Origin of the sequence: Micromonospora globbae, from assembly GCF_003610785.1 — a bacterium.
GTDB classification, from domain to species: Bacteria; Actinomycetota; Actinomycetes; order Mycobacteriales; family Micromonosporaceae; genus Micromonospora; species Micromonospora globbae.
On sequence record NZ_RAQQ01000003.1, the window covers coordinates 1 to 114,027 of the forward strand.

Annotated in this window: 100 protein-coding genes, 1 other RNA gene and 2 pseudogenes (1 of these 103 only partly in view); 48 read left to right on the plus strand and 55 right to left on the minus strand. The window is 74.7% G+C overall.

Translation table 11 applies throughout. The features are described from left to right. Positions 1-208: 208 nt before the first annotated feature. Positions 209-970 (minus strand): sulfite exporter TauE/SafE family protein, encoded by a 762-nt coding sequence (locus D7I43_RS04425; RefSeq protein WP_120327102.1) that lies wholly within the window; start codon positions 968-970, stop codon positions 209-211. Between the two features lie 144 nt (positions 971-1,114). On the opposite strand from D7I43_RS04425, the gene rnpB reads away from it, so the two are divergent. Beyond that, positions 1,115-1,528: RNase P RNA component class A (rnpB, locus tag D7I43_RS04430), an RNA gene on the plus strand. Positions 1,529-1,723: 195 nt separating this feature from the next. After that, positions 1,724-2,119, plus strand: coding sequence for an NUDIX domain-containing protein (locus D7I43_RS04435; protein ID WP_120327103.1), 396 nt, complete (start codon positions 1,724-1,726; stop codon positions 2,117-2,119). Between the two features lie 503 nt (positions 2,120-2,622). Here the strand turns inward: D7I43_RS04435 and D7I43_RS34045 are convergent. Together D7I43_RS34045 and D7I43_RS04445 are read right to left on the minus strand one after the other, a co-directional pair. Then, the gene (locus D7I43_RS34045; protein WP_275670812.1) at positions 2,623-2,748 is read right to left on the minus strand and encodes a hypothetical protein; all 126 of its coding nucleotides are present in this window, start codon (positions 2,746-2,748) and stop codon (positions 2,623-2,625) included. Then, positions 2,745-3,479, minus strand: a complete 735-nt coding sequence (locus tag D7I43_RS04445) for an NUDIX hydrolase (protein ID WP_120327104.1) — start codon at positions 3,477-3,479, stop codon at positions 2,745-2,747. The genes D7I43_RS34045 and D7I43_RS04445 overlap by 4 nt, the downstream gene beginning before the upstream one ends. 379 nt (positions 3,480-3,858) lie before the next feature. Between D7I43_RS04445 and D7I43_RS04450 the strand changes: the two genes are divergently transcribed. The 4 genes from D7I43_RS04450 to npdG all read left to right on the plus strand — a co-directional run bounded on the left by D7I43_RS04450 (position 3,859) and on the right by npdG (position 7,371). Continuing rightward, positions 3,859-4,062: a hypothetical protein gene (locus D7I43_RS04450; RefSeq protein ID WP_192902065.1), complete on the plus strand. Its 204-nt coding sequence runs from the start codon at positions 3,859-3,861 to the stop codon at positions 4,060-4,062. Between the two features lie 82 nt (positions 4,063-4,144). Next, positions 4,145-4,891 carry a histone gene (locus tag D7I43_RS04455; protein ID WP_120327106.1) on the plus strand — a complete coding sequence of 249 codons (747 nt, stop codon included), beginning with the start codon at positions 4,145-4,147 and terminating at the stop codon, positions 4,889-4,891. Between the two features lie 73 nt (positions 4,892-4,964). Next, a complete protein-coding gene (locus D7I43_RS04460) occupies positions 4,965-6,395 on the plus strand; it encodes an RNB domain-containing ribonuclease (protein ID WP_120327107.1) in 1,431 nt (476 codons plus the stop codon). Between the two features lie 277 nt (positions 6,396-6,672). After that, complete coding sequence (gene npdG, locus D7I43_RS04465) at positions 6,673-7,371, plus strand: NADPH-dependent F420 reductase (RefSeq protein WP_120327108.1); 699 nt, start codon at positions 6,673-6,675, stop codon at positions 7,369-7,371. A 193-nt stretch (positions 7,372-7,564) separates the two neighbouring features. On the opposite strand, the gene panB is transcribed toward npdG, so the two are convergent. Together panB and D7I43_RS04475 are read right to left on the minus strand one after the other, a co-directional pair. After that, positions 7,565-8,410 (minus strand): 3-methyl-2-oxobutanoate hydroxymethyltransferase, encoded by an 846-nt coding sequence (gene panB / locus D7I43_RS04470; protein WP_120327109.1) that lies wholly within the window; start codon positions 8,408-8,410, stop codon positions 7,565-7,567. A gap of 113 nt (positions 8,411-8,523) precedes the next feature. Then, positions 8,524-10,284 (minus strand): NAD+ synthase, encoded by a 1,761-nt coding sequence (locus D7I43_RS04475; protein ID WP_120327110.1) that lies wholly within the window; start codon positions 10,282-10,284, stop codon positions 8,524-8,526. 199 nt (positions 10,285-10,483) lie between these two features. On the opposite strand from D7I43_RS04475, the gene glnA (D7I43_RS04480) reads away from it, so the two are divergent. The 4 genes from glnA (D7I43_RS04480) (at position 10,484) to D7I43_RS04495 (ending at position 13,662) form a co-directional block, all read left to right on the plus strand. Beyond that, positions 10,484-11,833 (plus strand): type I glutamate--ammonia ligase, encoded by a 1,350-nt coding sequence (gene glnA / locus D7I43_RS04480; RefSeq protein ID WP_120327111.1) that lies wholly within the window; start codon positions 10,484-10,486, stop codon positions 11,831-11,833. Positions 11,834-11,946: 113 nt separating this feature from the next. Next, positions 11,947-12,372, plus strand: a complete 426-nt coding sequence (locus D7I43_RS04485) for a DUF350 domain-containing protein (RefSeq protein ID WP_120327112.1) — start codon at positions 11,947-11,949, stop codon at positions 12,370-12,372. Between the two features lie 118 nt (positions 12,373-12,490). After that, entirely contained in the window at positions 12,491-13,183 is a 693-nt protein-coding gene (locus D7I43_RS04490) for a helix-turn-helix transcriptional regulator (protein WP_120327113.1), read from the plus strand. Positions 13,184-13,284: 101 nt separating this feature from the next. Then, complete coding sequence (locus D7I43_RS04495; RefSeq protein ID WP_120327114.1) at positions 13,285-13,662, plus strand: VOC family protein; 378 nt, start codon at positions 13,285-13,287, stop codon at positions 13,660-13,662. A 57-nt stretch (positions 13,663-13,719) separates the two neighbouring features. Here the strand turns inward: D7I43_RS04495 and D7I43_RS04500 are convergent, their stop codons facing one another. Next, positions 13,720-14,217: a hypothetical protein gene (locus D7I43_RS04500; RefSeq protein ID WP_120327115.1), complete on the minus strand. Its 498-nt coding sequence runs from the start codon at positions 14,215-14,217 to the stop codon at positions 13,720-13,722. Next, positions 14,217-14,381: a hypothetical protein gene (locus D7I43_RS32680; RefSeq protein ID WP_158610070.1), complete on the minus strand. Its 165-nt coding sequence runs from the start codon at positions 14,379-14,381 to the stop codon at positions 14,217-14,219. The genes D7I43_RS04500 and D7I43_RS32680 overlap by 1 nt, the downstream gene beginning before the upstream one ends. Positions 14,382-14,488: 107 nt before the next feature. Between D7I43_RS32680 and D7I43_RS04505 the strand changes: the two genes are divergently transcribed. Further along, positions 14,489-15,409, plus strand: coding sequence for a Vgb family protein (locus tag D7I43_RS04505; protein WP_120327116.1), 921 nt, complete (start codon positions 14,489-14,491; stop codon positions 15,407-15,409). An 84-nt stretch (positions 15,410-15,493) separates the two neighbouring features. Here the strand turns inward: D7I43_RS04505 and D7I43_RS04510 are convergent, their stop codons facing one another. Then, positions 15,494-16,423, minus strand: a complete 930-nt coding sequence (locus D7I43_RS04510) for a S66 peptidase family protein (protein ID WP_120327117.1) — start codon at positions 16,421-16,423, stop codon at positions 15,494-15,496. A gap of 188 nt (positions 16,424-16,611) precedes the next feature. On the opposite strand from D7I43_RS04510, the gene D7I43_RS04515 reads away from it, so the two are divergent. Both D7I43_RS04515 and D7I43_RS04520 read left to right on the plus strand, forming a co-directional pair. Then, positions 16,612-17,379, plus strand: coding sequence for a type 1 glutamine amidotransferase (locus tag D7I43_RS04515; RefSeq protein ID WP_120327118.1), 768 nt, complete (start codon positions 16,612-16,614; stop codon positions 17,377-17,379). Further along, complete coding sequence (locus D7I43_RS04520; RefSeq protein ID WP_120327119.1) at positions 17,379-20,369, plus strand: bifunctional [glutamine synthetase] adenylyltransferase/[glutamine synthetase]-adenylyl-L-tyrosine phosphorylase; 2,991 nt, start codon at positions 17,379-17,381, stop codon at positions 20,367-20,369. Before D7I43_RS04515 ends, D7I43_RS04520 begins: the two co-directional genes overlap by 1 nt. A gap of 208 nt (positions 20,370-20,577) precedes the next feature. On the opposite strand, the gene D7I43_RS04525 is transcribed toward D7I43_RS04520, so the two are convergent. Then, entirely contained in the window at positions 20,578-22,140 is a 1,563-nt protein-coding gene (locus D7I43_RS04525; protein WP_120327402.1) for a hypothetical protein, read from the minus strand. A gap of 45 nt (positions 22,141-22,185) precedes the next feature. On the opposite strand from D7I43_RS04525, the gene mptB (D7I43_RS04530) reads away from it, so the two are divergent. Next, positions 22,186-23,589: a polyprenol phosphomannose-dependent alpha 1,6 mannosyltransferase MptB gene (mptB, locus tag D7I43_RS04530; RefSeq protein WP_192902066.1), complete on the plus strand. Its 1,404-nt coding sequence runs from the start codon at positions 22,186-22,188 to the stop codon at positions 23,587-23,589. 13 nt (positions 23,590-23,602) lie between these two features. After that, entirely contained in the window at positions 23,603-25,177 is a 1,575-nt protein-coding gene (gene mptB / locus D7I43_RS04535) for a polyprenol phosphomannose-dependent alpha 1,6 mannosyltransferase MptB (RefSeq protein ID WP_192902067.1), read from the plus strand. Between the two features lie 176 nt (positions 25,178-25,353). Here mptB (D7I43_RS04535) and D7I43_RS33450 read toward each other — a convergent pair. Beyond that, positions 25,354-25,473 (minus strand): annotated as a pseudogene (locus tag D7I43_RS33450) (PadR family transcriptional regulator); the annotation flags it as partial. 76 nt (positions 25,474-25,549) lie between these two features. After that, on the minus strand, positions 25,550-26,974 hold the full coding sequence (glnA, locus tag D7I43_RS04545) for a type I glutamate--ammonia ligase (protein WP_120327121.1): 1,425 nt from the start codon (positions 26,972-26,974) through the stop codon (positions 25,550-25,552). Positions 26,975-27,237: 263 nt separating this feature from the next. Between glnA (D7I43_RS04545) and D7I43_RS04550 the strand changes: the two genes are divergently transcribed. Then, complete coding sequence (locus D7I43_RS04550) at positions 27,238-27,633, plus strand: RDD family protein (RefSeq protein ID WP_192902068.1); 396 nt, start codon at positions 27,238-27,240, stop codon at positions 27,631-27,633. Positions 27,634-28,021: 388 nt separating this feature from the next. Here the strand turns inward: D7I43_RS04550 and D7I43_RS04560 are convergent, their stop codons facing one another. After that, positions 28,022-28,711 (minus strand): DUF4191 domain-containing protein, encoded by a 690-nt coding sequence (locus D7I43_RS04560; RefSeq protein ID WP_120327124.1) that lies wholly within the window; start codon positions 28,709-28,711, stop codon positions 28,022-28,024. Between the two features lie 170 nt (positions 28,712-28,881). On the opposite strand from D7I43_RS04560, the gene D7I43_RS04565 reads away from it, so the two are divergent. Together D7I43_RS04565 and D7I43_RS04570 are read left to right on the plus strand one after the other, a co-directional pair. Next, positions 28,882-29,073, plus strand: a complete 192-nt coding sequence (locus D7I43_RS04565; RefSeq protein WP_120327125.1) for a hypothetical protein — start codon at positions 28,882-28,884, stop codon at positions 29,071-29,073. A gap of 278 nt (positions 29,074-29,351) precedes the next feature. Then, positions 29,352-32,246 carry an ATP-binding protein gene (locus D7I43_RS04570; protein ID WP_240032796.1) on the plus strand — a complete coding sequence of 965 codons (2,895 nt, stop codon included), beginning with the start codon at positions 29,352-29,354 and terminating at the stop codon, positions 32,244-32,246. Positions 32,247-32,312: 66 nt separating this feature from the next. Here D7I43_RS04570 and D7I43_RS04575 read toward each other — a convergent pair whose 3' ends face one another. Both D7I43_RS04575 and lipA read right to left on the minus strand, forming a co-directional pair. Beyond that, positions 32,313-34,124 carry an ArnT family glycosyltransferase gene (locus D7I43_RS04575; protein WP_120327126.1) on the minus strand — a complete coding sequence of 604 codons (1,812 nt, stop codon included), beginning with the start codon at positions 34,122-34,124 and terminating at the stop codon, positions 32,313-32,315. 75 nt (positions 34,125-34,199) lie between these two features. Further along, the gene (lipA, locus tag D7I43_RS04580; protein WP_120327127.1) at positions 34,200-35,252 is read right to left on the minus strand and encodes a lipoyl synthase; all 1,053 of its coding nucleotides are present in this window, start codon (positions 35,250-35,252) and stop codon (positions 34,200-34,202) included. A 366-nt stretch (positions 35,253-35,618) separates the two neighbouring features. Here lipA and aspS point away from each other — a divergent pair, with 366 nt between their 5' ends. Both aspS and D7I43_RS04590 read left to right on the plus strand, forming a co-directional pair. Beyond that, on the plus strand, positions 35,619-36,905 hold the full coding sequence (gene aspS, locus D7I43_RS04585) for an aspartate--tRNA(Asn) ligase (protein ID WP_120327128.1): 1,287 nt from the start codon (positions 35,619-35,621) through the stop codon (positions 36,903-36,905). A gap of 113 nt (positions 36,906-37,018) precedes the next feature. Then, positions 37,019-38,047 (plus strand): FUSC family protein, encoded by a 1,029-nt coding sequence (locus tag D7I43_RS04590; protein ID WP_120327129.1) that lies wholly within the window; start codon positions 37,019-37,021, stop codon positions 38,045-38,047. Positions 38,048-38,151: 104 nt separating this feature from the next. Here D7I43_RS04590 and D7I43_RS04595 read toward each other — a convergent pair whose 3' ends face one another. The 3 genes from D7I43_RS04595 to D7I43_RS04605 form a co-directional block, all read right to left on the minus strand. Continuing rightward, a complete protein-coding gene (locus D7I43_RS04595; protein WP_120327130.1) occupies positions 38,152-38,544 on the minus strand; it encodes a VOC family protein in 393 nt (130 codons plus the stop codon). Positions 38,545-38,614: 70 nt separating this feature from the next. Further along, a complete protein-coding gene (gene lipB / locus D7I43_RS04600) occupies positions 38,615-39,256 on the minus strand; it encodes a lipoyl(octanoyl) transferase LipB (protein ID WP_120327131.1) in 642 nt (213 codons plus the stop codon). A gap of 167 nt (positions 39,257-39,423) precedes the next feature. Beyond that, entirely contained in the window at positions 39,424-41,250 is a 1,827-nt protein-coding gene (locus D7I43_RS04605) for a DUF6311 domain-containing protein (RefSeq protein ID WP_120327132.1), read from the minus strand. Positions 41,251-41,491: 241 nt separating this feature from the next. On the opposite strand from D7I43_RS04605, the gene D7I43_RS04610 reads away from it, so the two are divergent. Continuing rightward, a complete protein-coding gene (locus D7I43_RS04610) occupies positions 41,492-42,688 on the plus strand; it encodes an extracellular catalytic domain type 1 short-chain-length polyhydroxyalkanoate depolymerase (protein ID WP_120327133.1) in 1,197 nt (398 codons plus the stop codon). A 135-nt stretch (positions 42,689-42,823) separates the two neighbouring features. Here D7I43_RS04610 and D7I43_RS04615 read toward each other — a convergent pair whose 3' ends face one another. Together D7I43_RS04615 and D7I43_RS04620 are read right to left on the minus strand one after the other, a co-directional pair. Then, the gene (locus D7I43_RS04615; protein WP_120327134.1) at positions 42,824-43,723 is read right to left on the minus strand and encodes a TIGR01777 family oxidoreductase; all 900 of its coding nucleotides are present in this window, start codon (positions 43,721-43,723) and stop codon (positions 42,824-42,826) included. Positions 43,724-43,814: 91 nt separating this feature from the next. Then, positions 43,815-44,813: an aldo/keto reductase gene (locus tag D7I43_RS04620; protein ID WP_120327135.1), complete on the minus strand. Its 999-nt coding sequence runs from the start codon at positions 44,811-44,813 to the stop codon at positions 43,815-43,817. Positions 44,814-44,866: 53 nt separating this feature from the next. Between D7I43_RS04620 and D7I43_RS04625 the strand changes: the two genes are divergently transcribed. Beyond that, positions 44,867-45,226 carry a MerR family transcriptional regulator gene (locus tag D7I43_RS04625; RefSeq protein WP_120327136.1) on the plus strand — a complete coding sequence of 120 codons (360 nt, stop codon included), beginning with the start codon at positions 44,867-44,869 and terminating at the stop codon, positions 45,224-45,226. On the opposite strand, the gene D7I43_RS04630 is transcribed toward D7I43_RS04625, so the two are convergent. Beyond that, positions 45,202-45,564 carry a hypothetical protein gene (locus tag D7I43_RS04630; RefSeq protein WP_338041990.1) on the minus strand — a complete coding sequence of 121 codons (363 nt, stop codon included), beginning with the start codon at positions 45,562-45,564 and terminating at the stop codon, positions 45,202-45,204. The genes D7I43_RS04625 and D7I43_RS04630 overlap by 25 nt on opposite strands. 510 nt (positions 45,565-46,074) lie before the next feature. Between D7I43_RS04630 and D7I43_RS04635 the strand changes: the two genes are divergently transcribed. Then, positions 46,075-46,308, plus strand: coding sequence for a GntR family transcriptional regulator (locus D7I43_RS04635; RefSeq protein ID WP_240032798.1), 234 nt, complete (start codon positions 46,075-46,077; stop codon positions 46,306-46,308). A gap of 40 nt (positions 46,309-46,348) precedes the next feature. Here D7I43_RS04635 and D7I43_RS04640 read toward each other — a convergent pair whose 3' ends face one another. The 5 genes from D7I43_RS04640 to D7I43_RS04660 all read right to left on the minus strand — a co-directional run bounded on the left by D7I43_RS04640 (position 46,349) and on the right by D7I43_RS04660 (position 51,324). Then, positions 46,349-47,824 (minus strand): hypothetical protein, encoded by a 1,476-nt coding sequence (locus D7I43_RS04640; RefSeq protein WP_120327138.1) that lies wholly within the window; start codon positions 47,822-47,824, stop codon positions 46,349-46,351. An 18-nt stretch (positions 47,825-47,842) separates the two neighbouring features. Next, on the minus strand, positions 47,843-48,202 hold the full coding sequence (locus D7I43_RS04645; RefSeq protein ID WP_120327139.1) for a hypothetical protein: 360 nt from the start codon (positions 48,200-48,202) through the stop codon (positions 47,843-47,845). Positions 48,203-48,355: 153 nt separating this feature from the next. Next, positions 48,356-49,279, minus strand: a complete 924-nt coding sequence (locus tag D7I43_RS04650; protein ID WP_120327140.1) for an LLM class flavin-dependent oxidoreductase — start codon at positions 49,277-49,279, stop codon at positions 48,356-48,358. Positions 49,280-49,364: 85 nt separating this feature from the next. Next, positions 49,365-50,699, minus strand: coding sequence for a low temperature requirement protein A (locus D7I43_RS04655; RefSeq protein ID WP_120327141.1), 1,335 nt, complete (start codon positions 50,697-50,699; stop codon positions 49,365-49,367). 46 nt (positions 50,700-50,745) lie between these two features. Next, on the minus strand, positions 50,746-51,324 hold the full coding sequence (locus D7I43_RS04660) for a TetR/AcrR family transcriptional regulator (protein ID WP_120327142.1): 579 nt from the start codon (positions 51,322-51,324) through the stop codon (positions 50,746-50,748). A 145-nt stretch (positions 51,325-51,469) separates the two neighbouring features. On the opposite strand from D7I43_RS04660, the gene D7I43_RS04665 reads away from it, so the two are divergent. Further along, complete coding sequence (locus tag D7I43_RS04665) at positions 51,470-52,420, plus strand: SDR family NAD(P)-dependent oxidoreductase (RefSeq protein ID WP_120327404.1); 951 nt, start codon at positions 51,470-51,472, stop codon at positions 52,418-52,420. A 59-nt stretch (positions 52,421-52,479) separates the two neighbouring features. Here the strand turns inward: D7I43_RS04665 and D7I43_RS04670 are convergent, their stop codons facing one another. The 5 genes and pseudogenes from D7I43_RS04670 to lpdA form a co-directional block, all read right to left on the minus strand. Then, complete coding sequence (locus D7I43_RS04670; RefSeq protein WP_120327143.1) at positions 52,480-53,364, minus strand: glycine betaine ABC transporter substrate-binding protein; 885 nt, start codon at positions 53,362-53,364, stop codon at positions 52,480-52,482. 79 nt (positions 53,365-53,443) lie between these two features. Then, a complete protein-coding gene (locus D7I43_RS04675; protein ID WP_120327144.1) occupies positions 53,444-54,337 on the minus strand; it encodes an ABC transporter permease in 894 nt (297 codons plus the stop codon). Between the two features lie 74 nt (positions 54,338-54,411). Beyond that, a pseudogene (locus D7I43_RS04680) lies at positions 54,412-55,587 on the minus strand (quaternary amine ABC transporter ATP-binding protein); the annotation flags it as partial. Between the two features lie 949 nt (positions 55,588-56,536). Then, complete coding sequence (sucB, locus tag D7I43_RS04685) at positions 56,537-58,366, minus strand: 2-oxoglutarate dehydrogenase, E2 component, dihydrolipoamide succinyltransferase (protein WP_120327145.1); 1,830 nt, start codon at positions 58,364-58,366, stop codon at positions 56,537-56,539. Positions 58,367-58,438: 72 nt separating this feature from the next. Further along, positions 58,439-59,830, minus strand: coding sequence for a dihydrolipoyl dehydrogenase (gene lpdA, locus D7I43_RS04690; RefSeq protein ID WP_120327406.1), 1,392 nt, complete (start codon positions 59,828-59,830; stop codon positions 58,439-58,441). 178 nt (positions 59,831-60,008) lie between these two features. On the opposite strand from lpdA, the gene D7I43_RS04695 reads away from it, so the two are divergent. Beyond that, a complete protein-coding gene (locus D7I43_RS04695) occupies positions 60,009-60,338 on the plus strand; it encodes a hypothetical protein (protein WP_120327146.1) in 330 nt (109 codons plus the stop codon). A gap of 101 nt (positions 60,339-60,439) precedes the next feature. On the opposite strand, the gene D7I43_RS04700 is transcribed toward D7I43_RS04695, so the two are convergent. Next, the gene (locus tag D7I43_RS04700; RefSeq protein WP_120327147.1) at positions 60,440-62,011 is read right to left on the minus strand and encodes a leucyl aminopeptidase; all 1,572 of its coding nucleotides are present in this window, start codon (positions 62,009-62,011) and stop codon (positions 60,440-60,442) included. A gap of 162 nt (positions 62,012-62,173) precedes the next feature. Here D7I43_RS04700 and gcvT point away from each other — a divergent pair, with 162 nt between their 5' ends. Further along, positions 62,174-63,316 (plus strand): glycine cleavage system aminomethyltransferase GcvT, encoded by a 1,143-nt coding sequence (gene gcvT / locus D7I43_RS04705; protein WP_120327148.1) that lies wholly within the window; start codon positions 62,174-62,176, stop codon positions 63,314-63,316. An 81-nt stretch (positions 63,317-63,397) separates the two neighbouring features. Here the strand turns inward: gcvT and D7I43_RS04710 are convergent, their stop codons facing one another. The 4 genes from D7I43_RS04710 to D7I43_RS34320 all read right to left on the minus strand — a co-directional run bounded on the left by D7I43_RS04710 (position 63,398) and on the right by D7I43_RS34320 (position 69,590). Continuing rightward, a complete protein-coding gene (locus D7I43_RS04710) occupies positions 63,398-64,684 on the minus strand; it encodes a DUF2314 domain-containing protein (protein WP_120327149.1) in 1,287 nt (428 codons plus the stop codon). Positions 64,685-64,750: 66 nt separating this feature from the next. Next, entirely contained in the window at positions 64,751-65,524 is a 774-nt protein-coding gene (cobS, locus tag D7I43_RS04715; protein WP_120327150.1) for an adenosylcobinamide-GDP ribazoletransferase, read from the minus strand. After that, a complete protein-coding gene (locus tag D7I43_RS04720) occupies positions 65,514-67,436 on the minus strand; it encodes a bifunctional adenosylcobinamide kinase/adenosylcobinamide-phosphate guanylyltransferase (protein WP_120327151.1) in 1,923 nt (640 codons plus the stop codon). The genes cobS and D7I43_RS04720 overlap by 11 nt, the downstream gene beginning before the upstream one ends. 45 nt (positions 67,437-67,481) lie before the next feature. Continuing rightward, positions 67,482-69,590, minus strand: coding sequence for a serine/threonine protein kinase (locus tag D7I43_RS34320; RefSeq protein ID WP_192902069.1), 2,109 nt, complete (start codon positions 69,588-69,590; stop codon positions 67,482-67,484). A gap of 134 nt (positions 69,591-69,724) precedes the next feature. Between D7I43_RS34320 and D7I43_RS04735 the strand changes: the two genes are divergently transcribed. Then, positions 69,725-69,925, plus strand: coding sequence for a hypothetical protein (locus D7I43_RS04735; protein ID WP_120327152.1), 201 nt, complete (start codon positions 69,725-69,727; stop codon positions 69,923-69,925). Continuing rightward, on the plus strand, positions 69,922-70,722 hold the full coding sequence (locus D7I43_RS04740) for a site-2 protease family protein (protein ID WP_120327153.1): 801 nt from the start codon (positions 69,922-69,924) through the stop codon (positions 70,720-70,722). The genes D7I43_RS04735 and D7I43_RS04740 overlap by 4 nt, the downstream gene beginning before the upstream one ends. Positions 70,723-70,837: 115 nt before the next feature. Here the strand turns inward: D7I43_RS04740 and D7I43_RS04745 are convergent, their stop codons facing one another. Together D7I43_RS04745 and D7I43_RS32985 are read right to left on the minus strand one after the other, a co-directional pair. Continuing rightward, a complete protein-coding gene (locus D7I43_RS04745) occupies positions 70,838-71,836 on the minus strand; it encodes an aldo/keto reductase family protein (protein WP_120327154.1) in 999 nt (332 codons plus the stop codon). Between the two features lie 101 nt (positions 71,837-71,937). Then, positions 71,938-75,702, minus strand: a complete 3,765-nt coding sequence (locus D7I43_RS32985) for a WG repeat-containing protein (RefSeq protein WP_240032800.1) — start codon at positions 75,700-75,702, stop codon at positions 71,938-71,940. A 1,026-nt stretch (positions 75,703-76,728) separates the two neighbouring features. On the opposite strand from D7I43_RS32985, the gene D7I43_RS32450 reads away from it, so the two are divergent. From D7I43_RS32450 to D7I43_RS04765, 4 genes are all read left to right on the plus strand, one after another. Then, positions 76,729-76,983, plus strand: coding sequence for a hypothetical protein (locus D7I43_RS32450; RefSeq protein ID WP_147427228.1), 255 nt, complete (start codon positions 76,729-76,731; stop codon positions 76,981-76,983). A 977-nt stretch (positions 76,984-77,960) separates the two neighbouring features. Next, positions 77,961-78,812 carry an ABC transporter permease gene (locus tag D7I43_RS04755; protein WP_120327155.1) on the plus strand — a complete coding sequence of 284 codons (852 nt, stop codon included), beginning with the start codon at positions 77,961-77,963 and terminating at the stop codon, positions 78,810-78,812. Continuing rightward, entirely contained in the window at positions 78,805-79,620 is an 816-nt protein-coding gene (locus D7I43_RS04760; RefSeq protein ID WP_240032802.1) for an ABC transporter permease, read from the plus strand. Before D7I43_RS04755 ends, D7I43_RS04760 begins: the two co-directional genes overlap by 8 nt. Further along, entirely contained in the window at positions 79,617-80,522 is a 906-nt protein-coding gene (locus D7I43_RS04765) for an ABC transporter ATP-binding protein (RefSeq protein WP_120327156.1), read from the plus strand. Before D7I43_RS04760 ends, D7I43_RS04765 begins: the two co-directional genes overlap by 4 nt. 7 nt (positions 80,523-80,529) lie before the next feature. Here D7I43_RS04765 and D7I43_RS04770 read toward each other — a convergent pair whose 3' ends face one another. After that, positions 80,530-81,090 carry a helix-turn-helix domain-containing protein gene (locus D7I43_RS04770; protein WP_120327157.1) on the minus strand — a complete coding sequence of 187 codons (561 nt, stop codon included), beginning with the start codon at positions 81,088-81,090 and terminating at the stop codon, positions 80,530-80,532. A gap of 66 nt (positions 81,091-81,156) precedes the next feature. Here D7I43_RS04770 and D7I43_RS04775 point away from each other — a divergent pair, with 66 nt between their 5' ends. Next, on the plus strand, positions 81,157-82,056 hold the full coding sequence (locus D7I43_RS04775) for an AzlC family ABC transporter permease (protein ID WP_240032803.1): 900 nt from the start codon (positions 81,157-81,159) through the stop codon (positions 82,054-82,056). Beyond that, on the plus strand, positions 82,050-82,358 hold the full coding sequence (locus D7I43_RS04780) for an AzlD domain-containing protein (RefSeq protein ID WP_120327158.1): 309 nt from the start codon (positions 82,050-82,052) through the stop codon (positions 82,356-82,358). The genes D7I43_RS04775 and D7I43_RS04780 overlap by 7 nt, the downstream gene beginning before the upstream one ends. A gap of 91 nt (positions 82,359-82,449) precedes the next feature. Here the strand turns inward: D7I43_RS04780 and D7I43_RS04785 are convergent, their stop codons facing one another. The 3 genes from D7I43_RS04785 to nadA form a co-directional block, all read right to left on the minus strand. Next, positions 82,450-83,055, minus strand: a complete 606-nt coding sequence (locus D7I43_RS04785) for a DUF3043 domain-containing protein (RefSeq protein ID WP_120327159.1) — start codon at positions 83,053-83,055, stop codon at positions 82,450-82,452. 74 nt (positions 83,056-83,129) lie between these two features. Next, positions 83,130-84,485 carry a UDP-N-acetylglucosamine 1-carboxyvinyltransferase gene (murA, locus tag D7I43_RS04790; RefSeq protein ID WP_120327160.1) on the minus strand — a complete coding sequence of 452 codons (1,356 nt, stop codon included), beginning with the start codon at positions 84,483-84,485 and terminating at the stop codon, positions 83,130-83,132. A 212-nt stretch (positions 84,486-84,697) separates the two neighbouring features. Continuing rightward, positions 84,698-85,897, minus strand: coding sequence for a quinolinate synthase NadA (gene nadA, locus D7I43_RS04795; RefSeq protein ID WP_120327409.1), 1,200 nt, complete (start codon positions 85,895-85,897; stop codon positions 84,698-84,700). A 68-nt stretch (positions 85,898-85,965) separates the two neighbouring features. Between nadA and D7I43_RS04800 the strand changes: the two genes are divergently transcribed. From D7I43_RS04800 to D7I43_RS04810, 3 genes are all read left to right on the plus strand, one after another. Then, positions 85,966-87,099, plus strand: coding sequence for a glycerate kinase family protein (locus D7I43_RS04800; protein ID WP_120327161.1), 1,134 nt, complete (start codon positions 85,966-85,968; stop codon positions 87,097-87,099). A gap of 166 nt (positions 87,100-87,265) precedes the next feature. After that, positions 87,266-87,634 carry an iron-sulfur cluster insertion protein ErpA gene (erpA, locus tag D7I43_RS04805; protein WP_120327162.1) on the plus strand — a complete coding sequence of 123 codons (369 nt, stop codon included), beginning with the start codon at positions 87,266-87,268 and terminating at the stop codon, positions 87,632-87,634. A 302-nt stretch (positions 87,635-87,936) separates the two neighbouring features. Then, positions 87,937-88,914: a carbohydrate kinase family protein gene (locus tag D7I43_RS04810; protein ID WP_120327163.1), complete on the plus strand. Its 978-nt coding sequence runs from the start codon at positions 87,937-87,939 to the stop codon at positions 88,912-88,914. 111 nt (positions 88,915-89,025) lie between these two features. On the opposite strand, the gene D7I43_RS04815 is transcribed toward D7I43_RS04810, so the two are convergent. Then, complete coding sequence (locus D7I43_RS04815; protein ID WP_120327164.1) at positions 89,026-89,259, minus strand: sulfurtransferase TusA family protein; 234 nt, start codon at positions 89,257-89,259, stop codon at positions 89,026-89,028. Beyond that, complete coding sequence (locus D7I43_RS04820; protein WP_120327165.1) at positions 89,256-90,407, minus strand: cysteine desulfurase family protein; 1,152 nt, start codon at positions 90,405-90,407, stop codon at positions 89,256-89,258. The genes D7I43_RS04815 and D7I43_RS04820 overlap by 4 nt, the downstream gene beginning before the upstream one ends. Before the next feature lie 196 nt (positions 90,408-90,603). Here D7I43_RS04820 and ctaC point away from each other — a divergent pair, with 196 nt between their 5' ends. Together ctaC and D7I43_RS04830 are read left to right on the plus strand one after the other, a co-directional pair. Next, complete coding sequence (ctaC, locus tag D7I43_RS04825; RefSeq protein WP_120327166.1) at positions 90,604-91,575, plus strand: aa3-type cytochrome oxidase subunit II; 972 nt, start codon at positions 90,604-90,606, stop codon at positions 91,573-91,575. Positions 91,576-91,585: 10 nt separating this feature from the next. Continuing rightward, on the plus strand, positions 91,586-92,011 hold the full coding sequence (locus D7I43_RS04830; protein WP_120327167.1) for a cytochrome c oxidase subunit 4: 426 nt from the start codon (positions 91,586-91,588) through the stop codon (positions 92,009-92,011). A gap of 302 nt (positions 92,012-92,313) precedes the next feature. On the opposite strand, the gene D7I43_RS04835 is transcribed toward D7I43_RS04830, so the two are convergent. The 4 genes from D7I43_RS04835 to D7I43_RS04850 all read right to left on the minus strand — a co-directional run bounded on the left by D7I43_RS04835 (position 92,314) and on the right by D7I43_RS04850 (position 95,330). Continuing rightward, positions 92,314-92,520, minus strand: coding sequence for a hypothetical protein (locus D7I43_RS04835; protein WP_120327168.1), 207 nt, complete (start codon positions 92,518-92,520; stop codon positions 92,314-92,316). Between the two features lie 130 nt (positions 92,521-92,650). Then, complete coding sequence (gene trpD, locus D7I43_RS04840; RefSeq protein WP_120327169.1) at positions 92,651-93,697, minus strand: anthranilate phosphoribosyltransferase; 1,047 nt, start codon at positions 93,695-93,697, stop codon at positions 92,651-92,653. 85 nt (positions 93,698-93,782) lie between these two features. Continuing rightward, entirely contained in the window at positions 93,783-94,178 is a 396-nt protein-coding gene (locus D7I43_RS04845; RefSeq protein ID WP_120327170.1) for a hypothetical protein, read from the minus strand. 183 nt (positions 94,179-94,361) lie between these two features. Next, positions 94,362-95,330 carry a cytochrome c oxidase assembly protein gene (locus D7I43_RS04850; protein WP_120327171.1) on the minus strand — a complete coding sequence of 323 codons (969 nt, stop codon included), beginning with the start codon at positions 95,328-95,330 and terminating at the stop codon, positions 94,362-94,364. A gap of 108 nt (positions 95,331-95,438) precedes the next feature. Here D7I43_RS04850 and ctaE point away from each other — a divergent pair, with 108 nt between their 5' ends. The 5 genes from ctaE (at position 95,439) to D7I43_RS04875 (ending at position 100,654) form a co-directional block, all read left to right on the plus strand. Beyond that, positions 95,439-96,038, plus strand: a complete 600-nt coding sequence (gene ctaE, locus D7I43_RS04855; RefSeq protein ID WP_120327172.1) for an aa3-type cytochrome oxidase subunit III — start codon at positions 95,439-95,441, stop codon at positions 96,036-96,038. A 72-nt stretch (positions 96,039-96,110) separates the two neighbouring features. After that, entirely contained in the window at positions 96,111-96,947 is an 837-nt protein-coding gene (gene qcrC / locus D7I43_RS04860) for a cytochrome bc1 complex diheme cytochrome c subunit (protein ID WP_120327173.1), read from the plus strand. 67 nt (positions 96,948-97,014) lie between these two features. Beyond that, on the plus strand, positions 97,015-98,103 hold the full coding sequence (gene qcrA, locus D7I43_RS04865) for a cytochrome bc1 complex Rieske iron-sulfur subunit (RefSeq protein WP_120327174.1): 1,089 nt from the start codon (positions 97,015-97,017) through the stop codon (positions 98,101-98,103). Beyond that, positions 98,100-99,731 (plus strand): cytochrome bc1 complex cytochrome b subunit, encoded by a 1,632-nt coding sequence (gene qcrB / locus D7I43_RS04870; protein ID WP_120327175.1) that lies wholly within the window; start codon positions 98,100-98,102, stop codon positions 99,729-99,731. The genes qcrA and qcrB overlap by 4 nt, the downstream gene beginning before the upstream one ends. A 203-nt stretch (positions 99,732-99,934) precedes the next feature. Continuing rightward, positions 99,935-100,654, plus strand: a complete 720-nt coding sequence (locus D7I43_RS04875) for a DUF4142 domain-containing protein (RefSeq protein WP_120327176.1) — start codon at positions 99,935-99,937, stop codon at positions 100,652-100,654. Between the two features lie 148 nt (positions 100,655-100,802). Here D7I43_RS04875 and D7I43_RS04880 read toward each other — a convergent pair whose 3' ends face one another. From D7I43_RS04880 to D7I43_RS04900, 5 genes are all read right to left on the minus strand, one after another. After that, positions 100,803-101,090 (minus strand): Lrp/AsnC family transcriptional regulator, encoded by a 288-nt coding sequence (locus tag D7I43_RS04880; RefSeq protein WP_120327177.1) that lies wholly within the window; start codon positions 101,088-101,090, stop codon positions 100,803-100,805. Then, positions 101,087-101,992 (minus strand): nucleotidyltransferase family protein, encoded by a 906-nt coding sequence (locus D7I43_RS04885; RefSeq protein WP_120327178.1) that lies wholly within the window; start codon positions 101,990-101,992, stop codon positions 101,087-101,089. Before D7I43_RS04885 ends, D7I43_RS04880 begins: the two co-directional genes overlap by 4 nt. Beyond that, complete coding sequence (locus D7I43_RS04890) at positions 101,989-102,531, minus strand: NUDIX hydrolase (RefSeq protein ID WP_120327179.1); 543 nt, start codon at positions 102,529-102,531, stop codon at positions 101,989-101,991. The genes D7I43_RS04885 and D7I43_RS04890 overlap by 4 nt, the downstream gene beginning before the upstream one ends. Positions 102,532-102,583: 52 nt before the next feature. After that, the gene (locus D7I43_RS04895) at positions 102,584-104,374 is read right to left on the minus strand and encodes a RelA/SpoT family protein (RefSeq protein ID WP_120327180.1); all 1,791 of its coding nucleotides are present in this window, start codon (positions 104,372-104,374) and stop codon (positions 102,584-102,586) included. 129 nt (positions 104,375-104,503) lie between these two features. Next, positions 104,504-106,261 carry a DEDD exonuclease domain-containing protein gene (locus tag D7I43_RS04900; protein WP_120327181.1) on the minus strand — a complete coding sequence of 586 codons (1,758 nt, stop codon included), beginning with the start codon at positions 106,259-106,261 and terminating at the stop codon, positions 104,504-104,506. A gap of 137 nt (positions 106,262-106,398) precedes the next feature. Between D7I43_RS04900 and D7I43_RS04905 the strand changes: the two genes are divergently transcribed. From D7I43_RS04905 to D7I43_RS04920, 4 genes are all read left to right on the plus strand, one after another. Next, positions 106,399-107,841 (plus strand): NYN domain-containing protein, encoded by a 1,443-nt coding sequence (locus D7I43_RS04905; protein WP_120327182.1) that lies wholly within the window; start codon positions 106,399-106,401, stop codon positions 107,839-107,841. 289 nt (positions 107,842-108,130) lie between these two features. Continuing rightward, positions 108,131-108,352 (plus strand): hypothetical protein, encoded by a 222-nt coding sequence (locus D7I43_RS04910; RefSeq protein ID WP_120327183.1) that lies wholly within the window; start codon positions 108,131-108,133, stop codon positions 108,350-108,352. A gap of 468 nt (positions 108,353-108,820) precedes the next feature. Next, on the plus strand, positions 108,821-110,080 hold the full coding sequence (locus D7I43_RS04915) for a M48 family metallopeptidase (RefSeq protein ID WP_120327184.1): 1,260 nt from the start codon (positions 108,821-108,823) through the stop codon (positions 110,078-110,080). Continuing rightward, the gene (locus tag D7I43_RS04920; RefSeq protein ID WP_120327185.1) at positions 110,077-111,201 is read left to right on the plus strand and encodes a glycosyltransferase family 4 protein; all 1,125 of its coding nucleotides are present in this window, start codon (positions 110,077-110,079) and stop codon (positions 111,199-111,201) included. The genes D7I43_RS04915 and D7I43_RS04920 overlap by 4 nt, the downstream gene beginning before the upstream one ends. Positions 111,202-111,422: 221 nt before the next feature. Here D7I43_RS04920 and D7I43_RS04925 read toward each other — a convergent pair whose 3' ends face one another. The 3 genes in view from D7I43_RS04925 to D7I43_RS04935 are tightly spaced (at most 41 nt apart) and all read right to left on the minus strand, a layout consistent with a single transcriptional unit that may run on beyond the window. Next, positions 111,423-112,094, minus strand: coding sequence for a lysophospholipid acyltransferase family protein (locus D7I43_RS04925; RefSeq protein WP_120327186.1), 672 nt, complete (start codon positions 112,092-112,094; stop codon positions 111,423-111,425). A 13-nt stretch (positions 112,095-112,107) separates the two neighbouring features. After that, positions 112,108-112,692: a TetR/AcrR family transcriptional regulator gene (locus tag D7I43_RS04930; protein WP_120327187.1), complete on the minus strand. Its 585-nt coding sequence runs from the start codon at positions 112,690-112,692 to the stop codon at positions 112,108-112,110. Positions 112,693-112,733: 41 nt separating this feature from the next. Beyond that, positions 112,734-114,027, minus strand: the 3' portion of a protein-coding gene (locus D7I43_RS04935) for a putative bifunctional diguanylate cyclase/phosphodiesterase (protein WP_120327410.1). The gene runs 374 nt beyond the window's last position; 1,294 of the gene's 1,668 nt are visible here — the last part of the coding sequence; the start codon falls outside the window, past its right edge; its stop codon occupies positions 112,734-112,736.

The following is a 114,027-nucleotide window of genomic DNA, read 5'->3' on the forward strand; positions in this document are numbered from 1 at the left end:
GCCGAGGGCGCCCCAGAGGAGCCGGTCGGCGAGGCGTACTGACCCGCCCCCGCCCCGCCCCGCCCCCGCCCCCGCCCCGCCCCGCCCCCGCCCCCGCCCCGCCCCCGCCCCCGCCCCCGCCCCCGCGATCTTGCACTTTGTGCCCCGGCAAAGGGTACAAATGCCCCGAACCGGGGGCCGAAAGTCCAAGATCGCGGGGGAGTGGGGGTCAGACCAGGGCGCGCCACAGCAGGTGGAGGCCGATCGCGGTGCCGAAGACCACGATCAGGGTCTTGAGCACCACCGGCGGCAGGCGGCGGACCACCCGCGCGCCGACGTACCCGCCGAGCAGCGTCGCCGGTGCGACCACCCCGACGGCCGCCCAGTTCACCGGCCCGAAGAGGGCGAACACCACGAGCGTGGTGAGTCCCACCACCGCCGAGAGCAGGTTCTTGATGGCGCTGACCCGGGCCAGCGTGGCGTCCAGCACCAGGGCCAGCCCGGCCACCAGCATCACCCCGAGCGCCGCGCCGAAGTAGCCCCCGTACACCGAGCCGAGCGCGACCATGGTCTGCACGGTGACCGTACGGCGGCGCGGCGGGAGGTCCCGCGGGTGGCCGACGAGCCGGCGCAGCGGATCCTGGAACGCCAGCACCGCCGTGGCGCCGAGCACCAGGAACGGTACGACCACCTCGAACGCCCGCGCCGGCGTGCCGAGCAGCAGCAGCGCACCGGCGATCGTGCCGAGCACGGTGGTGGGCACCAGCCGGGCAAGGACGCGCCGGCTGGGCAGGTCCATCCAGCTCCCCGCCACGCTCGCCACGTACCCGGGGAACACCGCCACCGAGTTGCTGACGTTCGCCGGCACCGGCGGCAACCCGACCGCGATCATCGCGGGAAAGGTGATGAGGGAGCCGCCGCCGGCCACCGCGTTGACCGTGCCCGCGGCGAGGCCGGCGGCGAGCAGCAGCGCGGCGTGGGGAAGATCCATGGTCCCCCGAGGCTAGTACCCGCCCCACCCGGCCGCCCGCCGGGCCGAAGCGCCCTTTCCGCACCGCTTTTCCGGGGTGCGATGTCCGGGACGGGCCGGCAATAGCCGGCGGGTCGCCGTCGTTAGGATGAACAGCGCGACGGACGAGTCGACCGGGCGGTCGCGTCGGCGGGCCCCGGCCCGCCGCCGAGGAACGTCCGGACTCCACAGGGCAGGGTGGTTGCTAACGGCAACCCGGGGCGACCCGCGGGACAGTGCCACAGAAAACAGACCGCCGGCCCCATCGGGGACGGTAAGGGTGAAACGGTGGGGTAAGAGCCCACCAGCACCCCGGGTGACCGGGGTGGCTCGGTAAACCCCACCCGGAGCAAGGCCAAGAAAGGGTCGCCGACCGGCAGGACGACGACCCGCGCAGACGCTCGAGGGCTGCCCGTCCGATGTCTGCGGGTAGGCCGCTGGAGCCTGTCGGCAACGGCAGGCCGAGATGGATGACCGCCGCCGGCGCCGCCCCCCGGGGCGCGCCGCGCACAGAATCCGGCGTACAGGTCGACTCGTCCGTCGCCCACCAGGTCGCAGCCTCGATGAGTGGCGCAGCCCTGGAACTCACCGCGCCGTGGTTCGTCACTCGCCGACAGAACCCGGCGGTCTCGCAGCGTCAGCCCGAGACTCGACTTGTGTCCGCAGCGGCGGAGCCCGACAGCGCGCCCCTCTGGCTGGGGCGAGCTTGTCCTATCCCTGTGCTCCAATCCCGTCGTGTATGTCGTCGTCACAGGCGCGCTCGTGGAAGACAGCGCCGTCCTGCTCGTCCACCGCAGCCCCACCCGTCGGGCCTACCCCGATCTCTGGGATCTGCCCGGCGGGCACGTCGAAGCGGGTGAGTCGGAGCTACAAGCCCTCGCCCGTGAGATGCACGAGGAACTCGGTGTGCACATCGTGGCGGAATCCTCATCACGGCTGGGCGACTGGCACGCCGGCAGCGGCGAGAACGCCGTTCACGTGGCCGTCTGGCACATCGCGGACTGGACCGGCTCACCGACCAACCGCGCACCCGACGAGCACGACGACATCGCATGGGTCAGGATCAACGACCTGGACGGCCTCCCCCTCGTGCACGGCGACCTGGCGGCGTTGATCGGTTCTCTGCCCTGAGCCCGACCGGCAGCCGCGTTCATGATCTTCCGAATATCGATCCGCCGGTGAATCGATCACTCGTCATGGGTCTGCTCGGCGTCACCCTGCTTCTCGCCGGTTGTGCCGACGACCGGCCGGCGGCGAGCCGGCCCAGCCCTGACCAGGCCAGTCGCGCTGGTTGCGTGGGTGTTGCCCGGCTCGTGGAGGAGGGTGACCGCGGAGAAGGGCTGACGTGGGCGGCTGGTCGCTAAACGAAGTCGCGGTCGGGCACGGGTGATGGCTCGCGCGATCACACCCCAGACCGTCCGCTCCCAGTTGGGCCCGACCGGTCGGACGCGAACCCGATGGCGCCGTGGTGAACGCCGACGAGGGCGTCGATACAGCACCCGCCAACGCCGGCTCACCGGGACCTACCGCTAGCGCCGGATTTACCGACACCTACCGCCGGCACCTACGGCCGGCGCATGGGCGCCGCTGGGCCCACGGGTAATCCCGGATGTGCCGGCACCGGCAGCGTCGGCTCACTGGTAGCGGCGGCCGGGCCTGGTGGCGCCGGTCGGCTTGTTGACCACGGCGTCCCGGCGCCGGCGGCGAATCATGATCGACTTGGCGCCCTTCTTCAGCCTGCTCAGGATCCGGTCCTTCATCGCACGCCTCCCCTCTCGTGTCCGGTCGGATCAGGCACGGCGATTCCGCACCGAGCGACGAGGTCGCCGGGTGCGGCACGATCCGGCGCTCGCGTACCCCATGAGGCCGCAACCATTCGTGTAAGGGCGACCCGCGACGCCGGGCTCCCGACCACGGCATCGACGGCCGGGTGTGGCCCGCGCGCCGGTCGGTCGCGGGCCACGATGGACGGTGCCGGTGCGACCGGTCGGCGGACGTCGGCGTGGTCGTCCCAGACCGCGCCCACGGGCAGGAAGTACGCCCGCTCGGCGGGAGCCAGCGCCTGTGCGATGACGAGCCGGGCGTGGGCGTCGAGGTTCGGCAGCCGGTCGGGCGGGAACCACTCGACGGCCTCGGACTCGTCGTCGTTGACCCGCGCGGTGCCCCCGAGCCAGCGGCACTCGAAGCCCAGGTTGAGGTACTCGCACCGGTCCCCGTTCGGGTACGTGTACGGGTGGGAGACGACGCTGGCGAGCCGGACCGGCTCCACGTCGACGCCGGTCTCCTCCCGTACCTCCCGGACCACGGCGGTGGCCGGCTGCTCGCCCGGGTCGACGACGCCGCTCACCACCGACCAGCGGCCGTCGTCGGCGCGCTTGCCGAGAAGCAGCTCCCCGGCGTCGTTGCGGACCACCGCACTCACGCTCGGCAGCCACAGCAGGTCATGACCGACGTGCTTCCGCATCCGCTGGATGTATTCCGGTACGCCCACCCGGCGACCCTAGCCCAGCCAGCCGTGCCGGCCGGCTCGGGCTCAGCTCTGGCGGCCCGGCTCGGGTTCAGCCGGACCAGCTCAACGACCGGCCGACCCGCTCGTACTCCTTGGCCAGCTCGGCGTCGATCCGCGCCAGCCGCTCCTCGCTGAGCACCACCGCGGGCTCTTGCCAGGCGCCGCGGCGCGCCGTGGTCCCGTCCGTCCCGCGGATGCCACCGATCGCCGATCGGCGGGTGCGAAGGAGTTTCCGCCTCCCGGGGTTGTCGTTTTTGCCCGTTTCCGCCCCGCACCGGCGGGAGCGGATCTACTGTGGATGCCATCGGCGACTTGTGGTGTTCCGGTGGCGGCCGGGCGGTTCGCGATGCACAGTGATCTCATGAGCGACAGCGGACGTGGTGGGCACTACTACTGGTGCACCCGACACCACCGGGTCGAGACCGACGCCGACGTGTGTGCGGCACGGCACGTGCTCGGCCCGTACGCCTCGGCCGCCGACGCGGAGAACGCCCTGCAGCGGGTGCAGGAGCGCAACGAAGCGTGGGAGGCGGAGGACGCCCGCTGGGCCGGGGAGGACAGGTAGACGGCGCGGGACCGCCCGCGTCGAGGTACTCCGTGCTCCGCGAGGAGACACGCGAGAGCACGTCCCCAAGGAGGGAACCGAGATGGCCGTAACACCGAAGGCCACCCGCCCGGCCGCGAAACGTACGACCGCGAAGAAGACCGCCGCGGCGGAGCGGAACACGACCGCGAGCCGGACCACCCCCGCGCGCCGGGCCGCCGGCGGCGCGACCGCCGCGAAGGCGACCGGTGGGGCGGGGCGCGCCCCGGCGAAGAAGACGACCGCGGCCAAGGCCCCCGCGAAGAAGGCGGCGACCAAGGCCTCCACCACCGCCCGGAAGACCGCCACCACGGCGAAGAAGGCGCCGGCGAAGACGTCGGCCGCCGCGAAGAAGGCGCCGGCCAAGAAGTCGACCGCCGCGAAGAAGGCCGGCACGACCACGCGGAAGTCCACCGCCGCCGCGAAGAAGACCACGACCGCCGCGAAGCGGACCACCACGGCCGCGGCGAAGAAGACGACCTCGGCGGCCCGCAAGGCGACGGGCGCCGCCAAGAAGACCGCCACGGGCGCGGCGAAGAAGACCACGGGCGCGGCGAAGAAGGCTCCGGCGAAGAAGGCGCCCGCGAAGAAGGCGCCGGCCAAGCGCACCACCGCCGCCACCCGTCCGGCGGGCGGCGCCCGCGGCACCGCCGCGAAGAAGGCGCCGGCCCGGAAGACGGCCGGCGCCGCCGGGGGTACGGCGCGCAAGACGGCGGCGAGGAAGGCTCCGGCGAAGAAGTCGACGCCGACCACCGCGCGGGCCACCACCGCCCGGGGCGCGGCGGCAGCCGCCCGCAAGTCGGCCCGCTGACGCTCCGGGGGTACGCGGCGACCGCCCGATCCTGGTCGGGCGGATCGTCCGCCGCGCTGTCAGGATGGACCCCGTGGTCATCCGACGCGTCCTCGCGCCCCGCATCGACTTCGCCGCGCTGCGCCGCGAGCTGGGTCTGCCCGAGGAGTTCCCGGCCGCGGCGCGGCGTGAGGCGGACGCCGCGGCGGCCGACCCGCCACGGCCGGCGGTCGACCGCACCGACGTCCCGTTCGTGACGGTGGACCCGGCCGGGTCACGCGACCTGGACCAGGCGATGCACCTCAGCCGCCGGCCGGGCGGCGGCTACCGGGTGCGGTACGCGATCGCCGACGTCGCCGCACACGTACGCCCGGGCGGGGCGCTGGACGAGGAGACCTGGCGGCGGGGGCAGACGGTCTACCTTCCCGACGGCAACGTGCCGCTGCACCCCGAGACGCTCAGCGAGGGCGCCGCGAGCCTGCTGCCGGACGCCGACCGTGCCGCCGTGGTGTGGACCATCGACCTGGACGCCGACGCCGCCACCGTGGCGGTCACGCTGGAACGCGCCCTCGTGCGCAGCCGGGCCAAGCTGGACTACCTGGGTGTCCAGGCCGACGCCGACGCCGGCCGGCTGCCCGAACCCATCGCCCTGCTCCCCGAGATCGGCACGTGTCTCACCGCCCGGGGCCTCGACCGCGGCGCCATCAACCTTCCGCTGCCCGAGCAGGAGGTGGAAGCCGACGGCGACGGCTGGCGGCTGGTGCTGCGTGCGCCGGTGCCCATGGAGGAGCACAACGCCCAGATCTCCCTGCTCGCCGGGATGGCCGCGGCCGACATCATGCTCGCCGGGCGGATCGGCCTGCTGCGTACGATGCCGGCTCCGAAGCCGGAGGCCGTGCAGCGGCTGCGCACCGCCGCCGCCCCGCTGGGCGTGCACTGGCCGGACGGCGCCAGCCCCGGCGAGGTCATCGCGCGGCTCGACCCGGGCCAGCCCCGGGCGGCGGCGTTCATCGACCAGGCGGCGGAGCTGATGCGCGGCGCCGCGTACACCGCGTTCGACGGCGAGATCCCGCAGCAGCCGGAGCACGGCGGGGTCGCGGCCGCGTACGCCCATGTCACGGCGCCGTTGCGGCGGCTGGCCGACCGGTACGCGACCGAGGTCTGCCTGGCCCTGCACGACGGCCGTCCGGTGCCGGACTGGGCGCGCGCGGCGCTGCCCCGGCTGCCGGACGTCATGGCCACGACGGACCGGACGGCCTCCGCGGCGACCCGGGGCGCCGTCGAACTCACCGAGGCGGTGCTGCTCGCCGACCGGGTGGGCGAGGTGTTCGACGCGGCGGTGCTCGACGTCGACGCCCCGCCGAACGGACGGTCCCGGCCCCGCCCGCCGGGCGGCACCGTGGCCCTGGACGCCCCGCCGGTACGCGCCCGCTGCCTCGGCGACCTGCCGCTCGGCGAACGGATCCGGGCCCGCCTGGTCACCGCCGACCCGGCCGCCCGGACCGTACTCTTCGAACGCGCCTGATCCCGGATCCGGCCGGGCGTCGGCGGTGCGCGGCGCCGGCCGCGCGACGCGTGACCCCGGAGTCGGTCCGGACCGCGCCCGGGCCTGGAGCCGGGTGGGGCGCTCGTGTCCTGTCGAGCTGCCCCAGATGTGGGGCAGGCTGCCGCTGCCTGAACCTTGGCGGTCGGGCCGGACCCGCGGCCGTGCGGTGGGGCCGGCCGGGCCGGCGGTGCGCCAGCGGGGATTGTCACAACGGCCGGAACTGCTGACGGGCCACCGGGTTTGCGAGGATGAGCCCATGGCATACGACGCGAGCACGCTGCCCGACGTGTCCGGTCTGACCGTCGGCATCATCGGCGGTACGGGTGACCAGGGACGGGGCCTCGCCTACCGGTTCGCCCGGGCGGGCCAGACCGTGCTGATCGGGTCCCGCGACGCGGAGCGGGCCGCGCGTTCGGCCGAGGAGATCGCCGCCCTGCCCGGTGTGCCGGCGGGCACGAGCGTGGCCGGCGCGGACAACGCCGAGGTGGCCCGCCGCAGCGACGTGGTGATCATCGCGGTCCCGTGGGACGGGCACGCCGCCACGGTCGCCGGCCTCGCCGAACCGCTCGCCGGCAAGATCGTCGTCGACTGCGTCAACCCGCTCGGCTTCGACAAGCAGGGCCCGTACGCCCTCCGGGTCGAGGAGGGCAGCGCCGTGCAGCAGGCCGCCCGCCTGCTGCCCGACTCCCGGGTGTGCGCGGCGTTCAACCACGTCAGCGCGCCGCTGCTGGCCGACCCGGAGATCGACCGGATCGACCTGGACGTCCTGATCTGCACCGAGGAGCGGGACGTCGCGGCGACCGTCGCCGCGCTGGCCGCCCGGATCCCCGGCATGCGGGGCATCTACGCGGGCCGGCTGCGCAACGCCCACCAGATCGAGGCGTTCACCGCCAACCTGATCGCCATCAACAAGCGCTACAAGGCCCACGCCGGCATCCGCGTCACCGACCTGTGAGGACCCGGCCGGGCGCGGACCGGTGCGCCTGCCGGCTTCGGTGGGCCGTCCGCAGGCGGGTGGTGGGTCGGCATCTCCCGGCCGCGCCCGCGCACCTGCACGGCCGCGTCCGCCCGCTCCAGCTCGTCGATCGCCGCCGGCACCGTCGTCGTTCCCGGCGTACGGGGACGGCGACGGTGCCGGTTCCGTACGCCTAGAAGGTGTGCTCGGCGGCCGGGAACTGCCCCCCGCGGACCTCGTCGGCGAAGCGGCGGGTGGCGTCGGCGAGGGTGCCGGCCAGGTCGGCGTACCGCTTGACGAAGCGCGGCGTCCGGCCGCTGCGCAGGCCGGCCATGTCCTGCCAGACGAGCACCTGCGCGTCGGTGTCCGGGCCGGCGCCGATGCCCACCGTGGGGATGTGCAGTTCGTTGGTGATCCGCTTGGCGACCTCGCCGGGCACCATCTCCAGGACGACGGCGAACGCGCCCGCCTCCGCGACGGCCCGGGCGTCGGCGATCACCTCCTCGGCGGCGTCGCCGCGCCCCTGGACGCGGTAGCCGCCGATGGCGTGCTCGCTCTGCGGTGTGAAACCGATGTGCGCCATGACCGGGATGCCCGCCGACGTGATGGCGGCGATCTGCGCCGCGCAGCGCCGGCCACCCTCCAGCTTCACGGCGTGGCAGCCGCCCTCCTTCATGAACCGCACCGCCGTGCGCAGGGCCTGGGTCGGCCCCTCCTCGTACGAGCCGAACGGCAGGTCGGCGACGATCAGCGCCTGCCGGGTGGCCCGCACCACCGCGCGTACGAGCGGCAGCAGTTCCTCGGCGGTGATCGGGACGGTCGTCTCGTAGCCGAAGACGTTGTTGGCCGCCGAGTCGCCGACCAGCAGCACCGGGATGCCGGCCTGGTCGAAGATCGACGCGGTGTACTGGTCGTACGAGGTGAGCATCGCCCACCGCTCGCCGCGCTCCTTGGCGGCGACGAGGTCACGGGTGCGGACGCGCCGGGTCGCCGGCCCGCCGTAGAGGGCGGTCACCTCGGTCGGGGTGGATTCCACCATGACTGTCTCCTTCCTCGAGGCCGCGTACGCGGTCCCCGGGTTCCGCCGCGATCGTCGCACCGGATCGGCCGTCGGCGGCAGGGCGCAGTGGAGGATCTCACTCCCGGGACGGGTCAGCCGTCCTCACGCCAGCGGTTGGTGACCGGCAGCCGCCGGTCCCGGCCGAACGCCTTCATCGAGATCTTCGTGCCCGGGGCCGACTGCCGCCGCTTGTACTCGGCGGTATCCACCATCCGCAGCACCCGGTCGACCACCGCCGGGTCGTGCCCGGCCGCCACGAGCCCGTCGCGGCCGAGGTCGCCGTCGACGTAGCCGATCAGGATGGGGTCGAGCACGTCGTACTCGGGCAGCGTGTCGCTGTCGAGCTGGCCCGGGCTCAGCTCGGCGCTCGGCGGCTTGCCGATGGAGCTCTCGGGGATCGGCGGGGTCTCGCCGCGCCGGGCGGCGTCGGCGTTGCGCCACCGGGCCAGGCGCCAGATGAGGGTCTTCCAGACGTCCTTGACCGGGTTGAAACCGCCCACCGAGTCGCCGTAGAGCGTCGAGTAGCCCACCGCCAGCTCGCTCTTGTTGCCGGTGGTCAGCACCAGGTGGCCCTCCTGGTTCGACAGTGCCATGAGGATCACCCCGCGTACCCGGGCCTGGAGGTTCTCGACCGTCACGCCGGAGAGCGACAGGTTGGCCAGGAAGGCGTCCACCATCGGCTGGATCGGCTCGATCCGGTAGTCCAGCCCGGTCCGCTTGGCGAGGTCGGCCGCGTCCTCGCGCGAGTGCTCGGAGGAGTGCTGGCTGGGCAGCGACACCCCGACCACCCGGTCCGGCCCGAGCGCGTCGACGGCCAGCGCGGCCACGACGGCCGAGTCGATGCCGCCCGACAGGCCGAGCACCACCGACGGGAAGCGGTTCTTGTTGACGTAGTCGCGCAGGCCGAGCACGAGCGCCTGCCAGACCTCGGCCTCGTCGGCGACCGGCTCGATGAGACGGCCCACCGCCGGCGGGCCGGCCGGCGCCGGGACGCTCTCGCTGACCGTGGCCCGGACCACCCGCATCCCGTCGGCGATCTCGGTGCCCTCGGCCACCGGCTCACCGGCCGCCGGCAGCTCGACGTCGTGCACCAGCAGGTGCTCCACGAACTGCGGCGCGCGGGTGAGCAGCTCGCCGTCGGCCGAGACGATCATCGAGTCGCCCTCGAAGACCAGCTCGTCCTGGCCGCCGACCATGTTGACGTACGCGATGGCGGCACCCGCCTCGGCGGCCCGGCGGCGGACCAGCGGCAGCCGGATGTCGTCCTTGTTCAGCTCGTACGGCGATCCGTTGATGTTGACCACCAGGCCGACGTGGGCCTGCCGGGCCGCGGTGAACGGGCCGCCCGCCTGCCACAGGTCCTCGCAGATCGTCAGCGCCACGTCCACCCCGCCGACGCGCACCACGGTGAGCATGTCGCCCGGCACGAAGTAGCGGTCCTCGTCGAAGACCCCGTAGTTCGGCAGGTGGTGCTTGAAGTAGGTGGCGACCACGGCGCCGCGGTGCAGCAGGGCGGCCGCGTTGCGGGCGCCCCGGCCCGGCTCGGCGTCCCCGGAGACCTGCGGCGGGCCGTCGGCGTCCAGGTAGCCGACCACAACCGCCAGCTCGCCCAGCCCGTCGCCCGCGAGGTCGGCCGCGAGCCGGTCCAGCGCCGCCCGCGACGCCGCCACGAACGACCGCCGGAACACCAGGTCCTCCACCGGGTACCCGGTCAGCATCATCTCGGGGAACGCGACGAGGTGGGCGCCGGCGTCGGCGGCCCGCCGGGTCCAGGTGCGGACGAGGTGCGCGTTGCCGGCGAGGTCGCCGACGGTCGGGTTGACCTGGGACAGGGCGATACGCAGGGTGGGCATGTCCTCATCTTGCCCCAGGGGCCCGGGAGCGACACGGCGGGCGCGGCGAGAGACGGGCCACGCGCGGACGGGGCCCGGGACACCCCGGACGGGCCGGGTGCGGCTCGCGTAACGTCGGCGTAACCAGACCCGTGGAGACTGGTCGGTCAGGCCGCGCCGGCCCGGCCGGTGGCGGAGAAGAGTGCTGCGAGGGGTGGAAGTGGACCGTCAGCAGGAGTTCGTCCTCCGTACGCTGGAAGAGCGGGACATCCGGTTCGTCCGGCTGTGGTTCACCGACGTGCTCGGCACCCTCAAGAGCGTCTCGGTGGCCCCGGCCGAGTTGGAGGCGGCGTTCGAGGAGGGCATCGGCTTCGACGGCTCGGCGATCGAGGGCTTCGCCCGGGTCTTCGAGTCCGACATGGTGGCCATGCCCGACCCGACGACGTTCCAGGTCTTCCCGTTCGAGGGCGGGGTCAGCGGCGAGAGCGCCCGGATGTTCTGCGACATCCTGCTCCCCGACGGCAGCCCGTCCTGGGCCGACCCCCGCCACGTGCTGCGCCGGGCGCTCTCCAAGGCCGCCGACAAGGGCTTCACGTTCTACACCCACCCGGAGATCGAGTTCTTCCTGCTGGAGAACGGCCCGACGGACGGCTCCCTGCCCACCCCGGTCGACACCGGCGGCTACTTCGAGCACACCACCCACGCGGTGGCTCGGGACTTCCGCCGCCAGGCCGTGCTCGCCCTGGAGCGGATCGGCATCTCGGTCGAGTTCAGCCACCACGAGGTGGCGCCCGGCCAGCAGGAGATCGACCTGCGCTACGCCGACGCGCTCACCACCGCCGACAACATCATGACGTTCCGGCACGTGGTCAAGGAGGTGGCGCTCTCCACCGGCGTACGGGCCACGTTCATGCCGAAGCCGTTCACCGACCAGCCGGGCAGCGGCATGCACACCCACCTGTCCCTGTTCGAGGGGGAGCGCAACGCCTTCCACGACGGCGGCGACCCCATGAAGCTCTCCAAGGTGGCGAAGTCGTTCATCGCCGGGCTGCTCACGCACGCCCGCGAGTACACGGCCGTCACCAACCAGTGGGTCAACTCCTACAAGCGGCTCTTCCCCCAGGCGCTGCCGGACCGCATCACCGAGAGCCCGGCGTACGTCTGCTGGGGCCACCTCAACCGGTCGGCGCTGGTACGGGTGCCCGCGTACGGCAAGCCGAACTCGGCCCGGGTCGAGGTGCGCTCCCCGGACTCGGCGGCCAACCCGTACCTGGCCTTCGCCGTGCTGCTCGGCGCCGGGCTGAAGGGGATCGAGGAGGGCTACGAGCTGCCGCCGGGGGCCGAGGACGACGTCTGGTCGCTGACGAGCGCCGAGCGGCGGGCCATGGGGTACGAGGCCCTGCCGGAGAACCTGGCCGAGGCGATCGACGTGATGGCCGGCTCGGAGCTGGTGGCCGAGGTGCTCGGCGAGCACGTCTTCGACTTCTTCCTGCGCAACAAGCGGGCCGAGTGGGAGCAGTACCGCCGCGAGGTCACCCCGTACGAGCGGCAGCGCTACCTCTCCCTCTGAGCCGGTCGGCGGCGGGCGCGGCACTCGGGTCCGCCGCCGCTTGTGCGGCACCGCTATCGTCTCGATCACCGTGCCGGCACCGCGCCGGCCGCGCGTGACCGGGGAGGCGATCGGTGCTGGAGGATCTGCTCGGCGGGGCCTGGCAGAGCATCGTGTTCGGGGTCGTCGGGGTCGCCCTCATGGCGGCCGGGTTCCTGCTGGTGGACCTGCTGACGCCCGGACGGTTGCGGGAACTGATCTGGGTGCGGCGCAACGGCAACGCCGCCCTGCTGCTGGCCGCCAACCAGCTGGGCATCGCGGGGATCGTGTTCACCGCGGTGCTGACGAGCTACAGCGACTTCGCCAAGGGGCTCGCGTCCACTCTGATCTTCGGCCTCATCGGGCTGCTGATCATGGCGTTGGCCTTCTTCGTGCTGGACCTGCTCACGCCGGGCCGGCTCGGCGAGATCATCTGCGCCGACGAGCCGCATCCGGCGGCCCGGGTCAGCGCCGCCACGCACCTCGGCGCCGCGCTGATCGTCTGCGCCTGCATCGCCTGAGGCCCGGACCGGCCGATCCGCGGCGGCCGGCAGAGCCCGGCCGCCGCCCGGCCGTGCCCGGGGTCGGCCGGGCGTCCGGCGCGCTGTCGGCGTCGTACCCCCGGCCTAGCCTGGCGCGGTGAACCGCACCGATCGCCTCTACGCCATCGTCGAGGAGTTGCGCGCGGTGTCGCCGAGGCCGCGCAGCGCCCGGTGGCTGGCGACCCGCTTCGAGGTGAGCAGCCGCACCATCGAGCGCGACATCGGCGCGCTCCAGCAGTCCGGGGTGCCGATCTGGGCCGAGCCCGGCCGCACCGGCGGTTACGTGCTCGACCGCGCCCGCACCCTGCCGCCGGTGAACCTGACGGCAGGTGAGGCGGTGGCCATGGCGGTGGCGCTGCACCGGCTGCGCGGCACGCCGTTCGCCTCGGCGGCCGCCAGCGGGCTGCGCAAGCTGCTCGCCGTGATGCCCGCCGCGGACGCCGCCGAGGCGCACCGGCTCGCCGGCCGGGTGCACCTGATCGGCGACGGGCCAGCGGCGCCCGTCCCGGCCAGCGTCGCCGACGCGGTGCTCGCGCGGCGGGTGCTGCGCATCCGGTACGCCGACCGCGCCGGCGCCGCCTCGGAGCGCGACGTGGAGCCGCTGGGCTACCTGGGCAACCCGCGGCACTGGTACCTGCTGGCCTGGTGCCGGCTGCGCGACGGCGTCCGCGCCTTCCGTACCGACCGGATCCTGTCGGTACGACCGCTGTCGGAGCTGGTGACCCGGGAGCTGTGCCCCGACGACCTCGACATCCCTCGCGAGCGTGTGCGCCCGCTGAGCCTTGTCTGACGGGATCTGGAAACACCGACAGGACGGTGTCGCGGGCGGCCGCGAGGCTGACTCCTGACGGCGCCGGCCGGGTGGCCGGCGCGTGGAACGGGAGGACAGACATGACCGTCAGCAACGGTGTCACCTGGTTCGAGATCGGCACCGAGCGGCCGGACGAGGCGCAGCGGTTCTACGGCGACGTGTTCGGCTGGCGCTTCACGGAGGAGGGCGGCGGTGGCGCCACGTACCGGACGACCGAGGCCGCCGACGGCGGGATCGGCGGCGCGATCCGGGGCACCGACGGGGCCGCGTCGACCTACGCGATCTTCTACGTCCAGGTGACCGACGTCGAGGAGACGTGCCGGCGCGTCGAGGCGGCCGGCGGCGCGGTGGTGGTGCCCGCGAAGACGAACCCCAACGGGCTCACGTCGGCGCACCTGCGCGACCCGGCCGGCAACCGGTTCGGGGTGTTCACGCCCCCGCCGGCCCCCGGCGCCTGACGCACGGCGGGCCGGTGTGGCGGCCCCGACCGGGTGACCGGTCGGGGCCGCCGGCGTTCAGCTGCCGGTCGTACCCTCGGGGCTGCCGGAGCCGTCCCGGTCGCCGTGACCGCCCCAGCCGCCGTGCCTGCCGGGGCCGCCGAAGCCGCCGCCACCGAGGACGCCGGACTCGACCGCATCGAGGATCGCGTCGGCCTGCTCCTGCGTGAGCTTGCCGTCCTCGACGGCCTGGTCCAGCCGCTCCTCGAGTCGCGCCTGCCGGTCCTCGGCGGACGGGCGCTCGGGCCGGTCGGCCTTGTGCTGCTCGCGCAGCTTCTCCAGGGCGGCGGTCACCTTGTCGGTGGAGACGCCCAGCTCCTTGGCGAGCTCCTCGGCGAACGCCGACTGGCGGTCGGACGCCTTCTGCCGCTGGCCGTCGTCGGTCGTGCTGGCGCTCGGCGCGGGGCTGGCGTTGTCGGCGGCGAACGCCATGGTGGGCGCGGCGATCCCGACGCCGAGTACGCCCGCCGTGGCCAGACCGGCCAGGAGGTGCTTCTTCCTGAACGTGCGGGACATCAGTCCTCCAGCTCGTCGGTGTGCGTTGACGTCACCGACGGTGACCGGGCGGGCTTGACGCCACCCGTGACGAACCTGTCAGCGAGCTGGCAATCGCCGCCGCGACCAGGATCCCCGGCGAGCAGCACGAACCCGGCGAGCAGCACGAACCCGGCGGGCGGCACCAGCCCGGTGAGGAGAGCCCGCCCCGCGACCGGACAAAACGGGTTGCCCGGGCCGAGGCCGCGCGGGCAGGGTGGCCCTCGACCCGCCGACGACGAGAGGAAGCAGCGTGACCCACACCGTCATCCGCGAGATTCCGTTGACCGACCCGGGCGCCGGCCCGTACGGCATCACCGTCGGGCCCGACGGCGCGCTCTGGGTGACGTTGGTGCACGCCGGCGGCATCGCCCGGGTGGCACCCGACGGCGACGTGCGGACCTGGTCGCTCGACGCGCCGGAGAGCCGTCCGCTGATCATCACGCCCGGCCCCGACGGCGCGCTCTGGTTCACCCGCTCCGGCGACGACCGGCTCGGCCGGATCACCACGGAAGGCGACCTCAGCGCGGTCGCCCTGCCGTCCGGGACCGGGCCGTGCGGCGTCGTCACCGGCCCGGACGGCGCGCTCTGGTACGCCGGCATGAACTCCGACAGCGTCGGCCGGGTCGACGCCGACGGCACGGTGGCGACGTTCCCGCTGCCGGTGACCGGGGCGTACGCCTCGATGATGGCCGCCGGCCCCGACGGCGCGCTCTGGTGCACGCTCAACCAGGCGAACGCGATCGCCCGGGTCGCCACCGACGGCGACGTGGCGGTGCATCCGCTGCCCACGGAGGCGGCGGGCCCGGTGGGCGTCGCGGCGGGCGACGGCGCGGTGTGGTTCGTGGAGATCGCCGCCGGCCAGCTCGGCCGCATCGACCCCGAGGGCCGGATCGAGGAGTACGCGCTGCCGGACCGCTCCGCGCGGCCCCACGCGATCGTCGCCGACCCGGCCGGCGGCGCCTGGTACACGGAGTGGGGCGGCAACCGGATCGGCCACGTCGACCCGGACGGGCGGATCGAGACGTACGACCTGCCCACCCCGGCCGCCGAACCGCACGGTCTCGCCGTGGCGCCCGACGGCACGGTGTGGACCGCCCTGGAGATCGGCCGCCTGGCCCAGCTCACACCGCCGCCGTCCCGCCTCGCACCGCCGTCCCGGCCCGTCGCGTGATCATGAGGTTGGCGGGGCGAACTGTCCGGTTCGACCCCGCCAACCTCATGATCGACGGGGGAAGCGACGGGGAAGCGACGGGGCCTAGCGGACGGCGGGGGCGACCGTCAGGGTTCCGGCCGTGGCGTCGAGGGTCGCCTCGGTGCCGACGGGCACGGTGAGCTGGCCGACGCCGTGGCCGACGGGCAGGCCGCCGAGCACGGGGACGCCGAGGTCGCCGAGGCGTTCGGCGAGCACGTCGGCGACGGTGACCGCCCAGCCGTCCGCGCAGTCGGTGAACTGACCCACGGCGACCCCGGCCAGGCCGTCCAGCGCCCCGGCGCGGCGCAGCTGGGTGAGCATCCGGTCGACCTTGTACGGGGGTTCCTGCACGTCCTCGACGAGCAGGACCGCCCCGGTCAGGTCGGGCATGTCCGGGGTGCCGACCGAGGCGGCGACCAGGCACAGGTTGCCGCCGAGCAACCGGCCGGTGGCGCGGCCGGGGACGCGGACCGGGTAGGTCTCCTCCTCCGGCACGGCGGCCACGGTCACCGGCTCGGTGGTCATCAGGGCGGCGTGCAGCGACTCGGCGGACCGCAGCGGCGTCCGCTCGTCCGTCCACGCCGCGCCCGGGCCGTGCACCGTGGCCAGCCGGGCGCCGCGCCAGAGCGCCAACTGCAGGGCCGTGATGTCGGAGAAGCCCGCCACCACCTTCGGGTCCCGCCGCACCGCGGCCATGTCGAGGGCGTCGACGATCCGCTGCGCGCCGTAGCCGCCCCGGGTGCAGATCACCCCCCGGACCTCGGGGTCGGCGAAGGCCGCGTTCAGGTCGGCCGCCCGCAGATCGTCCGTGCCGGCCAGGTAGCCGTGCCGGGCGTACGCGTGCGGCGCGAGCACGGGACGCAGCCCCCAGCCGGTGAGCAGCTCGATGCCCCGGGCGACCCGCTCGGGACGGGTCGGGCCGGACGGGGACACGAGCATCACCGTGTCGCCGGGGCGCAGCGCCGGCGGGCGCAGTATCTCGTCGGTGATCACAGAGGGCGAGCCTAGTGCGGCCGGGGCGAGGGTGGTCGCGGGCGGCGGCCAACAGGGCGGCTGGTCGCGGGGCGAGCCGGCGGGCAGGCGAGCCGGTGGGCAGGAAGCGCGCCGCGTCCGGCCCCGTGGTCGCGGGCGGGAGCGAGCCGGTCCCGGCGTGTCAGCCGGGACCGGATAGCCTCGATGCCGTGGCAACCGCGCTGGTGATCGAGAACGACCCGACCGACGACCTGCGCCGGCTGGGCGAGTGGCTGACCGAGGCCGGCCTGGACCTGTGGGTCGTGCGCCCGTACGCCGGTGACGAGCTTCCCGCCGACCTGGAGGGCTACGTCGCGCTGGTGGTGCTCGGCGGCCCGCAGCAGGCGTACCCGCTGCCGGACGGCTCGCCCGGCGCGCCCTGGTTCCCCGCCCTGGAGGGCCTGCTGCGCAAGGCGGTCCGGCACCGGGTGCCCACGCTGGCGATCTGCCTCGGCGCGCAGCTGCTCGCCGCCGCGCACGCCGGCCAGGTCGAGCGCAGCCCGTCCGGGCCGGAGATCGGGCCCTCGGTGGTGGGCCGGCGGGACGCGGCCGAGCAGGACCCGCTGTTCCGGTACGTGCCGCTCATCCCGGACGTGCTCCAGTGGCACGCCGACGAGATCACCGAGCTGCCGCACGGGGCGACCCTGCTGGCCGCGTCCACCCGCTACCCCCACCAGGCGTTCCGGCTCGGCGACCGGGCCTGGGGGCTCCAGTTCCACATCGAGTGCGACACGGCCCAGATCGCCGAGTGGGCCACCGACTCGACGCTCCTCGCCGAGCTGGGCTACGAGCCCGAGCTGGTCGTCGCCGCCTGCAACGAGGTGATGGCCGACATCGAGGAGGTCTGGCAGCCGTTCGCCGCCCGGTTCGCGGCCCTCGCTCTGGGCGAGCTGGACGACAGCGGCCCGCGACACAGCCTGCCGTTGCTCGGGCACTGATGACCCGGCCGACCAGCGCCCCCGGCCGGCTCGCCCGGTACGGGTTCGGCACGACGCAGGGCGACGGCGGCGCCCGCGCGGCGGACCTGCTCGGCCCGGACGGGCTCGGCCTGTGGCGGCCGGACGGTCAGGAGCCGGTCGACGAGCGGGCGGGTGAGCTGCTCACCGCGCTGTCCCGGGCGGCCGACCCGGACCTGGCGCTGCGCCAGCTGCACCGCATCGTCGAGGCCGAACGCCGCGCGCACGGCGACGGCTCGGCGCTGCTCACCGAGCTGTCCGAGGACGCGGGACTGCGCCGGCGGCTGATCGCCGTGCTCGGCGCGTCCTCGGCGCTCGGCGACCACCTCGTGGCGAACCCGGACGACTGGACGGTGCTGCGCACCGCCCCGGACGGGCTCGCGCCGGCCGCCGAGGGGCGGCTGGAGCCGCTCGGCGACGGCAACCCGATCGCGGGGCTGCGGCGGGCGTACCGGCTGGCGCTGCTGGGGATCGCGGCCGCGGACCTGACCGGTGGCCGGGGGCTGGAACAGACGATGGCGGCGCTCTCCGCGCTGGCCGACGCGACGCTGCGGGCGGCGTACGGGATCGCCGTGGACGAGCTGCCGGAGGGCACGCCCCGGCCGCGGCTGGCCGTGGTGGCGATGGGCAAGTGCGGCGGCGACGAGCTGAACTACGTCTCCGACGTGGACGTCATCTTCGTGGCCGCCTCCGACGACGACCTGCCGGCCGCCACGACGGTGGCCACCCGGCTGATCCACGTCTGCGGGCTGGTCGCCTGGCCGGTGGACGCGGCGCTGCGGCCGGAGGGCAACCGGGGGCCGCTGGTGCGTACGCTCGCCAGCCACCTCGCGTACTACCGGCGCTGGGCCCGCACGTGGGAGTTCCAGGCGCTGCTCAAGGCCCGTCCGGCGGCCGGCGACCTCGCGCTGGGCCAGGAGTGGATCGACGAACTCGCCCCGCTGCTGTGGCGGGCCGCCGAGCGGCCCGAGGCGGTCGAGGACGTGCGCGCCATGCGCCGGAAGATCATCGACAACATCCCGCCGAAGGAGCTGGAGCGCGAGATCAAGCGCGGCCCCGGCGGGCTGCGCGACATCGAGTTCGCCGTCCAGCTGCTGCAACTGGTGCACGGCCGGGGCGACGAGTCGCTGCGCGTTCCGGGCACGATCCCGGCGCTGCGCGCGCTGGTCACCGGCGGCTACGTGGGCCGGGCCGACGGTGAGGCGTTGCTGCGCGGCTACCGGTTCCTGCGGGGGGTGGAGCACCGGCTCCAGTTGCAGGGGCTGCGCCGCACACACACCGTGCCGACGGACCCGGCCGCCCTGCGGTGGCTCGCCGCCGCCCTCGGCTACACGGCCACGCCGGGGCGCAGCGCCGTCGAGGAGTTCCGCGCCGAGTGGGTCACCCACGCCACCGAGGTACGCCGGCTGCACGCCAAGCTGCTGTACCGGCCGCTGCTGGAGGCGGTGGCCCGGGTGCCCGCCGACGGGCTGCGCCTCACCCCGGAGGCGGCCCGGCACCGCCTGGAGATCCTCGGTTTCGGCGACCCGGCCGGGGCGCTGCGGCACCTCCAGGCCCTCACCGGCGGGGTGAGCCGCACCGCGGCCATCCAGCGCACGCTGCTGCCGGTGCTGCTCAGCGAGTTCGCCGACGCCCCGGAGCCGGACCGGGGGCTGCTCAACTACCGGCAGGTCTCCGAGAAGCTCGGCAGCACACCGTGGTACCTGCGGCTGCTGCGCGACTCCGGCCCCGTGGCCCGCCGGCTCGCGCGGGTGCTCTCGTCCTCGCGGTACGCCGCCGACCTGCTCGCCCGGGAGCCGGAGGCGCTGCGGCTGCTGGCCGAGGAGCACGAGCTGACGCCCCGGCCCCGCGAGGTGCTGCACGAGGGCTTCACCGCGGCGGCGGCCCGGTACGCCGACCCGGTCGAGGCCATCCGGGCCGTCCGCGCGCTGCGCCGCCGGGAGCTGGTGCGCATCGCGTGCGCCGACGTGCTCTGCCGGGCCGGATCGCTCGCGCCGAGCGGCCCCGACGGCGCCGCCCTCACCGAGATCGCGGCGGTGGGCACCGCGCTGGCGGACGTCACCGACGCCACCCTGGCCGCCGCCCTGCACATCGCCCGGGCCACCCAGCCCACCCCGCCCGGGCTGCGCTTCGCCGTGATCGGCATGGGCCGGCTCGGCGGGTACGAGTCGAACTACCTCTCCGACGCCGACGTGCTCTTCGTCTACGACGCGCCGGCCGGGGACGAGAGCGCGGCCAGCGCCGCGGCGCACGCCGTCGCCGAGGAGCTGCGCCGGCTGCTCGGCATACCGGCGCCCGATCCGCCGCTCGGCGTCGACGCGGACCTGCGTCCCGAGGGGCGGCAGGGGCCGCTGGTGCGCAGCCTCGCCGCGTACGCGCAGTACTACGCGCGCTGGTCGCGGGTGTGGGAGGCGCAGGCGCTGCTGCGTGCCCGCTTCGTCTGCGGCGACGCCGACCTGGGCGCCGAGTTCGAGGCGCTGGTCGACCCGGTCCGCTACCCGGCCGACGGGCTGACCCGCGACCAGGTCGTGGAGATCCGCCGGATCAAGGCGCGGGTCGAGCACGAGCGGCTGCCCCGGGGCGCCGACCCCGCCACCCACACGAAGCTGGGTCGCGGCGGGCTCGCCGACGTCGAGTGGGCCGTGCAGCTGCTCCAGCTGCGCCACGGCGGGGCCGTGCCGGCGCTGCGGGGCACGCGTACGCTCGACGCGCTCGCCGCCGCCCGCGACGCCGGGCTGGTCGACGCGGCCGACGCCGCGGCCATGGCCGCCGGCTGGACGCTCGCCGCCCAGGTGCGCAACGCGCTCATGCTCGTCCGCGGCCGGGCCGGTGACCAGCTGCCCCGGCACGGGGTGGAGCTGGCCGGCGTGGTACGACTGCTCGGTGCCGACGACCCGGGACAGTTCCTCGACGACTACCTCCGCACCGCCCGCCGCTCGCGGGCGGCGATGGAGCGGGTCCTCGATGCTTGACGGCTACCAACAACCAACCGTGCGCTCTTGATGTGCCGTTCGCGCTAGTTCAGACGCAGTTTGCTGCAACGTCGCTCGTGATGGTTGTGGCCGCCGTGCTTCTTCGGGGCCCGTGTCCGTCGGTGCACGGCCCGGCGGGTCCAGTACAACTTGCTGGACCTGCAACTCCTCAACCCTTCCGGGGCCGGGACGAGCTCGCGTGCCAGCGTCAGCCGCCGAGGGCGTACGTGCCGGCGCCGGGGACGGTCACCGCCGTCCACTCGCCGTCGGCGCTGAGTGTCGCGCCCCCGCTCACCGACAGCCAGCGGTCGTACCGGACGCGCACCGGCACCCGGCCGGGGCCCGGCGCGCGGAAGGTCACCGAGGCGGCGTCCTGCCGGACCAGCTCACCGGGCGAGCCCACCAGCGGCGTCGGGTCGGCCACCGCGTAGAGCCGCCAGTGCGCCCCGGACCAGACCCGGGTGAGGTACGGGAGGCCCGCCTCGACCAGCTCTGCCTCCGCGCGGCCCACCCAGGACAGCTCGGCGTCGGGCACGGCCACGTACTGCACCGCGTTGTCGGCCAGCCAGGCGCGGTAGCTCGCCGGGGTGAGCGGGACGCCGGTGCCCGCCGCGCCCGGGACCGTGGTGAAGAAGAGCGGGTTGCGGGCGATGTCCGCCTGCCGCAGCCAGCCCCGGGCCAGCGGCACCTCGCCGCCGAGATGGGCCGCCTCCCAGTAGTTGCGGGTCGGCGGCACCTCCACCCGCCCGGCCAGCCCGCGCCGGGCCAGTTCCGCCCGCAGCGGCGCGAAGTACGCCGGGTCGGCGGCCGGGTCGTCGGCGCGCAGGTCGGCGGTGACCACCGGCGGCTGCCACCAACAGACGGCCGCGAGCAGCGCGGCCAGCCCGACAGCGCCGGCCGCCGGGCGAGGAGCCGGCAGCCACCCGGGGAGCCGGGCAGTGGCCGCCAGCACGGGCAGGGCGAACATCACCACCAGGCGGGTGGCATTCAGGCCGACCGGGGTGTGCACCAGGGCCGCGGCGAGCACCCCGGCCGCCGACAGCAGCGCGCCCACCCGAACCGGCCGGTGGGCCGCGAGCGCGGCCACCAGCAGGCTGGTGAGCACGGCGTGGACGGTGTCGGTGCGGCTGATGTTCATCCAGCCGCCCTCGCCGAAGAGCAGCCCGGTCACCGCGAGCGGCACGGCGGCCGGGACAGCGAGCAGCAGGCCGTCGGCGTACCGGCGGGTGAGCAGCAGCGCGGCACCGGCCAGGCCGACGAAGAGCCCGGCCACCGGGCTGGCCGCCGAGGCGAGCAGGGCCGCCGCGCCGGCCAGCGCGCCGCGCGGCCACCCGGGACGCCGGGCGGCGGGCAGGGTGAGGGCCAGCAGTGCCGCCAGGCCGAAGGCGACCCCGAGGGCGTACGTGACCCGGCCGGAGACCAGGTTGCTGGCGATCGTGAGCACTCCGAGCAGGCTGCCCAGCAGGGGGCGTGCCACCCGGGCGCGGACCAGCAGCGCGGCGAACGCGGTCGCCGAGGCGAGCAGCGCGAGCGCGCCGGTGGGCCGGACCCCGAGCAGGGTCATCAGCGGCGACGAGATCAGGCTGTAGCCCCACGGGTGGACGCCGCCGTACCAGCGCAGATCCACCAGGGCCGGCCCATGGTCGGCGAAGAAGTCGGCGCGGGCCACCTGCGCCGACAGGTCCGAACCCAGCGGCGGCAGGGTGACATACAGCACACCCAGGACGGACGCCGACGCGGCGGACACCGCCACCACCCGGCCACCCCGCATGCCCACCTCCCGTTCGCGCCCCACCGTACTGGCAGCATGGCGGGCGTGCCTCACCACCTCTCGCGCTGGCTCGGACTGGCCGGGTCGGTGCTGCTCGCCGCCGCCGCGTACCTCGGCGGCGCGCTGCCGCACGCCGACCTGCGCCCCACCCCCGTCAGCATCTGGCAGGGCCCGAACGGGCCGTTGATCATCGGCGTCTGGCTGGCCGGCACGGCTCTGCTGAGCTGGGCCTGGTGGTCGCTGCGTGACCGGGTGCCCTCGACCCGGTGGGCACTGGTCACCGTCGGGCTCTGGCTGCTGCCGCTGCTGTTCACGCCACCGCTGGGCAGCCGGGACGTCTACGCCTACGCGTGCCAGGGCGCCAGCTACGCGGCCGGGATCAACCCGTACGAGCAGGGCGTCTCGGCGCTGCCCTGCCCCTGGCTGGACAGCATCTCGTACATCTGGCGGGACACCCCCGCGCCGTACGGTCCGCTGTTCGTGATGATCGCCGGGGCGGTGGTCCGGGCCACCGGATCCCTCGTCGGCAGCATCGTGCTGTTCCGGCTGCTCGCGGTGGCCGGTATGGGGTTGGCCGCGGCCTGCCTGCCGGTGCTGGCCCGCCGCTGCGGCGTACCGGCCGGCCGGGCGGTCTGGCTGGCGCTGGGCGGCCCCGTGATCGGTGTGCACCTGATCTCCGGCGCGCACAACGACGCCATGATGGTGGGGCTGCTCGTCGCCGGGCTGGCGGTGGTCGCGGCACGGCCGGGGCGCGCCGGCCCGCTGCTGGCCAGCGGCGTACTGCTCGGGCTCGCCGGCGGGATCAAGGCGACCGCGCTGGTCGTGGTGCCGTTCGCGGCGCTGGCCGCCATCGCCGGCGGGTTCTCGATCCGGGCGCTGGTGCGCGACGGCGGCTGGGTGGTCGGCGGCGCGGTCGCCACGGTCGTGGGGGCGACGTTCGCCGCCGGCCTCGACTTCGGCTGGATCAGCGGCCTCGAACAGGGCAACCTCGTGGTCGCCTGGAGCTCGCCCACCACGGGCGTCGGGCAGACCGTCGACTACCTGGGGCGCCTGTTCGGGTGGCACAGCGACGCGCTGCCGGTCACCCGGGCCATCGGGATGGCGGCCCTGGCGATCCTGCTGGTCTGGCTCTGGTGGCGCGCCCGCACTCGGGACCCGCTCTGGCACGCCGGGCTGGCACTGGCCGCCACGGTGGCGCTCGCCCCGCTCTACCACCCCTGGTACTGGACCTGGCCGCTCGCGGTGCTCGCCGCCACCTCGCGGCGGCGCACCGGGTGGTTCGCGGCGGTCGCGCTGGCGTCGGCGTTCCTGGTGCTGCCGGACGGCACCGGCCTGCCCCGGTACACCAAGACGGTCGGGGCGCCGCTCATGACGCTGTTGGTGATCGTGGTGGTGGTCCGCTTGGTACGGTCGGCTCGGGCGGCCCGCCGGCCGGTCGCCGGGAACTGAGGAGGCGGCGCCGGTGACCGGACCCGGCGCCCGTCCGCACCCGGCCGAGGGGGGCCCGGTTTCGACGCCCCGGACACGGCACGCCGACCACCGGGCCCGCGCGGCGCGGTACGCCGGCCTCGCCGGCGCGGTGCTGCTCGCCATCGCCGGGTGGCTCGGCGGAGCACTGCCGTCCGCGCCGCTGTCCCGGGTCACCCCGGTCACCGTCTGGCAGGGCCGGCACGGGCCACTGGTGCTCGTCGCCTGGGCGCTCGGCACCCTGCTGATCGTCGGCGCCTGGTGGTCGCTGCGCCGGGGCGCCCCGTCGACCGGTTGGGCGTACCGCACCGCCGGGCTCTGGGCACTGCCGCTGCTCGCGACCGCCCCGCTCGGCAGCCGCGACGTCTACTCGTACGCGTGCCAGGGCTGGGCGTACGCGCACGGCGCCGACCCGTACGTGACCGGGGTCGCGGCGGCCGGCTGCCCGTGGGTGGACGCCGTCGCGCCGATCTGGCGGGACACCCCGGCCCCGTACGGGCCGCTGTTCGTGCTGCTGGCGGCGCTGGCGACGGTGCTGGGCGGTGGGCTGACCGGCACCGTCGTGCTGCTGCGGCTCTTCGCGCTCGCCGGGGTGCTGCTCGCCGCGCTCTGCCTGCCCGGGCTGGCGCGGGCCACCGGCGTGCCGACCCGGCGGGCGGCGTGGCTGCTGCTGGCCAGCCCGCTGGTCGGGGTGCACCTGCTGGCCGGCGCGCACAACGACGCGGTGATGCTCGGGCTGCTGCTGCTCGGGCTGCTGGTGCTGGTCCGCCTCCCGGGCCGGCCCGGCGCGCTGCTGGTCGCCGGCGCGCTGCTCGGGCTCGCGGTGGCCGTCAAGGCGAGCGCGGCCGTCGTGCTCCCGTACGCCGCGCTGGCGGCCGTGCACGGCCGCTACACCGTACGGGCGCTGCTGCGCGACGGCGGCTGGCTGGCCGCCGGGGTGCTCGCGGCGCTGGCCGGCGGCTCGCTCGCCTCCGGTCTCGGGCTCGGCTGGGTGCGCGGGCTGAGCCGCAGCGGCGACTCCGAGCAGTGGACCTCGCCACCGACCGCCGTGGGGTTCGTCGTCGACTACGCCGGCGGGCTCGCCGGCCGGAGCCCGGACGCCGTCCCGGTGGCCCGGGCCGTGGCGCTGCTCGTGCTGGCCGCGTTCCTCGTGGCGCTGTGGTGGCGGGCGTGGGGGACGCTGCGCCGGCTGGGTGACGCCCGGCAGCGGGTGGCCCGGCTGGCCGCCGCCCGGCCCCGGGTCGCGCTGCGCGCCGCCGGCCTGGCCCTGGCCGCGGCCGTGGTGCTCGCCCCGGTGTTCCACCCCTGGTACGCCACCTGGCCCCTGGCGCTGCTGGCCGTCACCGCGGCCGGACCGGGCGAGCGCAGGCCCCGCCTCGGGACGCGGACCACGTGGGCGGTGCTGCCGTGCGCGGTCGCCGCGCTCCTCGCGCTGCCCGACGGCACCAACCTGGCCCGGTTCACGAAGGCCCCCGGCGCGATCACGATGACCGCCCTCGCGCTGGCCCTGGCGGCCCTCCTGACCCGCGCCGCAACCCGCCGCCCCGACCCCCGCACCAACCCCGGTTGATCACCCCGCCGATCCCCGCACCAACCCCCGGTTGATCACCCCGCCGACCCCCGCACCGACCCCGGTTGATCATGAGGTTGGCGGGGCGATTGGAGATCGAAGACCCCGCCAACCTCATGATCGACGCACACGGGCGCGGCGCGCGGACCGTCCGAGGGCGGTCCCGGGTCAGCGGGGGTGCCGGGGCGCAGCGAGACGCGGCCCCCGGAGAGGGCGGCGACCTCGCGGATCAGGCCGTAGCCGTACATCGGCGCGGCGGCCAGCGCGATGAGGATGAGGAAGGTGGTTTCGCGCAGCGGTGTGTCCCCGGAACGGCGACCGGGCCGGCTCCGCGGGGTGCGGAACCGGCCCGGCCGGGATGGAGCGTGAGGCTCAGCAGTCGAAGTACATGGCGAACTCGTGCGGGGTCGGGCGCAGACGCACCGGGTCGACCTCGTTGGCCCGCTTCCACTCGATCCACGTCGAGATCAGGTCCGGCGTGAAGACGCCGCCCTCCAGCAGGTAGTCGTGGTCGCTCTCCAGCCGGTCGAGCACCTCCGGCAGCGAGCCCGGAACCTGCTTGACGTCGCCCCACTCCTCCGGCGGCAGGTCGTACAGGTCCTTGTCGATCGGCGCCGGCGGCTCGATCTTGTTGCGGATGCCGTCCAGGCCGGCCATCAGCATCGCCGAGAAGGCGAGGTAGACGTTCGCCGACGGGTCCGGGACCCGGAACTCGACGCGCTTGGCCTTCGGGTTGCTGCCGGTCACCGGAATGCGGGTGCAGGCGGAGCGGTTGCGCTGCGAGTACACCAGGTTGACCGGGGCCTCGAAGCCCGGCACGAGCCGGCGGTACGAGTTGACGGTCGGGTTGGTGAACGCCAGCAGCGACGGGGCGTGGTGCAGCAGGCCGCCGATGTACCAGCGGGCGGTGTCCGACAGGCCGGCGTAGCCGGTCTCGTCGTAGAACAGCGGCTCACCGTTGAGCCAGAGGCTCTGGTGGGTGTGCATGCCGGAGCCGTTGTCGCCGAACAGCGGCTTCGGCATGAAGGTGGCCGTCTTGCCGTTCGCCCACGCCTCGTTCTTCACGATGTACTTGAAGAGCTGGAGCTGGTCGCCGGCGTGCAGCAGGGTGGAGAACCTGTAGTTGATCTCGGCCTGGCCGGCGGTGCCCACCTCGTGGTGCGAGCGCTCCACGCTGAACCCGGCGTCGACCAGGCGACGGACGATCTTGTCGCGCAGGTCGGCGTAGTGGTCGACCGGAGGCACCGGGAAGTAGCCGCCCTTGTATGCGGTCTTGTAGCCGCGGTTGCCGCCCTCCTCGTCGCGGCCGGTGTTCCACCAGCCCTCGATCGAGTCGATGTAGTAGAACGACTGGTGCGGGGACGTCTCGTGCCGGATCGAGTCGAAGATGTAGAACTCCGCCTCGGGGCCGAAGTACGCGGTGTCGGCGATTCCGCTGGCCGCCAGGTAGGCCTCGGCCTTCTTCGCCACGTTCCGCGGGTCCCGCGAGTACGCCTCCCGGGTGAACGGGTCGTGGATGAAGAAGTTCAGCGCGAGGGTCTTCTGCGCGCGGAACGGGTCGATGAAGGCGGTGGCCACGTCGGGCAGCAGGAGCATGTCCGACTCGTGGATAGCCTGGAAGCCGCGGATCGACGAACCGTCGAACGCGAGGCCCTCGGTGAAGATGTCGTCGTCGACGGACTCGACCGGCAGGTTGAAGTGCTGCATCACGCCCGGCAGGTCACAGAAGCGTACGTCGACGAACTTCACGTCCTCGTTCTTGAGGTAGCGCAGAAGTTCCTCGGGGTTGGCGAACACACGTCCTCCTGGCACGTCCACTCGTTGTCTCAGTCTGCTGGCGACGCTATGGCCGGGCGGTTGCCCGGCCGTGTCTTGAGTGTTTCTGCCGTGTTACGTCCCTCGCGGAGCGTCATCGACGCTGCTCCTCTTCCCCGGGCCGGCGTGGGTACGGCGTCGGCCCGTGCCATTCTAATGATGAATGCTCCTATTGGTCCGAATTGGCGTGGAACGCTCGCGGCCGGCCGGGGCCCGGCCAGCCCCGCTGGTTACCCTTGACCGCTGTGACGAACCCCCGCGACCAGCACCCGGTGCCGCCCGCCGCCGACCCCTCGTTCACGCCGCCCAGCATCGGCCGGCGGTTCGGCGCGCTGCTCATCGACTGGATCCTCTGCCTGCTGCTGTCGCGGATCTTCGCCGACCCGGTCCGGGACGGCTGGGCCCCGGTGCTCGTGCTGATCCTCGAGTACGGCTTCTTCATCGGCCTCTTCGCCCAGACCCCGGGCATGTACATCACCCGCATCCGCTGCGTGCACTGGCTCGACGGCGGGCGGATCGGCGTACTGCGCGGCCTGCTGCGCGGCCTGCTCCTCGCCCTGGTCGTGCCGGCGCTCGTCATGGACACGCACCGCCGCGGCCTGCACGACCGCGCCGCCCACTCGGTAATCACCCCCGCGTAACCCGCCCCGCGTCCCCGCCCCGGGCCGTGCCCCGCGCCCTCGCGCCCCCGCGCGCCGTGCCCCGCCCCGTCCTCGGCGATCTTGCAGTTTCTGCCCCGACATAAGGGGCGGAAGTCGCAGAACGAGGGCCGAAAGTGCAAGATCGCTGGGCCTTGGGCCTTGGGGCTTGGGGCTTGGGGCTTGGGCCTTGGGGCTTGGGGCTTGGGCCTTGGGGCTTGGGGCTTGGGGCTTGGGGCTTGGGCGGCGGCGCGGCGCGGGGCGTGGGGCGGGGCGTGGGGCGGCGCGCCGTGCTGGCACGGCTCCGGTGCAGCAGTGCCTGGGTCACGGCTGCTGACAGCAGGAGGGCCGGACCCCTCGGGGTCCGGCCCTCCTGGCGTACGTGTGCGGGTCAGCGGCCCCGCATCTGGCGGAACGCGCTGCGCGGCGGCCGCATGTTCTTCGGGATCGCGCCCTTGGGCAGCTGCGGCCGGGCGCTGAGCGCCTTGAGCCGCTTGTCGAGCGCGTTGACGTCCTTGCCGCTGAGGGCGCGCGGCAGCCGCATGAGCGTCATCCGCAGCTTGCGGATCGGCAGCTCGCCCTCACCCTGGCCGATCACGTAGTCGTGCAGCGGCGCCGAGCCGATCACCTTGGCGAGCCGGCGCTTCTCCTGGCCGAGCAGGCCGCGGACCCGCTGCGGGTTGCCCTCGGCCAGCAGGATCACGCCCGGGCGGCCGACGACCAGGTGCACCATGTCCATCTGCGTGGTGGCGGTGACGGCCGGGGTCACCCGCCAGTCGCCCCGCATGCTCTCCATGATCTGGGCGGCCGCGCCGGGCTGCCCCTCGGCGGCGTTCATCATCGCCTTGTTGGAGCGCAGGTTCAGCACGATGAGCACCGCGAGCAGCGTGAACAGGATGCCCAGCGGCAGCCAGATCCAGCCCCAGAGGATCACCGCGACGACGGTCAGCGCGAGCGGGATCAGCACGGCGCCGGCGACCAGCGGCGCGAACCACCGGTCCTGCTTGGCGGTGAACTGGAACACCATGCCGATCTGCTTCAGCCGCTGGCCGAACGAGACCTTCTCCTGGGGCTTTGCCATGCGCCAGAGTCTAGTGGGCCGCGCGCACCCCGTTGATCCGTGGCCGGGCTGAGTACCTTACGGCCGCCGAGCCCTCCCGCCGGGTCGCGTAAGGAGGGGGCGACCGTCGAAGATCGGGCGGCGTACCCATGTCTCGCCGGCACCTTCGGGCGAAGAGTCGAGGTTGTCAGATGACCTCGACGAAACAGGAGTACGCCATGTTCGGCACCGACCCGGACTTCATCCTCTCCCTGCACCGTGCCCACGCCGCCGAGCTGCGGGCCGAGGCGGCGGCGGACCGGCTGGCCCGGTCACTGCCCCGCCGTGGCGCCCGCGGCTGGTTCGGCCGGCGCCACCAGGCGCGCGACGACGACCGCCGGTGACCGCGCCCGGGGCCGACCACGCCGGGTCGGCCGCACCCCCGGCCGGTCGCGCCGGGCAGGCCGCACCCTCGGCCGGTCGCGCCGGGTCGGCCGCACCCTCGGCCGGTCGCGCCGGGTCGGCCGTATCCTCGGCCGGTCGCGCCGGGTCGGCCGTATCCTCGGCCGGTCGCGCCGGGTCGGCCGCACCCCCGGCCGGTCGCGCCGGGTCGGCCGCACCCACGGCCGGTCCGGCGGGCGGCGGGTCCGCCGCCGGTCCCGGTCGTGGCATCCTCGAACCCGTGACCGTACGCGCCGCCAGCACCATCCTCGTCGGCCGCCAGACCGAGCTGTCGGCGCTCCGCGCGGCGCTGGCCCGCGCCCGCGGCGGGGAGCCGGGCACCGTCCTCGTCGGCGGTGAGGCCGGCGTGGGCAAGACCCGCCTGCTGGAGGAGTTCGGCGCCGTGGCCACCGCTCACGGCGCCCGGCTGCTCGTCGGCCAGTGCCTCGAACTGGGCGAGGCCGGCCTGCCGTTCGCGCCGTTCGCGTCGGCGCTGCGGGAGGTGCTGCGCCAGGACGGGCCGGGCGTCCTGGAGGGGTACGAGGCCGAGTTCGCGCGCCTGCTGCCGGAGCTGTCCCGGGTGCCGGCCGCCGTCGGGGCGCCGCTGCCCGTGTCCGTCTCCGACGCGCCGCGCGGCTACCTGTTCGACCTGGTCGCGGACCTGCTGCACCGGCTCGCCGCGGCGCGTCCGCTGGTGCTCGTCATCGAGGACCTGCACTGGGCCGACCGGTCGACCCGGGACCTGATCGGGTTCCTGGTGCGCAGCGGCCGCCCCGGCCAACTCCTGCTGGTCTGCACGTACCGCACCGACGAACTGCACCGCGGTCACCCGCTGCGCCCGTTCGTCGCCGAGCTGGACCGGGTGCGCGGCGTCGAACGGCTCGACCTCGGCCGCCTCGACCGGGACGGCACCGCCGCGATCCTCACCGACCTGCTCGGCGCCGAACCGTCGGCGCGGGCGGTCGACGACGTCCACGACCGTACGCAGGGCAACCCGTTCTTCATCGAGGAGCTGGTGGCCGCCGGTGACCCCGTCGGCTGCGCCGCGCTCCCGCAGACCCTCCGCGACCTGCTGCTGGCCCGGGTCGACCGGCTTCCGGACGCCGCCCAGCGGGTGCTGCGCATCGCCGCCGCCGGCGGCACCCGCTTCGCCCACGACCTGATCGCCGAGGCGAGCGGGCTGCCCGAGGCGGAGCTGGAGGACGCCCTGCGCGCCGCGGTGGCCGCGCAACTGGTCGTCGCCGATCCCGACGGGGGCTACGAGTTCCGGCACGCCCTCGTCCGGGAGGCGGTGCACGACGAGCTGCTGCCGGGCGAGCACGCGCGGCTGCACGCCCGGTTCGCCGCCGCCATCGAGGCGCAGCCGCGCCTGGTCGCCGCCGGCCGCGCGCCGGCGGAGATCGCCCACCACTGGTACGCCGCGCACGACCACCCCCGTGCCCTGGTGGCCGCCCGCGCGGCGGCGTGCGCGGCCGCCGACCGGTACGCGTACGCCGAGCAGAGCCGGCTCCTGGAACGGGTCCTCGAACTGTGGGAGCTGGTGCCCGACGCGGCCGACCGGCTGGGCATGGACCACCTCGCGCTGCTGGAGGAGACGGTGGCCGCCACCGTCACCGCCGGCGACTACCAGCGGGCCCTCACGCTCACCCGGGCCGCCCTGGCCGAGGTGGACGCCGACGCCGAGCCGCTGCGCGCCGCCCGGCTCCTCGACCGGCGGGCCCGGATGCTGGCCATGCTCGGCAAGGCGGACGGCGCCGTCGAGCTACGGGAGGCGTACCGGCTGGCCGGGCGGGTCCCGGACGACACCCTGCGGTTGCCGCTGCTCGCCGGGATCGCCGCCCAGCTCGCCCGGATCGACCCGGTCGACGGGACCCGGCTCGCGTCCGAGGTGCTGGCGACCGCGCAGGCGTCGGGCGTGGACCGGGCGCTGCTGCCCGTGCAGCTCACGGTGCTGGCCCGCCGACAGGGCTCCGCCGATCTGGGGCTCGCGGAGCTGCGTCGCGCCGAGCAGGTGGCGCGGGCCACCGGCGACGCGGAGAGCCTGGTCGTCGCGCTGGTCTACCTGTCCGACGTCCTCTACGAGCTGGGCCGGTACGCCGAGTCGGCGCAGGCCGCCGCGGACGGTGTCAGCGAGGCGCGACGGTTCGGGATCAGCCGTTCCACCGGCGCCTACCTGCTCTCCAACCAGGCCGAGGCGCTGCTCGCCCTCGGCCGCTGGGCGGAGGCGGAGGAGACCTGCGCGGAGGCGGCCCGGCTCGACCCGCCGGGGGTCTCCGGACTGCACTGGCTGCAGTTGCGGGCCGGGCAGCGGCTGGCGCAGGGACACCCGGGTGCCGACGAGGCGGTCGGCCGGGCCCTCAGCTACCTGAGCCGGCCGTACCTGCACCCGCACCAGCGGCTGCCGCTGCGGGAGCTGCAACTGGAGGCGGCCCTGGTCGCCGGTGACCGGGACGAGGCCGCGCGCGCGGCCGAGGCGGCGCTCGCCGACCCGGCCGTGCCCGAGTGCCCCCGGTACGCCTGGCCGGTGCTCACGGCGCTGTCCCGCACCGCCGCGGACACGGCGGACGCGCCGCTGGCGGCCCGGGTCGCGGCGCTCGCGGCCACCGTGCCGGCGCGGTTCCCGGCCGAGCGGGCGCACGCCGCCGAGGTCGCCGCCACGGTGGCCCCCGGTACGGATCGGCTGGCCGCGTGGCGTCGGGCGGTCAGCGCCCGGCGGGCGGACGGCCAGCCCTGGCTCCTCGGCCGGGCGCTGCTCGCGCTGGCCGAGGCCGCCGCCGCGGCCGGCGAGCGGGACGAGGCGTCCGCGGCGATCGAGGAGGCGACCCGGATCGCCGGCGGCCTCGGCACCCCGCGACTGGCCGCGCAGGCCGCCACCCTGGCCCGCCGCGTCGGCCTGCGCGGCGCCGCCGGGGGCCGCCCCGGCGCCGACCTGCTCACCGAGCGGGAGCGGGAGGTGCTGCGGCTGGTGGCGGAGGGGCACAGCAACAGCCGGATCGCCGAGGCGCTCTTCATCTCGCCGAAGACCGCGAGCGTGCACGTGTCGCGGATCATCGCGAAGCTCGACGTGAGCAACCGGGTCGAGGCCGCCGCCCTGGCCCACCGCCTCGGCCTGCTCGGCGACCCGGCCGCCCGCTGACCTGACGCCCGCGCGGCCACCTGCCGTGGGGCTGCCACGTCGACCGGTGCGCCCCGGCCGGAGGCGTCACCGCGGCAGGTAGATCCGCCAGCCGTCGACGTCGACCGGGCGGAGGCCGCCGGCGCGCACCCGCTCGTCCAGCCGCGCCGCCAGCGGCGAGCCCGTCGGGGCCACCCACGCCGGTGCCGGCGCGGCCGCCACCGCCCGGCGGTAGGGGGCGTACCGGTCGAACCCGGGGCGCAGGTCGTCGCGCACCACGGCGCAGACGACGTCCTCGCCGCTCGCGAAGGTGAGCCGGTTGCACGTCCAGTAGCCGCCGTAGACGTGTCGTACGCCCAGGTCGCGCAGCGTGTCGACGAGCACGGCGTGCCGGGCCTCGGCGGCCCGGGCGGCGGGGGCCGCGGCGGCCGCCCGGTACGTCGCCCAGCCGGCGCTCGCCGCGGTCGCGGCGAGCACGGCCGCCGCCACGGCGGCGAGTGCGTGGCGCGCGGAACGTCGCCCGCCCGGCCGCGCCGCCGCGCCCGTGCCACCCTCGCGGGAGTCGTGCCCGCGCCGCGAGAGCAGGTCGCGGGCGGCCCGCCACAGCGGCCAGAGCAGCGCCGGCAGCGAGACGAGCAGGCAGGACAGGTAGCGCGAACTCTCCACCGGGGTCCGGCCCGCGGCGCTGCTCAGCGCGTACGCGGCGAGGGTGGCCGCCGCGGCCGCCAGCAGGGCGAGCCGCAGCGCGGCGGCCACCCGCGGGCCCGACCCGGCGGGGCCGTGCGGCACCCGCCCGGCGGCGGCGTGCCGCGCCCGCCCGCCGGGAACTTGATCGGCGGCGGGCGGCACGGCGGGAACGGGATCGACGTGCCGCGCACCTCCGGCGGAAGCAGGATCGGCGGCGGCGTGCCGCGCCCCTCGGGCGGGGGCGGTCGGGGCCCGCAGCGCACGCCAGGCCGTGACCGCGCCGACGACGAGCAGCACGGGCAGCGCGAACGCCCACCAGAGCTGCCACGGGGCGCAGTGGCTCGGCGCGCAGAAGCCCATGCCGAGTGGAGGGCCGACCAGCAGGCCGCCGTGCAGTCGCTCCGGCCAGCCGGCGGGCTCGCCGGCGCCCCCCGCCGCGGCGAACACGGCGGTCAGCGGGTTGCGGCCGGTCAGCAGGCTGTTGACGAGCAGCGGGGCGGCGCCCACGAGGGCCGCGACGCCGAGCAGCGCGCCGGCCCGGCCGCGCAGTTCGTGTCGGCGGAACGCGACCAGCACCGCCCCGGTGGCCGCCACGTACGGCAGGACGAGCGGGTCCACCCAGATCATCAGGCCGGCGAGGAGGCCCCAGGCCGCCCAGCGGGCCAGGCGGCGGCCCGGCCGGCCGGCCGCCAGGTCGTACGCGAGCACGGCGAGGGCCACCCCGGCGGCGTTCATCTCGGGGTAGCCGCCGCCCGCGATGAGCTGGTTCTTCACGATCCGGTCGGAGCCGAACGCGAGCAGCACCGCGACGAGCAGCGCGAACCACCGGTCGCCGGTCAGCCGGAGCGTGAGCCGCCAGGCGAGCAGCGCGAAGACCGCGTACAGCGCCAGCGTGACCAGGCGCAGCCCGAACACCGACGGCCCGGTGAGCGCGAGCACGGGGGCGGCCAGCCACGCCTCCAGCGTCCCCATGTACGCCTGCCCGTAGAACCAGACGGGGAACTCCTGGCCACGGCCGATGTGCAGCGCGGCCAGCCCCATGATGGCCTCGTCGCTGTTCGTCGGCGGGGCGTCCCAGGCCAGCAGGGCGAGTCGGTAGCCGATCCCGCCGAGCACCGCGAGGACGGTGAGCACGCCGACCGGCCGGGCCCACCGGGGACGCGGCGGCACGCCCCGCGCGTCGCGGGGCTCCTCGCGTACGCCGGCCGTCATGGCCCGATCATGACACCCGCGGGCGGGCGGGCCGCGCACCGGCGCCGGATCGGTCGGCGCCGGTGCCGCGGTGGATCAGCGGGCGGTGGCGACGGCGCTGCTGTCGCGGGCGGCGAGCGCCTGCTGGTAGAGCCGGCCCGCGCGGTACGACGAGCGCACCAGCGGCCCGCTCATCACCCCGGCGAAGCCGATCTGCTCGGCCTCCTCGCGCAGCTCCACGAACTCCTCCGGCTTCACCCACCGCTCGACGGGGTGGTGCCGGGGGCTCGGACGCAGGTACTGGGTGATGGTCACCAGCTCGCACCCGGCGTCGTGCAGGTCGCGCAGCGCCTGGGAGACCTCGGCCCGCTCCTCGCCCATGCCGAGGATGAGGTTGCTCTTGGTGACCAGGCCGGCGGCGCGCGCCTGGCGGATCACGTCGAGCGACCGCTCGTAGCGGAACGCCGGCCGGATCCGCTTGAAGATCCGCGGCACGGTCTCGACGTTGTGCGCGAGCACCTCGGGGCGGGAGCCGAACACCTCGGCGAGCTGCTCGGGGACCGCGTTGAAGTCGGGGATCAGCAGCTCCACCCCGCAGCCGGGCTGGAGCGCGTGGATCTGCCGGACGGTCTCGGCGTAGAGCCAGGCGCCGCCGTCGGGGAGGTCGTCGCGGGCCACGCCCGTCACGGTGGCGTAGCGCAGGCCCATCGACACGACCGACTCGGCGACGCGGCGCGGCTCGTCGGCGTCGAACTCGGCCGGCTTGCCGGTGTCGATCTGGCAGAAGTCGCAGCGGCGGGTGCACTGGTCACCGCCGATGAGGAAGGTGGCCTCCCGGTCCTCCCAGCACTCGTAGATGTTGGGACAGCCGGCCTCCTGGCAGACGGTGTGCAGCCCCTCCCGCGAGACGAGCCCGCGCAGCTGGGTGTACTCCGGCCCCATCTTGGCCTTGACCTTGATCCACGGTGGCTTGCGCTCGATCGGCGTCTCGGCGTTGCGGGCCTCGATCCGCAGCATGCGCCGCCCCTCGGGGGCGGGCGTCGCGGTACGCGCGGCCTGGCCGGTCGTCGGCGCGGAGTGCTCGATCGTCACGAAACCGAGCCTACGCCCGACGGTGCCTGTCGATGTACCTCGGGCGACCGGCGTCACGTCCGGGAGCCTGTGACGCCGCACACCGGCTCGGGGTGAAAATCCGTCACAACCTGAGGGGAGCTGCTGCTAGGGTCTCCCGCAACTGCGACGACGGAGCCGAGTAGCGGCCCGACCCGCCAGTGCAGAGAGCCGCCGATGTGCTGGGAGGCGGTCTGGCGACGGGCCCGCGAAGACCCTCCCGAGCAGCGGGAAGAACGGCGCGCCCGAACGGCCGCGTCCAGTAGAGCCCGCCGGCTGGCCCACGTCACGGGCGACGAACGAGGCCCCCGCCCGCGCGGGGGTGAAGGTGTGGTGGCACCGCGAGGTTCCCGCTCGCCCACACCTCCCTGGGATCGCGTTGCGACCGAACAGGAGGTGTCCGCCATGCAACGCGTCCTCTCCGCCCAGCTCCCCGCCCACGTCGGCGGGACCGTCCGGATCGCCGGCTGGGTGCACCGCCGCCGCCTGCTCAAGTCGGTGGCCTTCCTCGTCGTGCGGGACGCCGCCGGCCTGGCGCAGGTGGTGGTCACCGACCCGGCGGTCCGCGCCGGTATCGAGGAGTTGACCGAGGAGACCGTCGTCGAGGTGACGGCCACGGTGGTCGCGAACCCGGCGGCGCCCGCCGGGGTCGAGCTGACCGCCCCGGTCGTACGACCGCTCGGCCCGCCCGCGGTGCCGCCCCCGTTCGACCTGTACCGGCCGGCGCTCACCGCGAGCCTGCCCACCCAGCTCGACCACGCGCCGGTCGCCCTGCGCCACCGGACACGGTCGGCGGCGCTGCGCATCTCGGCGGCGGCCGTCGGCGGCTTCCGGGCCACGCTGGACGCCGCCGGCTTCGTCGAGATCCACACGCCGAAGGTGGTCAGTTCGTCCACCGAGTCCGGGGCGAACGTCTTCGCGCTGGACTGGTTCGGGCGGCCGGCGTACCTGGCGCAGTCACCGCAGTTCTACAAGCAGCTGATGGTCGGCGTGTTCGAGCGCGTCTACGAGGTGGGGCCCGTCTTCCGGGCCGAGCCGCACGACACCGCCCGGCACCTGGCCCAGTACACCTCGCTCGACGTCGAGTTGGGCTTCGTCGCCGACCACCGGGACGTGATGCGGGTGCTACGGGACGTCCTCGCCGGGATGCTCGCGGCCGTGGCGGACCGGGCCGCCGGCACGGTGGCCACGCTGGGGATCACGCTGCCGGCCGTTCCGGCGCGGATCCCGGCCGTCGACTTCACCGAGGCGCTGGCGATCGCCGGCGCCCCCACCGACGAGCCGGACCTCGCCCCGGCGCACGAGCGCGCGCTGGGGGAGTGGGCCCGCCGCGAGCACGGCTCGGACTTCCTCTTCGTCACCGGGTACCCGATGGCGAAGCGCCCGTTCTACACCCACCCGGACCCGGAGCGGCCCGCGTACAGCAACGGGTTCGACCTGCTGTTCCGCGGCGTCGAGCTGGTCACCGGCGGGCAGCGGCTGCACCGGCACGCCGACTACCTGGCGGCGCTGGCCGCGCGGGGCGAGCCCGTCGCGCCGTACGCCGGCTACCTCGACGCGTTCCGGCACGGCATGCCGCCGCACGGCGGGTTCGCCATCGGTCTGGAACGGTTCGTCGCCCGGCTGACCGGGGCGGCCAACGTCCGCGAGGTCACGGCCTTCCCGCGCGACCTGCACCGCCTGGCGCCCTGACGACCGGCGCACCGGGGGCGACGGCCTCCGGTGCGACACGCGGCCGGGCGCGGGTGAGCGCGCCCGGCGTGCGGGTACCCCGCCCCGGGCGACGGGCGGGGGTGACGGACGGGATGGGCGAGCGGACGCGGACGGCGCTGCGCGGCCTCCTGTCCGTCCGTCCGGTGCCGGGCGCACACCGGGTCGCGCTGCGGGCCGGGATCAGCGTCGGCGTCCCGCTGCTCACCGTGCTGGCGCTCGGCCGCCCGGGCTGGTCGGTGTACGCGGCCTTCGGTGCGTTCACCTCCCTGTACGGGCGCAACCACGTGCACCTGTCGCGGGCGGTCATGCAGGTGAGCGCCGGAGCGGCGCTCACCTGCTCGGTCGTGGTGGGCGTGCTCGTCGGGTCGCTGGAGGCGCGGGCGTGGGTCGCCGTGCCGGTGGCCGCGGCCGTCGCGGCGCTCGGCGCGCTGCTGGCCGCTACGCAGGACTGGCACCCGCCGGGGCCGCTGTTCCTCGTCTTCGCGTTCGGGGCCGTCGCGTCGGCCCCGCGCACGGTCGCGGACGTGCCGGTGGCCGCCACCGTGGCGGGGCTCAGTGCGCTGTTCGCGCTGGTGGTCGGCAACGTGGGCAGCGTCCTCTCCCGCCGGCGGAGCCGGCCGGCCCGGCTCGCGCACGTGTGGACGTGGCAACCGGTGCGCTACGCCCTCGCCGTGGTGCTGGCCGGCGGCGTGGCGACGGCGGCGGGGATCGGCCACCCGTACTGGGCGATGGTGGCGGCGGTGGCCCCACTGAGCGCCGTGGGTGTGACCGCCCAGCTCGTCCGCGCCGCGCACCGCGCCCTCGGCACGCTGCTCGGGCTGCTGACCAGCGCGGCGCTGCTGGCGCCGCACCTGTCGCCGTACGCCACGGTGCTCGTCGTCGCGGGACTCCAGATCGTCACGGAGCTGCTCGTCGGGCGGAACTACGGGCTGGCCCTGCTGTTCGTCACACCGATGGCGCTGCTCATGGGGCAGCTCGCGGTGGCCCGGCCGCCGGGGGAGCTGCTCTTCGACCGGGGGGTGGAGACGGTGATCGGGGCGGCCGTCGGCGGCGCCATCGTGCTCGCGGAACCGTGGCTGCGGCGGCGGAGCCCCACCGGCGCGCGGACACCGGAGCGCTGACGCCGGTCAGGCGGGGCCGAGAGGCCGGGTCGAGCGGTCCGGCCGGGTCGAGCGGTCAGGCGGGGCCGAGAGGCCGGGTCGAGCGGTCCGGCCGGGTCGAGCGGTCAGGCGGGGCCGAGGAGATCCCAGCGGTTGCCGGCGATGTCGCGGAAGACCGCCACCCGGCCGTACGGTTCGGTGCGCGGCGGCCGTACGAACTCGACCTTCGCGTCGACCATCCGCCGGTAGGTGGCGTCGAAGTCGTCCACCTGGAGGAAGAAGCCGACCCGGCCGGCGGTCTGGTCGCCGACCACGGCCTCCTGCCGCTCCCCGTCGGCGCGGGCCAGCAGCAGGCCCGTGCCGCCGCCCGGCGGGCGGACGACCACCCAGCGCTTCGGCCGGCCGTCGTTGGTGAGCGACGGGGAGTCCTCCACGAGCTCGAACCCGAGCACCTCGGTGAAGAACGTGATCGCCGGGTCGTACTCGGCGACGACCAGGGTGACGAGATCGATCCGCACCGGGCGAGGGTACGCGATCAGGCTGCCGGCTCGGCCGGCGCCGGGGCGGGGCTGCCGGCCTGCCCTCGCCTCAGACCTGCACGAGGGTGGGCAGGTGGCGCTCCACCACCGGCAGCACGTCGGCCACGGTGACCGGGCGGCCCAGCTCGGCCGTGAGCGAGGTGGTGCCCGCGTCCCGGATGCCGCACGGCACGATCCGGTCGAAGTACGCGAGGTCGCAGTCGCAGTTGATGGCGAAGCCGTGCAGGGTCACCCCGCGGGCGACGCGGATGCCGATGGCGGCGACCTTGCGGGCGGGGCCCCGGTCGTCCTCGGGCACCCAGACCCCGCTGCGTCCCTCGACCCGGCCCGCGGTCAGGCCGAACTCGGCGCAGACGTCGATGAGCATCTGCTCGGTGCGCCGCACGTACGCGACCACGTCCACCGGGTCGGGGAGCCGCACGATCGGGTAACCGACGAGCTGGCCCGGCCCGTGCCAGGTGATCTTGCCGCCCCGGTCGACGTCGACGACCGGGGTGCCGTCCATGGGCCGGTCCCACGGTTCGGTGCGCTTGCCGGCCGTGTAGACGCTCGGGTGCTCCAGCAGCAGGACCGTGTCGCCCTGCTCGCCGGCCACCACCCGCTCGTGCAGGCGGCGCTGCTCGTCCCAGGCGGCCTGGTAGTCGAGGACACCGGCGCGGACGGCCGTGAGGCCGGAGGTCGTCGTGCTCACGCCGTTCAGCGTAGACCCGGGACGGCCCGGTGGCGCTCGTGAGCCGCCTCACCGACGGCCGTGCCCCGCGGGTCGGCGCGGCGGCGCCGGCCGGGCGGGCGCTCGCGGCGTGCGGGGAAGGGCGCGGTGCGGCGTAGGTGACGACGACACGGAGGCGGCGGCGCGGCTCAGGAGCGGGGGATCCGCCAGAGCCAGACGTCGTCCACCCGCTCGGGCCGCCCGAGCAGCGCGGTGGCCGTGCGGAGCACCGCGTCCTCGTCGACGTCGAACTTCGCGCCGTGCACCCGGTCGGGGAGCACCACCGCCTCGACCCGCCAGTACGCCAGGTCGGCCCGAACCTCCCGCAGCGTCCCGTCGGTGACGATCGGCACCATGCCGGTCCGGGCGGCCTGGTCCATCAGCGCGTTGAAGGGCCGCGGCACGGGCCCGATCCGGCCCCGGCCGTCGGGCCCGCCCGGGCCGAGGAAGAAGCCGGCCGGGATGCGGAACTCCCCCTGCCGGTGGGCGAGGGCGTACGCCTGCCAGCGCTGGCCGTCGGGGTAGACGTCCACGGCCACCGGCACCGGGGTGAGCACGCCGCCCGGGGAGACGTACTCCTTCCAGGTGCCGGCGGTGATGAACCGGGGGATCGGCTCGCGCTCGCTGGTCAGCAGCGGCGTCGGCACCAGCGGCAGCAGCGCGACCACGAAGCCGAGCGCCCAGGCCGCCTCGCTGAAGCGGTGCCGGGGCGGTGCGGTCCGTAGCTGGTCGATCGTGTACGCGAGCAGCAGCCCGATCACCGGCGCCACCACGAGCGCAAGCCGGGCGGGCAACGCGGCGTTCACCACCGGAAGCTGCCCGAGCAGGTCGAACGGCATCGGCACGTCGGTGCGGTCCCCATCGACCTTGGCGACCGGCCCCCACGACAGCACGCTGAACACGACCGCGAGGACGCCCAGCGCCCAGAGGGTGGCCCGGCGGCCCGGGTCGGCGCGACGCCAGAGCGCCACGAAGCAGACCACGGTGAGCAGCAGCAGCGGCGCGCCGAAGAACGAGTTCTCCTCCGTGGGGTTGGGCGCCAGCGAGGTGCCCAGGCCCGCCTCGCCGGCCAGGGACCGGCGCGGGTACGAGACGAACGCGGCGATGTCCTCCGAGTGGATCACCGGATCGAAACCGGTGCCGTGGAAGCGTTGCGGACCGGCGAAGTGCAGCCACAGCGGGTACGCGAGCAGCGCACCCGCCACCACGGCGGCCACTCCGAGCCCGCGCAGGAAGGTCGGCAGCGCCGCGCGCGCCTCGGCGCGGCGGGCCGGGTGCAGCGACCAGACGACGACGAAGACGCCCAGCGCCAGCGCGGTGAAGAACAGCCCCTCGGCGGCGATGGAGAACGCGACCGCCACGAGCACGCCGAAGATCGTCCCGTCGCGCAGCCAGTGGCCGGGCCGGCGCAGCGCGAACAACCGCCAGATCAGCAGCGGCACCAGCCAGCCGGCGGTCCAGTTCAGGTGCGCGTTGGCGTGCGAGACCATGCCGGGGGAGTAGGCGATGAACAGGCCGCCGACGCCGGCGGCCAGGCGGCTGCGGACGTACTGCCGGGACAGCAGCAGGTACCAGGCGACCGCCGTGGCGGCCAGGTTCAGGGTGAGGATCACCAGGAACGTCACCGGCGGCCCGACCAGGTAGGTGAGCGGCGCGAAGACCACCGCGTAGACGGTGACCGAGGTGTTGACCGCGAGGTTCACGCCGTCGGGGACGTTGATGAGGTGCGTGAAGAACGGGTTCTCGCCGTGGGTCAGCGCGTGCCCGCCGAACGCCAGCAACCACTCGAAGAGGGCCTGGTCGCTGGAGTTGACCGTGACGGCGCGGACGTTGGGGTCCCGCCACAGGCCGCTGGTCACCCAGACGGCGAGGACGAGCGCGGCCAGGACCACGATCAGGTCGGCGCGGCGGCCTCGGGCGGTGCGTGGCGGGGACGCGGGTGCGGGCCCGGTGGCCACGGACGGGGAGGTCGGCACGCAGCGGACGTTACCAATCGGACCTGGAAGTACCGGTCATACGTGCAAGGAGGGGCTCCTTCTTGTCGCTCTCGGTGGGGTAGAGGCCCGTGCCGCCCGGGGCGAGCACTCCTCACGTCCGGCGTACACAACGGCGCTCACGAATGTGTGACCGCGACCCATGTCACATCGATGTCATGGCGTCGTAACGTCGCGGCAATTCGCACGTGACCCAGTTCACATTTCGTTCCCGGAGGCCGCCGTGCGCCGCTCCGCACCCCTGCTCACCCGGCTGACCGCGGTGGTCGCCGGGTTCGTCCTCGCCGTGGCCGGCGCGGTCACCCTCGCCGCACCCGCCCAGGCCGCCAGCCTCACCCAGGTGACGAGCTTCGGCTCGAACCCCGGCAACCTCGCCATGTACGCGTACCGGCCGGACAACCTCCCGGCCAACCCACCCGCCGTCGTGCTGCTGCACGGCTGCACCCAGAACGCCAACGCCTACTTCACCAACTCCGGCTGGCGAAAGTACGCCGACCAGTGGAAGTTCGCGCTCATCGTGGCGGAGCAGAAGTCCGCCAACAACGCCACCAGCTGCTTCAACTGGTTCGAGCCGGGGGACACCGCCCGCGGCCAGGGCGAGGCGCTGTCGATCAAGCAGATGGTCGACCACGCCACGGCGAACTTCGGCGTCGACGCGGGTCGGGTCTTCGTGAGCGGCCTGTCGGCCGGCGCCGCCATGAGCGCCGTCATGCTCGCCGCCTACCCCGACGTCTTCGCGGCCGGGTCGATCGTGGCCGGCATCCCGTACCGCTGCGCCACCAGCATGGTCAACGCGTTCGGCTGCATGAACCCGGGCACCGACAAGAGCCCGGCGGCGTGGGGCGACCTGGTCCGCGGCGCGTACCCCGGCTACGGCGGACCGCGGCCGCGGGTGGCCATCTGGCACGGCACCTCGGACACGACGGTGGCCCCGCTCAACGGCGCCGAGTCACGCGACCAGTGGACGAACGTCCGCGGCGTGTCGCAGACGCCGACCAGCACCACGTCCCTGCCCGGCGGCACGAGCCTGGAGGTGTACGGCAACGACGACGTACGCCTCTACCGCGTCTCCGGGATGGGCCACGGCACCCCGGTCGACCCGGGCAGCGGCGCCGACCAGTGCGGCACCGCCGGGGCGTACTTCCTCGACACCATCTGTTCGGCGTACCGGGACGCGCTCTTCTTCGGCCTGGACGGCGGCGGAGGAGACCCCACGACCCCGCCGCCCACCACGACCCCGCCGCCGGCGCCGACCTGCGTGACCGCGAGCAACTACGCGCACGTCACCGCGGGGAGGGCGTACCAGTCCGGGGGCTACGCGTACGCGAACGGCTCCGGCCAGCGGATGGGCCTCTACAACACCTTCTACACGAGCACGCTGAAGCAGACCGGCCCCAACTACTGGGTGATCGGCTGCTGACCCCCGCGCCCGCCCGCCCGCGCCGCCGGCCCCGCCCCGCCTGCCCCGGTCGATCATGAGGTTGTCGTCCCGACACGCCGTGACCGGTGACGACAACCTCATGATCACCGGGGCTGGACCCGGGGACGGGCGGGGTCAGGTGGTCAGGGCGGCGTGGAGGGCGGACGGCAGGTCGGGGTGGCGGTACTGGAAGCCGGCGCGGGTCAGGACGCCGGGGAGCACCCGGGAGCTGGACAGGGCCTCGACGGCGAAGCCGCCCAGCGCGACCTTCAGCGCCACCGCCGGGACCCGCAGGAACGCGGGCCGGTGCAGCTGCCGCGCCAGCTCCCGGGTGAACTCCGCGTTGGTGACCGGGGCCGGGCCGACCACGTTGACCGGCCCGGCCACGTCGTCGCGTGCCAGCACGAACGCCACGGCGTCGAGGAAGTCGGCCATCGACAGGCACGGCCACCACTGCCGGCCGCTGCCCAGCCGGCCGGAGACGCCCAGCCGCATCGGCAGCAGTTGCGGCTTGAGCATCCCTCCGTCGCGGTCCAGCGGCAGCCCGGTGCGCAGCCGCGCCACGCGGACGCCGGCATCCTCGGCCGGCCGGGTGGCCGCCTCCCACACCCGGGCCACGTCGGCGAGGAATCCCTCGCCGGCCGGCGCGTCCTCCTCCACGGCCCGGTCGCCGGTGTCGCCGTACCAGCCGACGGCCGACGCGTTGATCAGCACCGCGGGCCGGTCCTCCGCCGGCAGCCCCGCGATGGTGATGGCCACCGTCGTCGTGGTGTCGACCCGACTGGTCCGGATGATCCGCCGGTACTCGTCGGTCCACCGCCGGTCGCCGACGCCCGCGCCCGCCAGGTTGACCACGGCGTCGGCCTCGGCCACCAGCGCCGGGTCGAGCTGCGCGGCGGACGGGTTCCACTGCCGCTCGTCGGGTGCGCGCGGCGGGCGGCGGACCAGCCGCGTCACCTGGTGGCCGTCGGCGACGAACCGGTCGACCAGCCGGGTGCCGAGGAAGCCGGACGCGCCGGCCATGAGGATCCGCATGCTCACATCTTCCGGTACGGACGGGGTGCCGCACGCGTCGAGTCCGGATGGCCGCCCGATGCGGCAGCCGCCGCACCGGGCCGGCGCGGGCTCACGCCGCTGGTGCGGGCCGCACGTCGGACAGCAGGCGCTCCACCTCGGCGACGGCGTCGGCGCCCAGCGGGCCGAGCGCGAGGGTGGCGGCGTTCTCCCGCACCTGCGCGACCGTCCGGGCACCGGGGATCGGCACCGTCCGGGGGCTGCGGGCCAGCAGCCAGCCCAGCGCGCCCTGGGCGAGGGTACGACCGTCGGAGGTCAGCGCCGCCCGGATCCGCTCGACGCGGGCGGCCCACTCGGGGGTCGGCCGGCCGTCGGTGAACCAGACCAGCCACTCCGGCGCCATCCCGCGGACGTCGTCGCGGCCGACCGCCCGCTTCGAGCCGGTGAGCAGGCCCATCGCCAGCGGTCCCCGGTTGAGGCTGGCCAGGTCGTACGCGTCGCAGACCGCCAGCATCGCCGCGTTGTCCAGCAGCACCGACTGGTCGTGCTGGATAGCGGTGCAGTGCGTCCCGGCCTTCGCGAACGCCTCGGCCGAGTCGGGGTGGTCGGTGCTCCACCCGTACGCCCGGATCTTGCCCTGGGTGACCAGGCCCTCGAGCGTGTCGACCAGGTCGAGCGCGGCGGTCGCCGGAAGGTCGTTGATGTGCAGCTGGTACAGGTCGACGTGGTCGGTGCCGAGCCGCCGCAGCGACTCCTCCAGGCTCTGCACGGCGTACGCGGGGCTCGGGTCGGTGCCGGTCCACCGGCGGGTCGCCTCGTCGGCGCGGTTGCCGAACTTCGTGGCGATGACCGCCCGGTCCCGGCGGCCGGCGAGTGCCCGGCCGAGGATCCGCTCGCTGTGCCCGGCGCCGTAGTTGCTGGCCGTGTCGAAGAGCGTCACGCCCGCGTCGAGCGCGGCGTGGATGGTGCGGATCGACTCGTCGTCGTCGACCTCGCCCCAGCCGAACGGCTGCCCGCCGTCGCCCCACAGTGGTCCGCCGATGGCCCAGCAGCCCATGCCGATCGCGCTGACCTCGATGCCGCTGCGGCCCAGTGTCCGTGTCATGCTCATGCGCCCAGCCTTCAACCTGGAGCGCGCTCCAGGTCAAGCCCTAGCATGCGGGCATGTACGCACCCTCGGAGGCCGCCCGCCGCAGCGGCTTCAGCCTCGACACCCTCCGGTACTACGAGAAGATCGGCCTGCTCAGCGGCATCGGCCGCACCTCCAGCGGGCGGCGCGTCTTCACCGACGACGACCTCGGCTGGCTGGAGCTGTTCCGTTGCCTGCGCGACACGGGCATGCCCATCGCGCAGATGTGCCGCTACGCGGAGCTGGCGCGCGAGGGCGACCACACGGCCGCCGAGCGGAAGGCGCTGCTGGAGGAGCACGCCGTCCGGGTGGAGGAGCAGATGAGCCTGCTCCGGCGCCAGTACGACCACCTCCGCGAGAAGATCCGCTACTACGAGGGGCTGGCCGAGTCCTGACCCGCGGGCGTGCCGGACGCCGGCGCGGGTCCGCCGTCCGGCCGCCCCGACTCCGGCTCGACGCCCGGGCGGGAAGGGGTGGCCCAGCCGATGAAGCGGTCGAAGAGCTGCTGCGGGCCGGGAGCGCCGTGCGGGTCGAGCAGGTGCAGGTCGGTGGCCGCGTCGTGCAGCACGCTGCTCAGGTAGAGGCAGAGCGCCACGCGGTTGCCGGCGTACTCGCGGGCCAGGCGCAGCTTCGCGGGCGCGCACGGCCACGGTGCGGCGCAGCCCCGGCACAGCCACAGTGGACGCAGCGGCAGGTGCGATCGGCCCGGGCCGCCGGCCCCGGGGGCGGTCACCGGCGACCGCCGTTGGCGCGCCACGTCCGGGCGTGCCGCGCGAGCCGGTGAAGGGCCGTGCGCCTCGTCCACGAACGGGTGTCGCGCGGCGGGGCGGGCTCGGTGGGGACCGGCGTGCGCCGGTCCGGGCAGGCGGCCCAGCGCAGGCCGCAGGAGCACCAGCGCCGCACGCCGCGCCAGGTGCGCCGATGTCTCGGCGCGAGGGGTACGGGCGGCAGGCCGCGCCGCCGGATCGGCCACATGGACGCCTCCATCTGCTGCCGGTCGTGCCGTCCGCGCCGTCGGGAAGAACGGCGTACGGAACGGTTGCGGACGTGTGGGCGCACCCGACCGGCGACCGGGGAAAGACGCCGGCCGGGTGCGATCTCGGGGGTGACCAGCCCGGGGGTTTGCAGACCTGGGAACCGGTCATCGAGAGCTTTACACACCATGTTGTACAAAGCAAGGACCGGGTCGGCGCTACTTGTCCCGACTAGTTGTTCATGGTCGAATGGCGGCGCAGACCTGGGAGTGTGCATGCCCGCCAAGCCGAAGTGGGCGCAGCTCGCCGACCACATCCGTGCCCGGATCGAGTCAGGCGAGTGGGCGCCCGGAGACAAGTTGCCGTCGACCGCCCAGCTCAAGGAGGAGCACGGCGTGTCGCAGACCGTCGTGCGGCAGGCGATCCTCGTCCTCCAGACGCAGGGGCTGGTCGAGGGTGTGCAGGGCGTCGGGGTCTTCGTGGCGGAGCGCGCCGAGAACTGAGGCTGGCCGGGGCGCGGTGGGCGCCCCGGCGTACGCCCGGTCAGGCGACCGTGTCGGCCGCTCCCGTGCCGGCGGCGGCGGGCCGGGCCTCGATCACGACGGGCCGCGCGCCCAGGCACTGCGGCGCGAAGTGCGCGACCACGTAGTCCCAGGTCGCCTTCGCCTCGCCGTACGTGAAGGTCGGCTCACCCTGCAACCAGAGGTTCAGCAGCGTGCGGGGGATGGCCCAGCCGCGCCACCAGCTGTTGGTCTTCGGCGAGTACATGATGCGGTCGACGCCGTCGGTGTGACAGAGCCCGAAGTAGTGGCCGAGTTCGTGGATCGGCACGTACTTCCAGATGTCGTCGGGCAGGTTGTCGACGAACGTGACGCCGGAGGCGCTCTTGCCGTCCAGGCCGCACCGGCTCTCGTGCAGGTTGCTGGCCAGCCCGCGCAGCGTGTTCGTGTACCGGAACACGCCGACGGCGACCGGGTGGCAGAGGTCGGCGGTGGCCCCGTCCGGGTCGACGCCCTTGTCCCGCCGGCCGAACACGTCGACGAGGAACCGCGTCTGCGCCACCGGGACTCCGGTGTGGACGATGTGGGCCGCCTCGGTGACCTCGCGGTCCTCGGTGTCGAAGTCCAGCATGAGCGCCAGCTCGCGCCCCTTCTCGCGGGCCACCGACAGCTTCGAGTCCCGCACCCCGTCGCGCATGGCCAGCACGACGAACGCCGGTCCCTCCGCCCCTCGGGAGCTGAGGTACGTGTCCAGCTCGTCGGCGGAGATCGGGTTGTCGAACTCCCCGCCGCCGCCCCCGCCCACGACGGTCTCCTTCTTGAGGGTCTTGTAGCGCTTGCGGTTCCAGTAGCCCTCGGGGAACTCGAAGCCGCAGAGCGCCCGCAGGTTGATGGCGCCCTGCTCGTGCAGGATGACGAGGTTGGGCACCCCCGGTTCCCGCGTCGACGGGGTCTGCGAGTCGAGCTTCGTCCGGTACGCGGTCCCGTGCAGGCGCAGCCCGAACGCCCCGTGGTCGAGGCGGATCGCCTCCTTGATCTGGCTCAGGGTGTCGCCGGAGTACTTCGCCTCCAGCAGGCCGCGCACGTAGCGGCGGAGCCGCTCCTTGTTGATCTCCTCGATGATGTAGTCGATCGTGTCGCCGAGCAGCGCGACGCGGGCCAGCCGGATGATCCCCAGCACGCCGCCGATCACGATGCGGAGGAAGCCGTCGAGGATCCGCCGCCAGTCGAGCGTCACGATGCCGACGACCATGTCCCAGAGCGCGGCGGCGATGTCCACGACCGCCTCGACGACCACGCCGACGATCGTGCAGACCGTCCGCGTCACCCACTTGCCGACGATCACGACCACCCACCGGACGACCTTCACGAGGACGGTGACGAACCAGCACACCCATCCCCGCGGGTCGTACCAGGGGTAGTCCTTGCAGCGCTTCTCCTGCCGCTCCTCCCACTCCTCGACGGGCTTGGAGACCTCCTCCTCGATCCATTCGGTGACTTCGGTGCAGACCAGTGCCATGACAACCCCCTTCCGGGGTCAGGCGGCGGTTCGCAGGGCGCGCAGCCGTGCGAGCAGGCGCTGGCGGCTCCACGCCAGGCCGAGGAGCTTGCCGGCGACGGCCGCCGCGAGGCAGGCGAGGGCGGCGGTGGCGAGCGCCGCGACACCGCCCGGTCGGGCCAGGACCGCGCCGGTCACCGCGACGACGAGGGCCGACGCTCCCCAGGCGCAGCCGCAGTCGTTGAACAGGTGGCGGATGGTCCGGGCGGCTCGATCACTCTCGGTGGCATCGAGCCCGGGCATCGTGATGGTGACCCGGTCGAGATGGGGACGCTTCAGCCACGAGACCAGCGCCTCCACCCGATCGAGATCCGCCGGATGAGCGATCTCGATGTTCACGGTGCGTCACCTCTCCACGACACCTTCACTGTGGGTGTGGTGGGGTGCCGCGTCAAGTGACCGTTCGGGCAGGTGACGGCGTGGATGGTGTCGGCGTCACGACAGCGGTGCCGGCGGGCACCGCAGTGGGCCGGCGGGGCAGCGGTGCCGGCGTCATGACAGCGCGGCGACGCGGGGCAGCACCGGGGCGAGGGCGTCGAGGGCTTCGGCGCGGACGACGTAGCGGGTGATGCCCCAGCGGCGACGGTGGCCGTCGACGGCGGCGACGATCTCGTCCTCGGTGCCGATCAGCACGTACGGGGTGGCGAGCAGCTCCTTGATGTCCAGCCCGGTCTGCCCGGCCAGCTCGGCGGCGGCGGCCTCCGCGTCGTCGGTGACCACGACGCGCTGCACGAGCGCCTCCAGCGCCGGCGGCTCGGCGCGACCCTCGGCGCCGGCCGCGACGTGGGCGAGCTGCGCCTCGATGTCCGCGACGCGCCAGCGCACCTCGTGCATGTAGCCGTCGGGCAGCGTACGGCCGAGGCCGGCCAGCCCGACGACGTCGGCGTGCGCGCCGGCCCAGCGCAGCAACGTCGAGTTCGCCGTGCCGACGGTGACCGGGACGCGCCGCTGCACCGGCCGGGGCGTGTCCAGCCGGGCGGCACGGACGACCAGGTCGTCGGTGTCCACCGTGACCTCGTCGCCGTCGAGCAGGGCGCGGACGGCCTCGGTGACGGCCACGGCGCGGCGCACCCGCCCGGCCACGTCCGGCCGCTCCCGACCGACCGCGCGCCACTCGGCGGGGGTGTGCCCCGCGCCGATGCCGAGCCGGGCCCGGCCGCCGGAGACCAGGTCGAGGGTGGCCACGTCCGCCGCCAGCAGCATCGGTTCCCGGATGCCGGCGTTGGCCACGTACGAGCCGAGACCGATGGTGGTCGTCACGGACGCGGCGGCGGCCAGGGCCACGAACGGCGTGGCCACCGCGCCCGGGTGGTCGGCGGCGAGGAGGGCGTCGTAACCGGCGGCCTCGGCGCGCCGCGCCAGCTCGATCCAGCTCGCGGCGTCGGACGGGCTCGCCTGGAGGGAGAAGGTGACCATGACGTCCAGCCTGCCGGCCCGCCGGGGCCGGAGGCCAGCCGGACGCGGCCGATTCTGCTACCGGCAGACCCGCGTGCGGCCCGGGTCACTCGCGGTCGCGTTCGAAGTCCTCGGGATCGTGCCAGGCGGCCCGGAAGGCGACCTCGTGCGCCTCGTGGCTGGTCTTCTCCTTGAACACCGCCTCGCGCAGGGCCCTGCGGGAGTCGGCCATGACCACCACCTCGGCAGCCACCAGGCCGATGCAGATGACGGCGAGCAGGGCGAACGCGGCCAGCGCGGGCAGGAGTGCGGCGACGGGGATCGCCGCGGCCAGGGCGACCACCACGCCCACCCGGGTCCAGGAGAGCGTGCGCAGGGTGCGGGCCTGGAACAGCATGTCGCCGACGAAGTAGACGATCACCCCGCCGTAGAGCAGCGGCACGCCCGGACCGTGGGGCCGCTCGTCGGCCCCGATGTGCGGGTCGCTGATCTGGCGGACGACCTCCTCGGCCCCGAGGGCGAAGATGATGATCCCCGCGATCATCACGAGGTAGAGGTAGGCGTACGCGTCGCGGGCCATCGCCACGCGGGGCCGGCCGAGCGCGGCGTGCTGGGCGATCCGCGCGGCCGGGCCGATCACGTCGAAGTGCGCCCACCACAGCGCCGCGGTGAAGACGACGCCGCAGACGGCGGCGCTGACCGCGCCCCAGGTGACCGGCTGGCCGAGCAGGTTGCCGCCGACGCCGACCGAGATGATCGACTCGCCGAGCGCGATGATCAGGATGAGGTCGTACCGCTCGGTCCAGTGCTCGGCGGAGGCCACCGTCCAGCCCCAGGCGCCGGAGACGAGCCCGCTGCCGTACTGCATGAGGACCACCGCGACCCAGAGCGCGTCGCGGAGCATCGTCGCCGTGCCCTCGTGCTCGACGGAGGGCGGGATGAGCGCGGCGCCGAGCAGCAGCACCGTGCTGATGATCACCTCCGGCGAGTACCTGAGCAGCAGCCGCCGTTCGCCGGGCTTCTCCTTGGCGATGTGCCAGTAGAGCAGCAGGTGCACGGCCCGGATCACCACGTAGCTGATGGCCACCACCATCGGGCCGGCGGCGGCCTGCCGGGGATCGCCGAACGCCTGCGGCAGGGACAGCGCGAAGCAGAACAGGGCGGCCATCCCGATGACCATGAGGACCGGGACGAAACCCTCGCCGAGCCGGACGCGGGTCGCCACCACGCTGTGCACCACCCAGCACCACCAGAGCACGGCGAGCACGAGCAGGCCGTGCAGCAGGCTCCGGCTGCTGATGTCCATGGCCGTGGCGCGGGTGATGATGAAGAACGAGAACACGAAGACCAGGTCGAAGAAGACCTCGAACCGGTCGACCCGGGCTCCCGGCGCGACGGCGACGGCCGGTCCCAGCCGCCCCCGCCACCGCTCGCCACCCACCGGACGAGTCTGCCAGCGCCGCCGGTGGGCACGGGCCGGAATCGGATCAGCTCCCGCGGCGGTACCGGAGGCCGTCCATGAGCAGGTCGAGCAGCCGTCCGGCCTGCTCCCGGCGGGTGGGCTCCCCGGTGGCGAGGGACACGCCGCTCAGGCTCGCCAGCACGTCGGCGGTGGCGACGTCCCCCCGCAGGGTCCCGGCCGCGGCGCCCGCCGACAGGAGCAGGTCGAGCGCGCGGTGCAGCCGGTCGCGGCTCTCGGCGTACGGGTTGGCGCCCGCCTCGATCACGAGCCGCAGCGCGTCGGCCATGCCCCGCTTCGTGGCGAGGTAGTCGATGAAGAGGTCCATCCAGGTCCGCAGCGCCTCGTCGGGTGGCGACGCGGCGAGCAGGTCGGGGGCGGCGTCACAGAGCTTGGCCAGTTCGCTGCGGTAGGCGGCCTCGACGAGCGCCTCCCGGGTGGGGAAGTGCCGGTAGAGGGTGCCGATGCCGACGCCCGCCTCGCGGGCGACGGACTCCAGCGTTACGTGCGGCCCGCCCTGGGAAAACGCCCGCACGGCGGCGTCGAGCAGTCGCTGGCGGTTGCGCTGGGCGTCCGCCCGTCGTGGTCGGGGGGCGTTGTCGCCCATGTCGCCTCCTGATGGTGGCCCGAGGTGTGAGCCGGCCGGTTGGCAAACGGAGGAGCCTCCGGTTAGTGTCGATCGTAACGGAGGATCCTCCGCTTCCCATCGTAGTGGCCGGCCGGCGGGCGCCGGCCGACGCCGACAAGGACGGATCATGACCAGTACACGAGTGAGCACCCCGTTCACGAACGAGACCACGGCACTCGAGGTGGTGCGCGGCGTCGACCTCACCGGCCGCCGGGCCGTCGTCACGGGCGGCGCCTCCGGCATCGGCGTGGAGACCGCCCGGGCGCTCGCCCAGGCCGGCGCCGACGTCACCCTCGCCGTCCGCAACCCGTCCGCCGGTCAGGAGGCGCTCGCCGACATCACGGCCACCACCGGCAACGACCGGATCCTCGTCGCCCCGCTGGACCTGGCCGACCTGGGCTCCGTGGCGGCGTTCGTGGCGAACTGGGACGGCCCGCTGCACATCCTCGTCGACAACGCCGGGATCATGGCCGCGCCGGAGATGCGCACCCCGCAGGGCTGGGAGATGCAGTTCGCCACCAACCACCTCGGGCACTTCGCGCTGGCCACCGGGCTGCACCCGGCACTGTCCGCGGCCGGGGGCGCCCGGATCGTCTCGGTCAGCTCGGCGGCCCACCTGCGCTCGCCGGTCGTCTTCGACGACATCCACTTCGCGCGCCGCGCGTACGACCCGTGGCTGGCGTACGGGCAGTCCAAGACCGCCAACGTGCTCTTCGCCGTCGAGGCGACCCGGCGCTGGGCCGGCGACGGCATCCTCGTCAACGCGCTGCACCCGGGCGCGATCCGGACCAACCTCCAGCGGTACGTGAGCGACGAGGAGCTGGAGCGGATGCGCGCCCAGACGGGCGGCACCGCCGGGGCCGGCTACTGGAAGACCACCGAGCAGGGCGCCGCGACGTCCGTGCTGCTCGCCGCGTCGCCGCTGCTCGACGGCGTCGGTGGGCGCTACTTCGAGGACTGCCAGGAGGCCGGGCCGAACCAGCCGGGCACCCGCACCGGGTACGCGCCGTACGCGATGGACCCGGAGGCCGCCGAGCGGCTCTGGCAGGTGTCGGAGGACATGCTGCGCGCCTGAGCGCGGACGGGCCCCCTCCCGACGCCGCGCCTCGGGAGGGGGCCCTGTCGTTCACCGGCTCAGGCGAGCGACGACACGTAGTCGGGGTTGGCCTTCAGCCACTCCTCGACGGCCTTCTTCTCGTCACCCTTGTGGGTGTTGAACATCAGGTCCTCCAGCGACGCGAGCTGGTCGCCGTCCATCTTGAACGCCTTCAGCATCGAGGTGACCTCGGGGAAGTCCTCGCCGAAGCCCTTCCGGGCGAACGTGTTGATCTGCTCGGCCTGGCCCAGGGTGCCCTTCGGGTCGGCCAGGTCCTTCAGCTCGTACTTCGCGTACGCCCAGTGCGGGTGCCACAGCGTGACCACGATCGGCTTCTTCTCGGCGATCGCGCCGTCCAGAGCCGCCAGCATGGCCGGGGTGGACGAGGTCTTCAGCTTCATGGCGCTGTCGAGGCCGTAGCCGGGGATCACCTGCTCCTGCGTGGCCTTGGTGAGGCCGGCGCCCGGCTCGATGCCGATGATCTCCCCGCCGAAGGTGTCGGCCTTGGCCGCCAGATCCTCCAGGGAGTCGATGCCGTCGACGTACGCCGGCACCGCGATGCTCAGGCTGGCGTCGTCGTACCAGACGCCGAGCTTCTCCAGCTTGTCGCCGTACTTCTCCAGGTAGGAGGCGTGCGTCTGGGGCAGCCAGCCGTCGAGGAACAGGTCGATGTCGCCGCCCGCGAGACCGCCGTAGACCAGACCGGCCTCCAGGTTCTTGAGCTCGACCTGGTAGCCCTTCTCCTCCAGGATGTTCTGCCACAGGTGGGAGGCGGCGATGGCCTCGTCCCAGGCCATGTAGCCGATCGTGATCTTCTTGCCGTCGCCGGACGCGTCATCCGACTCGCTGCAGGCGGCGGCGCCACCCAGGGCCAGGGTCGCGGTCACCGCCACGGCGAGGACGCGCTTCAGCGTGGAAAACAACCTATTTGTCCTTCCTGTAGAGAGTCGCCGGCGTCCCACGTGTCCGAAGGATCCGCGACGCCGGCGCGGAGGGCGACGATCAGGCGGCCTGCCGCGCGAGGCGCTGCGCCCGCGCGGACGGGAACCGCTCGCCCACGGAATCGGTCAGCCGGTCGAGCACCACGGCGAGGACCACGACGGCGATGCCGCCCTCGAAGCCGCTGCCCACCTCGACCTGGGACAACGCGAACATGATCACGTCGCCGAGGCCGCCGGCGCCGACCATGCCGGCGATGACGACCATGGACAGCGCCAGCATGATGACCTGGTTGACCCCGGTCATGATGGTCGGCAGGGCCAGCGGCAGCTTGGTCCGGAGCAGCACCATCCACGGAGGCGCCCCGAACGACTCGGCGGCCTGCACGATCTCCTTGTCGACCTGGCGGAGGCCCAGCTCGGTGAGGCGTACGCCGGGCGGCATGCTGAACACCAGCGTGGCGAGCACACCGGGCACGGTGCCGATGCCGAAGAAGAAGATCGCCGGGATCAGGTAGACGAACGCCGGCATGGTCTGCATGAGGTCCAGCACCGGCCGGGCCACGGCGGAGGCCCGCCGGTTCTCCGCGATGAAGACGCCCAACGGGATCGCCAGCACCAGGGCGAGCGCGCTGGCCACGAGCACCTGGGCCAGGGTGCTCATGGTCTCCTCCCAGTACGGCATGCCGGCCACCAGGCCGAGGCCGACCGCGGTGCCCAGGCCGAACTTCCAGCCGCGCAGCCACCAGCCGAGCCCCGCCAGGACCAGGACGACCACGACCGCCGGCACGCCGGTGAGCAGGTCGTCGAGCGGGCGGACCAGGGCGTCGACCACGGCGGCGATCGCGTCGAAGGCGGGGCCGAGGGTGCCGGTGGCCCAGTCGACGGCGGACTCGGTCCAGGTGCCCAGCGGCACCCGGGGCAGCCAACCGTCGAGCGGCGACTCGTGCTGGCTCATGCCGGATCTCCCTTCGCGCCGACGAGGTCGACCTCGGCCGGGCCGTCCAGCGCGGGCACCTCGTGCGGTGTGGTGCTGGCCAGGGCGCTGAGCAGGGTGATCCGTGGGATCACACCGGCCAGCCGGCCCTTCGCGTCCAGCACGGCCACGGGGTGCTGGCTCTCGGCGCAGTCGGCGAACAGATCGGCGACGGCCGTGTCCTCGGTGACCGTCCGGACCCGCTCGGTCGAGACGTACCCGTCGAGGCTCTGCCGGCCCTCGCGCAGCGCGCGCAGCACCTCGTCCTCGGTGACCGTGCCGAGGAACTGCTTCCGCGGACCGGTCACGTAGACCACCGAGGTCTGGTTCTCCCGCAGCGCGCGGGCCGCCACCCGGGGACCGACGTTGACGTCCAGCGTGGTCTGCGCCTTCTCCATGACCGAGGAGGCGGTGAGGATCCGGGTGCGGTCGACGTCCGCGACGAACTGCGCCACGTAGTCGTTGGCGGGGTCGGTGAGGATCTCCTCGGCCGTGCCGATCTGGACGATCCGCCCGTCCCGCATCACGGCGATCCGGTCGCCGAGCCGCATGGCCTCGTTGAGGTCGTGGGTGATGAAGACGATCGTCTTGCCCAGCTCGGCCTGGAGCTCCAGGAGCTGGTCCTGGACCTCGCGGCGGATGAGCGGGTCCAGCGCGGAGAACGCCTCGTCCATCAGCAGGATGTCCGTGCCGGCCGCGAGCGCGCGGGCCAGCCCGACCCGCTGCCGCATGCCGCCGGAGAGGTTGTGCGGCAGCTTGTCCGCCCAGTCCGCCAGGCCCACCATGCGCAGCGCGTCCATGGCCCGCTCGCGCCGCTCGGCCTTCGGCAGGCCGGCGACCTCCAACGCGTACCCGGCGTTCTCCAGCACCGTCCGGTGCGGCATCAGCGCGAAGTGCTGGAAGACCATGCTGATCTTCTCCCGGCGCAGCTTGCGCAGCGCGGCGGGGCGGAGCGTGGTCAGTTCCACCCCGTCGACCCGCACGCTGCCCTGGGTCGGGCGGAGCAGGCCGTTGAGCATCCGGATGAGGGTGGACTTGCCGGAACCGGAGAGGCCCATCACGACGAAGATCTCGCCGGGGCGTACCTCGAAGTTCGCGTCGATGACGGCGGCCGTGGCCGGGAGCCCGGCGAGCGCCTCGTCCCGGGGGGCGCCGTCCGCGAGGCGCCTCATCGCCTCGTCCGTCCGGCTGCCGAACACCTTGTAGAGCGACTTCACTGCGAGTGCGGGCACGATCCCCTCTCCGACGGAAACCGGTGGCGGATCACGCCATCGATGACCATCTTCGCGTCTCGTCCGTCGATATCAACACCGATCACATTCGGTGGGCCATCCCGGCCTGGGCGGAAAACCTACCGGCGTCATCGCCGTAAATCCAGCCGGTCCCGCGCGGATTGTGGAACTGACCACAAAAAATGGGCGATCCCAATTGTCGAATTCGGTCACGGTACGCAGGACGTACGTACTGTCCGTGGTCGTGGCGCGGGTGGTTGGGTCCTTCCTGCACCGTTTGTCCCCGCGACACGGGACGCGGAGGCGCGTGATCAGCCGCGGACGCCCGTCCCCGAATATGAAGGCGTTGATAGAGAACTGTCATGCGTTCGTCATATTCGGCACGGGCCCCGCGGCGCACTCGGCCGACGCATTCCGGTTACCGGTTTCGGCGTCGCCGAGGCGCGGTGCCGGCCGCGCAGAAGTGCCGGGTGTCCACCGGGGACGCCGACAGAACAGTGCCGCGGCGCGGGTCGGCGCGCGACCCGGCGGGCCGACCGGATCGGTGCCGGCGGCGCGGCAACCATCGACCACCCCGGATGCCCTTCATGCCGACAGCACCGAGCGGGATCTTCCGGCGGGCCGCGTCGGGCGTTGGGTCGACTCGTCCGGCCGGCGGGCCCGGGGGACCGGTCTCGTCGCCGTACGCCTGCGGCCGGCGCCGCGTGGCGCCGGCGGTGCCAGGGCGCCCGTCACCGGCCGACGCGGGCGGTGACCGTCATGTCGGCGCGCGGGTCGTGCGGGCGGGTCGTGCGGCCAGCTACCGCCGCTCGGGCGGCTGCCGCCGCTCCGGCCGCCCGGCGGGGACGACGGCCTGGACCCGGCGCGTCGGCGCCCGACCCGGACGGCCCGGACACGCGAAAGGGGCGCCCCGGTTGCCCGGGGCGCCCCTGTGGGCCGCGTCAGCGACTCAGAGACCCAGCTCCGCCTCGAAGTTGCCGGCCTCCAACCGCTCCTTGATCGCCGTCAGGAAGCGGGCGGCGTCGGCGCCGTCGATCAGGCGGTGGTCGTACGAGAGGGCCAGGTAGATCATCGACCGGACGGCGATGACCTCGCCCAGCTCCGGGTCGTTGACCACGACCGGGCGCTTCACGACGGCACCGGTGCCGAGCATCGCCGACTGCGGCGACGGCACGATCGGGGTGTCGAAGAGCGCGCCCCGGCTGCCGGTGTTCGTGAGCGTGAACGTGGCGCCCGCGATCTCGTCCGGCGTGATCTTGTTGGCCCGGGTCCGCTCCGCCAGGTCGGCGACGCGCTTCGCGATGCCGCCCAGGTTCAGGTCACCGGCGTTGTGGATGACCGGCACGAGCAGGCCGCGCTCGGTGTCCACGGCGATGCCGAGGTGCTCCGCCTCCGGGTAGGTGATCGTCCCCGCCTCGAGGTCCATCCGGGCGTTGACGATCGGGTAGCGCTGCAACGCCTCGATCGCCGCCAGGGCGAAGAACGGCAGGAAGGACAGCTTCACGCCGTGCCGGGCGAGGAACGAGTCCTTCGCCTGGGCCCGCAGCTTCGCGATCTTGGTGACGTCCACCTCGATGACGGTGGTGAGCTGCGCCATCTCGTGCAGCGACTGGTGCATCCGCTTGGCGATGGCCGCGCGGATCCGGGGCAGCTTCTCGGTCGTGCCCCGCTTCGCGCTCGGCTGCGGCTTGGCGGCCGGCTGGGCCGGCGCCGCGGCGGCCGGCTGGGGTGCGGCCGGAGCCGGGGCGGCCTTGGCGGCCCGGGCCCGCTCCGCGGCGTCCAGCACGTCCTGCTTGCGGATCCGCCCGCCGACGCCGGTGCCGTTGACCGTGGACAGGTCCACGCCGTGCTCGCTGGCGAGCTTGCGCACCAGCGGGGTCACGTAGCCGGGAGCCTCCCCGCCGCCCTGGGCGGGAGCGGCCGGAGCCTGCGGGGCCGGGGCCGGCGGCACCGCACGCTGCTCGGCCTGCGCCGGCTGCGCGGCGGTCTCCGCCTCGGCCGCCGGCTCGTTGTACGACAGGCCGGGCGTCGCGGCGGGAGCCGGCTTCGCCTCCGGCTGCGGGGCCGGCTTCGCCTCGGGCTGCGGCGCGGGAGCCGGCGTCGCCTCGGGCGCGGGGGCCGGGGCGGGCTTCGCCTCGGCCGGGGCGGCGCCCGCGGCGCCGATGACGGCCAGTTCGGCGCCGACCTCGGCGGTCTCGTCCTCGGCCACCTTGATCTCCAGCACGGTGCCGGCGACCGGGGACGGGATCTCGGTGTCCACCTTGTCGGTGGAGACCTCCAGCAGGGGCTCGTCCACCTCGACGGTGTCACCGACCTGCTTCAACCAGCGGGTGACCGTACCCTCGGTGACGCTCTCGCCGAGGGCCGGCATGGTGACCGGCGTGCCCCCGCCCGACGGCGCGGCCTGCGGGGCCGGGGCGGCCTGCGGGGCCGGCTCGGGCTCGGGCGCCGTGCCCTCGGCGGCGGCCGTCGGCTGCGGGGCGGGAGCGGCCTGCTCGGCCGGCGCCTGCTGCTGCGGCGCGGCGCCGCCGGCCTCCTCACCCTCGCCGGAGATGACGGCCAGCTCGCTGCCGACCTCGGCGGTCTCGTCCTCCCCGACCACGATCCGGGTCAGCACGCCCGCCGCCGGCGACGGGATCTCGGTGTCCACCTTGTCGGTGGAGACCTCCAGCAGGGGCTCGTCGACCTCGACGGTGTCGCCCTCCTGCTTGAGCCAGCGGGTGACGGTGCCCTCGGTGACGCTCTCGCCGAGCCGAGGCATGGTGACCGATACCGGCATGTTCTCCAGACTCCTTCATTCCCCTGGTGCGATCTCGCCCGTCTGCCGCCGGACGCCGCGGAATACGTTCGATCAGGCGTGCGCGTGCAGCGGCTTGCCGGCGAGGGCCAGGTGCGCCTCGCCCAGGGCCTCGTTCTGCGTCGGGTGGGCGTGCACGAGCTGCGCCACCTCGGCCGGGTACGCCTCCCAGTTGTAGATGAGCTGCGCCTCACCGATCAGCTCACCGACCCGGGCACCCACCATGTGGACGCCGACCACGGGGCCGTCCTCGACCCGCACCAGCTTCACGAAGCCGGTCGTCTTGAGGATCTGGCTCTTGCCGTTGCCGCCCAGGTTGTAGTTGTAGGTCTTGACCTTGTCGGCGCCGTACTGCTCCTTGGCCTTCGCCTCCGTGAGGCCGACCGACGCGAGCTGCGGCTCGCAGTAGGTCACCCGCGGGATGCCGGCCTCGTCGATGACGGCCGGGTTCTGGCCGGCGATCTCCTCGGCCACGAAGATGCCCTGCTGGAAGCCGCGGTGCGCGAGCTGGAGGCCGGGCACGATGTCGCCGACCGCGTAGACGTTCGGCACGCTGGTGCGCAGCCGCTCGTCGGTCAGCACGTAGCCGCGGTCCATCCGCACGCCCTGCTCCTCGTAGCCGAGGTCGGCCGTGTTCGGGCCGCGGCCCACGGCGACCAGCAGCACCTCGGCCTCGACGACCTCGCCGCCGGCGATGGTCACCTTCACACCGTTGTCGGTCTTCTCGACCTTCTCGAACGGCTTGCCGACCTTGAAGTTGATCTTCCGCTTGCGGAAGGCCCGCTCCAGCGCCTTCGAGGACTCCTCGTCCTCCGCGGCGACCAGCCGGGGCAGCGCCTCGATGATCGTCACGTCCACGCCGAAGGACTTCCACACGCTGGCGAACTCGACGCCGATCACGCCGCCGCCGAGCACGATCGCCGAGGACGGCACCCGGTCCAGGAACAGGGCGTGGTCGCTCGTGATGATCCGCTCCCCGTCGACCTCCAGGCCGGGCAGGCTCTTCGCGTACGAGCCGGAGGCCAGCACGATGTTGCGCCCGGTGTAGCGCTTGCCGTCGACCTCGACGGCGTTCGGCGCCACCAGCCGGCCGGCGCCCGCCACGAACGTGATGTTCTTGGCGCTGCCCACCAGGCCCTGCAGGCCCTTGTAGAGGCGGGAGATGACGCCGTCCTTGTACGAGTTGACCGCCGCCATGTCGATGCCGACCAGCTCGGCCTTCACGCCGAACTGCTCCGCCTCGCGGGTCTGGTCGGCGATCTCGGCCGCGTGCAGCAGGGCCTTGGTCGGGATGCAGCCGTTGTGCAGGCAGGTCCCGCCGAGCTTCCCCTTCTCGATCAGGGCGACGGAGAGGTCCAGCTGGGCGGCCCGCAGCGCCGCCGCGTAGCCGCCGCTGCCACCTCCGAGGATGACGATGTCGAAGGTTGCGTCGTTCGGCTCGCTCACGTCCAACTCCCAGGTCGCGTCGCTGCATCGGGGGTCACGGTGGGCCGGCACGGGGCAGAGCCCACCTCGGTCATCTTGTCACCACCGGGCACAGGGCGCGTAGTGAGGTGCCCAACGACACGTCCCCGACACGTAGGCTTGGCACCGTTGTCGATGACGGATTGTGGGGGAGAGGTCCGTGGGGTTGTTCCGGCGCCGCAGGCAGACGCGCGCGGTGAGCCATGATCGGCCGGTCGACCGCGCCGATCTGGAGCATCTTGAGAACTTCGTCCGCACCCGGCGGGGCGTCGAGGCGTACATCGAACCCCGCACCACCGTCACCGAGACCACCGTCATGCTCATCGCCGACGACGGCGAGTGGACCCGCCGGCGGATCGACGGCCCCGACGGCGCGCGCCGCTTCGCCCACCGGATGGCGATTCCCGTCTACGACGTACGCCTCATGGGCTACCCCCAGCGGATGCGCGACTTCAACGAGCGGCGCAAGCGCCGCCCCGAGCTGTACTGAACGAGCCGCCGGCTGCCCTCGGCCCGCCGCTGCCCGCCCCGGATGCGGAAGGGCCCCCAGCGACGCGCGGCGGCGTCGACCGGGGGCCCCTCCTCGCACGGTCAGCCGTTCGCGGCGACGTCCTCGACCAGGTGCACGAGGGTGCGGACCGGCACGCCCGTGCCGCCCTTGCTCCAGTAGCCGGTCGGCTCGCCGGAGTGGTAGCCGGGGCCGGCGATGTCGATGTGCGCCCAGGCCACGTCCTCGGCCACGAACTCGCGCAGGAACACGCCGCCCTGCAGCATGTGCCCGGCCCGGTCCATGCCGGCGTTGACCTGGGAGATGTCGGCGACGTCCGAGTCCATGCCCTTGCGCACGTCGTCCGGCAGCGGCATCGGCCAGGCCGGCTCGTCCACCGCGTCGCCCGCGGCGCGGACCCGCTCGCAGAGCTCCGGCGTGCCCATCACACCGGCGACCCGCTTGCCCAGCGAGATCACCTGGCCGCCGGTGAGCGTGGACGTCTCGAAGAGGTAGTCGCAGCCGTCCTCGCAGGCGCGGGCGATGGCGTCGGCCAGGATCATCCGGCCCTCGGCGTCGGTGTTGAGCACCTCGACCTTCTTGCCGTTGTACATGCTGATGACGTCACCCGGCCGGTACGACGTGCCCGACGGCATGTTCTCGGCCATCGGCAGGTAGCCGGTCACCGCGACGGACGGCTTGAGCGCGGCCACCGCGAGCATGGCGGCGCCCACCGCGGCGGCGCCGGCCATGTCGGACTTCATCTCCCACATGCCCTGCGCCGGCTTGATCGAGATGCCGCCGGTGTCGAAGGTGATGCCCTTGCCGACCAGCGCCACCCGCTTGCCGCTGCCGCCACCCTCGGGGGTGTACGTGAGCTTCACCAGCCGCGGCGGGGCCTCCGAGCCCTGCCCGACGGCGATGATGCCGCCGTAGCCGCCCTCGCGCAGCGCGGCCTCGTCGAGCACCTCCACGCCGAGGCCGGCCGCACGGGCGGCGTTCGCCACCGCTTCGGCGAAGGCCGGCGGGCGCAGCTCGTTCGGCGCGGTGTTGACCCAGTCCCGGCTGGTGAACACGGCACCGGCCACGGCCGTGGCCCGGGCGATCTCGGCCTGCGCGGTGCGCTCGCCGGCGTCCGGCACGGCCACCAGCACCTCGGCCACCGGCTCCCGGCGGTTCGGCTGGGGCCGGGTCTTGTAGCCGGCGAAGCGGTACGCGCCGAGCAGCGCGCCCTCGGCGACCGCGCGCAGCGCGGCCGGGGCGTCGGCGTCGTCCGGCAGCGGCAGGGCCATCGCCACGCGCGACGCGCCGGCGAGGGCGCGGACGGCCGAACCGGCGGCCCGCCGCAGCGTCTCCGGCTCCGGGGCGGCGCCGGACGGCTCCGGGCCGAGGCCGACGGCGGCGACCACCGGCGCGGTGATCGTGCCCAGGGTGGCCAGCTTGATCACCTCGCCCGGCCCGCCGGTCGCGCCGAGCAGCGCCAGCGTCTCGGTGAGCTTCCCGTCGAAGGCCGCGGCGATGCTCTCCGCGCCGCTGGCGAGCAGCAGGCTGCCGGCGAGGCCGCTCGTGGCGTCCTGCTCTCCGGTCTGGCTGTGCACGCCGATCACGATGGCGTCGACGGCGAGCTCCGCGGGGTCGGTGTCGACCAGGCTGAGTGTGGTGCGGGGCGATGTCACTGAAGCTACTCCGGGCGGGCCGGGCCGGCCGCGACGACGCGTACCGGCGGTGAAGGTCTCCGGCGGCAACCTACCCGCCGGACGTGTGGGCTGTCCCGCCGACGGCACCGGCGGGTCCCGCCGATGCTAACCAGCGGCCGTGGTCCCGGTAAGTTGCCACCCATGACCGACGTGACCACCGACGTCGCCGAGACCCGGCTGCGTCGTTCCCCGCTGCACGAGCGGCACACCGCCGCGGGCGCCAAGTTCGCCCCCTTCGGGGGCTGGGAGATGCCGCTGGAGTACGCCGGCGGCGGCGTGCTCCGGGAACACACGGCGGTGCGTACCGCGGTGGGCGTCTTCGACGTCTCGCACCTGGGGAAGGCCCGGGTCACCGGCCCCGGTGCGGCGGACTTCGTCAACGCCTGCCTCACCAACGACCTGGGCCGCATCGGCCCCGGCCGGGCGCAGTACACCCTCTGCTGCGACGACGCGAGCGGCGGTGTGGTGGACGACATCATCGTCTACCTGCACGCCGACGACCACGTCTTCCTGATCCCCAACGCGGCCAACACCGCCGAGGTGGTCCGGCGGCTGCGCGCGGCCGCGCCGCCCTCGGTCACGGTCACCGACGAGCACGAGGCGTACGCGGTGCTCGCCGTGCAGGGTCCGCGCTCGGCCGAGCTGCTCGCCTCGCTGGGGCTGCCGACCGACCACGGGTACATGAGCTTCTCGACCGCCACACTGGACGCCGCCGGCGTCCCGGTCGAGCTGACCGTCTGCCGGACCGGCTACACGGGCGAGCTGGGCTACGAGCTGGTCGTGTCGGCCGAGCACGCCACCGCCGTCTGGGACGCGCTGTTCGCCGCCGACGCCGCGTACGAGCTGCGGCCCTGCGGCCTGGCGGCGCGCGACACGCTGCGCACCGAGATGGGGTACCCGCTGCACGGGCAGGACCTGTCCCTGGACATCACGCCGGTGCAGGCCCGCTCGGGCTGGGCCGTCGGCTGGGACAAGCCGGCGTTCTGGGGCCGGGACGCGCTGCGCGCGGAGAAGGCGGCGGGCCCCCGGCGTACGCTGCGCGGCCTGGAGGCCGTCGACCGGGCGATCCCGCGTCCCGGCATGACCGTGTACGCGGGCGGATCGACCGTCGGGACGGTCACGAGCGGCACCTTCTCGCCGACGCTGAAGAAGGGCATCGCGCTCGCGCTGCTGGACACCGCCGCGAACCTCGCCGACGGCGACCTGGTCGAGGTCGACGTCCGGGGCCGCCGCGCCCAGATGCGCGTGACCCGCCCCCCGTTCGTCCAGCCCAGCGTGAAGTAACCCCGCCCGGATCGCAGTTGATCATGAGGTTGGCGGCGGAATCCGAGATCGAAGACGCCGCCAACCTCATGATCAGCGGGGTCAGGACGGGCGTTCGCCGGCGTCGAGGACTGCCTGGGTCCAGCCGCCCTCGATGACGCCGGTGCCGTCCAGCAGGGCCCAGTCGACCACGTCGGCGGCCTCCACGACGACCGGGGAGCCGATCCGCACGCTCGGGTCGGAGGCGGCGTCGCTGGCGCTCACCCCGACGATCCGCTCCGGGACGTCCCACGAGGTGACGCCCGCCCAGACGTACTCCGGGCCGTCCTCACCGGGTAGCCCGTACTTCACCACGAGCTGCGACTCGCGCGGCAGCTGCCCGGCCACGAACCGGGCGCGGATGTCGCCGAGCGCGGCCCGGGCGGTGGCGATGGCCTTGCTCATCGCGTCACCGGGACGCGCGTAGCGTACGTCCGGCTGGATGCCGGCGAAGAGGGTGGCGCAGGCCGCGGCGTAGTACCGGCCGTCCGGGCCGGGGTGGCCCGCGGGCGGCCGCAGGGTGAGGAACGACTCCGCCTCCGGGTCGGTCGCCGGGTCCAGCTCCAGCCGGAGCAGCACCGGCGCCGTCGCCCCGTGCTGCTCCGGATTGCCGTACGCCACCGCGATGTCGTGCCCGGTCACCGTGGCCAGCACCGGCAGCGGCACGAACGCCGGCACGTCGTCGCCGGACAGCCCGTCGACCCACTCCCGCAGCAGCCGGCGCGCGGCTCCGGTCATCACCGCACCCCAGGCGCGGGTGAGGTGGTCCGGCACGCCCTGGGTCTGCAACTCCAGCAGCCCGAAGCGGCGCAGCCCCTTCGTGGTGAACCAGAGCCCCTCGGCGTCGGACGAGTAGGGGACGAGCACCCAGTCGACCAGCCGGATCCGGCCGTGGTCGTCGGGGAGCGAACGCAGCGCCGTGGCCGGGTCCAGGAACTGCAACCCGAACACGTCCACCACGTCGCCGTCGACCGAGTCGGCCACGGCGGCGGCCACCGCCCGGGCGGCCCACTCGTGGGCGGGCGGCCACCCGGGCCGGTACTCGGCCTGCACCACGACCAGGTGGGTCGCCGCGGCGAGCCGGTCCAGCTGCGTCTCGCTGGCCCCGAACGCGGCGAGCAGGTCCGGCGGCAGTTGCGGGAACTCGCCGATGGGGCGGGTGTCCACGCTCATCAGGGGGCTGTCCAGCATCTGCCGCGCCAGCCCGTGCACCGGATCGGCGATCCGCCCGGCGAGCGCCGCCACGGCGCTCTTCGTGCCGACCCGCGGGAGACCCTTGACGGGCACCAGGTAGGTGGCGCTGAGCGACTCCGGAACCGGTACGGGCAGGAAGTCGTCCGTGATGAGCATTCGTGTCCCCCGGTTGGCGGTGCCGGTGCTGTCGAGCCGAACGCTACCCGGCGCGCGGTGCCGCGTTCAGGCGGACAGCACCAGCCCCAGGTAGACCAGCGTGGTCACCACCTCGACCGTCGCGCCCAGCACGTCCCCCGTGATGCCGCCCAGGCGGCGTACCACGTGGGCCAGCAGCCCCGCCGCGACGGCGAGGGCGGCCGCGACGGCGAGCGGCCCCTGCCACGGCCGGCCCGGCACGGCGGCGACGGCCACCAGCGCGACGGCGACCGCGCCGACGGCCGGCGCGACGGGACCGACGGTGCCGGCGACCAACGCGCCGAGCCCCTCCGGCCGGGCCGCCGGCACGCCGCGCCGGCAGGCCAGCGTCACGCCGAGCCGGCCGGCCGCGGTGGCGGCGACCACCGCCGCGGCGCCCGCCGGCCACGACCGCCCGGCCAGCTCCGCGAGCGCGGCGGCCTGCACCAGGAGTACGACCACCAGGGCGACCACCCCGAAGGGACCGACGTCCGGCTTCTTCATGATCTCCAGCGCGGCCGGCCCCCGGCGGTACGAGCCGAGCGCGTCCACGGTGTCGGCGAGCCCGTCGAGGTGCAGGCCGCGGGTGAGCAGCGCCGCGGCCCCGACCGTCACGGCGGCCGCGACCAGCGGGGGAGCGACCGCGGCCAGGAGCAGCAGCACCCCGGCGAGCAGCGCCCCGAGCAGCATCCCGACCGCCGGGGCGAGCGCCATGGCGACGCCCGCCACCTCCCGGTCGATCCGGCCGGCCCGCACCGGCAGCGTGGTGAACGTGGTGAGCGCCAGCCGGGCGCCGGCGGGGAACCGCCCGTCAGCCGGCACGCGGACCCGACGCCGGCTGCTCCTCCGGCTCGGTGCTGGCCGGCCCCGGGCCGGCGGGCTCCGGCTCGGCGAAGTCCGGCTCCTGCGGCTCGGTGCTGGTAGGACCGGGGCCGGCGGGCTCCGGCTCGGCGAAGTCCGGCTCGTCCCCGTCGGCGTCCTCGCCCGGCACGTCCCCGCCGCCGAGCGACGGGTGGGTGGGCAGCGCGGCGGCCAGCGCCAGCACCGAGCGCAGCATCGGCAGCGCGACCAGCGCGTTGGCGCCCTCGCCCAGGTCCAGCCGGAGGTCGAGCAGCGGCGTGAGGCCGAGGATGTCGGCGGCCAGCTTCACGGCCGGGTCGCCGCCGTGGTCGGCGAGCAGGCACCAGTGCCGCGCCTGCCCGGCCAGGTCCCGGCTCACGAGGCCGGCGGCGACGCCGACCGGGCCGTCGAGCATCACGGGGATCCGGCGGGCCGTGGCGCCCAGCAGAACGCCGGTCGCGATCGCCACGTCGCCGCCGCCGAGTTCGGCCAGCACCTCCTTCGCCCCGCGGGGCGAGGTGCGGGTGCGGTGCAGCGCGTCGCGTACCGCGGCGCAGCGGCGCATCCAGGCTGCGTCGTCGATCTCGCCGTTCTCGGTGATCACCCGTCCGAGCACGGCCGGCGGTTCCGCACCGGCCGTGGCGGCGAGCACCGCGGCGGCCGCCGCCTCGGTGCCGGCACCGCACGCCGCGAGCACCAGCAGTTGTACGCCGGCCTCGGCGGCCTCCTCGGCCAGCCGCCAGCCGTAGCGCAGCGCGGACTCCACCTGCTCGCCGGTGAGCGCCGGCTCGTGCTCCATGGGGCCGGCCGTCACGGCGTCCACCACCTGGAGGCTCGCGCCGCACTCGGCGGCGAGCCGGGCCAGCGCGCCCCGGCCGGCGCGGGCCTGCCCGGCCCGGCGCGCCGACTCGCCGGGCCGGGTGCCGGCGGCGGCGCCACCCTCGTGGTCGCCGTTGAGCAGCAGCACGCGGACGGAGTTCCAGGCGGCCGGCGTCACGGTGCCCTGGGTGGCGGCGGCGAACCCGACGAGTCGATCCAGCACGCCGAGCCCGGCGCCGGGCACGTCGAGGGTGGCGAGGCGTTCGACGGCCTGCGGGCCGGCGTACTCGTCGGGCATCGGCAGGTCCATGCCGGGCTGGATGACCAGCCCGGTGGCGACCATCGGCAGCGCCGTCGTCGGCGCCGTCCAGTCGGTCGTGGTCTCGACGGGCAGGGGCGGCGCGGCCGCGGGATCCGCCGCGGCCGAGAGGTCGACGAGTTCCGGTGTCGGCTCGGGCGCGGCGCCGTTCACGGCGGGCGGCGCGGCGACCGGGGCGGTGGCGGCCGGCGCGGCGGTCACGGCCGCGTCCGGGGCCTTGAGCCACGCCGGCTGCCCGGCGATGACCAGGACCACCGCGTCGCAGGCGTCGGCGACGGCGCGGTTGGTGGCGCCCAGCGCGTCGGTGAACGCCCGCCCCACCGGCGTGGTCGGCACGAGGGACAGGCCCACCTCGGGGCTGACCAGCACGAGCCGGGCCAGGCAGCCGCGCACCGCCGTCGCCAGCTCGGCGATCGTCTCGGTGTCGTCGGCGGGCTGGTGCGCCGGGTCGAGGAGCACCGTCACCCAGCCGCCGAGGTCGTCGACGAGCAGCGTCTCGTTCGGTTCCGCGGCGGCGATGACGTCCGCGAGCCGGCGCGGGTCGCCCGCCGTCTCCTCGGTGGTCCAGCTGCCCGGCCGCCGTGCGCGGTGGGCGGCCAGGCGGGCGGCCCACTCGGTGTCCTGCGGGTCCCCTTCCGGCGCCGTGGCCACGTACCGGACCACCGGCGCGTCGCTGACCAGGGACTCGGCGAACTCGGACTTGCCGGACCGGGTGCCGCCGAGCACCAGGACCGTGTTCCACCCGTCAACCGACATGCCCGTACCTTAAGGCCGTCTCCCGCGCGGGTGCCCGCCGGGCGGTCAGTCGCAGTGCTCGAACGGGCTGGTGTAGCTCGCCCCGCCGGTCGATCCGCCCCACCGCACGCACGTTCCGGCGGCGCTGGCCCGGACCGGGCCGGCGTAGTAGTCGAACGAGCCGCTGTCGGTCTTGCGGGACTGGCCCTTCACCTCGAGGAACGCCGAGGCGGCCGTCGCCGTGCCGACCGCGGTGTCCTTGAGGGTGACCACGCAGTTGTAGCCGTTGCCCGCGTTGTAGAGCAGGTAGACGCGGCCCGTGCGCCGTCCACCACTGCTCAGCGTCGCCTGGTCGATCACCTGGTAGCCCGAGCCGCATACCTGCGTCGCCGTGTACGGGTTGGACCGTTCCGGTTTCGCGCTGCTCGTGCCGGGGCTCGGTCGCGCGCTGGTGCCGCCCGTGGGCGCGGTGCTCCCGCCGCCGCCCGCGGGGGCGCTCGGCCGGTCCGGCTGCGCGGTGGTGGCGCTGGGGGTCGCCGACCGGCTGGCGCCCGGCGTACGGGCGGGCCGGCTCGCGGTGGCGGTCGGGCTGGTCTCGGGCTGCGCGCCCTGGTCCTGTGGCGCCGGTGCCGACTCGGCGATCAGCGCGGGCGGGGCGTCCTCGCCGGTGTGCCCGCCGCCACGCAGGGCGATCACGACGACGGTGGCCACGAGCGCCACGGACACCGCCGCGGCGGCCCCGACCAGCAGCCCCCGGCGGCCGCCGGGACGGGAGTCCAGCGGGTCCTCGCGGGTGTCCGCGGGGCGGGGTGGCACCGCGGCCACGCCGGTCTGCCACCCGCCCGGGCCGGGCCGCCCGGCGGGAGGCGGCGCGGCGCCGGGTTGCCCGGTGGGGATCGGCGCGGCGGCGGGGGTGGGCCAGGCGAAGGCCGGTGGTGCGGCGCCGGCCGGGGCGGCACCCGACGGCGGGGTGGGTGTGGCGTCCGCGCCGAAGGGCGGGACGGCAGCCGGCGGCGGGGTGGGTGTGGCGTCCGCGCCGAAGGGCGGGACGGCGGCGGAACCGGCGGGAGGCGTGTGGCCGGTGGGGACGGCCGGCGGGTGGGCGCCGGACGGCGTACCGGCCGGGACGCCCGGCCCCGACGGGGCCGGCGGCGACGGCCGGGGCGGCGCGGCCGGCTCCGGGCCGGTGGACGGCCCGTGCCGCGGTGCCGGCGGCGGCGCGGCGGCGGGCTGCGGGCCGTCGGACTCATCACCCGGTGGGGCCGGTTGGGGAAGCGGGGCCACCGGGGCGGCCGGGGCCGACAGCGCCCACGGCGGGCGGGCGGAGACCGGGATGGTCGCCAGGGTGGCGTCCCGCGCCTCCGCGGCGGCCCGGGCCAGCTCGGCGGCGTCGGCGAACCGGTCGGCCGGGCGCTTGGCCATCGCCCGGCCCACCAGCTCGACCACCGCCGGCGGGGTGCCCGGCGGCAGCGGAGCCGGCTCGTCCTGCTGGTGGCGCAGCGCCACCTCGAACGGGTTCTCGCCGACGAACGGCGGCTGGCCGGCCAGGCAGTAGTACGCCACGGCGCCGAGCGCGTACACGTCGCTCGCCGCGGAGACCGGCTGGCCGGTGGCCTGCTCCGGCGACATGTACGAGGCGGTGCCGAGCACCATGTTGGCGGCCGTGAGCCCGGAAAGGGCGCGGGAGCGGGCGATGCCGAAGTCGACGAGCACCACCCGGCCGTCCTGCTTGACCAGCAGGTTGCCCGGCTTCACGTCGCGGTGGACGATGCCGGCGGCGTGGGCGGCGTGCAGGGCGTCGGCCGCCTGCGCGACCACCGACATCGTCGACGCCGGGTCGAGCCGGCCGGCCCGGCCGACCCACGCGGACAGCGGCTGCCCGTCGACGAACTCCATCACCAGGTAGTCCACCCGGCTGCCGTCGGCGAGCGTGGCCTGCCCCACGTCGTGCACGGCCACGACGCCGGGGTGGCGCAGGGCGGCCAGCATCCGCGCCTCGGCCCGGAACCGCGTGGTGAAGTCCTGGTCGGCGACCAGCGTCGGCAGCAGCACCTTCACCGCCACCTCGCGTTCCAGCAGCAGGTCCGTGCACCGCCAGACCGCGCCCATCCCGCCCGTCGCCACACGATCGCCCAGCCGGTACCGGTCGCTGAGCACCACTCCCCGAGTCAGCACCGGGCCACCGTACCGGCCGGCGCGGACACGGTGATCGACGCCGTGCGGTCGTCGAGCGGCCGGCGCGCGCCGGGCCGACTACGCTGGCGGGGGTCCCGTCCCACGGGACCGAGGGCGGCGAGGGGAGACGCGGCATGGCGTGGAGCTGGCGGTACGAGGGCACGGACGGTCAGCCGGTGCAGGGTCCGGCGGAGTCGTTCGGCAGCCAGGCCGACGCCGAATCCTGGATCGGCCAGACCTGGCGCGAGCTCGCGGCGTCCGGCGTCACCTCGGTCGCGCTCGTCGAGGACGACCGCGTCGAGTACCGGATGAGCCTGCTGCCCCCGGCCGAATGACGGCGTACGACCGCCCGGGCGGGGAGCGGCTGGTGCTCGGCGTGCCCCGGGCGGCGTTCCGGCCGAGCCCCGTCTTCGTCGCCCTGGTCGCGCTGTTCGTGACCACGGGCGTGCTGGCCTGGAACGGCTCCGGCAACGTCCGGCTGAGCGTGTTCGGGTTCGTGGTGTCCGGCTGGCTCGTGTCGCTCTGCCTGCACGAGTACGCGCACGCGATCGTCGCGTTCCGGGCCGGCGACCGGGGGGTGGCCCACCGCGGCTACCTGACCCTCAACCCGCTCAAGTACAGCCACCCGCTGCTGTCGATCGCGCTGCCGGTGCTCGTGGTGCTGCTCGGCGGCATCGGCCTGCCCGGCGGCGCGGTGTGGGTGGACCGGCACCTCATCCCGGGGCGGCTGCGGCACACCCTCGTCAGCCTGGCCGGGCCGGCCACCAACGTGCTCTTCACGCTGGTGCTCGTGCTGGCCCTGCGGGTCGGCACGGGTGCGGGCGGGTCCGTCGAGTTCTGGGCGGGCCTGGCGCTGCTGGCGTTCCTCCAGCTCACCGCGAGCGTGCTGAACCTGCTCCCGGTGCCCGGCCTCGACGGCGGCAACATGATCCAGCCCTGGCTGAACCCGCAGTGGCGCCGGATGTACGACCTGTTCGCCCCGTACGGCTTCATCCTGCTCTTCGCGCTGCTGTGGAACCCGCGGATCAACGGCTGGTTCTTCGACGTGGTCTTCACGGCCGGCGACGCGCTCGGCCTGCCGGCCTGGCTCTACGGCACGGGGCTCGACCTCGTCCGCTTCTGGCGCGGCTGACGGCCTTCCCGTCGGGTCCGGCGTCGGGTCTCAGGCTGGCCGCTGACGGCCGTCTGGTCTGGCCCGCGTCGGGTCCGGTCCGGCCGGGCTCGCGCGCCGGCCGGACCGGGGGGCGTCAGGGACGCTGCGCCGGGCTTTCGGTCTTCGCCGGGTCGCGCTCGGTGATCGGGTCGACGATCTCGTCGATCGCCTTGAGCAGGTCGGCGTCGAGCTTCACGCCGGCCGCCTTGACGTTGTCCTGCACCTGCTCGGGGCGGGTCGCGCCGACGATCGCCGAGGAGACGTTCGGGTTCTGGAGCACCCAGGCGATGGCGAGCTGGGCCATGGTGAGCCCGGCCTGCTCGGCCAGCGGCCGGAGCTGCTGCACCCGGGTCAGCACCTCGTCGGTGAGGAACCGGGCGATGAAGTTCGCGCCCGACTTCTCGTCGGTGGCCCGGGAGCCGGCCGGCGGCGGCTGGCCCGGGAGGTACTTGCCGGAGAGCACGCCCTGCGCCATCGGCGACCAGACGATCTGGCCGACGCCCAGCTCCTCGCTGGTGGGCACGACCTCGCTCTCGATGACCCGCCACAGCATCGAGTACTGCGGCTGGTTGGAGACGAGCGGGATGTGCAGCTCGCGGGCCAGCTTGTGGGCCTCGCGGATCTGCGACGCCTTCCACTCGGAGACGCCGATGTAGAGGGCCTTGCCGGAGCGTACGACGTCGGCGAAGGCCTCCATCGTCTCCTCCAGCGGGGTGCTGTAGTCGTAGCGGTGGGCCTGGTAGAGGTCGACGTAGTCGGTGCGCAGCCGGCGCAGCGAGCCGTTGATCGACTCCATGATGTGCTTGCGGGACAGGCTCCGGTCGTTGCGACCCGGGCCGGTCGGCCAGTACACCTTGGTGAAGATCTCCAGCCCTTCCCGGCGCTCGTTGGCGAGCGCGCGGCCGAGCACGTCCTCGGCCCGGGTGCCGGCGTACACGTCGGCGGTGTCGAAGGTGGTGATGCCGGCGTCGAGGGCGGCCCGTACGCAGGCGAAGGCGGCGTCCTCCTCCACCTGGGACCCGTGGGTGATCCAGTTGCCGTACGAGATCTCGCTGACCATCAGGCCGGAGCGGCCTAGGTGACGGAATTCCATGGCCTGACCCTAACTCCGGTCACCGGCGGGCCCGGCCGGGCGACCCGCGGGTGTGTGGTGATCGTCAGCCGGGCGGTCGCGTCAGCCGGGAGGCCCGGCCGTCACAGCACCGGGTTGGTGTCGGCGAGCAGCCGTTCGATCTCGTCGAGCACGTCCTCGGTGCTGCGGTGCACCGGGTCGATGAGCGGGTTCCCCCGCCGGTCGAGGGCGCCCCACCGGCCGCCGGCCGTGCCCACGAGGAAGGCGACCGGATGGACGATGAGCGCCGGGTGCACCGGCGGGACGACCACGGCGCCCGTGTGGTCCACCACGCCGTGCCGGCCGGCCAGCTCCGCCACGGCCAGGCCCTCGTCGGTGAAGCCGTCGACGTACCGGCCGTCGGCCAGGGGGGTGCGGAGGCTGTGGTACCGGGTCGGCACCACGATCCGGCCGCTCCGGTCCACGGCGCCCCAGCCCTCGCGGCGGACCGCGGCCACGCCGCGCCGGAACGGGCGTACGTCGGCGAAGCCCGGCGGGATCACCACGTCGCCGGTGGGGTCGATGGCAGACCAGCCCTCGGAACCGTCGCGGACCACCCAGGCCAGTCCGTCGGAGAAGGAGCGGACCGCGAGGAACGACGGCGGGATCACGGTCGTGCCGGTGAGCGCGATCAGCGACCAGCGGTCGGTGTCCGGCCGCCGCACCCAGGCCAGGCCCTCTCGGAACGGCTGGGCGTCCGCGTACCGGGCCGGGATGACCAGCTCGCCCTCCGGGTCGGCGTAACCCCAGAGCGCGCCGTCGCGCGCGGGCACCGGGGGCTGGATGCGCTCCAGCACCTCGTCCCGGCTGCGGGGGTACGGGCCGAAGCCCTCCGTCGCGACCCGCTCGGCGACCGCGTCGAGCGCGGTCCGGACCCGGGCGAGCAGGTCGGCGTCCCCGGCGCCGCGCAGGTCGAGCGCCCGCTCGAAGTGCTGGCACGCCTCCATGAACCGGCCCTGGTCGTAGCAGGACCGCCCGGCGTGCTCGTGCAGCGCGGCCTGCAGCCGGTCGGGCAGCTCGGGCGACGTGGCCAGGGCGAACAGCTGGTCGGCCTCGGTGAACTCCCCGCGCCACCGCAGCACGTGCGCGAGCCGCGCCTGGGCGAGCGCGATCCGGCGCAGCTCACCGGTCGCCTCGGCGTACGTGAGCGCGAGCCGCGCGTCCGCCAACGCGTCGTCCAGCTCGTTGAGGACGCGGGACACCACGGCACGCAGGCTGAGCAGCCGGGCCCGGGCGCGGTTGTCGGCGGCCGACGCCAGCTTCTCGGTCAGCCGCCGCCGGATCGTCCGCAGCTCGTCCGGGTCGTCCGCCACCTCGCGCAGCGTCGCCGGGTCGAGCCGCCAGCGGTAGCGCGCCAGCAGTTGCTCGGGATCCCCCTGCAGGGCGCGGTTCGGCGCGGCCGGCGGTGCGGAGACGGACGCCGCCGGCACGGCGGACACGGGTGCGCCCGGCGGCGGGGACGGATCCCGCTCGGCCGTGGCCGGCGGAGCCGGGACGGGTCCGGCGGGTGCTCCGGAGACGGGCGCCGGCTCGGCGGGTGGTGCGGAGACGGATGCCGGGACCGGCTCGTCGGGCGGTGCGGAGGCGGGTGCCGGGACCGGCTCGTCGGGCGGCGCGGAGACGGGCGCCGGGACCGGGGCGGCGTCTGCGGTGGCCGCCGGCGACCCGTCGGGTACGGCCGTCGCCTCGGTGGCGCCGGCTGGTGCTTCCGTTGCTTCCACTGCTGTCGTTGCGGCCGATGCTTCCGGTGCGGCCGGGGGCGCGGAGTGCGGCGGTGCCGCGTCCCGTACGGCGTCCGGGCGGGCCGGGTACGCGGGCGGCGGCGAGGTCTGCTCCGGCCCGTCGGGCGGGGAGGCGCTCGTCACGGGTGCCGAGGGAGCCTCCGCCCCGCCGTCCACGCGTGCCTCGACGGCCTCGCGCTGACCCGGTACCGCCCCGCTGACCGGCGACCCAGGCGTGGGGCCGTCAGCGTCAGTGGGGGCGTCCGGACGCTCGCCCGCCTCGGGCCGTACGGCCATCGCGCTGCCCTCGACGGCGGTGGCGCCCCCGGTGTCGGCGGTGCTGTCGGCGTCGGCGGGCGCTGCGGAGGTGGCCGGGTCGACGGTCGTCGGCTCGACGGCGTCGGTGGCCGGTACGGCGTCGGGTGCCGGCTCCGGCCGCGCCGCCTCCGTGCTGGGCGCCCGGGCGTCGACGGCGGGCGACGCCCAGGCCACGGCGGCAGAGGGGAGACCGGTGTCCCAGTCGTCCAGCCCGTCGGCGGGCGACGAGTCGAGGGGCGCGGCGACGGCCGGCGGGGCGGGACGAGATGCGTCGGGCACCGGAGGCGCGGCCGGGTGCGGCGCGTCGGCGGCCTCGGCAAGGGCGGCGTCGGAGTGGTCACCGGCCGTCACCGTGTCCCGCGACGCCCGAGGTGCCGCGGTGGCGGCCTGGTCGGCGAAGGCCACCGGGTCGGAGTCGACCGGCGTCGATCCGGTGCCGACCGGCTCGGGGTCGATCGTCGCCGGTCCGACCGGAGCGTCGGGCGTGGCCGGTCCGGGGTGGGTCGTGGTCGGGTCGGCGTCGAGTCGGGCTTCGGGCTCGGTCGGCGCGAGGTGTGTGTCTACCGCCGGGAGTTGGGGCTCGGGCGTGGCCGGCTCGGTGCGGGTTGCTGTCGGCTCGGCCGCCAGCCCGGCCTCGGCCGTCAACCGTGGCTCGGTGTCGGCCGGCGTCGGTCCGAGGTGGGGCGCGGCCGATTCGGTGCGGGTCGTGGTCGGCTCGGCGGCGAGCCCTGCCTCGGCCGTCAACCGTGGCTCGGTGTCGGCCGGCGTCGGTCCGAGCTGGAGTTCGCGCGGCTCGGCGCCGGTTGGTGTCGGGTCGGCTGCGAGCCCGTCCCCGGTCACGGCGGATCCCGGTTCGGTGGGGCGCGTGGCGGGTTCGGCCGCGGGCTGCGCCGCAGTCGGATCGCTGCCGGCCGTCGTCGGCTCGGCTGCGGTCCCGGCGATGTTCGCGTCGGCTCCGGGCTGGACCTCGGTCGGGTCGGCGTCGGACACGGTGCGCGGGGCTGCGTCGCGGTCCGCGCTCGGCTCGACCAGGCCGCCAGCCGCGATTGAGAGAGCGTCGGCCTCGACGGTGGTCGGCGTGGCCGCCGGCCAGGCCGCCGCCTCGGGGTCGGCGGTCGTCGGTGCCGCCCCGGCGGTGGATCCGGTGCCGACCTCTGCCATGGGCCCGGTCGCGGTCGGCTCGGGCGCGACCGGGGACGCCTCGGGGTCGACCGTGGTCTGCTCGGCTCCGGCGTCCGGCCCAGCCAATTCGCCGCCGGCCGTCGTCGGGTCGATGTCGGCCGTGGTCGGGCCGTCGTCCGTCGTGGTCTCGGCGTCAGTCGTGGTCGGCTCGGCGCGGCTGTCGGCCTCGGGCGTGGCCGGCTCGGCCTCGGGCGTGGTCGGTTCCGCCGGCACGGGCCGGGCCGGGCGGAACCAGGCGTCCGCCCCGCCGCTGGGCTCCGGCGCGACGGTGTGCGCCGGCGGCTCGGACGGGGGCGGCGGGACGTAGACCCGGGGAACGCCGGGAGCGGGCGGAAGCGACGGTTCGACCGTCGTCGCCCCCGACGCGGACGCGGCGGGCGGGTGTCCGGGCGCCACGTCCTGGCGATCGGCGGCGCGCTCGCCGTCGGCCGGCCGCTGGTACCCGTACGCGTCGACCGGGGTACGGCCCGCCGGCGGGCGGTCCGCCGTCGGCGGAGCGACCCGGTCGTCGGCGCGTGGCCCGGCGTAGGGCGGCGGGGCGGCCGTCGGTTCCGCCGGGCGGGCCGGGTCGAACGATGGTACGGGACGCGCCGGTCCCGGCGTGCCGGCCCCGGGCGGTCCCGACACGGGCGTCCCGGAGGGACGGTGCGCCGGGCCGGAGGCCGGCGTCGAGGGTCGGACGGCCGCCGGCGAGCCGGGGCCCGTCGCCGAGGACGGGGGTGCCGGTGTGATCGGTCGGGCCGCCGGCGGTGGGCCGGGCGGGGCGGGGGGATACGTGGGCGCCGGGGAGACGGGGCGGCCGGGCGGGGTGGCCGGTCCGGCCGCCGGAGGCACCGGTGCCGGCGAGACCGGTCGGCCCGGTGCCGGCGAGACCGGGGCAGGCGGGACCGGTGCCTCGCGCGGCGGCTCCGGCGTACGCGGCCGGTTCCCCGGCTCGGCGTCCGCCGGCCAGGTGGGATGGCCCGCGGGGCCCGAGGGCGGCACACGGTGCGCGGGCGGAGCCGGCTGCGCCGGTGGCACCGGTCGACCAGCCGCGGGAGCAGGGGAGACGGGCCGGCCGGGGGCCGGTGCGGGCGACACCGGTTGACCGGGGGCGGGACCGGGCGACACCGGTCGACCCGGCGCCGGTCCGGGGGAGACGGGTCGGCCGGGGGCCGTCGCGGGCGAGCGCGGTTGGCCGGGGGCCGGTCCGGGCGACACCGGTCGACCCGGCGCCGGTCCGGGGGAGACGGGCCGGCCGGGCATGGCGGCGGGCGACACCGGTTGGCCCGGGGCGGGCCCGGGGGAGACGGGCCGGCCGGGGGCCGCGGTGGGCGGGCGCGGTTGGCCGGGGGCCGGTGCGGGCGACACCGGTCGACCCGGGGCCGGTCCGGGTGAGACGGGCCGGCCGGGGGCCGCCGTCGGTGGGCGCGGCTGGCCGGGGGCCGGTGCGGGCGACACCGGTCGACCCGGCGCCGGCCCGGGGGAGACGGGCGGGCCGGAGATCGGCGTGTCCGCGGCGGGCGGCGGGTAGGGACGCCGGTACGGCTCGTCGTACCGCGGCGCGTCCCGTCGGGCGGCCTCGCGGGGCGGCATGTCGGCGTCGAACGGGCGGCGCTGCTCCGGCCGCGCTTCGGCGCGGCGGCCGGGATCCCAGCCCGGATCCCGGCCGGGGTGCGGCGGCCGGGGCCCGCCCGCCTCGCGGTCGGGGTGCGGCCACCGCTCCCGGTACGCCTCCTCCCTCCGGTCGGCGTACGGCTCGGCACGGCCGACCATCTCCCGCGTCGGCCGGTACCGCTCCTGGTCCGGCCCGGGGTGGCGGTCGGGGCGGTACGCGCGGTCGTCCTCGTAGCGGGGGCGCGCGTGCCGGTCGTGCTCGACGCGGCGCGGGTGCTCGTCGTCGTACCGGGGGCGGTCGTCGTGGCGTGACCGGTCGGCGTGCGGTCCTCGCGGATCGTCGACGTGGCGGGTCGGCCCGTCGCGGCGCGGCGCGTCGTGCCGGAGGTCGTCGGGGTGGCGGTCCCGCTCGGCGGCCCGGCCCCACGGGTACCGGGGGCGCCGGCCGCCTTCGGCGGGGTGCCGCTCGTACCCGTCGGCCGGCGGTCCGGCGGGGCGGCGGCGCGGCGGGGAATCCTCACCGGGCTCGGGCATCCAGCCCGGCTCCGGGTGGGAGACCGGCGGAGGGTACGAGCCGCGACGCGGGTCCCCGGCCGGTTCACCGTGCCAGCCGTTCTCCCGCCCCGCGCGTTCCTCGCGGCGCGCGCCGCGGTCGGTCCACTCGGTCCGGCCGTCGGACCGGGGCTGGCGGGCCGGTGGCCGCTCGTCGGGCCAGGCGGGTTCGGCCTGCGGCCGGCGGTAGGACTCGTCCCCGTAGCGGCGCGCGTCGGTGCCGTCGCGGCGGCGGTCCCGGGCGTACGGCTCCTCCTCCGGCGGCGGCTCGTCGGACCAGGAGCGGCCCAGGTACGTCCCGTCGGGCCGGGTCGGGGCGAGCGGCGGCACGTCGACACGGCCCACGACGCTGGCCCGGCCGCGGGGCGGAGGCGCGTGCTGCACGCCGATGTCTCCCGGGTAGCGCTGCCCGGGGAACTGCGGGTGCCATTCGTGGGTCGGCTCGACCATCCAGGACGGTTCGGCCGGATCCTGCCACCGATCGGAGTATCGGCTGCTCATCCGAGGTGCCCGTCGCCGGACCCGGGGCGTGTGCCGGCGTACCGGCACCGTCGGCTCGCGACCGCGGCCGGGTGACCGCCGGGCGCCGGACCGCCGGGGGCCGCGCTCCGGTGGCCGGCTCGCGTCCGCTCGCTCACGGCGTTGTCACCTCGTTGCCAATTGTCGCGCTGAGCACCCGACCTACCGGTAGAGTCGCCCGGTCCGGCAGGGCGTGGCTGCGGATGGAGGGTAGCGGCGTGGGTTCGCTGAACGCCACTGTGGCACCGTTCACCACCTCAAACGTTATCCCATGGTTCCGGACATTTTGGGCTTTAGCCGCATCTGGTTTCCGACGATACTCCACCTACCGGCAGGCGACCGTCGCCGGGATCGTGACCAACACCGTCTTCGGTTTCCTGCGCTGCTACGTCCTCCTCGCGGTGGCCGGCGTGGCCGGGACGGCCGGCGGGTACGACCGCCCGCAGCTCGCCACGTTCGTCTGGGTCGGACAGGGGCTGCTCACCGTGGTCCTGCTCTGGGGCTGGACGGAGCTGGCCGACCGGATCCGCACCGGGGACGTGACGGCGGACCTGCTGCGGCCCGTACATCCGGTGACCGCGTACCTCGCCACCGACCTGGGCCGCGCCGGGCACGCCGCGCTGGCCCGGCTGCTGCCACCGGTGGTCGTGGCGCCGTTCTTCTTCGACCTGTACCTGCCCACCCGCTGGCCGACCGTGCTCCTGTTCGCCGGTTCGGCCACCGCGGCCGTGGTCATCTGCTTCGCCTGCCGCTACCTGGTCAACGCCACCGCGTACTGGCTGGCCGACGTGCGGGGGCCGCTCGTCCTCTGGACGCTCGGCTCCGGCGTGCTCTGCGGCCTGTACTTCCCGCTGCGGTTCCTGCCGGAGTGGCTCTACCAGGCACTGTGGATCGCCACCCCGTTCCCGAGCCTGCTCCAGACCCCGCTCGACGTGCTCGTGGAACGGGACCCCGCCCCGGTGCAGGTGACGCTGGTCGCCGTCCAGGCCGGCTGGGTCGTCGTGCTCCTGGCCGCCTGCCGGTGGGTGCAGCGCCGCGCGGAGCGCCGCCTGGCGGTGCAGGGTGGCTGACGGTCGCGGCGGGACGCTGAGGGCGTACCGGGCGCTGCTCGGGGCGCAGGCGCGGTCGCAGACGGCGTACCGCACCTCGTTCGCCGTGGACCTGGTGGGCAACGTCGGCGCCACGGCCTTCGACGTGCTCACCGTGCTGGTGCTCTTCGGCGTGACGCGGGAGCTGGGCGGGTTCACCCTGCGCGAGACGCTGGTCGTCGTCGGCCTCTCGGCGTGCGCCTTCGCCACCGCCGACCTGCTCGTCGGCAACATCGAGCGGATCCCGCAGTACGTGCGCACCGGCCTGCTGGACGCCGTCCTGGTGCGGCCGCTCGGCGCGCTGCCCCAGCTGCTGCTCATGGACCTGCCGTTGCGCAAGGTCTCGCGGGCCGTGTTCGGGCTCGCCGTCTGGGTCACGGCGGTGGTGTCCGCCGGCATCGACTGGACGCCGGGGAGGGCGCTGCTGGTCGTGCTGGCCCCGCTCGCCGCCGTGGTCTTCTTCGGCTCGATCTTCGTGGCCACCGCCACGGTGTCGTTCTACTGGGTCGAGTCGGGCCAACTCGCGAACTCGTTGACCTACGGCGGGCGCGACTTCACCTCGTACCCCGTCACCGTCTACGGCGGGTGGTTCCGGGCGCTGTTCGCGTACGGCCTGGGGTTCGCCTTCGTGTCCTACCACCCGGCGCTGGCCCTGCTGGGCCGCGCCGACCCGCTCGGCCTGCCGGCCTGGGTGGGCTGGGCCGCGCCGGGCGTCGCGGTGGTCGCCGCCGCGCTCGCCGCCGCGGCCTGGCGGGTCGGCATCCGCCACTACCGGAGTACGGGGTCATGACAGAGGTCATCAGGGCGCGCGGTCTGCGCAAGGAGTTCACCGTGCACGTCAAGACCGGCCGGATCCGCCGCGCCAGGCGGGTCCGCGCCGCGGTCGACGGGCTCGACCTGCGGGTGGAGCGGGGCGAGATGCTCGGCTACATCGGACCGAACGGCGCGGGCAAGTCCACCACGTTGAAGATGTTCACCGGCGTGCTGACGCCCACGGCCGGCGAGGTGCGGGTCTGCGGGCTGCGCCCGGTGGCCCAGCGCACCCGTCTCGCGCTGCGGATCGGGGTGGTCTTCGGCCAGCGGTCGCAGCTGTGGTGGGACCTGCCGCTGCGGGACTCGTTCGACCTGCTAGGGCACGTCTACCGGGTGCCGGCCGCCGAGCACGCCGCCCGGCTGCGCCGGTGCCGCGACCTGCTGGACCTGGACGGCTTCCTCGACGTGCCGGTCCGGCAGCTCTCCCTGGGACAGCGGATGCGCGGCGAGCTGACGGCGGCGCTGCTGCACGGCCCGGAGGTGCTGTTCCTGGACGAGCCGACCATCAGCCTGGACGTGGTCAGCCGCCAGGCGGTCCGGGGGTTCCTCGCGGAACTCGGCAGCACCGGTGACACCACGCTCGTGCTGACCACGCACGACCTGGCCGACATCGAGCGCCTCTGCCGGCGGCTCGTGGTCGCCGACCTGGACGCCCCGCTGCCGGAGCCGCCGGTCCTGCCCGGCGCGCCGCTGCGAGAGGTGGCGGCGGACGGCCGCCGGCTGGTGTACGCGCTGGAGTCGGCGGGAGTCGCCGAGGTGGTCTCCGGCCTGGCGGGCGTGGCCAGCCTGCGGGACGTCGCGGTGGTGGAGCCGGACATCGAGGAGGTCGTGGCCCGGCTCTACGGCGCCCCGGCCCCCGCCGCCGTTCCGGCGCCCTGAGCGCCGGTCAGGGGTGCTCCATCACCAGCACCGCGAACGTGCCGGGGGCCAGCGCCTCGTACCGGTGCGGCGCGTCGCCGGGGAACGTCGCGTAGTCACCCGGCCCCAGCTCGACGAGGTCCGCCTCCGGGCCGACCCGTAGCCGCCCGGCGGCCACGACCACGTGCTCGACGCTGCGCGGGGTGTGCGCCTCCGCCGTGCGGACGGCGCCCGGCTCCAGCTCGATGAGGTACACGTCGCGCCGGACGTGGGGCGGACCGGCGCTGAGCAGCGTGCCGGAGAAGTCGGCCTGCTCGGACCGGATGCGGGGACCGTGCCCGGCCCGGATCACCCGTACGGCCGGGGTCGGCGGTTCGACCAGCCGGGCGAACGGCACGTCGAGGGCGACGCCGAGCGCCCAGAGGGTCTCGACGCTCGGGTTGCCGGTGCCCGCCTCCAACTGGGAGAGCGTCGACTTCGCGATCCCGGCCCGGCGGGCCAGCTCGGTGAGCGAGATGCCGGCCCGTTCCCGCTCCCGCCGCAGGGCGGCGGCGATGGTGGCCAGTGGGGCAGCCGGCTCGGTGGCCATTGTTCACTCCATCGGTCTGTTTGTTCGTTTTGACGAACGGGGCTACGGCGTTCATCATGATGAACCATGCGTACGGTACAACGAACGGCCGCCACGGGGATGCTCCGCGACATCGCCGCCATCGGTGCCGCCATGGTCGCCGTGGGCGCGTCCTTCGGCGCGGTCGCCGTGGCGGCCGGGCTGCCCGTGTGGGCCACCGTCGCGATGTCCGTCCTGCTGTACGCCGGCGGCGCGCAGTTCATGGCGGTGGGACTGCTGGCCGCCGGCAGCCCGCTCGCGGCCGTGCTGGCCGGGCTGCTGCTCAACGCCCGGCACCTGCCGTTCGGGCTGACCCTCGGCGACAGCTTCGGCCCCCGCCGCTGGCACCGGCTGCTGGGCGCTCACCTCATGACCGACGAGACCACCGCCTTCGCGCTGGCCCGTCCGGCCGGCCCGGACCGGCGGCGGGCGTTCTGGCTGGCCGGGACGCTGTTCTTCGTGACCTGGAACCTGGGCACCCTGCTCGGCGTGCTGGCCGGCGGGGCGGTCGGCGACCCGGCCACGCTGGGGCTGGACGCGGCCTTCCCCGCCGGGCTGATCGCCCTGCTCATGCCGACCATGCGCGACCGGGACACCCGCCGCGCCGCGGTGGCCGGCGCGGTCCTCGCGGTTCTCGCGACGCCGGTGCTGCCCGCCGGGGCGCCGGTGCTGCTCGCCCTCGCCGGGCCGGTGCTGCTGGCGCTGCGCGCGCGGACCGGGTCGCGGCGCCGGGACACCGACCCGGCGGATGGGCCGCGGGGCGGCGCCGACGCTCCGCCGGAGCCGGCCGGTGGACGGGTCGGTGGCGGCGGGCCGGCCGGTGGACCGGTGGGTGGAGACACGGGTGACGGCCCGCACGGGTCGGCCGGTGGGCCGGCGCACCCGCGCGGGCGGGTGAGCGTCCCGGCCGGGGCCGGACCGGAGCGGAACGAGGGGGAGACGTGCTGATCGCGGCGATCCTGGCCCTGGCGGCGGGCACCTTCGGGTTTCGGGCCGCCGGGGTGCTGCTACGGGACCGGCTCGACCTGCCCGACTGGGCCCGGCAGGCGCTGCCCGTCGCCGCCGCGGCGCTGCTCGCCGCGCTGGCTGCCGCCGCCGCGCTCACCGAGGCCGGCCGGTTCGCGGGCTGGGCCCGCCCGGCCGGGGTGCTGGTCGGCGTGCTGCTGGCCTGGCGGCGGGCGCCGTTCGTCCTCGTCGTGGCCGCGGCGGCGGCCACCACCGCGCTGCTGCGCCTGCTGGGCGTGCCCTGATCCGCGATTGACCGCGGCGCGTCCGCGGCCTGCGGTCAGGCCGGTCGCGCTCCGGGGCGGTCGGCCGACCCGGAGCCGGCCGCGGCCCTCGTCAGACCTTGTCGCCGATCTCGACCCGGGGGACCGGGGCGCGCATCCGGCGGAAGGTGATCGACCGCATGATCGCGTACAGGTAGAGGGAGCCCATCCGCTGCCCGCTGTTGGGGTAGCGCTCGCGGACCAGCTTGCGGATCTTCCGCGAGATGAGGATCGAGTCGACCACCACGCCGAGCGCCAGCGCGCCCCAGAGCAGGTTGGAGACCAGCCGGACGACCGGCGGCATCGCGGCGTTCGACCCGATCAGCACGATGAGCGCGCCGCCGAAGAACCAGGTGCCCACGTTGCGCCGGGAGTCCACCACGTTGCGGGCCAGCAGGCGCTCCGGCCCGCGGTCGCGCGGGCCGCCCTCCCGGCGGAACTCGGCCGCCGCCTCCGCGCGCATCTGCCGGCGGCGCTCCCGCGCCTCCGCCTTGGTGAGCGGCTTGGTGGGGGCGCCACCACCGGGACGCCGCCCGGCGCTCGGGCGCTTCGGCGTCTCGCGTCCCTTGCCGGGGGTGTAGCCCCGGGGGCGGGCGGACTGGGTCGCCTCGTCGGGCGTCACCTCGGTGACGGCTTCCTCGACGAGGTCGGCGGACTTGCGGCGGAACAGCGACGGCACGCGGCAAGGGTAGCCAAACGACGGCGCCCGGTGCACATCGCGGTGCACCGGGCGCGAACGAGGAGGAAGTGACGCTACGGACGCTCGACGTGCGCGCCCAGGTCGGCGAGCTTCGCCTCGAAGTCCTCGTAGCCGCGGTTGATCAGGTCGACGCCGTACACCCGGGAGGTGCCCTCGGCGGCCAGCGCCGCGATCAGGTGGCTGAACCCGGCCCGCAGGTCCGGGATCACCAGGTCCGCCGCGTGCAGCTTGCTGGGGCCCGCGATCACCGCGGAGTGCTTGAAGTTGCGCCGGCCGAAACGGCACGGGGTGCCGCCCAGGCAGTCCCGGTAGACCTGGATGTTCGCGCCCATCGAGTTCAGGGCCTCGGTGTAGCCGAGCCGCTGCTCGTACACCGTCTCGTGCACGATCGACAGGCCCCGGGCCTGGGTGAGCGCCACCACGAGGGGCTGCTGCCAGTCGGTCATGAAGCCCGGGTGCACGTCGGTCTCCAGTGCGACCGACTTGAGCTCACCGCCCGGGTGCCAGAACCGGATGCCGCCCTCCTGGCCCGGCTCGCCGTGGCGCGGCGGGCGCAGGTCGGTGACCTCGTACTCGCCGCCGACGGACCGGAAGATGTTCAGGAACGTCATCATGTCGGCCTGCTGCGCGCCGAGCACCTCGACGTGGCCGCGGGTGGCGAGCGCGGCCGCCGCCCAGCTGGCCGCCTCGATCCGGTCCGGGATCGGCCGGTGGGTGTAGCCGTGCAGCTTGGGCACGCCCTGGATCTCGATGACCCGGTCGGTGTGGACCTTGATGATCGCGCCCATCTTCTGCAGGACGCAGATCAGGTCGATGATCTCCGGCTCCACGGCGGCGTTGCGCAGCTCGGTGACGCCCTCGGCCATCACGGCGGTGAGCAGCACCTGCTCGGTGGCGCCGACGCTCGGGTACGGCAGGGCGAACTTCGTGCCCCGCAGGCCGTTCGGCGCCGACAGGTGCAGGCCCTCGGGCCGCTTGTCGACCGTCGCGCCGAACTCGCGCAGCGCCTGGAGGTGGAAGTCGATGGGGCGCGGCCCGATGTGGCAGCCGCCGAGGTCGGGGATGAACGCGTGACCGAGCCGGTGCAGCAGCGGCCCGCAGAACAGGATCGGGATCCGGCTCGACCCCGCGTGCACGTTGATCTGGTCGGTGCTGGCGCTCTCCACGTTGGCCGGGTCGAAGACGAGCTCGCCGTCCTCCTCGCCGTCGCTCACCTTGACCCCGTGCAGCCCGAGCAGACCCCGGACCACCTCGACGTCACGGATCTTCGGCACGTCGAACAGCCGGCTCGGACTGTCGCCGAGCAGCGCGGCGACCATCGCCTTGGAGACCAGGTTCTTCGCGCCGCGCACGCGGATCCGCCCCTCGAGCGGGGTGCCTCCGTGCACGATCAGGACGTCGTCGGTCAACGCAACCTCCAGAGCGTCGGTGCTGCCGTGTTGATGGTGGGGCCCACGATGCTCACCGCTACCCCGGATGCGGCCGGGTCGAAACAGGCCGCCTGCGTCGTTGCTCCGGCAGCATAGTCCTCGGCGGCGAGAATGGAACCGGTCACACCACCCGCAGAGTGTTAATTCGGTGATCCGGAACTATTGGGTATCAAGGGCGCTACGTACGGTGATCAGCCGGCCGTCGCCGGCGGGGTCGTGGCGCCGGGAAGCGCGAGCATCTGGTCCAGTGCCACGCGCGCGTGGTGGGCGGTGTCCGGGTCGACGGTGATCTGGTTCACCACCCGCCCGGCCACCAGCTCCTCCAGCGCCCAGACCAGGTGCGGCAGGTCGATGCGGTTCATCGTCGAGCAGTAGCAGACGGCCCGGTCCAGGAACATGATCTGCTTGTCCGGGTGGGCCATCGCGAGCCGCCGTACGAGGTTCAGCTCGGTGCCGACCGCCCACGCCGAGCCGGCCGGGGCCGCCTCGATGGTCTTGATGATGTACTCCGTCGAGCCGACGAAGTCGGCCGCCGTGACCACCTCGTGCCGGCACTCCGGGTGGACGAGGACGTTCACGCCGGGCACCCGTTCCCGGACGTCGTTCACGCTGTCGAGGGTGAACCGGCCGTGCACCGAGCAGTGCCCGCGCCAGAGGATCATCTTCGCGTCGCGCAACTGCTGCGGGGTCAGCCCGCCGTTCGGCTTGTGCGGGTCGTAGAGCACACAGTCGTCGAGCGAGTAGCCCATCTCCAGCACGGCCGTGTTGCGGCCCAGGTGCTGGTCGGGCAGGAAGAGCACCTTCGAGCCCTGCGCGAACGCCCAGTCCAGCGCGCGCTTGGCGTTCGACGAGGTGCACACCACGCCGCCGTGCCGGCCCACGAAGCCCTTGATGTCGGCCGACGAGTTCATGTACGTCACCGGGACGGTCTGCTCGGCGACGCCCAGGTCGGCGAGCACCTCCCAGGCGGCCTCGACCTGGCCCAGGACCGCCATGTCCGCCATCGAACAGCCGGCCGCCAGGTCCGGCAGGATCACCTTCTGGCTGTCCGAGGTGAGGATGTCGGCGCTCTCGGCCATGAAGTGCACGCCGCAGAAGACGATGTACTCCGCGTCCGGCCGGGCCGCCGCCTCCCGGGCCAGCTTGAACGAGTCGCCGGTCACGTCGGCGAACTGGATCACCTCGTCGCGCTGGTAGTGGTGGCCCAGCACGAACACCTTGCTGCCCAACGCCGCCTTCGCCGCCGCCGCGCGAGCCACCAGATCGGGGTCGCTGGGCGCCGGGAGGTCACCCGGGCACTCCACCCCGCGCTCGGTGGCCGGGTCGCTTCCCCGCCCGAGCAGCAGCAGTGCCGTGGCCGTGTTGGAGGGTTCTACCCAGGTCGAAGTCACGTCCTCCATGGTCCCACAGCGCGAACGCGGCGCAGCCGTCCGCGGTGTGTGCTGCCACACTGCTCGGCATGCGCGTGCTGCTCTGCCCGGACAAGTTCGCCGGCACCCTGCCCGCCCCGGAGGTGGCCGCCGCCGTCGCCGCCGGTTGGCGCGAGGTGACCGACGGTGACGAACTGCTGATCCGGCCGCTCGCCGACGGCGGGCCCGGGTTCCTCGACGTGCTCGCCGAGGCGCTCGACGCGAGCCGCGTACCGGTGCCGACCGTCGATCCGCTCGGCCGTCCGGCCACCGGTGAGATCCTCCTCACCGGCGACGGGACGGCGTACGTCGAGAGCGCGCAGGCGTGCGGGCTGCACCTGCTCGCCCCGTACGAGCGGGACCCGAAGGCGACCACGTCGTTCGGCCTCGGGCTGCTGGTCGCGGCGGCCGTCGAGCGCGGCGCCCGCACCGTGGTGATCGGGCTGGGCGGCTCGGCCACCAACGACGCGGGCGCGGGGATGCTCACCGCGCTCGGGGTCACGCCGCTCGACGAGGCCGGGCAGGCCCTGCCGTACGGCGGTGCCGCGCTCGCCGGGACCGCCGCGCTCGACGGGGCGCCCCGCCTGCGCGGCGCGGAACTGGTCGCCGCCACCGACGTGGACAACCCGCTGCTCGGCCTGCACGGAGCGAGCAACGTGTTCGGCCCGCAGAAGGGCGCCGACCGCGCCGACGTGCTGCTGCTGGACGCCGCGCTGGAACGCTTCGCCGCGGTGCTGGAACGGGACCTGCCGGGCTGCCCGGCGGCCCTGGGCGCGCTGCCCGGTGGCGGGGCCGCCGGCGGCATCGGCGCGGCGATCCTCGCCCTCGGCGGGCGCTGCGAGTCGGGCATCCGCCTCGTCACCCGCGCCACCGGGCTCGACGCCGCGCTGGACGACGTCGACCTGGTGATCACGGGGGAGGGCTCCTTCGACCACCAGTCGCTGCGGGGCAAGGTCGTCGCCGGGGTGGCCGGTGCGGCCCGCGACCGGGGGCTGCCCTGCGTGGTGTTGGCCGGGCAGGTGAGCACCGGCCGGCGGGAGGCCGCCGCGGCCGGGGTGACCGACGCGTACAGCCTGGTGGAACACTTCGGTGACGGCGAGCGCGGGCTGGAGGCCGCGCTCAGCCGGCCCGCCGAGGGGCTGCGCGAGCTGGGCGCCCGGCTGGCGCGGCAGTGGAGCCGGTGACGCGGGGTGTGACCCGCGCCGCGTGCGGGCATCCCGGAGTCACGTCGAGGGGTCGGCGAGACCCGGACGGGCCTACAATCGAAAACTGGACCACAGTGGGAATCGCTGACCGGCGGGTGACGTTGGTCGGGACGACCACACCACGAGCGCGCAGGGAGAATTCCACGTGACCACGCCAGCGCAGACCGAGTCGACCGAGGCCAAGGCCCCTACCACCGTCGTCCTCACCGACGTCGCGGCGCAGAAGGTCAAGGCCCTGATCGAGCAGGAGGGCCGCGACGACCTGCGGCTCCGCGTCGCGGTGCAGCCGGGTGGCTGCTCCGGCCTGCGGTACCAGCTGTTCTTCGACGAGCGCTCCCTCGACGGTGACATCGTCACCGACTACGACGGTGTCGAGGTCGTCGTCGACCGCATGAGCGCCCCCTACCTGGCCGGCGCCACCATCGACTTCGCCGACCGGATCGACGCCCAGGGCTTCACCATCGACAACCCGAACGCGGGCAACTCCTGCGCCTGCGGTGACTCGTTCAGCTGAGTCGACCTCCGCGTCGTCACGACGGGGCCGCCCACGAAGGGCGGCCCCGTCGTCGTCTGCGGCCCCGGTGGCGTCCGCGCCCCGGTGTCCGGAGTCCGCGTCCCGGAGTCCGCGTCCCTGGAGTCCGTGTCCCGCTGTCCGCGTCCTGGATTCCGCGTCCCGCTGTCCATCGGATGCGTCACCTGTCCGCCGGAGTAGACGTCCCGGTGTCCGGCGGATGTCGGCCGTCGGACCGACCGGACACCTGGCGTCCACCCGCCCGGTAGTCTGACCGCGCCCTGCTCCCGACCCCGAGGGTTGACATGAAGATCGCGGTGACCGGCTCGATCGCCACCGACCACCTGATGAGCTTCCCTGGCCGCTTCGCCGACCAGCTCATCGCCGACCAGCTGCACAAGGTGTCGCTCTCGTTCCTCGTGGACGACCTGGTCCTGCGCCGCGGTGGCGTGGCCGCGAACATCGCCTTCGGCATGGGTCAGCTCGGGCTGCGACCGGTGCTGGTCGGCGCGGTCGGCGCCGACTTCGCCGACTACCGCTCGTGGCTGGAGCGGCACGGCGTCGACTGCGACTCGGTGCACGTGAGCGAGGTGGCCCACACGGCCCGCTTCGTCTGCACCACCGACCTCGACATGTGCCAGATCGCGTCGTTCTACGCGGGGGCGATGAGCGAGGCGCGCAACATCGAGCTCGCGCCGGTCGCCGAGCGGCTCGGCGGGCTCGACCTGGTCCTGGTCGGCGCGAACGACCCCGAGGCGATGCTGCGTCACTCCGCCGAGTGCCGGGAGCGCGGCTTCCCGTTCGCCGCCGACCCCTCGCAGCAGCTCGCCCGGATGCCGGGCGAGGACGTGATCGCCCTGATCGACGGCGCCGACTACCTCATGACCAACGACTACGAGAAGTCGCTGCTGCAGAGTAAGGCGGGGCTCAGCGACGAGCAGCTGCTCGAACGGGTCAAGATCCGGGTCACCACGCTCGGCAAGCACGGCGTGGAGATCGCCGGGCGGGACTTCGAGACGATCCACGTGCCGATCGCCCGGGAGATCCGGGCGGTCGACCCGACGGGCGTCGGCGACGGTTTCCGGGCGGGCTTCTTCACGGCGCTCTCGTGGGGCCTCGGCCTGGAGCGGGCCGCCCAGGTCGGCTCCCTGCTGGCCACGCTCGTGCTGGAGACCGTGGGCACGCAGGAGTACCAGGTACGCCGTGACCTGTTCGTCAAGCGGCTCGGGGAGTCGTACGGCGACGTGGCCGCCGACGAGGTCCGCCCCCACCTGCTCCCCTGACCCGCGCCACCGCCGCCCCTCGCTCGTCGATCTTGCACTTCCGGCCCCCGTTCCGCGGCCTTCGCCCCGATTCGCCGGGGCACAAAGTGCAAGATCGCGGGGGGAGAGGGGTCAGTGGCGGCGGCGGACGTCGTACGCGGGGCCGTCCGGGCCGGTGATCTGACCCACGAACTCCTGACCCCGCATCCGGCACCAGGCGGGGATGTCCACGGCCGCCGCCGGGTCGTCGGCGAGCACCCGCACCACCGTGCCGACCGGCAGCTCCGGCAGGCGCCGGGCCACGGCGATCACCGGGAGCGGGCAGCGCTGGCCCCGGCAGTCGAGCACCTCGTCCGGCATCGTCACAGCCCCACCACCCCCGCCTCGGCGCGCAGGTCGGCGACGATCCCGGGCAGCTCGGCGAGGAAGCGCTCCACGTCCGCCTCCGAGGTCTCACGGTGCAGCGACACGCGGACGTTCCCGTGCGACAGCACCCCCATCGCCTCCAGCACGTGCGACGGGCGCAGGGTGGAGGAGGTGCAGGAGGAACCGGAGGAGACCGCGAACCCGCGCCGGTCCAGCGCGTGCAGCAGCGCCTCCCCGTCGACGTACAGACAGGAGAAGGTCACGAGGTGCGGCAGGCGGCGCTCCGGGTCGCCCACCACCTCCACGTCCGGCACCTCGGCCGCCACCCGCGCCCGGATCCGGTCGACCAGCGGCGCCAGCCGGGCCGCCTCCGCGGCGGCGTCGGCCGCCACCGCGCGCAGGCTCGCCGCCGCGGCGACCACCGCGGGCAGGTTCAGCGCCCCGGGCGTACGCCCCGACTCGCGCTCGTCCGCCGGGTACGGCGACTCCCAGCGGGTGCCCTTGCGGACCACCAGCAGCCCCACCCCCGCCGGGCCGCCCCACTTGTGGGCGCTCGCCGTGAGCACCGACCAGCCCGCCGGGACCGGGACCCGGCCCACCGACTGGGCCGCGTCGACGTGGAGCGGCACCCCGGCGTCGGCGCACGCGGCGGCCGCCTCGGCCACCGGCTGGACGGTGCCCACCTCGTGGCTCGCGGAGATCAGCGCGGCGAACGCCACGCCCGGGGCGCGGACGGCGGCGGACCAGGCGTCGGCGTCCAGCCGGCCGAGCCGGTCCACCGGCACCGACACCGCGTCACCGCCGTCGGCCACGTGCCGCTCGGCGGCGTGCAGCACCGCGGAGTGCTCGATGGCCGAGTGCACCAGGGTCCGGCCCGCGCGGCGGCGCCCGGCCAGACCGCCGAGCACGGCGGCGTGCGCGGCCACCGTGCCGCTGGGGGTGAAGGAGAGCTCGTCGGGGCGTACGCCCAGGACCTCGGCGGCCGCGGCCCGCGCCGCGTCGAGCAGCTGGCGTGCCCGGCGGGCCTGCGTGTAGAGCTTGCCCGGGTCGGCCCAGCCGTCCTCGAAGGCGGCCAGCAGCGCCTGCCGGGCGACCGGGTGCAGCGGCGTGGCCGTGGCGGCGTCCAGATAGACCGGGGTAGCGCTCACGACTGCCTACGCTATCGCGCCGGACGGGTCAAGATCCCCCGATGGGGGCCGACAGCCACCCCAACACGGTCCAGCCGGTCATGGTCGAGTAATCTGCGACCGTCGGTGACGCCTTTGCCGCCGGTGCTGTCGCTCCGCTGGCCGGAGGCCGGCAGGACAGAACAGACACCGCGGCGCGCTAGGGAGGCAGGACCAGGTGGTCGCAAGGAGTTCGGAGGTACGGCCGTCGGCCGTACGGCACAGCGCTTCTCCGGGAGCCGGCGGACGCCGGCGGCGTGGTGCTGGTCGGCTCGCCGGGCTCGGTCTCGGCGGCGTGGCGCTGCTGGTCCTGCTCACGGGCTGTGACGTCGGCAGGACGTTCGACGGCTTCGGCTGGCCGCAGGGCGGCATCTCGGCCGAGTCCCGGCGCATGTACGACCTGTGGATCGCGTCGTGCATCGCGGCGCTCGCCGTCGGCGTCTTCGTCTGGGGCCTGATCTTCTGGTGCATCGTGCGCTACCGGAAGCGCGGCAACGACCTGCCGGTGCAGACCCGCTACAACATGCCGATGGAGTTCCTCTACACCATCGCGCCGATCCTCGTCGTCTCCGTGCTCTTCTACTACACGGCGATCGTGCAGACCGACGTGAACAAGGTGACGCGGAACCCCGACGTCACCGTCGAGGTCGTCGCGTTCAAGTGGAACTGGCAGTTCAACTACCGCGACGGGCAGGGCCCGGACGCCAACACCATCGCCTCGACGCTCGGCACCAGCGAGGTCATCCCGATCCTCGTCCTGCCGACCAACCGGTCCATCCGGTTCGAGGAGACCAGCCGGGACGTCATCCACTCCTTCTGGGTGCCGGAGCTGCTGTTCAAGCGGGACGTCATGCCCGGCAAGATCCGTAACGTGTTCGAGGTCTCCAGCCTGGAGACCGAGGGCGCCTACGTCGGACGGTGCGCCGAGCTCTGCGGCACGTACCACGCGTTCATGAACTTCGAGCTGCGGGTCGTCTCGCCGGAGAAGTACGACCAGTTCCTCGCGGCCAAGCAGGACGGCAAGACCACGCAGGAGGCGCTGTCCGCGATCGGTGAGGACCCGTACGCGGAGACCACCCGGCCGTTCGAGACGCGGCGTACGCAGAACAACTTCAACCCGGACGACGTGCCGGCCGGCGCGGGGAGCTGAGGAAGCGGGCATGAAGACCGAGTGGCGTATCTTCCTGGTCATCGCGACGTTCCTGTTCGGCGCGACCATCCTGTACGCGGCCTGGACCGCCGGTGAGAGCGGCCGGGTCGAGTGGGTGGGCACGGTCGCCCTGGCCCTGTCGTTCCTGCTCTGCTCGATGTGCGGCGGCTTCTTCTGGTTCGTCTCCCGCCGCATCGACCTCCGCCCGGAGGACCGGCCGGACGCGGAGATCGCCGACGGCGCGGGTGAGGTCGGCTTCTTCAGCCCGGGCAGCTACTGGCCGTTCGGCCTGGCGCTCGCCGCCACGACCGCCGGCGTCGGCCTGGCGTTCTGGCAGTTCTGGCTGCTGGGCGCGGGCCTGCTGGCCTGCATCTTCGCCGCCAGCGGGCTCTTGTTCGAGTACTACACGGGCACCCGGCGCACCGCCGAGCACTGAGCCCGGCGCGACACCGCGGACCACCACGAAGGCCCGCCTCCGCGAGGAGGCGGGCCTTCGTGCGTCGGGGCTCGTCGGGAGCGCGCGCCGACCGGTGGTCCCGGCGCGCGCCGGCGCGGCCGACCGCCGTCCACGCCCGACGTGGCGGTGACCGTCCACGGCGGCCGTTCGGCGGCGCTGGGGCTGGTCGGAGGGCCTTCAGGAGGTTCGTTCGGGCTGCGGGACGGAGCCGGCGGGCGGGCCCGGTCGGAGGGCCGTTCAGCGGCGCGAGGGGTTGGCCGGCGGGCCGGTCGGAGGGCCTTTCAGGCGGCGCGACGGGCCGGCGGGCGCGGCCGGGTGGTGGCGGCGAGCCGGGGCGCGGGGAAGGCGAACGTGGCGATCAGCAGGGCCGTGCCACAGCGGGTGCAGATCAGCTCGGGGCAGTCGGCGCCGTGGCCGTCGGCACACGGTGGCGCCTCGAACGGCTGCACACCCTCGCAGACGTCGCAGTGGAGTTCGCGGGCCGACACGGGCGTCTCCTTTCGCTCCGGCCGCCGGTGGCGCACCACCGGGTGAATCACTCCGGTGTAGTTTGGCACGCCCCTCCGACACGATCCGGGGCCGCCCGCGCTCCGCGCTCGGAGCGCCCGCGCCCCGCGCTCAGAGCGCGCGGGCGACCTCGACCCAGCGCTCCAGGGTGGCGGCGGCCGCGCCGGAGTCGATCGACTCGGCGGCGCGGGTCATGCCGGCGCGTAGCGCCTCGGTCAGGTCACCGTCGAGCGGGCCCTGGGTGGCCAGCGCCGCCGCCGCGTTGACGAGGACGGCGTCGCGTACCGGGCCCGTCTCCCCGGCCAGCACGCGGCGCGCCACGTCGGCGTTGAAGGCGGCGTCACCGCCGCGCAGGTCGCCGATCGTGGACCGGGCCACGCCGAGGTCGGCCGCGTCCAGCACGGCCTCGCGTACGGTGCCGCCCTGCGCGACCCACACCCGCGTCGGCGCGGCCGTCGTGAACTCGTCGAGCCCGTCCTCACCGCGCATCACGAGCACCGAGTCGCCCCGGGCGGCGAACACGCCGGCCATCACGGGGGCCATCCGCGGGTCGAAGCAGCCGACCGCGCCCGCGCGGGGACGCGCCGGGTTGGTCAGCGGGCCCAGGAAGTTGAACACGGTGGGCACGCCCAGTTCGCGCCGGACCGGGCCGGTGTGCCGCATCCCGGGGTGGAAGCGGGCCGCGAAGCAGAAGGCGATCCCGGCCTCCTCGACGCAGCGGGCGACCCCCTCCGGGCCGAGATCCAGCGGTACGCCGAGGAACTCCAGCAGGTCGGCCGTGCCGCAGGAGGACGAGGCGGCTCGGTTGCCGTGCTTGACCACCCGCACACCGGCGCCGGCCACCACGATGGCGGCCATCGTGGAGATGTTGACCGTGTGGGCGAGGTCACCGCCGGTGCCGACCACGTCGAGGGCCCGGGCGCGCAGGTCGTCGGGGATCGCGACCGGAACCGCGCGGCCGAGCATGGCCTCGACCAGACCGGCGAGTTCGGCCGAGGTCTCACCCTTGGCCCGCAGCCCGACGGCGAAGCCGGCGATCTGCGCGGCGCTCGCCGAGCCGCTCATGATCTCGCCCATCGCCCAAGCGGTGTCGGCGGTGGAGAGCTCCTCGCCGCGCAGCAGCGCGTTGAGCAGGTGCGGCCAGGTCCGATCGCCCATCGCGGGCCTCCCGAGCGTGCGGATGCGGGTGGGGTGAACCGGCGCCGGTCGGTCCGGCGCCGTGGCGGTGCCGGAGCGGGGGACGTCAGGCGGGTGCGTGCGTCCGCAGCAGCTCGGCCACCGTCGTGCCGGTGGTCACCGGGTCGAGCGGGTGCATGAGGGTGGCGTCGACCTCGGCGTACGCCGCGAGCCATCGGTCCGCCGCGCGGGCGATCACCACGCAGGTCGGGGGAGCGTCGTCGCGCTCGTCCTTGATCTGCCGGGCGATGCCGAGGCCGCCGCCGGGGGACGCCTCGCCGTCGAGCATCAGCAGGTCGATCTCGTAGTCGTCGACGAGCCGGACGACCTCGTCGTAGCTGGCGGCGTCGACGAACTCGATCCGCAGGTCGGGCGCGGGACGGGTGCCGACGGCCAGCCGCATCCGGTCGCGGACCTGCGGGTCGTCGCTGTAGAGCAGGACGGTGCACTGACGATCACTCATGCCGACACTCCGCTTCGCTCCGTGCCGCCATGAGACCTCTTCGCGCGGCGCCCGGACAGGCGCTCGCTGCGCTCGCTCATGGCTCGACTGGCTTCCACCTCGTTGCTGCCCGCAGATCGTACCGGTCGGCGTGACACAGCCGACATCCCGCCCGGCCCGCCGGGGGCGTACCCCTGGGGCGGCTCAGGCGGGGGACCCGGCGGCGCGCTCGCGGGCCTCCTGGCGGTCCAGCTCGCGGTCGATGCGGCGGGCCTCCCGCTCGGACTGCCGGACCCACTGCGCGACGAGCACGGCGAGCATGGTCACGCTCACGAACTCGCCGCCGGCCCAGAGGATGCCGCCGGCGAGCACCTGGTCGTCCCACGGGTCGGCCCAGCCGAGCCGCAGCGACGGGTACCAGTCGCCGCCGAAGAGCGTGCTGCTCTGCATGATCGTGAGCCCCAGCACGGTGTGGAACGGCACCGACAGGAGCATCAGCAGGGCCCGGGCCGGGTACGGCCAGCGCCCCGGCAGCGGGTCGAGGCCGAGCAGCGGCCAGAAGAACACGCAGCCGGTCATGATGAAGTGGGCGTGCACCAGTTCGTGGGCCCAGGCGTGCTCCAGCGTGTACCGGTACAGGTCGGTGAAGTAGAGCACGAACGGGTTCACCACGAAGATGGCGAACGCCACCAGCGGGAAGCTGTAGACGCGCGCGATCCGGCTGTGCACGATCGCCAGCAGCCGCTTGCGGGGCCGCTGGGGCAGGGTCCGCAGGGCCAGCGTCATGGGCGCGCCCAGGGCCAGGAAGATCGGCGCCACCATCGACAGCACCATGTGCTGGACCATGTGCACGCTCAGCAGCGCCGTGTCGTACGCGTGCAGCCCGGTGACCGTGACGAGCGCGATGCCGCCGAGGCCGGGGCCCAGGAAGAAGATCGTCCGGGTCACCGGCCACCTGTCGCCGCGTGCCCGCAGCCGGTGCACGCCGTACAGGTAGAGGCCGGCGGCGAGCACCAGGCCGAGCGCCAGCCAGCTGTCCAGCCGGGTCTCGGTCACCAGCGCGCTGATCGTGAACGGCGGCGGGAGGGTCTCCGGGCCGGCGGCCACGGCCGGCGCGGCCGCGCCGGACGGGAGGGCCGAGGTGGCGGCGAAGATCGGATCGACGTGCAGCACGCTTTTCAGGCTAGGCCAGGCGAACCGGACCACCACGATCGGGCCACCTGGACCACCGGTTTGGCACCCCGCTGATCGCCGACGCCGGTCAGGGGCAATAATGACCGCGTGACTGCGGCCCCAGCCATTGACAAGAGCCGGATCCACTCCCTGACCCGACCCAACATGGTCAGCGTCGGGACGATCGTGTGGCTCTCCAGCGAACTCATGTTCTTCGCGGCTCTGTTCGCGATGTACTTCTCCATCCGCGCGGCGGCGCCGGAGCAGTGGGCGGAGCACACCGAGGTCCTCAACATCCCCTACGCGACCACCTTCACGGTGATCCTGGTGTTGTCCTCGGTCACGTGCCAGCTCGGCGTCTTCGCGGCCGAGCGGGGTGACGTCCACGCGCTGCGGCGCTGGTTCACGATCACCTTCGTGATGGGCCTGATCTTCGTGCTCGGTCAGCTGAACGAGTACCGCACGCTGGTGCACGAGGGTGTGAAGATCAACGAAGACGGTTACGGGTCGATGTTCTACCTGACCACCGGCTTCCACGGTCTGCACGTGACCGGCGGTCTGGTCGCCTTCATCATCTTCATGATCCGCACCACGATGGGCCGGTTCACCCCGGCGCAGGCGACCTCGGCGATCGTCGTGTCGTACTACTGGCACTTCGTCGACGTCGTGTGGATCGGCCTCTACGGCATGATCTACTGGCTCCAGTGATCTTGGCGCGTCACGAATCACGCCGTTGCCCCGTCCCCTGAGTAAGGTCCAAACCGGTTAAGGACACAGGTCATGACTTCTGAGAACGACCGCCGACGCGGTCTGCTCGCGCGGCTGCGCGGGCGGCCCGCGGCGCGCAGCAGGGGCCGCCGCCGGCTGGGTGCCGCGGTCCGGCTGCTCGCCGCGCTGACGCTGGCCGGCGGCGCCTACACCGTCTTCGCCCCCGGCGCGCAGGCGCAGGACAACCAGACGCTCAGCAGCGCCGCCGCCGACGGCAAGGCGCTGTTCGACGTGAGCTGCGTTACCTGCCACGGTCGCAACGCGCAGGGCGTCGAGGGGCGCGGGCCGAGCCTCATCGGCGTGGGCGCGGCCTCGGTGGAGTTCCAGGTCAGCACCGGCCGGATGCCGCTGGCCCGCCAGGAGGCGCAGGCGCACCGCAAGCCCCCGCTCTTCACCGACGAGCAGACCCGCCAGCTGGCCCAGTACATCCAGGAGCTGGGCGGCGGCCCGGAGCTGCCGAACGGTGAGAACCTGCACGAGAACGGCAACGTCGCCGCCGGTGGCGAGCTGTTCCGGATCAACTGCTCGCAGTGCCACGCGTTCGGCGGTGGCGGCGGCGCGCTCTCCTCGGGCAAGTTCGCCCCGAGCCTGCGCCCGGCGACCGACCGGCAGATCTACGCCGCGATGCTGAGCGGGCCGCAGAACATGCCGGTGTTCGGCGACAACCAGCTCCGTCCGGAGCAGAAGGCCGACATCATCGCCTACATCCAGGAGACCCTGAAGCACGACCAGGACCCGGGTGGTTTCAACCTCGGCCGGTACGGCCCCTCCACCGAGGGTCTGGCGATCTTCCTGGTCGGCATCGTCGCGCTGGTCTTCGCGAGCCTGTGGATTGCGGGCAAGTCGTGACCGGGCGGACCATTCGATTCAGTGCTGTGGTGCCGCCGCTCGGCACCGCCCGTAACGAGGTGACGGCATGAGCACGCACACCGAGCACCAGGCCCAGCAGGGTCGGGAACCGCTCGACGTGAACACCCCCGGGCTTACCCGTTTCGACATCGTCCGTGAGGGCGCCCGGCGGGACGACATCGAGATCGTCCACTACGAGCCGCAGGTGGTCTCCGGCAGCAAGGCCGAGCGCCGCCTCGTCCGCCTGGTCGCGTGGCTCTTCCTGCTCTCCGGTCTGGCGGCGACCGCCTTCCTGGTCGTCTACATCTGGTGGCCGTGGGAGTACGCGCCGGGCCGCGGCAGCGACAAGTGGTACACCCCGCTGCTCGGCCTCACCCTCGGCCTGTCCCTGCTCGGCATCGGCTTCGGCATCCTGACCTGGGGCAAGAAGCTGCTGCCGAAGGAGGTGTCGATCCAGGACCGGCACGAGGGCGCGGTCTCCCCGGACGACCGGAGCATCACCGGGCAGACGATGCTCTACATGGCCGACGAGCTGGGTGTGAAGCGCCGCCCGCTGCTCGGCATCTCGCTGCTGGCCGGCCTCGCGCCGGTCGGCGCGGTGGCCGCGGCGCCGCTGGTCGGTGGCCTGATCTCGAACCCGCACAAGAACAACCAGATGTTCACCACCGGGTTCGCCCCGGCCGAGGGCGGCCAGAAGGTACGCCTCGTGCGGGAGGACGGCCGCCCCGTGCGCCCGTCGGACATCAGCGCCGGCGGTCAGCTGACCGTCTTCCCGGGCATCGAGCACGGCATCAGCAACCGCCACGCGGACTCGCCGACCCTGCTGATCCACCTGCGGGACGAGGACGCGCAGAAGTCGCGCCAGGCCAACGAGCGGGTCGGCCACGGCGACTACATGTGGGGCAACTACGCGGCGTACTCCAAGATCTGCACGCACGCGGGCTGCCCGGCCAGCCTGTACGAGCAGCAGACCAACCGTCTGCTCTGCCCGTGCCACCAGTCGCAGTTCCTCATCACCGACAACGCCCGGCCCGTCTTCGGCCCCGCCAGCCGTCGGCTGCCGCAGCTGCCGATCGAGGTGGACTCCGAGGGCTTCTTCGTGGCGAAGTCCGACTTCACGGAGACCGTCGGGCCAGACTTCTGGGAGCGGCCATGAAGCGTCGTAAGTTCGACCTGGCGGCGGCGCCGGGCAAGGCGGCGGCGGGGGTGGACGACCGCTTCCAGGTGGCGACCCCGCTGCGCCGGCTGCTGAACAAGGTCTTCCCGGACCACTGGTCCTTCCTGCTCGGCGAGATCGCGCTGTTCTCGTTCATCGTGCTGCTGCTCACCGGGGTCTTCCTGACCTTCTTCTTCGAGCCGTCGATGACCGAGGTGATCTACAACGGCAGCTACGCCCCGCTGCGGGGCACGCCGATGTCCGCCGCGTACGCCTCGAGCCTCGACATCTCCTTCGAGGTCCGCGGCGGTCTGATCATGCGGCAGATGCACCACTGGGCGGCGCTGCTGTTCATGGCGGCGATCGTCGTGCACATGCTGCGGGTGTTCTTCACCGGCGCGTTCCGCAAGCCGCGTGAGACGAACTGGATCATCGGTTCGCTGCTGTTCTGGGTCGGCTTCCTGGCCGGCTTCACCGGCTACTCGCTGCCGGACGACGGCCTGTCCGGCACCGGTCTGCGGATCGCCTCGGCGATCATGCTCTCCATCCCGGTGATCGGCTCCTGGGTCACCTCGTCGATCTTCGGCGGGGAGTTCCCGGGCACGATCATCATCAGCCGGTTCTTCATCGCCCACGTGCTGCTGATCCCGGCTCTGCTGGTCGCGCTGATCAGCGTTCACCTGGGCCTGGTCTTCAAGCAGAAGCACACCCAGTGGCCCGGCCCGGGCCGGACCAACGGCAACGTGGTCGGCGAGCGGATGTTCCCGCGGTACGCCATCAAGCAGGGCGGCTTCTTCATGATCGTCTTCGGCGTGATCGCGCTGATGGGCGGTCTGTTCCAGATCAACCCGATCTGGCTCTTCGGCCCGTACGAGGCGTGGGTGGTCTCGGCCGCCAGCCAGCCGGACTGGTACGTCATGTTCCTGGACGGCTCGACCCGCCTCATGCCGGCCTGGCAGATCAACATCCCGATCGGCGACGGGTACGTCATCCCGCCGCTGTTCTGGCCGACGGTCGTGCTACCCGGCATCCTGGTCGGGCTCTCCACGCTCTACCCGTTCCTGGAGGCACGCCACCTCAAGGACTACAAGAGCCACAACCTGCTCCAGCGTCCCCGTGACGTGCCGGCGCGTACCGCGGTGGGCGCCATGGCCGTGGCGTTCTACCTGGTGCTGACGCTCTCCGGGGCGAACGACGTCATCGCGGACAAGTTCCAGATCAGCCTGAACGCGATGACCTGGGCCGGCCGGATCGGCCTGCTCATCGCGCCGCCGATCGCGTACTACGTCACCTACCGGCTCTGCCTCGGTCTGCAGCAGCACGACCGGGAGGTGCTGGCGCACGGCGTGGAGACCGGCATCATCCGGCGACTGCCGGACGGCCGGTTCGTCGAGGTGCACCAGCCGCTCAGCGCGGCGCAGGAGCACGGCGACGGCCACGGTGCGCTCGAGTACACCGGCTGGGTCGTGCCCAAGAAGATGAACCGGCTCGGGGCCCTCGGCCCGGCGGTCCGGGGCTTCTTCTACCCGATCGAGAAGCCGGTGGAGGCGCCGGTCTCGCCGGGGCACCCGCCGGTCGAGCCCCGACCGGAGCGCGAGGAGATCAGCAGCGGAGAGCCGCGCCGCTGACCCCGACCCGCCTCGACGTGGCGTCCGCCGGATCCCCCGGCGGGCGCCACGTCCGTTTCCGCCCCGCTCGGGCCGGCCGGGCCCGGGAGCCCCGGAGCCGGACGACGGGGCCGACCGGGCCGTCCCCTCGCGCCCGGGCATCGCAGGAATAACCCCGGTGAGCCGGGTATCCGTGCGGTCCAACGTCTCAAGGGGGGGGAAGCATGTTGGGTATCAAACGTCTCGGCCTGCTGGCCGCGCTGGTGCTGGTCGGGGTCGCCCCGGCAGCCGCGGCGCAGGCCGCGGCCCAGCCGTCGTCGCAGGACACGCAGTACCTGCAGGCGATCCACCAGGTCAACCTGTTCGAGATCACCACGGGTGAACTGGCCCAGCAGAAGGGCCAGAACCAGCGGGTCAAGGACCTGGGCAAGATGTTCGTGACCGACCACACGCAGTTGGACCAGACGGTGCAGCAGACCGCCTCCCAGCTCAACGTGAAGCTGCCCAACGGGCCCACCGCGGACCAGCAGTCCGTGATCGACCGGCTGAACAACGCCAGTGGCGGGAACTTCGACCGGGAGTGGGTGACGGCGCAGCTGGCCGGTCACCTCCAGGCCATCCAGGCCACGCAGACCGAGATCTCGCAGGGCTCCGAGCAGTCGGTGATCCAGCTGGCGCAGACCGCGCTGCCGACCCTCCAGGCCCACTACGACGAGCTGGTCCAGATCGCCGAGCAGCTGGGCATCCCGGTGCCGCAGGCCAGCGCCAGCGGTACGCCGAGCCCCGGCGCCACCACCGAGTCGCCGGCTCCCGGTGGCACCGGGACCGAGTCGCCGGCTCCGGGCGGCACCGAGACCGAGTCGCCGGCTCCGGGTGGCACGGAGACCGAGGCGCCGGCCCCGGGCGGTGGCACCACCGAGAACCCGGCTCCGGGCGTCAGCTGACCCGGACAGCGCGACGGCCGGTCCATCCACGGGATGGGCCGGCCGTCGGCCGCGTCTGCCCGCGCAGTGGGCTCCGGCGCCGCCGTGGCCTGCGCAGTGGGCTCCGGCGCCGCCGTGGCCTGCGCAGCGGGCTCCGGCGCCGCCGTGCTCAGTCGGCGTTGGCCAGACCGATGGCGAACGCCTCCTCCAGGTCGTGCTGGGAGTACGCGCGGAACGCGATGTGCGACTCCGTGTTCAGCACCCCGGGCACCTTGGAGATGCTGCCGGCGATCACCTGGGCGATCTGGTCGAATTCGCGTACCCGGACCATGGCGATCAGGTCGACGTGCCCGGCGACCGAGTAGACCTCGCTGACGCCGGGAAGGTTGGCCAGGGTCTCGGCCACCTCCGGGATGGAGTCGGTGGCGCAGTCGATCAGGACGATCGCGGTGATCACGGGGCACTTCTCCGTTCGTCGGCGTCGTCGCTCATGCTAGACCCGGCCACCGGCACGGTGAGGTCGTCCCCGGCCCGGATCACCTCGTACAGCCGCTCCCCGGCCCGTACGCGCGCGCCGGGCCACACGACGGAGCGGACCACGTCGCCGTGCACGACGGCGCCCGCGCCGACCACCGAGCCCCGGCAGTCGCCGGTGACCGTGGCGGTCGGGTCGACCAGGGCGTCGCCGCCGGCCGCGTGCAGGTTGGCGGCCAGGTAGTCGGCCGGGGTGCCGGTGTCGTAGAACGTGCCCCGGTAGGGGACCACCCGCAGCGCGCCGGCCGCCTCGGCCGGGCGCCACACGGCGCGCACGAGGTCGCCGAACCCCACCGGAAGGTCGCGTACGAACCGCCACGGCAGCAGGGAGAACCCGGTGAAGGCGTGCCCGCTGAACGTCCCGGGAGCCGCCGGGTCGGCGGCCGGCTGGCCGAGCAGGCGTACCTCGTGGCCGTCCCAGTCCGCGAGCAGCGCGGCGATGTCGGGGCCCGGCGGGGCGGCCGGGTCGGCCAGGTAGGCGTCCGCGTTGCCGACCAGCACGGGCCGGCCCGCGATCCAGTCCCTGAGGTTCGCCACCCCGCCGGCGGTCCCGAGCGGGTCGTCCGGCTCGACGGACAGGTGCGCGCGGTCCCCGACGTGCGCGACCACCTGCCCGGCCAGGTAGCACGCGTTCACGGCGACCCGGTCCGGCCCGGCCAGACCGAGCCCCGCGAGCCGGGCCAGGGCCCGGTCCAGCAGCGGCACGTTGCCGACCGGGCAGAGCGCCTTGGGCAGCCGCTCGGTCAGCGGCCGCAACCGGGTCCCCTCGCCGGCGGCGAGCACCACGGCGCAGAGGCCGTCCGCGCCGGCCGCGGGCACGCTCACTCCTCCGCGCCGGGCACCGGGGGCGGGAACTGGCCCGCGAGCGGGCCGATGCCGTAGTACGCGAGCAGCCGCGCGGTCGGCCAGCTGAGGCGGGGCAGGTCGTCCAGCGGGTGCCAGGCGGCCTCGAAGACCTCGGCGCCGTCGACCCGGAGTTCCGTGGTGGACGCCGGCACCTCCGTCTCGAACACCACGTCCACCCAGCCCTTGGCGTGCACCACGGCGTTCGGCACGGCCGGGCGCAGCCGCGCCGGGGCAAGGCGGATGCCGGACTCCTCGTACAGTTCGCGGGCGGCGCCCACGATCGGGGCCTCGCCGCGTTGCAGCAGCCCGGCCGGGAGCGTCCAGCTGTGCCCGGGCGGCTGCCGGAGCAGCAGCAGCCGGCCCGCGCCCTCGGCCTCGGCGTCGCGGACCAGGGTCACCGCGCCGACGATGTACTTCGGCACGGCGAGCCGGACCAGGCGGCGGCGCAGCGGCAGCGGCAGCCGGTAGAAGACCTGGTAGGCCACGGCGCGTCCGGTGGCGCGCGAGCGGGGGATCATGGCTCCAGGCTAGTGGCCGCGAATGCCGCTCGTGCCCGGCGGGGCCCGGCCGTCACTGGCGGTGGTCGACGAGGTCGATGAGCTGCCGGACCACCTCGTCCGGCGCGATCACCCGGTCGAACACGGCCACCAGCAGCGTTTCCAGGTCCGGGTAGCCCAGCTCCTCGGCGAGCCGCAGCAGCGGCAGGTCGCTCGCGAGCCCCCGGTTGTGCTGGCGCAGGGCGAGGCCGATGGTGGCCCGCCCCAGCCGCACCTTGTCGCTGATCGAGATGCCGGGCTCGGTGTGCTCGGCGAACCAGCGGTTGATCTGCATCTGGGCGTGCGGCGACTTCACGAAGCGGAGCCACTCCTTGCGCGGGCCGCGCGGCGCGGCCTCCGCCTCGAAGCCGTTGTCGGCGTCGTTCTCCGTGAAGATCTCCACCACGTCGCCGTCCTCCAGCTCCGACGACAGCGGGGCGAGGCGGCCGTTGATCCGGGCGGCGAGGCAGTGGTCGCCGCGTTCCGTGCCCAGCTCGTACGCGAGGTCGACCGGGGTGGCGCCGGCCGGCAGCACGACCTGCCGTCCGTCGGCGAAGACCTGGATCTGCGCCTCGGCCAGGTCGGAGCGCAGCGACTGGAGGAACTGCGCCGGGTCGGCGGCGTCCTGCTCCCAGCCGAGCACCCGGTGCAGCCAGGCCAGCTGTTCGGCGCGGGCCGCCGCGTCGCCGCCGGCCCGGGGGAAGCGGTAGTTCGCGGCGATGCCGTACTCGGCCGACCGGTGCATCTCCTCGGTGCGGATGAGCACCTCGACCGTGCGGTTCTTCGGCCCGCAGACGCTGGTGTGCAGGGACCGGTAGAGGTTGTTCTTCGGGGAGGCGATGTAGTCCTTGAACCGGCCCGGCACGGGTCGCCACAGCCCGTGGATCGCGCCCAGCGCCGCGTAGCAGTCGGTGGCCGGCCCGTCCACGACCACGGCGATGCGGGGCAGGTCGTACGGGGCGCTGTGGCCGCCCGCGACGGTGTCCTTCCAGATCGAGTAGAGGTGCCGGGGGCGGGGGCTCACCGCCGCGTCCACCCGGTTGCGGCGCAGCGCCACCCGGGCCTGCGCGACGACCTCCGCGAGGTACGCGTCCCAGCCGGGGCGGTCGTGCACGTGCCGGGCGATGCGGGCGTGCTCCTCCGGGTGCAGGTGCAGCAGCACCACGTCGTCCAGCTCCCGCTTGAGCGTCTGGATGCCCAGCCGGTCGCAGAGCGGGATGAGGACCTCCTCGGTCTTGCGCGCGATGCGTTCCCGGGAGGCGGCCGACCGGACGCCGAGGGTGCGCATGTTGTGCAGCCGGTCGGCCAGCTTGATGATCAGGACGCGGACGTCCTTGCCGGCCGCGATGATCATCTTGCGGATCGTCTCGGCCTCGGCGGCCTTGCCGTAGAACGCCTTGTCGAACTTGGTGACCCCGTCGACCAGGTGGGCCACCTCCGGCCCGAAGTCGTCGGCGAGGGCCTGGAGCGTGTAGCGCGTGTCCTCCACCGTGTCGTGCAGCAGCGCCGCGACCAGGGTGGTGGTGTCCATCCCCAGGTCGGCACAGATCTGGGCGACCGCCAGCGGGTGGGTGATGTAGGGCTCGCCGCTCTTGCGGAACTGCCCCCGGTGCATGGTCTCCGCGATCGTGTACGCCCGGCGCAGGACCGCGGGGTCGGCTCCCGAATGGATGCCCCGGTGGGTGCGGACCAGATGACTCACCGGGTCGGTCTCGGCGCCCGGCCAGGCGAGCAACGACCGGAGTCGACGGGTCAGTGGCAGCTCGCCCGGCTGGGTCGGAAGCGCGCCCCCCAGGGCGGCGCCGTGTCCGGCGTCGACGTCCACGAGGGACACCTCCTCACCCCGGCCCCACGGCCGCCGGGGACCGGCAACCGGGAGCAGGCCCACGAAACGGGCAGGACTGCACTTCTCTAACAGCCTAAGGGAGTCGACGTAGTCCGATCGGTCAGTTGGTCATGAGCGTTCGGTCGATAGTTGGTGGGACGCCGCGGCTTCCGCCTTGGCCAGGAGGTCGCGGAACCGTGCCGCGCCCCGCACCGGGGACGACCAACCGGAGGACATCTCCACCAACCGCGTCTCCGGCCGTTCCAACCAGGACAGGATGCGCTCGGTCTCCTCGGCCGTGGCGCGGGGCACCGGCCCGTGCCCGGGCGGGACGGTCTCGGCGGTCGCCCGGATGGCGGCCAACGTCGGTCGCGGGTGGACGCCGGGCGGCGACACGCCCGCCCCGGCCAGCCGGCCGTGCCGGACCAGCGCCAGCTCCCACCCGCCGCGCGCGGCCGGTCGCGCCGCCGCCAGCTCGGCGATGCCCGTGAGCGCCGTGAGCCGCTGCATGCGTACGGCGGCGCGCAGCACCGCGACCAGCCGGGAGCGGACCACGGCCGCCTCCTCGTAGCGCTGGTCCCGGGAGAGCGCCTCGATCCGGGCCAGCAGCGCGTCCACCACCACCTGCGGGTCGTCGGCCGTGGCGGCGCGGAACGGGGCGGCGGCGCGCCGGTCGTACTCCTCCGGGGTGATCCGGTGCTCGCACGGCGCCGGGCAGCGGCCCAGCTCGGCCAGCGCGCACGCCGGTGTGACGGTGCGCAGCGAGAGCCGGTGGGTGCACTGGCGCAGCGGAACGGCGTCGTAGAAGCCGGCGGCGGCCAGCTCCGCCGTGCGGCGGGAGCTGAACGGCCCGAGGTACGCCTGGTCCGCGGGGGAGAGGTCGCGGACCACCGACAGCCTCGGGTAGTGCTCGTCGGTCAGCTTGAGCCAGAGCATCCGCTCCGGGAACTTCGACCGGCGGTTGTACGGGGGCGCGTGCGCGGCGATCAGCCGCAGCTCGCGGACCTCCGCCTCCAGCGAGTGCGCGCACTCCACCGCCTCGACCCGTTCGGCGGCGGCCAGCATCTCGGAGATCCGCGCGCGCTTCTCCGCGGCCGTGAAGTAGCTGCGGACCCGGGTGGCGATGTCGCCGGAGGTGCCGACGTAGAGCGGCCGGTCGTCGGCCGCCCGGAAGATGTACACCCCGGGCGCCTTCGGCAGCCCCTCGGCCAGGTGCCGCTTCCGGCGCTGCGTCGGGGTCACCGCCTTGGCGAACTCGATGGCGTCGCCGATCGTCTCGACCCGGTGCCCGCCGAGCCGGCCGATCAGCGCGTGCAGCACGTCGACGGTGGCCTTCGCGTCGTCCAGCGCCCGGTGGCTCGGCTGCGTGCGCGTGCGGAAGTAGGCCGCCAGGGTGCCCAGCTTCCGGTTGGGCACCTCGTCACGGGTCAGCACCCGCCGGGCCAGGGCGGCGGTGTCCAGCACCCGGGGATTGGGCCAGCGGTAGCCGTGCCGGGCGCAGGCCGCCTTGAGGAAACCGACGTCGTAGGGCGCGTTGTGCGCCACCAGCACCGCGTCGGAGAGGAACTCGAGGAGGCTCGGCAGCACCTGCTCGATCGACGGCGCCGGCACCACCATGGCCTCGGTGATGCCGGTCAGCACGGTGATGAACGGCGGGATGGGCTGCCCGGGGTTGACGAGGGTGGCGAGCACGCCCAGCTCCTCGCCGCCGCGCACCTTCACCGCGCCGATCTCGGTGATCCCGCCCCCGTCCGGGGCGCCCCCCGTGGTCTCCAGGTCGAGCACCACGAAGGTGGTCGCGTACAGCGGCAGGGCCGGATCGATCCCGCCGCCCGGGGAGGGGTCGAGACCGGCCAGCGTCTGCTGGACGTACTCCGCCTGTGTCATCGGCCGGCACGCTAGCGTCCCCGTCCGACACTCCGTGCACACGCGTCCCGGCCGTCCCGGTGCTCACGCCGGGGCTAGGATGAGAGATCAGCTCACTCGCCGGGCGGTGGGCCCCGTCGCGGTGGGAGACTTGCCACATGCCCCTCACCGAGCCGTACGACGACCACCTCCCACCGGAGGACCGGTCCGCCGCTGCGTCGGGCGCCGGTGAGGTCGGCGAGGCTTCCGCGGGCGCGTCGGCTTCCGCCGGCCCGGGCGACGACGGGGGAGCGCCGGAGCCGGAGCCGGTCCTGCCCGAGCCCGTGCGGCAGCGGATCGTGACGCTCACCGCCGCGGTGCTGCCCACCCTTCCCTCCGACGAGGTGCCGGTGCCGCTGCGCCGGGTGGCGAAGTTCGCGCCCAACCGGCGGGCCCGCCTCGGCGCACCGGCCATCGCCGCCCAGCTCACCGCCGACCCGCTCTTCCGGCAGCGTGTCAGCGCCCGGGTGCTGGCCGACGCCGGCGACCTCGGTGCCGCCGTCGTGGAGGGCACCGCCCCGGCCGCCGCCGACCCGGTCGAGGTGGGCGCGCTCGCGTACCTCGCCCGTCCCCGCGGCTGGCGCGACCTCATCGAGGCGAGCGGCGCCGCGGTCCGCGCCGAGGCGGACAGCGCCGTCGTCGCCGAGCTGGTCCGCGAGGCCGAGCAGCGGGCCACCCGCGCCGAGCACGACCGGGCGGTCGCCCGGGTCGAGGCGGAGAAGCTCCGCGACGAGCTGGCCCGGGTCCGCGAGGAACTCGGCCAGCTCCGCGAGGAGTCCCGGCAACTGGCCCGTTCGCTGCGCGAGACGCAGGCCCGGGAGCGGCGCGCCAACGAACTGCTGGCCACCGAACGGGGCCGCGCGGCCCGGGCGGCCGCCGACGCGGAGGCGGAGCTGCGCCGGGCCCGCGCACGGCTGGCCGAGGCCGAGGCGGCCGCGGGTGCGGCCCGGGCCAGCGCCAAGGAGGCGCGTACGGTCGACGAGGCCCGGCTCTGGCTGCTGCTGGAGACGATCAGCCAGGCCGCCGTCGGGCTCCGCCGCGAGCTGGCGCTCGACCCGGTCGAGTTGCTGCCGGCCGACGTCGTGGCCGCCACGTCGGCCGATCAGCCGGGCGTCACGGCCGGCGCCGCCACCCGGGCCCGCGACACCGACGATCCCGCTCGTCTGGACCAGCTGCTCGCGCTGCCCCGGGCGCACCTCGTGGTGGACGGCTACAACGTCACCAAGCGCGGCTTCGGTGAGATGTCCCTGGAACAGCAGCGCAAACGCCTCATCTCCGGCCTGGGCGGGATCGCCGCGCAGACCGGCGACGAGGTGACGGTGGTCTTCGACGGCGCGGAACGGATACCCGGCCTGCCGCCCGCCCCGCGCGGCGTGCGGGTGCTCTTCTCGCGCAAGGGGGAGACCGCCGACGAGCTGATCCGCCGTCTCGTCCGCGCCGAACCGCCGGGCCGCCCGGTCGTGGTGATCTCCTCCGACCGCGAGGTCGCCGACGGGGTACGCCGCCACGGCGCGTACCCGCTCGGGGCCGACTCGCTGCTGCGGCGCCTGGCCCGCTCCTGACCCGCTCCCGACCGTCGTGAGGCGGGCCGGGGGCAGCTCCCGACCGCTCGCGTGCCGGGGCAGCTCCCGCCCTGCTCGTGGGCCGGGTTCGTGTCCGTCCCACTCGTGGGGGTGGCTCCCGCCGCGCCGCCCCGATGAAGCGTGGGTCGCCCCGGGGTGGCTTGATCGGGTTCGGGGCGAGTGGATGCCGGTTGTCCGGTTCTGTCGTACCCCCGCCGTAGGGTCGGCGTGACCGACGGTGGTCGGGCGGCGATGGTCGTCCGGCCGCCGCAGCCCGTCAGGAGGCTTCATGCTCATCGACTGCGACCGGTGCGACATCCGGGGCGACGGCTGTTCCGACTGCCTGGTGACCGCCCTGTTCGACGACCGGTCCCCGGCTGCCGACCTCGGTGCCGCCGAGCACCGGGCGATCGAGGTGTTCGCCCGGGCCGGCTTCGAGGTGGAGGTGCTGTCCGCACCGCGTCCCCGTGCCGCGCGGCCCCGCCCGATGCGCCGCCGCCGGATCGCCTGACCTGCTCGCCGAGGCACGGCGTGCCGGCCTGCCGTGCGCGGCGGGCCGGCCTGCCGGAGCGGGACGCGGTGTGCCGGCCGGTCGGGGCGCGGTGTGGCGTGTCGGCCGGCCGGGGCGGCGTGCCGGGCCTGGTTGGGGCGCGGCGTGCCGGTCGGCTGAGGCGGGGGCGTGCCGGGCCTGGTTGGGGCGCGGCGTGCCGGTCGGCTGAGGCGGGGGCGTGCCGGCCTGTCGGGGCGGGGCCGGCTGGCGGCCGGGGCGTAGTGCGCTGGCCGGCCGGGGCGGGGCGCGGCCTGTCGGCCTGTCGGCCTGTCGGGGGCGGCGTAACGGTCCCGTCGGACCGACCGCCGGGTGGTCCGGACCGCGCTGTGTCGGGCCGCGAGCCCTAGGATGGGCGGTCACAGCGGGAGGAGCGCGGATGACGCGGGTATCGCGGGGCGGGGGCAGGCACCCGCGGGAAGGGGTGCCGGGATGAGCCCCCGTGCCTGGGCGGTGGTGACCCTGGCCGGGCTCGCCCTCGCCCTGGTGGTCACCGTGGCGCTGCTGATCCCCTGGCACCGGCCGCCTGCCCCGCGGGCCGACCAGCTCGCCGCCCTGCGCGACCTCCCGACCGACCAGGTGGCCCGCGGGCGCGAGTTCCGGGGCGCGCTGCGTCCCGGCACGTACGCGAGCCTGGCCGTCGGCCTGCTGGTCGCTCTCGCGCTCGGGCTCACCCCGCTGGGCAGCCGCCTCGTCGAACTCGTCGGGCGCCCCTTCGGCGGGCACTGGATCGCGCAGGCCGTGCTCGGTGGGCTCGCCGTGGTGCTCGTCGCCGACCTGGTCACCCTCCCGTTCGCCGCCTGGCGCCAGGCCGTCCTCACCCGCTACGGGCTGAGCACCAACGGCTGGGGCGGCTGGGCGGTCGACCTACTCAAGTCGTACGCGGTGAGCGCCGTGATCGGCGCCGTGGCGCTGCTGGGCTTCTACACGGTGATCCGCCTCGCGCCGCGCTGGTGGTGGGCGTTCGGCGCGGCCGGGGCCGCCGGCCTCGTGGTGCTGCTCTCGTTCGTGCTGCCGGTGCTCGTGGAGCCGGTGTTCAACCGGTTCACGCCGATGGAGCAGGGGCCGCTGCGCACCGAACTGATGGCGATGGCCGCCCGCGACGGCGTACCGGTGCGGGACGTGCTGGTCGCCGACGCCTCGCGGCGCACCCGGGCGGTCAACGCGTACGTCTCGGGCATCGGACCGACCCGGCGCGTGGTGGTCTACGACACCCTGCTGCGCGAGGCCCCGCCCGAGGAGGTGACCGCCGTGGTGGCGCACGAGCTGGGGCACGCCCGCGACCGGGACGTCACGGTCGGCACGCTGACCGGCGCGCTCGGCGCCGCGGCGGCCGTGGTGGTGCTCTACCTGATCGGCTCGTGGGGGCCGCTGCTGCGGCTCGCCGGCGTCGACTCGGTCGCCCAACCGCGCGCGTTCCCGCTGCTGGTCGCCCTGGTGACGGTCGTCGGGCTGGTGGCCGCGCCGGTCCAGGCGCTGATCTCCCGCCGCGTCGAGGCGCGGGCCGACGCGCACGCGCTGGCGCTCACCCGCGACCCGGCCGCGTTCGAGTCGATGCAGCGCCGGCTGTCCTCGGTGAACCTCTCCGACCCGGACCCGCCGCGCTGGGAGTACCTGTACTCCGCCACCCACCCGTCCACGGTCGAGCGGATGGCCGCCGCCCGCGCCTACGCCAGGGAGGCCGGCAGATGAGCCGGACGCTGCTGATCACCAACGACTTCCCGCCCCGTCCCGGCGGCATCCAGTCCTTCGTGCACAACCTCGCCGTGCGCCAGCCCAGCGGGTCCGTGGTCGTGTACGCGTCGAGCTGGCGGGGAGCTGACAAGTTCGACGCCGACCAGCCGTTCGAGGTGATCCGGGAACGCACCCGGGTGCTGCTGCCCACCCCGCTGGTGGCCCGGCGGGCCGCCCGGCTCGCCCGCGTGTACGACTGCGACACCGTGTGGTTCGGCGCGGCGGCGCCGCTCGGGCTCCTCGCCGCCGGGCTGCGGCGCCGGGCGGGCATCCGCCGGGTCGTCGCACAGACGCACGGGCACGAGGTCGGCTGGGCCGCGCTTCCGGGTGCCCGTGCCGCGCTGCGCCGGATCGGGCGCGGGGTGGACGTGACGACGTACCTCGGCGAGTACACCCGCACCCGGCTCGCCCGCGTGCTGCACGGGCTCACCGAGCTGCACCGGCTCGCGCCCGGCGTGGACGTGGACGCCTACCACCCCGACGTCGACGGGGAACCGGTGCGTACCCGGCTGGGGCTCTCCGACCGGCCGGTGGTCGTGTGCGTGTCCCGGCTGGTGCCCCGCAAGGGTCAGGACATGCTCATCCGCGCCATGCCGGAGATCCGCCGCCGCGTGCCCGACGCGGCCCTGCTCATCGTGGGCGGCGGGCCGTACCGGGCCGCGCTGGAGAAGCTCGCCCGGCAGACGGGCGTGGACCGCGACGTCGTGTTCACCGGGTCGGTGCCCGCGGCCGAGCTGCCTGCGCACTACGCGGCCGGCGACGTGTACGCCATGCCGTGCCGCACCCGCAACCGCGGCCTCGACGTGGAAGGGCTCGGCATCGTGTACCTGGAGGCGTCCGCGACCGGCCTGCCGGTGGTCGCCGGGGACTCCGGCGGCGCTCCGGACGCCGTTCGCGAGGGGGAGACGGGGTACGTGGTGAGCGGTCGCGACGTCGCCCAGCTCGCCGACCGGGTGTCCCGCCTGCTCGCCGACCGGGACCTGGCCCGCCAGTTCGGCGCCGCCGGTCGCGCCTGGGTGGAACGGGAGTGGCGCTGGGAGGCCCAGGCCCGACGGATGGCGGACCTGCTCGCCGGCTGAGGCCGCCGGCCGGGGCGCGAGCCCGCCGGGCGCGTGCCCGCTGGGCGCGAGCCCGTCGCAGGCCGTCGCAGGCGCGCCGTCGCGACGGGGAGATCACGCTCGATCCTGGTTGTAGTGGCCTCCTGGAGACGCCGAGGCCACTACATCCAGGAACGAGCACGATCACCCCGACCCGGCGACCGCCGACCCGCACGGGGACGCGGGGCGTATGCGTGCGCGGGTCAGGCGGCCAGGGTCTCGCGTCTCGGTGCGTACCGGGGGACGTACTCCTGGCCGGTCAGCCGCTGGATCGCCGCCATCACCTCGTCGGTGAGGAGCCGGATGTCGCGCGGGCCGTGGATGCGGCCGGCCACCGGGATCGGTGGGCCGAACCGGAGCGTGACCGGGTGCCGGCGGGGCAGGCGGGCGTCGACGGGGAGCACCTCGGCGGTGCCGAGCACACCGACCGGGACGATCGGCACGCCGGCGTCCCGGGCCAGCCGGACCACGCCGGTCCGGCCGCGGTGCAGCCGCCCGTCCGGCGAGCGGGTGCCCTCCGGGTAGACGGCGACCAGGCCGCCGGCACGCAGGACGGGCACGGCCGCGTCGAACGCCGTGAGGGCGGCCCGGCCACCGCCGCGCTCGACGCGGATGGCGCCCATGCCGCTGACGATCCGGCGGCTGACCCAGCCGCGTACGCCGCGGCCGGAGAAGTACTCCGCCTTGGCCCAGAAGGCGATGTGCCGGGGCGTGACGGCGGCCAGGAACAGCTCGTCGGCGACCGACAGGTGGTTGCCGGCGAGGATGGCGCCGCCGTGACGGGGCAGGTGTTCCAGCCCTTCCACGCGGGGACGCCAGCCGAGCCGCAGGGCGTTGCCGGCGGTCAGTTTGGCGAGGTCGTACAGCAGCGGCACCGTTCCTCCACGGTCACTCGGGTGCGGGGCCGAGGTGCGCGTCCAGCGCGGCCCGCAGCAGGGCGTCGTCGTCCGTCTCGCCGGTCGCCAGTTGGAGGCTGCCCCACGCCCAGAGCTGGGCGAGGCCGTGCAGGTTGGCCCAGAGCGCCCCGGCGATGACGGTGGCGGCGCGGTCGGTGGGCCGGCGTGCCTCCGCCACGAGGTCGACGACCAGGGTGAACAGCGGCAGGCTGGCGTCGCGCAGGCCGAGCCGGCCGCTGTTGAGCAGGTCGTGCCGGAACATCAGCTCGAACATGCCGCGGTTCGCGGCGGCGTGGTCGAGGTAGGCGCGGCCGAGGGCGAGGAGCCGTTGGCGCGGGTCGGGCCCGGTGTCGCGGACGGTCCGCGCGATCCGGTCGGCGAGGTCGGCGTACCCCTGGCGGGCGATCGCGGAGAGCAGGTCGAGGTGGGTGGGGAAGTACCGTCGCGGCGCGCCGTGCGAGACACCGGCCCGGCGGGCGATCTCCCGCAGGGACACCGCGGCGTGGCCCTCACGCTGCACCAGTTCGACGCCCGCGGTGATCAGCCGCGTGCGGACGTCCGACTCCGCATCCGCCATGGACACTGTCTACCAGAGGCGCGTAGACAATGTCTACGCCGTCAGCCGACGCGCTCCAGGATCCGGTCGGCGGGCGCGGGGCGGCCGAAGTGCCAGCCCTGGCCGGCGTCGCAGCCGATCGCCCGCAGCCGGTCGGCCTGCCCGGCGGTCTCCACGCCCTCGGCCGTGACCGTGAGGTCCAGCGCGTGCGCGAGCGACACGAGCGAGGCGAGGATCCGCTCGTCGGTGCGGCTGGCCGGCTCCGCGGCCGGCGCCCGCAGCCCGGCCACGAACTCCCCGGCCACCTTCAGCTCGGTCACCGGGAGGTCCCGCAGGTACGCGAGGTTGCTGTAGCCGGTGCCGAAGTCGTCTATGGCGATCCGGACTCCGAGGTCGGCGAGGACGCGCAGGGCACGCACCGGCTCCTCGGTGGTGCTCATCATGGTGCTCTCGGTGATCTCCAGTTGGAGCCGTTCCGGCGGCAGCCCGGTGCGCTGCAGCAGCCCGCGTACCTCCTGCACGAGCCCCGGCCGGTGCACCTGCCGCACCGCGAGGTTCACGCTCACGAACGGCGCCCGGCCGCCCCGCGCGGACCAGCGTTCCGCCTCCCGGCACGCCTCGGCGAGCACCCAGCCGCCGAGCGGCACGATCAGCCCGGTCTCCTCGGCCAGCCCGATGAAGCTGCCCGGGTGCAGCACCCCCAGCTCGGGGTGTCGCCACCGCACGAGCGCCTCCACGCCGAGGAGGCTGCCGTCCCGCAGCGAGGTCAGCGGCTGGTAGTCCAGGTAGAACTCGCCGCGCTCCAGGGCGGCGGGGATCGCCGCGGAGAGCGCGTGCCGGGCCAGCTCCCGCCGGTTGCGTTCGGCGTCGAAGACCTCCCACCGGGCGCCGCCGGCGGCCTTGGCCCAGTGCATCGTGCTGTCGGCCGCCCGCATCAGGTGGCCCGGGGTGGTCCCGGCGATCTGCCGCTCCACGATGCCGAGGCTCGCCGTGACCGTCAGCTCGGTGCCGTCCACGATGGCCGGTTCCCGGACGGCGGCCAGGGCGGTGTCGGCGACCGCGACCACGTCGTCGGTGCCGCCCGTCCGCTCGACGAGGACGACGAACTCGTCGCCGCCGAGGCGGGCCACGAGGTGCCCGTCGAGGGCCCGGCGGAGCCGGTTGGCGACGGTGATGAGCAGCCGGTCGCCGGCCTGGTGGCCCAGGGTGTCGTTGACGACCTTGAACCGGTCCAGGTCGAGGAAGCAGAGCCCGATCCGCTCCGCGCCCCGGCCGGGCTCGTTGAGCGCCGCCGTGAGCCGTTCGGTGAAGAGCGCCCGGTTGGGCAGGTCGGTGAGCGGGTCGTGGGTGGCCTGG

What these genes read in the sequence shown, in the direction of transcription:
- npdG (WP_120327108.1), top strand. Translation starts at nt 6,673, where the DNA reads ATGGCATACGACGCGAGCACGCTGCCCGACGTGTCCGGTCTGACCGTC.
- D7I43_RS04565 (WP_120327125.1), top strand. Translation starts at nt 28,882, where the DNA reads ATGACCTCGACGAAACAGGAGTACGCCATGTTCGGCACCGACCCGGAC.
- D7I43_RS04735 (WP_120327152.1), top strand. Translation starts at nt 69,725, where the DNA reads ATGGCGTGGAGCTGGCGGTACGAGGGCACGGACGGTCAGCCGGTGCAG.
- trpD (WP_120327169.1), bottom strand. Translation starts at nt 93,697, where the DNA reads ATGGGCGATCGGACCTGGCCGCACCTGCTCAACGCGCTGCTGCGCGGC.
- qcrB (WP_120327175.1), top strand. Translation starts at nt 98,100, where the DNA reads ATGAAGCGTCGTAAGTTCGACCTGGCGGCGGCGCCGGGCAAGGCGGCG.
- D7I43_RS34045 (WP_275670812.1), bottom strand. Translation starts at nt 2,748, where the DNA reads ATGAAGGACCGGATCCTGAGCAGGCTGAAGAAGGGCGCCAAGTCGATC.
- D7I43_RS04450 (WP_192902065.1), top strand. Translation starts at nt 3,859, where the DNA reads ATGAGCGACAGCGGACGTGGTGGGCACTACTACTGGTGCACCCGACAC.
- D7I43_RS04675 (WP_120327144.1), bottom strand. Translation starts at nt 54,337, where the DNA reads ATGAGCCAGCACGAGTCGCCGCTCGACGGTTGGCTGCCCCGGGTGCCG.
- D7I43_RS04745 (WP_120327154.1), bottom strand. Translation starts at nt 71,836, where the DNA reads ATGGAATTCCGTCACCTAGGCCGCTCCGGCCTGATGGTCAGCGAGATC.
- D7I43_RS04495 (WP_120327114.1), top strand. Translation starts at nt 13,285, where the DNA reads ATGACCGTCAGCAACGGTGTCACCTGGTTCGAGATCGGCACCGAGCGG.
- D7I43_RS04475 (WP_120327110.1), bottom strand. Translation starts at nt 10,284, where the DNA reads ATGCCCACCCTGCGTATCGCCCTGTCCCAGGTCAACCCGACCGTCGGC.
- D7I43_RS04660 (WP_120327142.1), bottom strand. Translation starts at nt 51,324, where the DNA reads ATGGGCGACAACGCCCCCCGACCACGACGGGCGGACGCCCAGCGCAAC.
- D7I43_RS04920 (WP_120327185.1), top strand. Translation starts at nt 110,077, where the DNA reads ATGAGCCGGACGCTGCTGATCACCAACGACTTCCCGCCCCGTCCCGGC.
- D7I43_RS04890 (WP_120327179.1), bottom strand. Translation starts at nt 102,531, where the DNA reads ATGATCCCCCGCTCGCGCGCCACCGGACGCGCCGTGGCCTACCAGGTC.
- qcrA (WP_120327174.1), top strand. Translation starts at nt 97,015, where the DNA reads ATGAGCACGCACACCGAGCACCAGGCCCAGCAGGGTCGGGAACCGCTC.
- D7I43_RS04650 (WP_120327140.1), bottom strand. Translation starts at nt 49,279, where the DNA reads ATGGTCACCTTCTCCCTCCAGGCGAGCCCGTCCGACGCCGCGAGCTGG.
- sucB (WP_120327145.1), bottom strand. Translation starts at nt 58,366, where the DNA reads ATGCCGGTATCGGTCACCATGCCTCGGCTCGGCGAGAGCGTCACCGAG.
- D7I43_RS04770 (WP_120327157.1), bottom strand. Translation starts at nt 81,090, where the DNA reads ATGGCCACCGAGCCGGCTGCCCCACTGGCCACCATCGCCGCCGCCCTG.
- D7I43_RS04710 (WP_120327149.1), bottom strand. Translation starts at nt 64,684, where the DNA reads ATGCTCATCACGGACGACTTCCTGCCCGTACCGGTTCCGGAGTCGCTC.
- D7I43_RS04930 (WP_120327187.1), bottom strand. Translation starts at nt 112,692, where the DNA reads ATGGCGGATGCGGAGTCGGACGTCCGCACGCGGCTGATCACCGCGGGC.
- D7I43_RS04900 (WP_120327181.1), bottom strand. Translation starts at nt 106,261, where the DNA reads ATGACACAGGCGGAGTACGTCCAGCAGACGCTGGCCGGTCTCGACCCC.
- gcvT (WP_120327148.1), top strand. Translation starts at nt 62,174, where the DNA reads ATGACCGACGTGACCACCGACGTCGCCGAGACCCGGCTGCGTCGTTCC.
- D7I43_RS04590 (WP_120327129.1), top strand. Translation starts at nt 37,019, where the DNA reads ATGGGCGAGCGGACGCGGACGGCGCTGCGCGGCCTCCTGTCCGTCCGT.
- D7I43_RS04625 (WP_120327136.1), top strand. Translation starts at nt 44,867, where the DNA reads ATGTACGCACCCTCGGAGGCCGCCCGCCGCAGCGGCTTCAGCCTCGAC.
- D7I43_RS04720 (WP_120327151.1), bottom strand. Translation starts at nt 67,436, where the DNA reads ATGTCGGTTGACGGGTGGAACACGGTCCTGGTGCTCGGCGGCACCCGG.
- D7I43_RS04425 (WP_120327102.1), bottom strand. Translation starts at nt 970, where the DNA reads ATGGATCTTCCCCACGCCGCGCTGCTGCTCGCCGCCGGCCTCGCCGCG.
- D7I43_RS04455 (WP_120327106.1), top strand. Translation starts at nt 4,145, where the DNA reads ATGGCCGTAACACCGAAGGCCACCCGCCCGGCCGCGAAACGTACGACC.
- D7I43_RS04765 (WP_120327156.1), top strand. Translation starts at nt 79,617, where the DNA reads ATGACAGAGGTCATCAGGGCGCGCGGTCTGCGCAAGGAGTTCACCGTG.
- D7I43_RS04525 (WP_120327402.1), bottom strand. Translation starts at nt 22,140, where the DNA reads ATGCGGGGTGGCCGGGTGGTGGCGGTGTCCGCCGCGTCGGCGTCCGTC.
- D7I43_RS04810 (WP_120327163.1), top strand. Translation starts at nt 87,937, where the DNA reads ATGAAGATCGCGGTGACCGGCTCGATCGCCACCGACCACCTGATGAGC.
- D7I43_RS04830 (WP_120327167.1), top strand. Translation starts at nt 91,586, where the DNA reads ATGAAGACCGAGTGGCGTATCTTCCTGGTCATCGCGACGTTCCTGTTC.
- D7I43_RS04875 (WP_120327176.1), top strand. Translation starts at nt 99,935, where the DNA reads ATGTTGGGTATCAAACGTCTCGGCCTGCTGGCCGCGCTGGTGCTGGTC.
- D7I43_RS04910 (WP_120327183.1), top strand. Translation starts at nt 108,131, where the DNA reads ATGCTCATCGACTGCGACCGGTGCGACATCCGGGGCGACGGCTGTTCC.
- D7I43_RS04740 (WP_120327153.1), top strand. Translation starts at nt 69,922, where the DNA reads ATGACGGCGTACGACCGCCCGGGCGGGGAGCGGCTGGTGCTCGGCGTG.
- D7I43_RS04915 (WP_120327184.1), top strand. Translation starts at nt 108,821, where the DNA reads ATGAGCCCCCGTGCCTGGGCGGTGGTGACCCTGGCCGGGCTCGCCCTC.
- D7I43_RS04800 (WP_120327161.1), top strand. Translation starts at nt 85,966, where the DNA reads ATGCGCGTGCTGCTCTGCCCGGACAAGTTCGCCGGCACCCTGCCCGCC.
- D7I43_RS04640 (WP_120327138.1), bottom strand. Translation starts at nt 47,824, where the DNA reads ATGGCACTGGTCTGCACCGAAGTCACCGAATGGATCGAGGAGGAGGTC.
- D7I43_RS04620 (WP_120327135.1), bottom strand. Translation starts at nt 44,813, where the DNA reads ATGAGCATGACACGGACACTGGGCCGCAGCGGCATCGAGGTCAGCGCG.
- aspS (WP_120327128.1), top strand. Translation starts at nt 35,619, where the DNA reads ATGCAACGCGTCCTCTCCGCCCAGCTCCCCGCCCACGTCGGCGGGACC.
- D7I43_RS04520 (WP_120327119.1), top strand. Translation starts at nt 17,379, where the DNA reads ATGACCCGGCCGACCAGCGCCCCCGGCCGGCTCGCCCGGTACGGGTTC.
- D7I43_RS04775 (WP_240032803.1), top strand. Translation starts at nt 81,157, where the DNA reads ATGCGTACGGTACAACGAACGGCCGCCACGGGGATGCTCCGCGACATC.
- D7I43_RS04845 (WP_120327170.1), bottom strand. Translation starts at nt 94,178, where the DNA reads ATGAGTGATCGTCAGTGCACCGTCCTGCTCTACAGCGACGACCCGCAG.
- qcrC (WP_120327173.1), top strand. Translation starts at nt 96,111, where the DNA reads ATGACTTCTGAGAACGACCGCCGACGCGGTCTGCTCGCGCGGCTGCGC.
- D7I43_RS04615 (WP_120327134.1), bottom strand. Translation starts at nt 43,723, where the DNA reads ATGCGGATCCTCATGGCCGGCGCGTCCGGCTTCCTCGGCACCCGGCTG.
- D7I43_RS04905 (WP_120327182.1), top strand. Translation starts at nt 106,399, where the DNA reads ATGCCCCTCACCGAGCCGTACGACGACCACCTCCCACCGGAGGACCGG.
- D7I43_RS04500 (WP_120327115.1), bottom strand. Translation starts at nt 14,217, where the DNA reads ATGTCCCGCACGTTCAGGAAGAAGCACCTCCTGGCCGGTCTGGCCACG.
- D7I43_RS04560 (WP_120327124.1), bottom strand. Translation starts at nt 28,711, where the DNA reads ATGGCAAAGCCCCAGGAGAAGGTCTCGTTCGGCCAGCGGCTGAAGCAG.
- panB (WP_120327109.1), bottom strand. Translation starts at nt 8,410, where the DNA reads ATGGTGGAATCCACCCCGACCGAGGTGACCGCCCTCTACGGCGGGCCG.
- D7I43_RS04575 (WP_120327126.1), bottom strand. Translation starts at nt 34,124, where the DNA reads ATGACGGCCGGCGTACGCGAGGAGCCCCGCGACGCGCGGGGCGTGCCG.